Origin of the sequence: Sediminihabitans luteus, from assembly GCF_002797595.1 — a bacterium.
GTDB classification, from domain to species: domain Bacteria; phylum Actinomycetota; class Actinomycetes; order Actinomycetales; family Cellulomonadaceae; genus Paraoerskovia; species Paraoerskovia lutea.
This window is the reverse complement of record NZ_PGFE01000001.1, coordinates 685,449-797,674: the sequence shown is the minus strand read 5'-3', so window position 1 is coordinate 797,674 and position 112,226 is coordinate 685,449. Positions and strand designations below refer to the sequence as shown.

Genomic DNA, 112,226 nt, shown 5'->3' with positions numbered 1-112,226 from the left:
GCGCAAGCAGAAGATCACCCCGCGCATCGGCTTCACGGCCGTGCGCCTCGACCCGGTCGGCGCGCGTGCCCCGGGCGCGCCCACCGCCCAGGGCAGCACCGCCAGCAGCAAGCCCCCAGGCACGGGCAGCACCCCCACCCACCAGGGCAGCAACCCCACCGACACGGAGGCCGCACGATGACCCCGACCGCGCCCACCGGCGTCCGACACCCCGCGTCGTCGGGGTCGCAGAACCCGCCCGTGCTCGAGATCCGCGGGCTCGAGGTCTCCTACGGCTACTCGGACTCCGCGGTCCGGGCCCTGCGCGGCGTCGACCTGACCCTCCACCAGGGCGAGGTGCTCGGCCTCGCGGGCGAGTCCGGCTGCGGCAAGTCGACCCTCGTGTACGCCGCGACTCGGCTGCTGCCCCCGCCCGGGATCATCACGGGCGGCGAGGTGATCCTGCACGGCGACGAGGGTCCGGTCGACGTGCTGCGCATGAGCGACGCCGAGCTGCGCGCGACCCGCTGGCAGGACACCGCGATCGTGTTCCAGGGCGCGATGAACTCGCTCAACCCGGTCCACCGGATCGGGCGGCAGATCACCGACGCGATCAAGGCCCACCGGCCCGGCTGGTCGCGGGCGCGCCGCGACGAGCGGGCCCGCGAGCTGCTCGAGATGGTCGGCATCGCGGCGGGTCGCATCACGGCGTACCCGCACGAGCTCTCGGGCGGCATGCGCCAGCGCGTCATGATCGCGATGGCGCTCGCGCTCGAGCCCAAGGTGCTCATCATGGACGAGCCGACCACGGCCCTCGACGTCGTCATGCAGCGGCAGATCGTCGAGCAGATCGTCGACCTGCGCGACCGGCTGGGTTTCTCGGTCGTGTTCATCACGCACGACGTGTCACTGCTCGTCGAGATCGCCGACCGCATCGCGATCATGTACGCGGGCGAGATCGTCGAGCAGGCCACCGCCGACGAGGTCTACCGGCACCCGCGTCACCCGTACTCGCACGGGCTGCTCACCTCGTTCCCGCCCCTGCACGGGCCGCGGCGCGAGCTCCAGGGCATCCCCGGGGCGCCGCCCGACCTCCAGTCGCTGCCGAGCGGCTGCCCGTTCCGGGTGCGCTGCCCGCACGCGATGCCGTCGTGCGCCCGGGTGCATCCCGAGCTCGGGCCGACCGCGCTGGGCGAGGAGCAGCGCAGCGTCGCGTGCCTGCTGCACGACCCGCAGGTCCGCACGGCCGAGGGGGTCGAGCTGCCCGCGTCGCTCGCGGTGTGACCCGGGCCGCCGTCCCGCGCACAGTTCTCCACACGGTGCACGCACGGCCCCCGCGACCGTGGCATACCGTGTGGCCATGACCGACGCCCCGGCCGTGCCCGTCGCGACCGCCCGCCTGCCCGAAGCCCCCGTCGGCCCCCGGGTCGTGGCGGGCGTGACGGGTGTCGTGGCGAGCGTGCTCGTGTGGGTCGTGTGGAGGTTCTTCGTCGGCACGTACGCGGGGCAGCGGCTCGACAAGGCCGCGTTCGACGGCGCCGAGTTCGGCCAGAACGCGCTGTGGCGTCTCGCGGAGCCCGTGCTCGACGTGGTCTCGGTCGCGTTCGTCGTGCTCGGCATCGGTGCGGCCATGGCGATCGCGCTGATCCGCCGCCGGTGGGCGCTCGCCGTGCAGGTCGCGGTGCTCGTCGCCGGGGCGAACGTGACGACGCAGGTGCTCAAGAACGTCGTGCTCGGCCGGGAGAACCTCGTCGGCGGCTACGACTACGCCAACACGCTGCCGAGCGGCCACACGACCGTCGCGGCGTCGGTCGCGGCCGCGCTGCTGCTCGCGATGCCGCGCCGCAGCCGGCCGCTCGTCGCGCTGCTCGGCGGCACGTACGCCGCGCTCACGGGCGTCTCGACGCTCGTCGGGCAGTGGCACCGACCGTCGGACGTCGTCGCCGCGCTCCTCGTCGTCCTGGCCTGGGGAGGGTTCGTGCTCGCCGCGACGCCGCGCTCGGGCCTGGACCGTGACCCGGTCGGTGGCGGACGCCGCGGGGCGGGCCGGGTCGACGGCACGTCCTGGGCGGTCGCGTCGTTGCTCGCGCTGGGCGGAGCGGTCGCGCTCGCGCTCGCCGGCTGGTCGGCCTACCAGGTGTACGAGGCGGCGGACTGGGCGCGGCCGACCGTGACCGCGTACGCGGGCGGGGCCTTCGGGGTGATCGGCGTCGCGGCCCTCACCTCGGCGGTGCTGCTCGTGCTGCGCCAGGCGACCGCGCACCCGTGGAGAACTCCGGCAGGGGCCGCGGGGGCGCAGTAGTGTGCGGCGTGCGTGCTCGCCCGTCGAGTGGCGTACCGTCGAAGACCGTCGCACGCACGTGCCGGCGCAGGTCGTGAAGGAAGCAGGTTCGGATGCCCCAGGGACGCAAGCTCGTGATCGTCGAGTCCCCGACCAAGGCTCGCAAGATCCAGGGCTATCTCGGTGACGACTACGTGGTCGAGGCGAGCGTCGGGCACATCCGCGACCTCCCGCAGCCGTCCGACATGCCGGCCGACATGAAGAAGGGCCCCTACGGCAAGTTCGCCGTGGACGTCGACAACGGCTTCGACCCCTACTACGAGGTCTACGGCGACAAGAAGAAGAAGGTCACCGAGCTCAAGCGGTACCTTAAGGACGCCGACGAGCTCTACCTCGCGACCGACGAGGACCGCGAGGGCGAGGCCATCGCGTGGCACCTCATCGAGGCGCTCAAGCCCAAGGTGCCGGTCAAGCGCATGGTCTTCCACGAGATCACGCGCGACGCGATCACCCGGGCGCTCGAGAACACGCGCGAGCTCGACACCGACCTCGTCGACGCGCAGGAGACCCGCCGTATCCTCGACCGCCTGTACGGGTACGAGGTCTCGCCGGTGCTGTGGCGCAAGGTGCGCCAGGGGCTGTCCGCGGGCCGCGTGCAGTCCGTCGCGACGCGCCTCGTGGTCGAGCGCGAGCGCGAGCGCATGGCGTTCGTCCCGGCCGAGTACTGGGACGTCACGGGCACGTTCGGGCTCGCGGACCGCGCGCACGAGGACGCCGACAAGTCGTTCGGGGCGCGCCTGGTCGAGCTCGACGGCCGCCGCGTCGCCGCGGGCCGTGACTTCGACGACACGGGTGAGCTCAAGGCGTCGGCGAAGAACGTGCGGCACCTCGACGAGGCGACCGCCTCGGCGGTCGTGCGCGGGCTCGACGGGGTCGGCTTCACCGTGGCCAGCCTCGAGACCAAGCCGTACACGCGCCGTCCGGCAGCACCGTTCACCACCTCGACGCTGCAGCAGGAGGCGAGCCGCAAGCTGCGGATGTCGTCGCGCTCGGCCATGCGCACCGCGCAGGCGCTGTACGAGAACGGCTACATCACCTACATGCGTACCGACTCGCCGGCGCTGTCGAGCGAGGCGACGGACGCCGCCCGGCGCCAGGCCGCCGAGCTCTACGGCGCGGAGTTCGTGCCCGGCTCGCCGCGCACGTACGCGAACAAGTCGAAGGGCGCGCAGGAGGCCCACGAGGCGATCCGTCCCGCGGGCGACACGTTCCGCACGCCCGCGCAGGTCGCCAAGGAGATCTCGGGCGACCAGTTCCGGCTGTACGAGCTCATCTGGAAGCGCACGGTCGCCTCGCAGATGGCCGACGCCAAGGGCTCGACGGCGTCGGTGCGTCTCGTCGCTCCCGCCGGCGACCTCGGGGACGCGGTCTTCGCGGCGTCCGGCACGGTCATCACGTTCCGCGGGTTCCTCGCGGCCTACGAGGAGTCGTCGGACGTCGACCGGTACGCCGAGGACGAGCCCGCCAAGGCTGCCGAGAAGGACGCGCGGCTGCCGCAGATGTCCCAGGGCGACGCCCTGACCGGCACGGACCTGAGCGCCGACGGGCACTCGACGTCGGCCCCGCCGCGGTACACCGAGGCGAGCATCGTCAAGGCGCTCGAGGAGCTCGGGATCGGCCGTCCGTCGACGTACGCGTCGACCATCTCGACCATCCAGGACCGCGGCTACGTGCTCACGCGCGGGCAAGCGCTCGTGCCGAGCTGGGTCGCGTTCGCCGTGGTGCGGCTGCTCGAGGAGCACTTCGGGCGACTCATCGACTACGACTTCACGGCCGCCATGGAGGCCGACCTCGACGAGATCGCGGCCGGCACCAAGGACCGTGTCACCTGGCTCGAGGGCTTCTACCGCGGCGACCACAGCGGCACGGCCGCGACCGGCGGTCTGCGCGGGCTGCTCGAGGGGCTCGGCGACATCGACGCGCGCGAGATCAACTCGATCCCCGTGGGCGACGGCGTCCAGCTGCGCGTCGGCCGGTACGGGCCGTACGTCGAGGACCTCGCGGTCGAGGTCGAGGAGGGCAAGAACCCGCCGCGCGCCTCGGTGCCCGACGACGTCGCGCCGGACGAGCTCACGCCCGCCAAGGCGCGCGAGCTCATCGCGGCCGGTGCCGACGACGGCAAGGTGCTCGGCACCGACCCGGTCTCGGGCAACCAGATCATCGCCAAGGCCGGACGGTACGGGCCCTACGTGACCGAGGTGCTCGACCTGCCGCCCATCGACGAGACGCTCTCGGCCGCGGCTCAGAAGAAGGCCAAGGCCGCGCAGCCCAAGCCGCGCACCGGCTCGCTGCTGTCGACCATGACGCTCGAGACCGTGACGCTCGACGACGCGCTCAAGCTCCTGTCGCTGCCCCGGGTGGTCGGCACCGACCCCGAGTCGGGCGAGGAGATCACCGCGCAGAACGGCCGGTACGGGCCGTACCTGAAGAAGGGCACGGACTCGCGCACGCTCCCGAGCGAGGAGGCCATGTTCACGGTCACGCTCGACGAGGCGATCGAGCTCTACAAGCAGCCCAAGCGCGGGCGCGGTCGCACCGCCACGCCGCCGCTGCGCGAGCTCGGTCAGGACCCGGAGACCGACAAGCCAGTCGTGATCAAGGACGGCCGGTTCGGGGCCTACGTGACCGACGGCGAGACGAACCGGACCCTGCCCCGCGACGTCACGCCCGACTCGATCACGCCCGAGCGCGCGTACGAGCTGCTCGCCGAGAAGCGCGCGCAGGGGCCCAAGAAGAAGCCTGCGGCGAAGAAGGCCCCGGCCAGGAAGCCGGCCGCGAAGAAGCCTGCGGCGAAGGCAGCCGCCAAGAAGTAGCACGGCGCGACGACGCTGCTCGGCGCGACGACGCTGCACGACGTGCGGCACGGCGCGCCGAGCACGGGGTTGGGCACACCCACACGCCGTCCGGGTGTGCCCAACCCCGTGCTCGGCGGTGCCTGATCCCGTGGTCGGCCGGTGGGCGCGCAGGGCAGCGGCTAGCGTGGACACATGACCGCCGTCTCCGTGCTCGACGCCGCGCCCGACCCGATGTTCGCCCCCGCGATCCGCTGGGGGATCCTCGGCCCGGGAAGCATCGCGCGGTCGTTCGCCGAGGCCGTGCGCACCTCGACCCGGGGCCGCGTGACCGCCGTCGGCTCGCGCGACGTCGGCCGCGCGCAGGACCTCGCCGAGCGGCACACCGACGACGCCCGGGCGCACGGGTCCTACGAGGACCTCGTGGGTGACCCGGACGTCGACGTCGTGTACGTCGCGACGCCGCACAGCCACCACCGCGAGCACGCGCTGCTCGCGATCGCGGCCGGCAAGCACGTGCTCGTCGAGAAGGCCTTCACCCGCAACGCCGCCGAGGCCCGCGACGTGCTCGACGCCGCGCGCGCCGCCGGGGTGTTCGTCATGGAGGCGCTCAAGACCCGTCACCTGCCGCACGTCGCCGCGATCCGCACCATGATCGCGCGCGGCGAGATCGGCGACGTCGTGTCGGTCACGGGCAGCTACGAGGCGGCGTTCCCGCACGACCCGTCGTCGCGGATCTTCGACCCGGCGCTCGCGGGCGGGGCGCTGCTCGACATCGGGGTGTACCCGATCGGGTTCGCGATGGACCTGCTCGGGGTGCCGGACGACGTCCGCGCGACCGGGTTCCTCACCGCGACGGGGGTCGACGCGCAGGCGAACGTCGCGCTGCGGTACGGCACGCGGGCGGTCGCGTCGCTCACGACGTCGGTGCTCGCGCGCACACCCGTGTCGCTCACGATCGGCGGGACGGGCGGGTTCGTGCACCTGCCGTCGCACTTCTCGGCGCCCGCGGGGTTCGTGGTCGAGTGGGCGGACGGCGCGCGCAAGGAGTTCGACGGGTTCGTGCCCGACGGCAAGCAGTACGAGGCGGCCGAGGTCGCGCGCTGCGTCGCGGAGGGCCGCACCGAGTCGGACCGCATGACGTGGCAGGACACCCTCGACCTCATGGCGGTGCTCGACGCCGCGCGCGCCCAGCTGGGCGTCGTCTACCCGGGCGAGTAGCACCCGCGGCCGAACGCAACCTTGCGCACCACGCCGGGGCCGACCGTGGTGCGCAAGGTTGCGTTCGGCGGTGGGGGTTCTCGGGTGGGGGTTCTCGGCTAGCGTGGCCGCATGACCGACTCGCCCGCCGCCGCTCAGTCCACGACCGCTCAGTCCGCGACCGCTCAGCCGGCCGCTGACCTGCCAGCCGTTGACCTGCCAGCCGTCGACCAGTCCGCCGCCGTCCCGCCGCACGTGTCGGACGTCGTCCCTGACCCTGGGAGCGCTCCCGCGATTCGCTGGGGCATCCTCGGGGCCGGATGGATCGCCTCCACGTTCTCGCAGGCCGTGCGCGAGCACACCGCGAGCACGGTCGTCGCGGTCGGCTCGCGCGACGAGGCCAAGGCGCAGGCGTTCGCCGACGAGTTCGCCCCCGGGGCCACGGCGCACGGCTCGTACGAGCAGCTCGTCGCCGACCCTGATGTCGACGTCGTGTACGTCGCGACGCCCCACAGCCACCACCGCGAGCACGCGCTGCTCGCCATCGCGGCCGGCAAGCACCTCCTCGTCGAGAAGGCGTTCACGCGCAACGAGGCCGAGGCCCATGACGTGCTCGACGCCGCGCGCGAGGCCGGCGTGTTCGTCATGGAGGCCATGTGGACGAGGTTCCTGCCGCACGTGGCCGCGCTGCGCGCCGTCGTCGCGCGCGGCGAGATCGGCGACGTGATCGAGGTCAGCGCCGACCACGGCCAGCACTTCGACTTCGACCCGACGCACCGGTTGTACGACCCGGCGCTCGCGGGCGGGGCGCTGCTCGACCTCGGCGTCTACCCGGTGTCGTTCGCGCTCGACGTGCTCGGCGAACCCACCGCGATCACGGCGGTCGGGTCGCTCACGCCGACCGGCGTCGACGGGCAGATCAGCATGACGTTCACGCACGGGTCCCCGGGCGCGCGGGGCGAGGAGCAGCGCTCGACGCTCTCGACCACGCTGTGGGCGCAGACCCGCAACGGCGCCACGATCTCCGGCACGCGCGGGCGCATCGAGGTCGACCCGTGGTTCTACACGCCGACCGGCTTCCGGGTCGTGCGGTCGGACGGCTCGACGTGGACGTACGCGGGTGTGACCGGCGAGGGCAAGCAGTACCAGGCGGCCGAGGTCGCCCGGTGCGTCGCGGCGGGGCTGACGCAGAGCCCGCGCATGACGTGGGACGACACGCTCGCCGTCCTGCGCACGATGGACGAGGTCCGACGCCAGGTCGGGGTCGTGTACCCGGGGGAGTGAGGTCCGGCGGTCAGGGCTCGCGGCGCACGACGCGAGCGCGCCCATCCGGACCGACCTCGCGTACGTAGGCCGCACGGAGGGCCGCGTCGCGCGCGAGGTCGTCGGCGTCCACGCCTCGGCCGACGGCGTCGTGCCGGCGGATCTGCGCAGGGCCGAGGATCGGGTACAGGCGGTCCATGAGGCGCATGCCCCAGCCGGGGCGGTCAGGTCGTGCGGCATCGGTGCGCATGGGGTCCGTCCGGTGTTCGGTGGTCCTGCCGGTCGACCGGCCGCTGCGTGGGTAATCTTTGGTGCGCCAACTATTTGCGCACCAAAGATATCCAGGCATCGCTACGATGGCAACGTGACCACCGACCCCCTGGCGCTCGAGGCACAGGTTTGCTTCGCGCTCTCCGCCGCCTCGCGTGGCCTCGTGGCGCTCTACCGGCCGCTGCTCGACCCGCTCGGCCTCACGCACCCGCAGTACCTCGTGATGCTCGCGCTCTGGGACGGTGACGCCGCGGACGCGCCCGCGACCGTGACGCACCTCGCTGACCGGCTGCACCTCGACGCCGGCACCCTCTCGCCCCTGCTCAAGCGCCTCGAGTCCCACGGGCTGGTTCGGCGCGAGCGCGCCGTGGCCGACGCGCGCGTCGTGACCGTCGCGCTCACGGCCGAAGGGCGCGCGCTGCGCGAGCGCGCACGCGACGTGCCGCCCGCGATCGTGGCCGCGACCGGGTTGAGCCTCGACGAGCTCGAGCATGTGCACCGGGCCGCGTCGCTCGTGGTGGACGCCGCCCGGCGCGGCGGCGCGCTCGCCGGATAGCCCGCGGCGGCCGCCCTGTGGCGTCCGGCCACCAGCGGTCAGTCCGCGGCGACGACCCGCACGCCGTCGTCCGCGACCGTGAAGCGCACCGACGCGAGCGCGGGCACGACCGCGTCGGCGTCGAGCTCGTCCGCGCGGTGCGTGCCGAGCACTGCGAGCGTCGCGGCGCCCGCGGCACGGCCCGAGAGAAGGCCGGCCGGGGCGTCCTCGACCACGAGGCACCGTGCGGGGTCGACGCCGAGCAGCGAGGCCGCCCGGGCGAAGGGTTCGGGGTCGGGCTTGCCGCGGCTGACGTCGTCCGCGGTCACGAAGACCCGCGGCACGGGGACGCCCGCGGCGTCGACGCGGACCCGCATGAGCGCGTCGGTGCACGAGGTCACGATCGCGGTGCGCGCGTCGCCGAGGGCCGCGAAGGCCTCGTGCACGCCGTCGAGCAGGACGACCCCGTCGGCGTCCTCGAGCTCGAGCTGTTCGATGCGCCGGAACTCCGTCTCGACCCGGTCGGCCGGCAGCAGCCGGGCGATCGCGGTGCGCGCGGGCGTGCCGTGGGAGACCTGGAAGTTCTCGGGGTCGGGCAGGCCGACCTCGGCGGCCCAGCGGCGCCAGCTCCGGTCGACCGCCGGCACCGAGTCGATGAGCGTGCCGTCCATGTCGAACAGGACGGCGTCGAACGTGCGGCCGGCGAGCGGCCCGAGGTCGAGGGTCATGCCCCGAGGCTACGTGCTCAGGCGCGGCCACCGTCCGTGCGGGCGAAGCGCCGCCCGGTGACCCGCGTCGGCGTCACGCGCACCCACACGGGCTTCGGCGTCGCGGACCAGGACTCGAGCCCGAGCGTCTCCGCGCGCGCGACCTCCGCCTCGGGCAGCACGGACGCGACGCCCTTGACGACGACGCTCCACGCCTCGGCGTCGTCCCAGCCGTCCGACTCCAGCACGACGCGCGCGTGCACCGTCAGCTCGACGAGCTTGCTGCCGGGCGCGGTCGTGAACAGCACGTCGCGGCCGTCCACGACGTGGTTGACGGGGAACAGGTCGACCTCGCCCGCGACGCTCACGGCGAGGCGGACGACGGGCTGCGACGCGAGCAGACGCAGGCACTCGGCCTCGTCGAGCTCGAACGGCTCGGTCTCTCGAGCGGTCATGGCGGTCCCTCTCCTCGGGGTCCGGTACGGCGCCGGGCCGTACCTCCAGCGTCCCACCGTGCGCGCCCGCCGTGCGCGGACCGGGCGGTGAGGTGCGGCACACCCGCCCGCCCGGTCGGGGGGTCGGACGTCGGACGCCGCGGCTATCGTGGGCGCGTGAGCTCACCCGGGTACTTCATCTCGTTCGAGGGCGGCGACGGCGTCGGCAAGTCCACGCAGGTGCGCCTGCTGGGCGACTGGATCGGCGAGGTGACGGGCCGGGAGGTCGTGCTCACGCGCGAACCGGGCGGCACGCCCCTCGGGGCGGTGCTGCGCGAGGCCGTGCTCCACGGCGACCACGTCGACCCGCGCGCCGAGGCCCTGCTGTACGCCGCGGACCGCGCGCACCACGTGGCGACCCTCGTGCGCCCGGCCCTCGAACGCGGCGCGGTCGTCATCACCGACCGCTACCTCGACTCCTCGATCGCGTACCAGTCGGGCGGGCGCGGTCTGGGCGACGACGGGGTCGAGCTCATCAACCGCTGGGGGGTGCAGGACCTCATGCCCGACGCGACCGTGCTGCTCGACCTCGACCCGCACGAGGCCGCGGCCCGGCGCACGGGCGACCCGGACCGGCTCGAGCGCGCGGGCGACGAGTTCCACCGGCGCACGCGCGAGACGTTCCTGTCGCGCGCGGCGGCCGAGCCCGAGCGGTGGGTCGTGGTCGACGCGTCCGGCGGCGTCGCGGACATCCAGAGCCAGGTGCGCGTCGACCTCGCCGCGCGGCTCGACCTGACGCCCGTGGTCGACGAGGCCGTCGCGAGCGACGAGGTGCTCGGGTGAGCGTCTGGGACGACGTCGTCGGTCAGGAGCACGTGATCGACGTGCTGCGCGGGGCGGTCGCCGAGCCGCGCGCCATGACCCACGCGTGGTTGTTCACGGGCCCGCCCGGCTCGGGCCGCTCGGTCGCGGCGCGCGCGTTCGCCGCGGCGCTGCAGTGCACCGAGGGCGGGTGCGGCCACTGCCAGGCGTGCACGACGACGCTCGCGGGCACGCACGCGGACCTCACGGTCCTCGCGACCGAGAAGGTCACCATCACGATCGACGAGGTGCGCGAGCTCGTGGGTCGGGCGAGCCGCCGCCCCTCGGGCGGGCGCTGGCAGGTCATCGTGGTCGAGGACGCCGACCGCATGCTCGAGCGCACGACCAACGTGCTGCTCAAGTCGATCGAGGAGCCGCCGCCGCAGACCGTCTGGATCCTGTGCGCACCCTCGACCGAGGACGTGCTGCCCACGATCCGTTCGCGCTGCCGGTCCGTGGTGCTGCGCGTGCCGCCCGTCGAGGCGGTCGCGGACCTCGTGGTCGCGCGCGACGGCGTCGAGCGGGACGTCGCGCTCGACGCCGCGCGCGCCGCGCAGAGCCACGTCGGCCTCGCGCGGCGGCTCGCGCGCGACCCGGGCGCGCGCGCCCGGCGCGACCAGGTGCTCGACATCCCCCGGTCGATCCGCGGCGTCGGCGACGCGGTCGTCGCGGCCGGCCGGCTCGTCGAGGTCGCGCAGGCCGAGGCGAAGGCCGCGACCGAGGAGCGCGACGCCGACGAGAAGGCGGCGCTGCTGCGCGCGCTCGGCGCCGAGGCGGGCGAGACGCTCCCGCCGCGGCTGCGCTCGCAGGTCACGCAGCTCGAGGCCGAGCAGAAGCGTCGAGCGACGCGCCACCAGCGCGACGTCCTGGACCGCGCCATGATCGACCTGCTCTCGCTCTACCGGGACGTGCTCGTGGTCCAGCTCGGCTCGGACGTCGAGCTCGTCAACACGGGCCACGCGGCCGTCGTCCGCACGCTCGCGGGCGAGGCGTCGCCCGCCCAGACGCTGCGCCGCATGGACGCGATCGGCGTCGCGCGCGAGCGGCTCGCCGGGAACGTGGCCCCGCTGCTCGCGCTCGAGGCGATGGCCGTGGCGCTGTGGCCCGGCTCCTGACGCGCGTGAAGACCTCGTGAAGCAGCGCCCGGATCCGGCCGTCCGTCGGTGGGCGACGTGCCGACCCACTACCGTTACGGCGTGAGCATGCGCACCTCTCGTCCCGCGACCGTCGCCGTCGTCGTCGCCGCCCTCGTGACAGCCCTCCTCGCGGGCTGCGACGCGCCGGGCAAGGAGCAGACGCCGACGCTCGACCCGTCGGCGTCGAGCACCCAGGGCGCCGACCCGCTGGCGGGTGCCCCCGCCGGCTACGAGAGCTACTACGGGCAGACGCTCGAGTGGGAGAGCTGCGGCGGCGGGTACGAGTGCACCGACGCGGACGCCCCGATCTCGTGGCAGGACCCGGACCTCGGGAGCATCCAGCTCGCGCTCAAGCGGCTGCCGGCCTCGGGCGACCGTCAGGGATCGTTGCTCATCAACCCGGGCGGCCCCGGCTCGTCGGGCGTCGAGTTCGTGACGAGCGCCGCGTCGATCATCGGCGACCGCGTCAAGGGTGCGTACGACCTCGTCGGGTTCGACCCGCGCGGGGTGGGCGGCTCGGCCCCCGTGAAGTGCCTCGACGACGCCGACAAGGACGCCTCGCTCTCGGCGTCGTACCCCCACACGACCGAGGGCATCGCGGCCATGGCCGACGACCTCGAGGCGTGGGCGCAGGCGTGCGACGAGAACACGGGCGAGCAGCTCGCGACGGTCGACACGCAGAGCGCCGCCCGCGACATGGACATGCTCCGCGCGGTGCTCGGCGACGAGCAGCTGCACTACCTCGGCTTCTCGTACGGCACCCAGCTCGGCGCCACGTACGCGGGCCTGTTCCCGCAGACCGTCGGCCGCATGGTGCTCGATGGCGCGATCGACACGACGCTCGACGCGGACGAGATCAGCGCCGAGCAGGCCGTCGGCTTCGAGAACGCGCTGCGCGCCTACGTCACGGACTGCCTCGGAGGTCGCGCCTGCCCGCTGTCGGGCTCGGTCGACGGCGGCATGCAGCAGATCCGCGACCTCCTCGACCGCACGCTCGAGGACCCGCTGCCGACCGACTCGGACCGTGACCTCACGCAGTCGCTCACGTTCTATGGGATCGCGCTCCCGCTGTACTCGAAGGCGAACTGGTCGCTCCTGACGAACGCGCTGAGCGATGCCCTCGAGGACGGCGACGGCTCGACCCTCCTGTACCTCGCGGACTTCTACAACGACCGCCAGCCCGACGGCTCGTTCTCGTCGAACTCGGCCGAGGCGTTCCGCGCGATCAACTGCCTCGACGACCGCGGCAACCCCGACCCGGACTTCATGGCCGAGCAGGCCGAGGAGATCGAGGCCGCCGCGCCGACCATGGGCGAGTTCTTCACCTACTCGGGCCTCACGTGCGCCGACTGGCCGGTGCCCGAGGTCGAGCAGCAGTTCGACCTGCACGCGTCGGGCGCCGCGCCGATCGTCGTGGTCGGCACCACGAACGACCCCGCGACGCCCTACGTGTGGGCGCAGGGCCTCGCCAAGACGCTCGACTCCGCGACCCTCGTGACCTTCGAGGGCGAGGGCCACACCGCCTACGGCAGCTCGAACGACTGCGTGGGCGACGCCGTCGACGACTACCTCGTCGACGGCACCGTGCCCAAGGACGGCCTGACCTGCTGATCGGCACCCGCTGCGACGTGCCGGACGACGTCGCCGCCGCTCGTTTTGGTGACTGGCCCTTGCGTTGGGTACAGTTGTCCCGCTCGCCTCGGTGAGCACCGCCGCCTTAGCTCAGTCGGTAGAGCGATTCACTCGTAATGAATAGGTCATCAGTTCGATTCTGATAGGCGGCTCAGTCCAGTAGGCCCGGAACCTCAACGGTTCCGGGCCTTCTGTTGTGAGCAAATGAATGAGTGCGGGGAGCCAAGTGGGGGGCCAATCTGCATCGGCCCTGTCAGTGCTGTTCAGCGGCGACGACCTTGATCGTCACCCAGCCAGCCCCGCCGAGGTGTAGTTGCACGAACACCTCGCCGCCCGGGTGCGCGGCGACATCGGCCGGCCACGAACCGACGTCGAGCTGCTGCTGCACGTCGACCGCGCGGCCGGCGAACTCGTGGAGGACCCGGCCGTCGACGGCGACGACGTGGACGCGCGTCTGGGGGATGGTCATCGTCCGCGCCCGCCGTCGGCCAACCTGACCCGCGTGAGCAAGCCGCGGGCGTATCATGTTTCGACGGGGCGCGCGTTGGGACGGGATCCGGTGCGGTGGCGGGTGAAGTTTGTGACGTCTCGCCTACGCAGCGGGCGGCGAGTGGGGTCCACGAGGGCGCCGCGCTGGTACGTTCTTCCGCATGGCAGGGAGCAGATGAGCGAGTATCGGTTCTCGCGCTGCACGGAGAGTGCAAATGCTCCGCAGCGGCTCCACTGGGCAGTGATCGGCGGGGACCCGCGATTCGTCTTCAACGAGCTGGCGACGGCGATTAAGGCGCAGGTGCACCCGAACGCGCTTATCGATGCCATCGCTGACCTCCGGGCGGTGCTCGAGCGTATCGAGCAGTGCGCTGCCGTGGACCCCAGCGACATCAAGAACATCACCCGCAACCGAGACCTTTGGGAGATGCGGTTCCATCTTGACACCTGGGGTCTCATCATCCGCATCTACGAGACCGAGGTACGTGAACTACCCGCGCACATCGTTCTCTTGCACGCGCATCAGAAGGTCGTCGATGTGCGTCCGGAGGAGATCGCTGACCTCCAGAACGAGCAGATCGACGTAGCGACCGCACGCTGGATCGAAGGCCGCCCCAGTGCATGGGGTCTTGTGTAGCCGAGCTCGGGGTCGCCCTAGTGTGTGTGCATCGACTAGTTAGGCTATAGAGTCTGGTCTATGGAGAACATGTTGGACGACGAGTTTCTCACACCACAAGCGCGGCTAGCGATGGAGCTTGCGCGCGAGGACCAGCAACTGATCGTTCGCCTGGTGGAGTATCGAGAGAGAGCTGGGATCAGCCAGGCTGCCCTGGCTGAGTTGATGGGCCTGTCTCAGCCAACCATCAGTGCGTTCGAGCGAATCGGGAACGATCCGCGCCTCTCGACCGTCCGTCGCTACGCGCGCGCGCTCGGAGTCATGGTCCGGCACCTCGTCGATGTCGACACGGAGTGCGGCGACTCTCACTTCATCGCTCACGTGAGTGACCGCGGCGTGAGCCAGCATGAGACGGCTGCAGCAATTCGGCGTGGCATCAGCCGACCGCCGATCACGCCACGGAACTGGAGCTCGATCGAGCCTGATCGTGCCCGTGCCTTCGCAAAGGTAGCGCGATGAGTGCAGAATTCGATGAGGAGACTCCGGAAGAGCACAGGAAGCGTGTCCACGGCGAGCTCTTCGTCCCAGGTGGGCCGGACGTAGCGATCTGCGGGCTTTCGGTCGCGCGCGCGACGATTACCCAGCGATTCGACGTCGAGGGGGAGGCCGAGTTCGATGACTCAGAGCCTGTCCAGTGGCAAATCTACGGCGGTCCAACCGGAGCGCAGGTGCCCCCCTACCTGCTCTTTGGCGACCTGATTGTGACCTCCGAGGGCTGGTTCGCTGGGACGACCGTCGTCGCGATCGTCGAATTTCGAGATGTCGACTTCGCGACGCACGAACCAGAGAAGGCAGCTGCCGCAATCGAGTGGCTGGGTCCTTGGGCTACTCACGTGCTTTATGACGCCGCGGCAGCGAGTGTCCGAAGATTGGCTGCGAGCAGCCCCGAGGCGGATCTCGAGGTTCCTTACCTGACCCCCCAAGCTCGCATCAGCAATGGACGTGAGGCCTGATCGCAGCCGCTACGAGAGCTCACGCCGCGGGTGCGACGGGCGCCTGCCGCGAGCGGCAGTCGAGCAGGTCACCAAGCGTAGGCAGGCCCGGCGCCCCTCAATGGGTGCCGGGCCTGCTGGTCATGTGATGTGTGACGTCCGTGGACTCGGGCGGCCTATGGGTCGACGACGACGATGAGCGCCCCCCAGAAGACGAGGCTTCCGCCCATGGCGATGCCCATGCCGTGGGCCCCGGTCGTGCGTCGGGCGCGCTGCCTGTGGGCAACGACAACCACGCGAACTAGCAGCAGTGCCCCGAGTGTGACGAGGGTGATGCCGAGAAGGATCAGCATCGAGGATCAGCTCGATGGTGCGCCTGAGAGTCCATTGGAACCTCTCTGTCGATTCGTTTCGATTGGTAGTCAAGGATGACACCGCAAGTACCCAACTTGCTTGTTTCGCCCATAATGTTCCGCGGCTGCTTGCCAGCCTCCTAGTGGGGCGTTCGACCGTCCGGGCGCGACGAGAACGGCCCCCGCGTCGGCTCAGGGGGAGCCGGGCGGGGGCCGTCGTGCCGCTCAGGGGGAGCGGCGGGATTCAGGCTAGCGAGGCGACGGGTGTCGACTCGTGCTGTCCACAGGGGTTAGGCGATGGGGCTTTCGACCCCGTCGCGCATGACCGACCAGGACGTGACCGGAACCTCTACCCCGTCCTGGATGATGGTCCACGTTGCCGGCGTCTCCACGCCATCGACGATGACCGCCGGGCCAGTGCCGTCGGCGTGCGTCCAGGGGTCCTCCCACTCGCGCGGGTAGGTGTTCGACCACGTCGCGACGACGTCGCCGTCGTCCTGGACGGCCTCCCAGGTGAAGCCGAGCTCGTCGGGGCCCGTCCAGTCGAACGAGAGCCGCGAGTAGTACCCGCGGTCGTCCGGCACGTCGAGGTTCGCGATGTTCCAGGCACCGGACGCGAGGCCGCCCGACTGCGAGAACGGCGAGGCGTTGAGCGAGGGGACGTGCCACATCGCGCTCGCGCCGTCGTCGGCGCATACCGAGTGCGAGTCGCCGCCGACCGCGACGATGCGCGCCCGGATCTCCGGGTGCGTGTCGAAGAAGTTCTCGATGACGCTGATCTCTTCGAGGTAGTTGCCCCAGCGTCCGCCGCCGATCCGGTTCGAGTAGAGCGGGAACGAGGTGAACCAGACGATCAGCGCCTCGGTGCTCGAGGTGAGCGTGTCGAAGAACCACTCGCGCTGCTCGATCGACCACATACTCTTGCCCGGCGCCCCGTCCGACGACGGCGTGGTCAGCGCCTCGTCGCGCAGCGTCCACTGGTCGGTGTCGACGAAACGCACACCGCGGTGCGTGAACGTCTGGTAGAGCGCCTTCGGGTGCGGGAAGTCCGAGCCGAAGAGCTCGCGGATCGCCGACGGTGCGAACGCCGACACTGGGGAGTCGCGCCAGGTCAGCGAGCCGCCCCAGTCGTGGTTGTCCCACCGGTAGAACATCGGCGTGCTCGCGATGAACGCCTTCATCCGTGCCGTCGCCAGCGCCATGTCGACCCCGGCGCGCCAGGTGGTCTCGTCCTGCGTGTCGCGGTAGTGCAGGTCGCCCTGGTGGACGAAGAAGTCGGCGTTGTCGGTCGCCATCTGGTTGAAGACGACCGGGTCGGTCGCGTTGCCCTGGCAGGATCCGGTGACCACGACGAACGACGAGCGCTGCGGAGTCAGGGTGGACCCGCTCACGGTCGTAAGCGCGACCCCGGCCGACGTCAGCGTGACGTCGTACTCGACGCCCGCGTTGAGGCCGACCAGCTTCACCGACACCCAGCCGGACGCTGACGGCACGACGGGCGAGGCTCCGACGGTCGCGCCGCCGCCGACCGGCACAGCTGTCGCGGTGACGGTGTCGGCGTCGGTGACCTTGGCGCCGATGCGCAGCGAGTTGTACGTCTGCGCGGTGATCGTCGCGTAGGCCGCGGTGGGGGGTGCGACGGCGCCAGCGGGCGCGGGCGGCACGACGATCTGCACGCCAATGCCGGAGCTGGCCGCGTTGAGGTAGGTCGCGTTTGCCTCGGACGTCAGGCCGACCGGGGCGTTGTCGACGTACTGTGCCTGGATGGACTCGATCGCGGTCGCTTGGCGCGAGAAGAACCACCGCGGCAGGCCGGTCGGGCTGACGTCGGTCTCCTTCTCGCCCGTGTTCGACGCCTCGAGCATGAACGCGAGCGCGAGCGACCCTGCGGTGACGACGTTGATTGACGGCGCCTTGTTGGACGTGGTCGACGAGGCGCGCTTCCAGACCGTGCCGACGGTGATCGCCGCAGGCGACGCGGTCGTGCGGATCACGGAAGTCGCGACGTGGATGCTGACCGCCGACGACATCGTGAAGGTGTAGGACGACACCGCGGTGTGCGTGACGGCGAAGATGTAGCCGACCCGGGTGCCAACGGTGGTGCGCGCGAGCACGGTCGCGACACCCGCGGGCGGGGTGACCGTGGTCGCGGCAGGGTCGGAGCAGAACACCGTGAAGATGAGCAGGTCGCCGACGGCCGCGCCCGCGGGCGGGGTGACGTTCAGCGACGTCACGCTGGCCCCCTGCGTGGCGCCCCAGGCGCGACGGACCGGGGAGATCACGTCGACCATGTCAGATGCCCGTCATGAGGATGTCGTGGACCGAGACGGTCTGCGGGAGCGTGCCCTCAGAGCCTGTCAGGTAGCCGCCGACCATCGGCTGTCCGGCGACCTGCGTCGCGGCGGTCGAGTCGGACGCCTGTCGCGTCCACGTCGTCGGCTCCGCGGCGTCGGCGTACCAGGCTCGCGTCGACACGACGGTCGGGTTGGTGCCCTCGAGACGCAGGCGGACCTTGATCTTGCGACCCTCGGTGTAGCCGGTGAGGGCGCCGAGCACGTAGTCCTGCAGGTCGTTGAGGCCGGACTTGCCGAGCGCGACGTCGACGCGGCCGGGGTTGCCCGAGTGCGTCGAGGCGTAGATCCGCACGACGGCCTGGTAGAACGTGACGCCGCCGCCCGACGCGCGTCCGCGCACCAGAAAGACGCAGCCGCCCGTGCCGACGGTGTCGCGCGAGAAGGTCACCAGGATCTCCTGGTTGAGCTCGATCACCGACGCCAGGTTGGCGAACCGGTACGCACTCGTGGCCTCGACGGAGATGCGCCCCTGGCCGCCGTCGGCCGTGACGGTCGACATCTGCGCCGGATGCGACACGGTCCAGACGCCGCCCGTGTCGGCGCTGCCCCAGCCGCCCGTGCCCGCGCGAGCGAACTCGTCGGCCGCGTAGACCGTGATGGGCGGAGCGCCGGAGCCGACGCGCGCCACGAGGGTGCCGTCGGGCGTGCCGGGCGGCAGCACGGCGTCGAGGTCGAGCACGAGGATGCCGGGGCCGTACCGCGCCTCGAGCGCGGCCGACGTGTCCGACGCCGGGTCGGACACGAGGTCTGCGATTCCCGAGTCCGAAGCGACGCCGCCAGCACCCGAGAGCGCTGCGTCACGCGCCTCCTCGGCCGCGGCCTGTGCGGCGATCGCGGCGTTGCGGGTGCCGACGTTCGAGTCGATCGGGACGCGGTTGGACCCGGAGATCGCGTCGAGCTCCTCGAAGCCGTCCGCCCAGAACTGCGGCACGAAGACGTCCGGGGTGACCGTGAGCTGCGACGAGGCGATCGGGATGCCCTTCGCCGCGTCTTCCCAGATCGGGACGGGCGTCGTCGTGCCGGCCTGCACGATCGTCACGGTCGCGCCGACGAGCTCGGGGCGGCCCATGCCGGTCGCGGGGTCGGTCGCGATCTGCGCGCGGAAGCGGATCATCGCCACGGGGATCTCCTAGTCGGTCTCGGTGCAGCAGTACTCGCGAGCGCGCTCGGAGTCGTGTCGGGCGGTGCAGTACGGGCAGACGAAGCCCTCGTCGTCAGCGGGCATGGCTACTCGTCATCCCCGCGCACGAGCCGGTAGTCCTCGAGCAGGCGGAGCTCGTCGTCAGCGAGGGGCTCGACGACTCCGGCGCGGTAGGCAGGCGCGGTCGCGGCGCCGAGCACGAGGCGGGTGGCCCAGTCGGGCAGGCGCGGCTCGGCCCACCGCCACAGCGCGTACCAGGCGAGCACGACGGCGCCGGTGATCGCGCCGACGACCGCGGGGCTGGTGAGGTCGACGCCGAGGTCGGTCAGGACGTCCCCGAGGCCGGTGAAGCGGCCGAGCAGCAGGGACCAGAGCCAGCCCCAGAGGACGGGCACGGCGGTGCGCAGGAACGACGTCATACGGTCGGACAGGTTCATGGGTCAGGCTCCGATCAGGTAGGTGAGGGTGTCGGTCGCGAGGAGCGCGACCGCGCCGACGAGCACGGCGAGCAGCACGAGGCCGATCACCGCGCCGACGGCAGCGGCCGCGAGCACGGCCAAGACGTCGCGGCGCACGTCAGGACCAGAAGCCGGCGTGCAGGGTCTGGCGCAGCGCGCCCAGGCGCCGGTAGCCGAACCGGTCGACGTCGGGGTCGAGGTAGCCCTGCGCGTACTTCACGCGGCCGATGCGGTGGGCGTAGTTCAGGGCCGAGATCAGGGCCTGCTGCGTGCGGTCGCCGTACACGCCGTCGACCTTGAGCGGGCCCTTGCGCAGGAACCGGCCCTTGACGTTCAGGTCGTTGATGCGCCGCTGCACGGCCGCCCACGAGTTCGTGCCGAGGTCGCCGTCGTCGGCGACGCCGAGCTGGCGCTGCCATGCGCGCTTCGTCACGGCGGGGATGCGGACGGTGCGCGCGCGGCGGGGGCGGTTGCTGGTGTCGAGCGTCGGCTCGTACACCCAGTGCCACGGCTCCGAGATGGACCGGCCCTCGGCGTCGGTCCACCCGTACCGGCCCGCGAGCTCGGCGAACCGAACACGGTCGGGGTGGGTGAAGTCCCCGACGCCGCCGAAGTCGGCCACGTCGATCGCGAGCCCCCAGCCGTGGTTCGACGTGCCGGGGATCGCCGCGGCAGCGCCCGAGGTGCGCACGTACCGCAGGCCCTTGTACCAGCGCACGTCACCGCGAGCAGTCCACGACCGGGTGTACCGCTCGAGGAAGAACTTCTTCTGCTCGGCGAGCGACCGCGACCAGCCGCGCAGGACGAGCCGCTTGCCGTACCGGCGCTCGTGCTCGTCGAGCAGTCGCCCGAGCGCGGCCGCGGCGTCCAGGCGCAGTGTCGCGGACGACTGCCCCGGCACGGGAGCGAGCAGCGCGGCCGGGACCGCGCCGTTCGCGTAGGCGATGCCGGCGAAGGTCTTCGTGGTCATGGGTGCCTCCTGGCATGACGAAGCCCCGGGCGCGGTGCGCGTCCGGGGCGGTCTGGGGTGGGTTCAGGTGTTGTCGATGTGGCGCGCGAGCGCGGTGTGCTGCACGCGCGAGGAGGCCTGCACCTCGTCGATGCGACGGGCGACGACCTCGACGTCGACGCGGGTCTGGCGCCCGTCCGCAGCGACGGCGCGCACGTCGTCGCGGATTCCGGCGATCTCTCCGTCGTGGCGGTGCTGGTTCTGCTCGATCCGCTCGACCGCGGCGAGCACCCGGTCGAGATCATCACGGAAGTTCGTCTCGTGGCTGTTCTGGACCTGCTCGCGCACGACCTCGACCTGCTCAGCGATCGGCCGGTTCAGCCGGCGCACCAGCGAGGGCCCGAAGATCGCGAGAGCGGGCCCCGTCGCGACGACCACGGCGACGATGAACCACGCCCACCACGGGGTGCCATCCGGCGGGGCGTCGGCCATCATGCGACCGTGTACTCCACGTAGAAGCGGATGTCCCACGAGCCCGCGCCGGAGCCTCGCCCGTGCAGGTCGAGGTTCGGGGCGAGGTTTGTGATGCGGAAGAACCCGTCCGTGCCGAGCACGCCGTCACCGAACGCGATGCCGGACCCCTCGCTGTACCGGTACGCGACCCGCACCTGCACATCACGCACCGGCCAGTCGCCCATCCACCTGAGGCGAAGCGTCTTGATGTCGGAGACGTTGCCGCCCGAGTTCGACGCGACCAGGAGCGCGTCGGCCGCGTACTGCTCGACGTACATCGCGCGGCGGCGCCCCTCGCGGATCATCGACGAGGCGCTCATCGGGCCCGACCAGGACTGCTCGGCGACGAAGGCGTTCTGCTCGGCAGAGATCCCGGACTTGACGGTCTTCCACTGCGGTGCGCCCGAGACGAGGGTGCGCAGGCGGGTGCCGTTGTCCTCGTCGCCCGTGAGGCACACGAGCGTCCCGAGCGCCGCCGTCGCGGGGAGCTCGCTGGCGGTGGTCGACGGACCAGACCACGAGCGCAGGTCGACGAACGTCGACTGGTTCAGGGCCTTGTCCTTCTTGCGGGTGATCGCGAACAGCGGGAGGTCCCGGATGCCGGTCGCACCGGTCGCGTGCGCAGGACGCGTGTCGGCGCCCTCGACGCCCGGAACGCGCGCGAGCCGGCACGGGCCCGGCGCGCTCGTGTACGCGGGGTCGTACCGCACGACGATCAGGTCGGTGCGCCCGATGCTCGCGTTCGTCGACGCGGGGATCGTGACCGCCTGCGTCTGCCCCGCAGCGATGCGGTGCAGGAACCCCGCGACGACCGCCGTGGAGTCGACGGTGGGCGAGCCGAGCAGCACGTCGTTCGTCGACGTCGGGAGGGTCAGCGTGTACGCGCCCCCGGTGGAGTCGCCCACGATCGCGGGCTCACCCCCGAAGATCGACCGCCACACGCTGTCGGGGAAGGGCTGCCCGGCGAGCGGGCCGGATTCCTGAGCCATCATGTGCTCCGTTCGAGGAGGTTGAGGCGCGCCTGTGCGCGCGTGAGCCGCTGTGCCTGCTTGGTGGAGCGGGCGGTGACGCCGGGCGTGCCGACGACGACCTCGATCTGCTCGCCGGACTGCTCGACGGTCGTGGTGACCTCGCGCACGACGTTGTCCGAGACCGCGTCCGGGAGTCCGGGCAGCTCGACGCCGACCCGGGACCCGACCGTGTAGTCGCGGCGGTACTGCACGTCCTCGGAGTCCGCGACGGTGAACGACGTCGTGACGGGCGTTGCACCGTCCGCGAGGGCCTCGACCCCGGCGGCGGTGAGCTCGTCGGTCTCCGAGGTCTGCCGCTGGTCGCGGTACGCCTCACGGCGTCGACCCCACAGCGACCGTGCACCCGCGTCGGTGAAGCGCGCGTAGACCCGGGCGAGCTTCTCGCCGCCGCCGGCCACGATCACGTCGGTCAGGTCGGGGCGCGCGAGCGAGTACGACCAGCCCGTGATGAGGCCGGTCGCGGACGACTCTGCGGGGCCGAAGCGCACGTCCGCAGACACGTCCGGCACCTCGGTGATCGCGACCAGGAGCCGCGGGGTGCCGGTGGACTCGTCGTGCCGCACGGTCACGCGCAGGCCCGCGGCCTCGGCGAGGGTCGCGACGACGTCGCCGAGGCTGTCCATGCGCGCCGAGACGGTCGTCGTGCCGCCACGTCCGAGCGACGCCGGGAGCACGAGGTCGTGCTGCTGGCGGCCGGGGATCGCCGCGCCGGGGCCGAGGTGGGACGCGATGTAGCCGAGGATCAGGGCCTCTCGCGAGCCCGTGCGGCGGTCGTACACCTCGCCGAACGCCTCCGGGGCTACGCCGATCTCGTCGGCGGGGTCCTGGTAGATCAGCCGTGACCACAGCTCGTCGTCGTCGGAGATGAACCCGACGGTCATGGTGTCCTGGAAGCGCCCGGTCCGGGGGTCCGTCTGCGCGGTCCGGGTGATCGCGGAGACCTGGCCCGAGACGACCTGCTCGCCGTTGCGGTCGAGGATGCATCCCGTGCCGGCGGTGAACGTCGACAGGGCCGACGAGGGTCCGGTCAGCGCCCACGAGTCGGCCTTGCCGTACCGCTCGACGAGGGTCAGGCGCGTCCACCTGGTCACGTCGTCCCGGGTGCGGCCCAGGTCGGCGTCCCTGGGGACGATGGACCACGCGGCCGTCACCACAGGCTCCGGTATCCGCCGCGCCACGACAGCGCCAGCCGGGTCGCCGAGGTCGCGCCAGGTGCGGTCACGTCGATGACGTTGGTGCCTGGCACGAACGGGCGGTAGAGCGAACCGCGCGCGACCCTGCCCGCAGCGAGCGCGCCGTCGAGGCGCGTCGACTTCCCGCGCGGGTCGGTCACGATGACGAGCGTCGACCCGGCAGGGACACCGGCGGGGACGTCGATCCGCAGCCCCGAGTCCGCGGTGATCAGGACCGAGTCCGCGGGGCCGGTGATGCTGATGGTCGGGTAGAACGGGATCGTCGAGTCCATGGCGACGGCCATGCCCTCACCGATCACGGTCGACGGGGCGAGGCCGATCGAACCCCAGAGCCCGCCCGCGCCGGCCGGGCCGTCGAGGAACGGCGCCCCGGTGCCGAGGAAGAACTCGAGCGAGCGCTCCTCACGGTCGCGCGCGAACGGGTCCATCGCGACGACGTCGAGCACGAGCTCGTCGTACCGCGGGTTCGCGAGGTCGTGCCCCTCGAGCCCGGATCGGTAGGCGAGGGTGAGCTGCCGGACCCCGGACGCCGACGAGCACACGAGCCGGAAGTTCCCGTCCCGGGTCATCCCCTTGGTTGGGTCGGTCAGGTCCCGCAGCGCCTGGACCGCCTCCCACTGCTGCGCCTGGTCCCGCGTCCGCACCGCGAACGGCAGCAGCATCGGCCGCGCAGCCGTCGTGACGTCCTCGACGAACCCGCCAGCGGTGCCCGGCACGACCCCGGTCGTCAGGTCAATCGGCGGGACCCCGGCGCCCTGCATCCCGCGCAGGAGCCGCAGCCGCCGAGTGCGACGGTCCGTCGGGAAGTCGATCTGCTGCGTCCCGTCGAGGGACTCGAGCCAGATGCGCCGCGAGTCGAGCACGGGGCGCTCGGGGACCTCTGGCGTGCGGACGGTCGCGTAGATGACGTACGTCATGCGGTGCCCCTCCTAGTAGACGTCGAGGAGCTCGGCGTACCGACCCGCGTGCACGACGTCGGCGGCGGTGAGCGGGCGCTCGTAGTTGTGGATCACGGGCGCGAACGTGCGCGACGTCTGCGACACGGTCGTGCTCGCCGCCGGCGCGGACTGCCCGGACGGCACGACGACCTTCCCGAAGCGCGTGGCGACGTCCTCGAGGATCCCGAGGGAGCGCGAGCGCTTGGACTCCGCGAGCGGGATGTACGCCTCCCCACCGGTCTCGGGCTCCGCCCACAGGCGCATCGCGCCCGCGGGCGCGATCTGCGCGACGTGGTGCTCACCGCCGTCCGCGAACGCGAGGACCCCGCCGTCGGCCATGGCCGTGGTCGACCCGATCCCGACCACGATGCGCCGCTTCGTGTTGATGAACTCGTTGACCGCCCACTGAGCGCTCGTCGTGTCGGCCACGACGGAGATCGACGCCTTGAGCCGGTTCAGGTAGTCCGTGACGGACTCGCCCTCGCGGCGGGCCTCGCGCGAGTTCGCGGTGATCTTCGTCGTGACCTTGTCCGGGATGAGGCCGTACTGGTCGGCGAGCTTCTTCGCCTCCGCCTTCGTGTACCCGAGCTCCTGCGCCTGCTCGATGAACGCGTCCCGGACGGTCTGCACACGCCCGCGCAGGTCCTTCTGGTTCTCGCCCAGGTCCCACGCGGACTGCGCCTGGTCCTGCAGCGACGACGAGATCGCGCGGGCCTGCTGGTCGAACAGCTTCCCCGACTCGGTCGTCGTGTCGACCTCGCCCTTCATCCCGGCCATCGAGACCTTCGTCCCGTCGGCGCGGGTGCCGAGGTCCTCGAGAGCGGTCGCGGTGCCGGTGACGGCGTCGGACAGGTCTGCCTGCGCCTGCGCGGAGTCCGCGACGTCCTGGAACTCGGTGTGCATGGCGTCGATGCCGGGGATGACCGTGTTCTCGATCGTGTCGGCCGCAGCCTCGGCCCCTGCAGCGGCACCGTCAAAGAACCCGACCGCGGCCTCGCGGGTCTCGCCGAGGCTCGTCCGGGCCTCACCGAGGGACCCAGCGAGGCCGTGCTGCCCAGTCGCCGCGGCGGCGAGCTGCGCGGCGAGCAGGAGCCCGTCCGCGAACCCGAACGCGGCGTCCGTGAGGTCGCCGAAGCCCGAGAGCACCGGCGCGAACGCCTGCAGAGACGAGGAAGCGAACTGCGCAGCGCCGCGGGCCGCGGTGATGATCCCCTCACCGAAGGACAGCACGAACTCGGTGATCGCCCCACGGTGGGTGCTGATCCAGTCGGCGAGCTCGCCGAGCTGGGGGGAGAACGCCTCTGCGAGGGCCGTCTGCACGCCGGTCGCGGCGGACTCGATGGACCGCTTCGCAGCCTCGACCTTGGCGCCCGCGTTGTCGTTGATCTGGACCATGGCGGTCGCGACGACCCCGGCGGTGTCGCCGAACTCGGCGCGGGCCTTGGACAGGTCCATGCTGTCGAGCGCGGCACCGAGGTCCTCGGCCTGGGTGCCGAACAGGCCGGTCGCGACCTGAGCCTTGAGGGCCGGGTCCTCGATCGCCGCGATCCCGTCGAACACCTGCTGCAGGGCCTCCTGGGCGGGCTCCCCGCCACCAGCGATCTGCTCCTGCATCTTCGCGGCGTTGAGGCCGATCGCCTCGTACGCCTCGACGGTCGTCTTGCTGCCGTCGATCGACCGGATCGAGAACTCCTTGATCGCGTCGGCCGCGATGTCCGTGTCCCGGGCGCCGGCCTGCACGGCCTGCGACACGAGCCCGAACGCGGTCGGCCCGTCGAGGCCGATCTTCCGGAACTGGGTGCCGTACTCGCTGATGACCTCGAGGAGGTCGCCCGACACGTCGAGGCCCCCCTGGTACGCCTTCGTGACGAGCCCGAGCGCGTCCTCGGTGTTCTCCGCGAGCCCGGTCTTGATGGCCTGCCCAGCCGCGCGCGACAGCTCGGGGACGTCCGCGCCGATGATGTCGGCCACGGTCGAGAGCTGGTTGATGACCGTCGTGATCTCGGCCTGGGTCGCGTCGCCGCCGATGAGCCCGGACTGCAGGGCGGCTCTGGCGGCGTCGAGGTTCCCGTCGACGGACTCGCCGAAGTTCTGCGCGTAGGCCTCGCCCGCGGCGGCACCGAACTTCCGGGCGGTGCCCGTGTCGAGGCCGGTGCGCGCGGAGAACATCCCGGCGCGCGCCCGGGACATGTCGGCGACGATCCCCTCCATGATCTTCACGCCCGGGTGCAGGGACGCGATGACCGCGACCGCGCCGATGACGGACCCGACGATCGGGCCAGCCTTCGACGACAGGGCGCCGAGCTTGTCGCTCATCCCGGCGACGAGGTTGTCGCCGGCCGCGGCCCCGGCCCCGGCGCCGGCGTCGCCCGCGGTGTCGGCCATGCCGTCGAGGGCGCGGTCGGCCTGCGACGTGTCGGCGGTGACCGCGACCTCGGCGTCGAGGCCGTTGAGGCCGCGCACGTCGGCCGACGTCGCGGCGAGCCGCTGCTGCGCCTGCGCGACGTCGGCGGTGACCTGCACCTCGGGCGCCGGGGTGCGGCCGAGGGCCCGCATCGCGTCCTGCACGGACCCGATGCCCTGCTCGGCCTCGCGGGCCCCGTCGATCGCGATGTGACCGCGCAGGGTTCCGAGGTCGAGTCCACTCATCGTGCTACCTCCGGGGTGTCAGGGCGCGAGCCAGGCGGCTGGCGGGGGAGGAGATGAGCCCGACGATGCGGACGCGGAGCCACCGCCACGACCGGGCGTCGAGGTCGTCGACGTCGACGCCGAGGTCGTGGAGGTCGGTCTCGATCAGGGACCAGTGGTCGAGGATGTCGGCCCAGCTGGTGCCTTGGCCGGTGGCTTGCGCGACGACGTGCGCTGGCGCGTCCTCGTACCACTCGTAGAGCCCGGTGTCGGGGTCGTACTCGCCTCGGCCGTAGGCGTCGAGGCCTCCCGGGCTGGTGCTTTTCCCGCGGGGGCCTGCCACTGCACGGCCGCGGCCTCCGCCCCGACGCAATGCCACACGAGCGCGGTCGTGACGATGTGCTCGAGCACGGGGAGTCCGACGTCGGCGGCGATCAGCTGGTCGTAGACCCGGTCGGAGAGGATGTCGCGGCGGTACGCCTCGCGGCTCGTGTAGTCGTGGTCGGTGTCGCCCGCCCAGAGCGCCTGGAGGCGCAGGCCGACCCTGGCCGGCGGCGAGGGAACCGTGATGGTGACCCCCGCCGCCGTCAGGGTCAGGCCCTCGGTGAGCAGGTCCCCGAGGTCAGCGAACTTCGGCATCAGGGCGTGACGGTCGTCGGGTTCGTGATCTCGACGCGCGGGCCCTGACCCATGAGGGTCACGGTCGCCGCGTTGAGGCCCGTCGGGTCGCCGCCGACGGGCGTCCACTGGACCTGCGCGGAGCCCTCGTACGCCTCGCCGCCGGTGCGACGCTCGTAGAGGCGGACGTGCACGAGCTCGCCGGTCTCTGCGGCGGCGCGCAGGGCCTCCTGGCCGGGGTCGTAGGCGCCGGCCAGGTTCGTCTTGCGGAGTGCGGTCGCGGTGCACGACCACTTGCGGAGCGTGATGGCGTCGGAGCCCCAGCCCTCGCTGTCGTAGTCGGTGGCGTCCTGGGTGGTGTACGCGACGACCGGGGGCGTGAGCTGGTTCAGGGAGCGAACCTGGGTGTACGCGGGGGTCTCGGTCGCGGACGTGTCGACCTCGAGGCACCAGGTGGTGTTCACGGTCGGGGTGAGGGTCTCGGCGCTCATGGGGGTGTCCTTTCAGACGGTCGGGCGGGAGCGGTGCGCGCGGGGTGCGCGCGGTGCCGTGCCGCCCGGTGGGCGCACGGTGCCAGGGGGTGCGGTCAGTCCGTGACGTGGGCGCTGGGGTGCGCGGTCTCGGCGTAGTAGTTGCTCGTGGTCTCGTCGCGGCCGTTCGCGTCGGGCCCGAGCCAGGCCCAGGACTGCCGCCAGAGGAGGGCGACGGGGATGCCGGCGAGCGTGAGGTCGCGGGCGCCGTGGAGGCGGTCGTAGATCGCGTCGGTGAGGTCCTGGGCGGGGCGCGGGTCGGCGCTCTTGGGGCCGCGGACCTTGATCTGCAGGCCGAGGGTCACGTGCGACAGGAGCCCGGAGGTGACGTTGTACGCGTTGATCACGATGACGCGGTCCGGGGCGGTGGGGACACGGCCGGTGACGATGCCGACTTCGGCGGTCGTGTACGCGGGCCCGGTGGGGCGCCACACGCCGAGTCCGGCGGCGGCGAGGTGCTCGGCGAGCCCGGCCTCGAGGTCACTCGTCCACGACATCGGCGGCCTTCTCTCGCTTCGGCTTCGCGAGGTCGACGGTGCGCTCCTTGAAGCCGCGGCGGCGCAGCTCGGCGAGGACGTGCGGCACGGTGACCGGGGCGGCGCCGTGTTCGAACCGGGCCGTGCGGGCGCCGACCTGGACGGGCCCGGTGAACTTGGGGTCCGGGTGAAGAATCGTTGCCATGCTGCACCTCCGGGGGTGTGTCGTGGGAGCCTGGGCGGATGACGGAGAAGACCCCCGAGACGCCTGTCGATGCCCCGTACAGCGGCACGTACGCACCGCAGCCGGTGTGGGACGCCCAGCGCGGCGTGTGGGTGCAGCCTGCGGTCGCCTACGCCCCGCCGCGCCCCACCTCGGCCGCGAGCATCTGGTCGCTCGTCCTGTCCCTGCTGTGGTTCGCGGGCGTCGGGTCCGTCGCAGCCGTGATCCTCGGCCTCATCGGTCTCAACGACGCGAAGAAGGGCAAGGGCGGGCAGGGCATGGCGATCGCGGGGATCGTGATCGGCATCCTCGGAGCGATCGCCGGGTTCTTCGTGGTCTGGATGTGGATCGGGCTGTTCGCGCTGGGGGCGTCGACCAGCTACTGACCGAGCGAGCGTCGGACCTGGGTCGCGACGAGGTCGCGGACGACGTCGACGTTCTCGTTCATCGCGGACTCGAGGTACTTCGCCTGCCGGCCGTCGTCGTGCCGCCAGCCGATCTCCTCGTGCTGGCGGACCGCGTACGGGGTGTCGAACGCGATCGTGGCCTGGTCCCGGTCGACCTTCGTGACGCCGGAGCGTTCGAGGGTGCCCTCCTCGTGGGGGACGCGGTCGCGGGCGACGCCGAGGACGTGCTCGGCGGCGAGGTACAGGCCGCGCTCGACGGCGTCCTGCACGGCCCCGTCAGGGCTGCGCCCGGGCGTGAACTGCATGCTCGTCATGCGAGGGTCCAGTCGGTGCCCGTGGGCAGGCTGAGCGGGTGCGCACCGTGCCGGGACTGCGTGATGACGGTCGTGACGCGCCCGCTCGGGAGGGTGACCTCGGACCCGGGCGGGGCGTCCGGTGCGTCAGGGCCGGTGGACGCGGTCGCGGACGCGACGACCTCCGCGCCGGTGCGGTCGCGCACGAGCGTCGCGGACTCGTCGAGGAGCACGATCACGGTCACGGGGGCGCCGTACGTGTCGCCGTACGCGCCCGACCCGAGGTACGGGCGGACGGTGATCTCCTGGTCGTAGAACGCGGCGAACGGGTCGGTGATCATCCGCGGACCTGGACGCTGGCCGGGAGGTTCGCGCTCGCGAGGATGGTTCGCGCCTCGGGCGTGAGCTGGGTAGTGATGCTCGCGCGGGTCGCGGCCGCGGCCTCGGCGCCGGCGTAGGTGATGGACGCGGAGCCGCGGCTCATCGACGCGACAGGGCCTCCGCTGCCGGTCGGGGTGAGGCCGAGGGTCGCCGGGTCGATGCCGAGCGCGGCCCAGGTCGCTGCCTGCGCGCAGGTCGCGTCCCGGAACGCGGCGACGACGTCGGGGGCGGTGGGCTGACCGTCAGGATCGACGTCGTAGACCGCGGTGCGGGTCGCCGCGGTGACGAGCCCGGACGCGGACCGCAGGAGCTCGGTCGCGTTCTCGGGTGTCGTGCTGCCGGTCCAGGTCGCGAGGTCGGCGGGGGTCGCGTAGGTCAGGCTCACGTCGTCCTCCTGGGGGTGGTGGTGGGTGCGCAGGTCGCGTTCATGGCAGGGCCGGGAGTCCCGGGCGCTGACGGCCCCGAACGGCCTTCGCCGCGATGCAGGTGAGGTGCCCGGTCGGCGTTGACGCACCCACCACGGGTGCAGGGGCGGCGAGCACCCCGGTGGGGTGGTCGGGGTGCTCGCCGTCGTGCCCGTCAGGACGTGGGGGCGTCGTCCGTCGGGGTCTCGTCGGCGGCGGGGGTGGTGCCCTCGCCGTCCGGGTTCGTGGGCGGCGTCGTGGCGGCGAGGATGGCCGCGAGGACGTCGGCCTTCTTCGTCGCGCCGGCGAGGTCGACGTCGTGCTCGGCCGCGTAGGCCTTGAGCTGGTCGGCCTTCCACGTCTCGGTCGGGTCGCCGTCCGGCACGGCCGGCCCGTCCGCCACGGGGGCGTCGGGGCCGGCCTTCTCGTAGTGCCGGCGCATGAGCATGCCCATGGTCAGGCGCCGATCGTGACGACCAGGACGCCCTTGTCGTCGAGGCGCTTGGTCGCGTAGTGCAGGTTCGTCGTGACGACGTCCGTGCGGGCGAGGATGTCGCGGTCCTGCTCGACGACGGGGCGGCGCTTGTACATCAGGCCGAGCGAGTTCCGCTTGAGCACGAGGGCCTTGCCGGTCGCGAGGCGGTTCGTGACGTACACGGGCAGGCCCGCGACCTCGCCGATGAAGCCGCGGCGCACCATGGTGCCCTCGCCGCCCGCACCGAGGTCGGACGCCTTGATGAAGGTGTCGTCCTTCATGATCTGCGACCGCTGCTCGGCGCGGATGTACAGGCCGGAGAACTCCGACGGCTCGAAGTCGTCGCCGAACTTCTCGAGGCCGTCGACGAGGCCGGGCCAGGTGATCGCGCCGCCGCTGATGGTGTGCAGGAGCGGCGTGGACGCGGTCGCGGCCGTCCCGTCGGCGTAGGTGATGCCGCCGGCGACGACGGCCTGCGCGGACGTGATGAGGTCCGCGTCGACCTTCCGGGCGGAGAGGAGACCGAACTGGCGGATCGCCTCGTCCTGGCCGTTGCCCAGGCCGGTGAGCTTCGCCTTGTCGGTGAACTCGACGCCCTTGCCGGCCTCCTTGATGGTGGCCTTCGAGTTCTTCTGGGTGAGCTTCTCCGGGACGATCGCGACGCCCTCGGTGAGGTCGCTCATCTCGGACAGCGCCATCCAGGCGGGGAAGTTGACGGTGTCGCCGGGCTGCCCGGCGAGCGTGTCGTCGGCGACGACGGCGGTCGAGGTGCCGACGATCGCGGCGCCGGTGAACGCGGCCTGGGCGAGGTCCTCCCAGACCTCGGGCGCGTACAGGTCCGCGCGGGTGGTGGTAGCCATGGTGGCCTCTGCTTTCTCCGGCTCAGCGGCCGGTGAGCTGGCGGTACAGGGTGGGGTTCTTGCGGAACAGGTCGTTCTTGTCCGCAGGGGTCATGGCGGCGAACTTCTCCGCCGTGATCGCGCCTTCGCCGGTCCCGCCGGCGTGGTCGACGCTGCTCGCCCCGACCGCCTGGGTCGCGCGGAGCCTGGGGTTCGTGCTGGTCGCCGTCTTGATGGCGGCGACGATGGCCTCGCTGTCGGTCGGGTCGATGTCCCGGACGGTCGCGAGGAAGCTGTTGGAGTCGAGGAGTGCGGTCGCGTCGGCGTTCGCGGTGCTCGCGGCGCGGTACACGGCGAGCTCGACCTGCGCGGCGCGGGCCTGCGCGGTCGCGGCGTCGCGCTCGGCCGCGGCCTTCTCGGCGAGCTTGACGGGGTCGGTGTCGTCGCCGTCGGGCTTGATCCCGAGCGCCTCGAGCGCTGCCTTGATCTTGGCTTCGGCGGCGGTCGTGGCGGCGGTCTCGGCGTCGCGGGCCTTGACCCGGTTCGCGGCGTTCTCCTCGCGGAGCTTGGCGACGTAGGCCTCGTCGTAGGTCTTCGGTGCGTCGGCGCCTGCCGAGTCCTGTCCGGAAGGCGTTCCCGTGTCGTCGCCCTTGGGCTCGGTGCTGGGCGTCGCGCCTGGCGTACCGTCCGTCGCGCCGTCGGTGATGAAGCGCAGACGGGTGAAGCGGGGGTGGGACAGGCCCGGGGTGGGCAGGATCGGGAACATCGTGGGTGCCTTGCGCATGACGGAGCCTCCTGGACTCGTGTCGGTGTCGGTTGCGGCCACGGGCTGCGGGCGCGTCACGCGCACCAGGCGCGCGAGGGGATGGGGTTAGGAGCGGCGTAGGAGGCGACGGACCTCGGCGTCGACAGCCTGGGACGGGCCCGCGGCCGGCGTGTGCGTCACGCCGCGGGCCTGCTCCCGGTGCCGCAGCCGCCGCAGCTCGGGGTGGTCGGCGAGGTGGTCGCGCATCACGGCCTGGTGCTCGCGGACCTTCGCCCGTGCGATCGCGGTCGCGGGCCCGTCGAGCGCGACGGCCTCGCGCTGCTTCCACTTCCGGATGTTCCGTTCGATCGCGCGCTGCCGCTGCCCGGCCTCGTACCCGTCTGGGTCGGTGCGGGGCTCGCGCAGGCGGGTCGCGCCCGGGACGTACGCGGAGAGGCTGTGCCGGCAGTTGGGGTGCTGGAAGCCGTTTGCGCGGGCCTCGTTCAGGGTCGCGGTCACCTCGACCGTCACGGGCTCGTCGCTGGTCTCGGAGCGGACCGTGACCCGGCCGGTGCGCCCGGACCGGGTCGACAGGACCTTGCCCTCGTAGGGGCGGCACAGGGGGCACTCGCGCGGGGCGTCGGACACGACGACGAGGTCGAGGCCGTTCGCGGCGAGCGTGTCGACGTGCCCCTGGACGGCTGCCTTCCCGGTGCCGGTGCGCACGGCCATCTCGACGTACGAGTCGAGGGCCCAGCGGCGCCCGGACTTGTCGGTGAAGCCGAGGACGTTCTGCGAGACGAGCCGGTTGAGCATGGTCTGTGCGGCGGTGCGGGTCGTGTCGGCGCCGGCGAGGACGCCTGCGACGGGCGCTGCGGCGGTGCGCTGGTAGACGTCGACCGCGGAGCGCAGGAGTCGGGCGCGGAGCGGGATCAGGGTGCTGATCGTCTCCTCTGCGACGGTCGCGATCGCTCGAGCCTGCGCTGGCGCGGCTACGGTCGCGGCCGTCTTGGCGCCGAGCTCGGTCGCGGCGGCGCCCTGCCCGGCCTCGTACGCCTCGGCGACGGTCTCGATCACGAGGTCGAGGGCCTGCGCGGTGAGGGGGCGCAGGGTCGCGCCGAGCGCGGCACGGACTCGTTCGAGTTCGGTCAGCTTGAGCACGGCCCAGGCGGGTGCGCCGAGGTCGCGGGCGAGGCTGTCGCGGATGATGCGCAGGAGCCGGAGTTCGGCGTCGGCGTACAGGGCGGACACGCGGCCGGCGAGGAACTCCCCGAGGCCCGGGTCGACAGGCACGCGCTACTCCGCGCCGGGCGGCGGGGCGAACGGGTCGGCGACCGCGTCCTCCTGGCTGATCGCGTCGACCTCCTTCTCGACCTGCTCATCGGTCCAGTCGGGGTGCAGGGTGCGGACCCGCTCGGCGATGCTCGCGGCGCGGGCGTTCGCCATGGCCTGCGCCGTCTGCGCGAGCGTCAGGAGGGAGTCCTGCACGCTGTCGCCGAACTCGACCGCGATGCGCTGCCCGTCGACGAGCGCGGGCCCGTTGAACAGGGCCTGGTCGATGCTCAGGAGCTTCGTCAGGAGGCGGGAGACCGCACGCTCCTCGATGCGGGCCTTGCGTGCCCGCGTGAGGAACGAACGCCGCTCCCGGGCCTGGACCTCCGTCGCGGTGATCGCGGCCCCGTCAGGGCCCGCACCGAACGTCTGCGCGGAGTACCCCGACGTCGTCAGGATACGGCCGATCAGGTCGGTGATGAGCTCGAGGTGCTCGGTCACACGGATCTGGAACTGCTGCGCGACGATCGGCGGGGTGCCGTCCTCGGGCATCGGGATGTTCAGGCTGTCGTAGACCTCGCGGTCGAGGTCGAACGACGCGCCCTTGCCGGGGCCGTTGTCCTGCAGCATGAACGCGGGCACGATGATGCGGCCCTTGCCGAGGCGGACGTCGCGCATGAGGGACCCGTAGGCCTCGTCGAGGGCGTCCATGAGGGGTTCGACGCCGTCGAGGTCGGAGCGGCCGAGGTTCCGGCCGACGGGGTCCTTGCGCCAGCGGCGCTGCGGGGTCTGGTTCGGGACGTAGACGACGCAGAGGCCGGGGGTGCGGCCCTCGATGATCGCGCCGGTCTCGTCGACGGCGGTGGCGAGGCCCGCGGTCGCGGGGTGGTCGGCCAGGGGCACAGCGTGGCCGAGGTCGTTCGCGGTGCCGTCGTACAGGCCGTGCAGGATGAGCCCGTTCCCGTCGCGGTCGAGCTCGTGCCGCTCGAGGTGGCGGATCACGGACCCGGCCGGGCTGGGCAGGACGTGCCAGAACGTCACGGCGACGAGGCGACCCCACCGGAACTCGGGGGCGGCGGAGTCCGCGTCGACGGTCGTGAGGAACGCGCCGTCGGGCTCGAGGGCGCGGTCCCAGGTGACTCGGTGGAAGCGCCCGCCGAGCGCGGCCCCGACCTCGGCGCCGGAGGCGAGGACCTGGTGGGCGTCCTCGCGGAGGTCGTCGAGGCGTGCCTGCGCCTCCTCGTTGCCGTCGATCTTGAACGTGGGCGGCTCGGCGTACAGCAGGTCCGCTGAGGCGCGGCAGAGGTCCGCGGCGATCGGGACGTGCAGCTGGTCGGGGCGCTCCGCGGTGCTGGTGCTGGTCGTGGTGCGGCCCCACCAGGAGCGCTTCGTCGTCGTGGTCGTCGCGACGTTCAGGTACGCCTTCGTGAGGGCGGCGGCGGTGCCCTCGAACCAGGCGGACCACTCGGCGAGGGTGGTGGTGATCGTCGCGAGGTCCTTCGGGGGCCACGCGGTCCCGTTCGCTGGCAGCGGCATCGCGGCCTCCTGTCAGTCGGTGGTGTCGCCGGGTGCGTCCGTGAGGGCGGGGGCGAGGGGGATGAGCGAGGTCCAGTCGAGGCGGGTGGTGTAGATGCCGTACCGCCAGGCGTCGACCTCGTCGTCGTCGGCCTTCACGGGCGCGTCGACGCCGCGTGCTGTGGCCTTCTCGTCCCACACGTACCCGGGGATCCCGGCGATCAGGTGGGTGCACGTGTCGGCGACGACCATCTTGTCGACGGCGAGGAGCCCGGCGAGGGTGCGGATGCCGGGCAGGACGGCCTTGTGGGCGTTGCGGACGCCGGGTTGCCCGTCGTGGAACAGCTGGTGGCGGAACGAGCTCGCGGCGGAGTCGACGGCGACCCACTCGGGGGTGCGCCACGCGTCGACGGGCTGGCTGGCGAGCCACCGGCGAAGGTCGGTGGAGTGCTCGCCGATGGTCATGCGGCCGGGCGCCCACTCGGCGAGCGTGTAGAGGCGGTGCTCGCCGTCGTGGCCGGGACGGGTGTCGGGGCCGATGCCGATGAGGTAGCCGCGGGTGGCGTGCTGGTCGCCGTAGTCGACGCCCATCGCGAGGACGCGGTCCATCGGGGGGAGGTCCGTGGTGGGGATGACGTGGCGGGCGGGGTCCCAGGAGTCGAAGATCGCGCCGGCGGCCTGGACCCACTCGCCGAGGATGAAGCGGCGGAACCAGAGGCCGACGTACTCGCGGGAGACCTGCGCGACGTACTCGGCGGGCAGGTGCGTGTTGTCGGTGAGGCGGAACCGGAAGACGCGGTAGCCGAGCTCGACGGCGCGGTCGATGACCTGCTTCTTGAGCCAGTGCGAGGGCCCGTCGGGGTTGGTGGTGGCGAACAGCATCGCGCCGGGGACCGACATGCGGCCGAGGAGCTGCGTCCAGAACGCCTCGCTGACGAGGGTTGCTTCGTCGACGTACGCGCCGGCGCAGGTGAGGCCTCGCAGGACGTTCTCGGCGCGGGAGTCGGACGCACCGAGGACGTGGATGGTGCGGCCGAGGATGCGTGCGGTGGGCGCTCCGGCGGTGTACGAGACATGCCGGGCGATCATGCCGAACAGCTGCGGGTCCTGCAGGGGCCCGAAGACGTTGCGCGCGATGGACTCGCGGGTGCGACCGACGACGACGAGCTCGCCGCCGCGGGGCGCGCGGGCGACATAGAGGACCCAGCGGAGCAGGGACGCGATGGTCTTGCCGGAGCGGATGCTGCCGGTCCAGAGGTTCACGCGGGCTGTGGAGCGGGCGATGGACCAGACCTGCAGGGGGGAGAGGCCGGCGAGGACCGCGGTGATGACGGCTTGGGTGACGACGACCGCGGTCATGGGGTGGCCTCGGGGTCGGGCATGGCGTCGGCGGCTGCGGTGATCGCGGTCGTGATCGCGTCGATCATCCCGATGACGGCGGTGTGGCCGTCGTCGGCGTCGTGCTCGGCGATCCGCAGGGACGCGTTGAGGTGCTGGCTGATGGTCGCGGCGATCTGGCGTTCGTCGGCGGGTGGGACGAACGGGAGGGTGGCTTCTTCCTCGGCCGCGCCGGCGCCGCGGATCAGGGTCGTGAACGTGCGGGCTTCGAGGCGGTCGTAGAGGTGCTCGACGCGGGTGAGGGCGCGGAGCTCGAGCGCTGCGCGGCGTGCCTTGGCGTCGGCGACCTTCGCTTGGGTGGCGGCGGCGGTGCGGGTCCGGTCGGACGTGATGCCGAGGTCGCGGCGGCGGCGGGCTACGGCGGCGAGGGTGCGGCCGAGTTGCTTGGCTTGCTCGCGGACGGGGACGGGCGGGGTGGCGTCGGCCATGTCGCGCAGGTGCTGGTCGTCGGTGGGGGTCCAGGGGTTGGCGGCCATCGGGGGTCACCTGCCTCGGGGTCGCGTCACACCGCCTGGGTGGCTGTTCGCGCTCGTGGGGTGGGTGGTGGCCCCTGTCGGGCTGGGCTCGCCGCGCTCGCTCCTGGTGGTTGGTCGCGGGTCCAGCGGCCGGACAGGGGAGTTTGGGTACGACGAAGCCCCGCGGTTTCGATTCCGCGGGGCTCGTCGGTGTCATGCGCTACTTGATGATGATGCCGGCCTGCTCCATGTAGCTCGCCCAGTCGTGGTCGCGGTCAGCGATCCGGGCAAGTGCGACCTGCCACTTGGTGGCGGTGTACTCGAACTCGTACTTCTCGGGTCGAGGGCCACTCGAACTGTAGTTCAGGGGCTTCTGGGTTCCCAGCGGGATGGTCGCGCGTCCCCCGTCGACGTTCACGACGCACTCGCGGTCGACCAGGACGCCTCGCCAGAAGACGTCGACGAAGTCGACGGTCGCCTTCGGGTCAGGGAAGCTGGCGTCCTGCCAGAGCTGATCGGCCGTCTTGATGTGGTCGAACCCACGCGCGCGGAGGCCGTGCTGGATCGTGATATCGACGTTGGGCGTGTAGACGAGAAGCTCGTCGTGCTGCTCGACGGTGTCCTCGTCCACGTCGGGGGCGTCGGTGTAGAACGGCCCGGTGACGACATGGTGCCAGTCGTCCTCGTACCGCGAGTTGCTGATCGTTTCGCGCAGTTCATGAAGATCCATGCGCTGACAGTAGCGAGGTGTGCCGACAGCGGCGAGTACGACGAAGCCCCCGGGCGCTGTCTCGCGTTCCGGGGGCTGATGTCGTGTGGGCATGGGGTGCCGTGCACGACCTTACAGCGAAATTACACGGGTGTCATTCAGGCCTGAGTACCGCGCCGCCGGCCATGATCAGTGTGGTCATATCGGCCAGGAACCCAAGCGTTGTAAGGACTCGTGTCATGGTCTGACCTCCTTCCGCTGTTGCAGTCGTCCAGAGACGGGTGCAGCGACTGCTCATTGCGAGAATCATGATGATGCCGGCGGCGACGGCTCCCGACGCATAGAGCGAAGGCTCAGAGGTGCACCACCTGGAGGCTACACCGACCAGTGGAGGCAGCGCGGCGTTGGTCGAGATGGTTGACGTCGTACAGGGCGACACCGGCGGGGTCGTGTCCGACGGGCTCGAGGCCGCGGTGCGCCCAGACGTCGAGCGTGTTGCGGCGCATATTGTGCATGGTCGCGTAGGCGGTGAGGGTGACGCCGGGCGGGGCGGGTGCGGGGTCGGGCTGGACGAGGCCGACCCAGGCGGAGGGCGCCCAGCGGGGCTGGTGGCCGTGCTCGTCCGCGCAGTCGGGGGTGCGGCACACGAGGTCGGCGTGGTCGGGGCGGTCGCGCCAGCCGGGGGCGAGGTGGAGGCGCTGCTCGCAGTGGGGGCAGACGAGGTTGCCGGGGGCCTTGGTCCAGGGGGTTTCGCCGTCGCGGGGCTCGTCGAGGAGGGCGCGGAGCTGGCGGGGCCAGGCGGTGAGGTCGGTGGTCGCGGTGGTGACGGTGTCGTGGTGCTGGTGGCCGGCGGTGTGGGCACGGTCGAGGAGGACGGGGAGGCGGGACACGGCGTCGAGGGTGTTCTGGTCGTCGCCGCCGCGGTATCGGGCGTGGCCGAACAGGAGCAGGGTGAGGGCGGCTTCGTGGCGGCGGACGGCGGCGTGGATGTCGAAGTAGAGGGTGGCGGCGTCGTTGTTCCAGGGGATGCGGTGCACGGTCTTGGTGCGCTTGATCTGGGATTCGTCGACCTGGTTGGTGGTGTGGGTGATGAGGGCCTGCGTGCGGGGCAGGAGGGTGAGGGTTTCGCGGGCGGCGGTGTAGAGCTGCTCGGGGGTGGTCACGGGGTCAGTCCTCCTGCTGGGTGAGGTGGCGGGACACGGTGGATGCGCTGACGCCGACCTTGTCGGCGATGCCGCGCACGCTCATGCCGTCGCGGGCGAGGGTGTGGATCCTGTTGCGCTGGCGGGTGGTGAGGCGGCGTCGTCGCGGGGACGCCGTAGGGGTGTCGTCGTGCCCGGCCGCGGGCTCGGTGGGTGTGCCGTGGGGTGTTCCATCCGGGAGGGCGGGATGGGACGCCTGACGGGCCGTGGCGAGGCGCCCGAGGCCGACGGGGGTGGTGGTGCACAGCAGCCCCGCCGGGATGCCGAACGTGTCCCGTCCGGCCTCGTGGTGGTCGCAGAGCTGGGCGTACTCGACGTCGAGGGCGTCGGGGGTGGTGGGGCGGGCGATCATCCGGTCGGCGATCTCGTGGGTGCCGAGGAGGGACCCGACGGGGATGAGCGCGGCCAGGGCGACGCCGACGACGAGAGCGACCGTGGTGTCGTGGGTGCCGTACTCGAGTGCGTGCGCGCCGTTCGCTGCGGACGAGACGGCGGTCCAGAGCGCGACCCACGTCCACGGGCGCGCGGCGGACTCGTGCCGGGCCCGGGCCGCGAGGGCGCTGTACGTGTAGACGAGGATCGCGCCGTCGATGAACAGCGGCAGCAGCCAGGCGAGGTGCGGCTCGACCGCGACCCACGGCGCGAGGGCGGACAGGCCGGCGAACGACAGGACGAAGCTGATGCCGACGAGGCCGCTGGTGGCGAGCACCGCGACGAGGAGCGCCGCGGTCGTGTCGGGGTTGATGCGTGCGGGCGTGCTCACGGGGTCTCCTGGTGCTCGTTGCGGATGTGCTCGCGGATCTGGTCGCACGCGGCGGCGAGGGTGCCGTCGACGCTGCGCCAGCAGCAGGTCAGGGTGCCGGAGCACTCGACCCACCAGATGCCCGAGCTCTTGCGGACACGGCCCCGGTGCGTGCTCATGCGTCCTCCCCGGGGTCGGACACGCGCGCCACCGGGGCGGTACGTGCCGCGGGGGTGAGTCGGGCACGGGCGGGGCGTCCTCTCCCACGTCCGCCCGCGGCGCTAAAGTGCGCCGCGTGATGAGACTTGTAGAGGTCGTAGTAGGAGTTGACCCGTCGGACACGGCTGCGGCTAGCCTCTGGGGCGTCGATTGGGCTGCAGTGGGTGGTCTTGCTGCCGGTGCTACGGCTCTCGTGGCGATCTGGACGCTGATTCACGCCGGTCGTGATAGTCGTGAGCGGACGCGGCCGGTAGTCATCGCGGAGTATCGAATCCCCACAGAGAGTCCCCACGAGCGACTTGAGTTCGTCGTGAGGAACATTGGTGGTTCCGTTGCGAGAGAGATCGCGGTTGAGTTCGATCCAGGGTTGACCCCTGTGCTTCCAACGCAGTCGCTCCGGCCCTTCATCATCCGGCGGTACGAGCGCCGGATCGCGAACCTCGGCCCTGGACAGGAGTTGACCAACGCGATCAGTGCTGACCTGAGCGATCAGAGCAACAGCGACCTTCCTCTCGATCTGACCGTCACGATCAGCTACCGGAGGGGCCGAGTACGCCGTTACAAGGACCGGTTCCGCCTGGACACGTCGTTGTATGCCCAGCACACCTACGCGACGTCGGACAACTCGATCCTCGGCAGGTTGAGTCAGATCAGGAAGGAACTCAGGCACCTCAACGGGGCGGATCGGAGTGCCAACTACTTCCGAGGAATGCGAGATGACCTTGAATCGATCGCTAAGTCCCTGCAGGCTCTTTCGGGGCCTGGAGAGGGCAGGACGGACGATCCGGCGGACGTTCCCTGATCCTTGGTTGCTGTCGAGTGCTGCGGCATTGGCGCCGGGTGTGTTGCACGCGGCGGCGAGGTTCATCGGGTCTCCTCGGGGGTGGTGGCGAGCTCGAGCACGCCTTGGTTGAGTGCTGCGGTGACGGCGCCGGACCCTGCGAACAGGTCGACGACGTCGTCGTCGGACTGGTGGCCGAGCGCGTCGAGCACCCACCGGGTCCACACCGCCGGCTTCGCGCCGGTGAAGCCCGTTCGCGGGCAGGGCGCGGTCAGGACGTCGTCGAGCGGCAGGCCGGTGCCGTGCGCGCGCCGGGACTCGGGGGTCAGGACGAGCACGGCCTCCCACGCGGCGCGCACGCGCTGCCCGGACGGGACCGCGTTGGTGCGGTGCCAGACCATGACGCGCGCGGCGGGCGGCGCGACCGCGAGGTACGTCGGCAGGGACGACGGCGGGAGGGCGATCGCCCACCCGTCGAATCCGGCGGTGAGGTCGGTGACGAGCTGCTGATGTCGGGCGGGGGTGTCCCATGCGCGTGCGCCGTCGTGCTCGTCGGCTCGGCCGCGTCCGCCGCCGTGCCCGCGGCCGCCGACGCCGTACCAGCGGTGCGCGCGCCCGAGGTAGGGCGGGTCCGCGATCGCGAGCCTCATCGGTCCTCCTGGGTGCGGGTGGTGGGGATGCCGGCGGCGGTCATCGCGGCGCGGACGATGCGCGGCCCGTGCTCGTAGCTCACGGACGGTTCCGCGCGGGGCGGGGTGGTCGGGCGCTGGCCCTCGAGGTCCTCGGAGCGGCACGCTCCGCAGTTCCAAGCGGGGAAGGACCCGTGGCCGGGCTGGGTGCACCGGTCGTAGTCCGTGCTCGAGGCGGGGTGGTGGGTGGTGTGCCAGTGCGGGCCGTCCATCGCGATGACGGCGGGGGTGCGGGCTTCGGGGGTGGTGGCGGCGGTGATGGCGGCGTGTGCGAGCTCGGCGGCGGTGCCGCGGTGGCGGGCGTCGGCGAGCGCTGCGAGGACTCCGGCGGCACCCCAGGCGGGGCGGATGGTCGAGACGAGCGCAGCGAGTGCTCGGGCCCCGTCAGCCGTGATTTCGTTCATCATCCGACCCGCTTCTCGAGGCCCTGGTCAGATGAAGTTCCAGCGGATGATGAAGGAGATGGAGAGGGAGTAGGAGTAGGAGCAGGAGTTACCGAAGGGTTGACCGAACCCCTTCCGGAAGGGTTCGAGGCGGGATCGGGAAGGATGATCGAAGGGATGCCGAAGGGGTTTCCCGAACCCTTCCCCGAAGGGTTCCGCGAGGGGTTGGCGGGCAGTGCGGCGAGCCCTTCCTCGAACGTCATCGACCGCTTCGACAGGACCCGCTGCACCTCTGACCGCGTCCACCCCTTGAGGTCGGGCTGAGCCTCCTGCAGACGTGTCACCTGGTCCACGACGACCGCGCGCAGGACCCGAGACGCGATCGCCGCGTGAGCCTTCACGAACGCCGCCGCGACGTTGGGAGACCGCATCAGGCCGTCGTGCTTCACGAACGACCGGACCATGACCTCCTCGCTGTCACGGTCGGGCAGGATGAAGCGCCCGTCCTCGAGCTCGACGGCGTACATCTCGACGTCGCGAGCGGTCAGGTCGGCGGTCGCCGCGGCGATGCGCGCCGGCCGCCAGTCCGCGACGCCTGCGAACGACGTCGTGCCGTCCGACAGCAGGCGCATGTAGAGCCACTGCGCCCCCGACGACAGCTCACGCCAGTCGTCGTCGGTCCAGATGTCGAGCCGGATGCGTGCGTGGTCACGAGCCATTGCGGGCCTCCTCTGGCACGATGGCCGCATGGGCCTTGGGAAGACGACGACGTTCCACTTCGACGGCGGCACGTGGGGCGAGCTCCGCGCCCTGGTCCGAGCCGCCGACGCCGCTGGCGTGGGCGATGACGTCGAGGTCGACCTCGCGCGTGAGAGCGAGCGGGACGACTTCCGAGTCGTTGGCCTCGAGCTCTTCGAGCCGCTCACCTGACCTCTCCCCGGGCCGCGTCCCGGTCAGGAGCGCGACGAGGTCGGCGAGGGTCATCAGGACGATCTGCTTGCCGGGGTCCGTGGTGCCGCGACGCTTCGCGACCACGAACCCGGCCATGGCGTCGTCGTTGCCGCGCTCGACGTCGGTCTCGTCGAGCCAGGGCCCGACCTGCACGCGCCCGCCGTAGTCCTTGCACTCGGCGACGATTCGGCCGCCCATGTGCCGGATCCCGGACAGGTCGCCGCGGTCCTTCGCGCCGGTCTGGCGGCGGCGCTCGATGCGGTCGTCGACGTGGTCGGCGAGGTATGCCGCGACGGAGGTCTCGTGGCGGGTGCCGGCGGCCTTCGCGGACGCTCGGGAGCGCGTCATGACGTCACCGTCAGGGCCTGGCGCCGTCGTGCGCAGACCTCTGCAGGTTCGAGCGTGAGCTCGCGGTGCCGGAGGATCGCGTTCCGGCGGGCCAGCATGATCGCGGCGCACTCGTGGCAGCCGGGCAGCGATCCGTACCGCCTGCACTCTCGGCACAGGTAGACGTGGGTCGGGGTGAGGGCGCTCATGATGCCACCGCCGTCGTGCGGGCCGCGCGCCGCTGCTGGGAGAGCAGGCCGCGCTCGTCGCCGTCGAGGCCGCCGAAGATCCCGTACCGGCCCGAGTTGGCCCGGCCCTCGGCAGCCAGCGCGAACTCGAGGCACGCGGTCGCGACGTCGCAGGTCGCGCAGAGGGCCTTCGCGGCGGCGACCTGACGCTCCTTGGCGGTGCCGCGCAGGCCGTCGTCGTGGAACCCGACGGACTCGGGGTCGACGCCGAGGCACGCGGCCTCCATGCGCCAGTCCTCGGGCTCGCGGGTGCTGGGCGCGCTGCTCGTCGTCGGTCGCGCGGTGTAGCGGGGGATCATGCTGCTTCCTCTCCTGTGAGGGCCGTGGTGACGGTCGCGATGAGGTCGCGTGCGGCGGGCGGGGTGACGGCGTTGCCGGAGAGCTTGACCTGCTCGCGGCGGTTGCCGGCCATGAGGTACTCGCGGGGGAAGGCCATGGCCTGCTTGATCTCGTCGGGCTCGAGCATCCGGAAGCGGACGTCGGCGATGTCGACGGTCTGCCCGGTGAGCACGGACTGGTGGCCGGTCGTGGTGACGGTGCGGATCGGCTCGCCCGCGGGAGTCGTCATCTCCGGCCCGCCGCCGTTGTGCCGGTGGATGAGCGCGTGCCCGCCGCCGCCCGCGGTCGTCATGGTCGGCATGGCCTCCGAGACGGGGCGTGCGCGGTTCGAGTGGGCGTTCGTCATGACGAGCCCGTGGTGGTTGCCCGACGCGGTGACCGTGGCGAGCGGGTCGGACGCACGCCGAGCCGTCGACCCGCCCCCGCGCAGCTCGGCGAGGAACGGCGGGAACGCGAGGCCGGACTCGTTGCGCGTCGTCTGCGTGCGCAGCGGATCGACCATCGTCATGGGCTGCTTCCCGTCGCGACCCTCGACCGGGACCATGACGGGCGTGTAGGCGATCGCCTTGGACTCGCGCGTGTGCATGGTCCGCAGCGGCTCGGACGCGGGCCAAGCCCGGTAGTACGAGCCCGGGTCGCCGAACCCCGGGTGCTTCGGGTCGGCGGCGTCGTACTGGTTGCCGCCGTGCTCGACGTGGATCGGGGACCAGTACCGCTCGATCCCGACCTGGATGCGCCGCATCGTCTTCTCGGCCAGGGGCTTGGCCCGGTCACCGATCCGCGTGCCCGGGTTCGACCAGTCGATGATCGACGCCGCCGGGAGCCACGCGGGCTCGACGACGTCGTTGCGGCACGCGATGTTCGGGCACCGGTAGAGGTACTGCGACCGGTAGCGGCCCGGGCGAGCCTGCCCGTCGCCCTTCTTCCACCACTGCATCGCGTCGACGATCTGGTCGCAGCGCGCGCAGTACGCCTTCGGGCGCTGCATCCGCTCGAAGTCCGGCGCCCGGTCGCCCGCACGCCAGAACGCGATGTAGACCCGGTCCCGGGACTGCGGTGCAGGCAGACCGTGCGCCTGGGCGTGCATCGAGTTCATCGACACGACGCGGTGCCGGTAGCCGAGGGCGTGCATCGCGCCGAGCCACGACCGGAACAGCCCGCCCCGCTCGCCCCACGGCGACGACCAGTCGACGACCTCGACGACGTTCTCGACCAGGACCGCCTTGTAGTGGTGCGCCTCGGCGAACCGGACGACGTCCCACATCGTCGCGCGGGACCGCTCGGCAGCCTCCTCGGGCAGGACGTCGCCGAACAGGTCGGGCTGCTGGCCGGCGAGCTTCCTCCCCTTCGCGCGGGAGTGGTTCGTGCACTCGGGCGACGCCCAGAGCAGGTCGGTCGTCGGGACGTACCGCGGGTCCGTGTTCGAGATGTCAGCCTGCAGGTGATCGGTGTCGGGGTGGTTCTGGTTGTGGGTCTCGATCGCGCGGTCCCAGTGGTTCGCGGCGAGGCGGACCTCGACGCCTGGGACCGAGACCGCGCCCGTGGACGACCCGCCAGCGCCACAGAACAGGTCCGTCATGGTGAGGTTCGCGCTCACGCCTGGCCCTCCACGTCCGCGACGTCCAGCTCGAGGGCTCTGCTCTCGGGCGGGTCGGTCGGCCACGCGGCGAGCGCGTCGAGGACCTGCCCGGCCTCTGCCTGGGTGAGGGTCTTCGTCGACTCGACGTCGCGGCCGAGGATCTCGCTGACGAACGCGAGGCCCGCGTCACGGTCGGTGAGGTCGTGCTCGCGGAGCCCGGCGTGCAGCGCGCGAGACTGCGCGGGCGTGATGACGTCCGGAGCGCTCGGGGAAGCGCTCTCGGCGAGCGCGGCCGGGGCGGGCACGGCGAGGATGTCCGTCGCGGACTCGCGGCGCGGCGTCACGTCGCGCGCCTCGAGGACCTGCATTTCCTCCGCGGTGTACGCCATGCCGAGCAGCGCGTCGGGCGCGATGCGGCGCGCGACGTCACCAGCGGCACGGGCGTAGAGCATGGCCTGCGGGTCGGTGCGGTACTTCTTGTTCGTCGTGTACCCGGCGAGCTCGGCTCGCGCGGTGTCCCACGTGACGGTCTCGATGACGTCGGACCCGCGGCGTCGCCCGGAGACCGTGACGCGGCTGTTCGTCGACTCGTCCGTCCAGATCGCGTGCCCCGCGGCGAGGACGATCGCGACCATGGTGCGCGAGTACAGGGCAGGCTTCCCGCCGATCACGTACACGTTCTGCATCGCGGCGAGCGGGTCGAGGCCGACCTGCGCGCCGTACAGGATCGCGGCCGCGGCCTCCTCCGGCTTGTTCTTGAGGTGCGCCGGGGCGAACGCGGTCTTGCACAGCGCGGACGCGATCTGGTGCGCGTGCCCGAGAGACGCGGCGGTCGACTCGATGAGCGCCATGCTCTCGGTCGTGATGGCGGGCGCGGTCGGGGCGCCCTGGGTCGTCAGGTCGGTGCTCATGCTTCCTCCGTGGGGGTGCTGTCGAGCCAGCGCGGCGGGGCGATCTGGTGCACGCCAGGGGCGTACCCAGGCCACTCACCGGACTCGGCGCAGTGGGCGTAGGTGTCGATCGCGTGGCGCACGTCCGCGGCGCCGATCGCGAGGTAGTCGGCGTCGAGCTCGACGACGGACACGAGGTGCGGGGCGTCGACCTCGACGACGACATGCAGGAACCGGGGCGCACGCCCGGTCAGGTGCTCGACGCCGGCGCGGTAGTGCGCGGCCTGCGTGTGCCAGCCGAGGGACTGCGCGAGCCGGTCGATGCCCCGCGGCGCCGCCGAGCGGGCCGTGGTCTTGAGGTCCACGACGACGTGCGCGCCCTCGTGCCAGTAGTCGAGGCGCCCGCGGCAGCGGACCCCGGTCGTGGGGTCGTCCCACAGGACCGAGACCTCCGGCATGCCGCCGGTCAGGAGCCGCCCCGCGTCGGGGTGCGCGAGCACGGCGTCCGCCGCGACCCGGGCCCGGGCGTGATCCGCGACGAGCATCGGGACCAGGCCAGCCGCACGAGCAGCGTCCCGGGCCTCCTGCGCCGCCTTCGTCCGCCACGAGTCCGCCTCGACGACCTCGATGCCCATGCCCTCGCCGAGCACGAGCTCGTGCACCGCGTGCCCGAGGTCGAACGCCTTCTTCTCGGTGCGGTGCGTGCGCTCGTGCTCGTACCGGGCCGGGCAGTCCAGGAGGTGCTTGATCCCGGTCGACGACAGGCCCGGCAGGGTGTGGTACTCGAGCTCGGGGATGCTCGCGTGGATGCCGGGCGCGTACTCCGCGAGCACGGTCGGGGCGCTCATCGGGCCACCGCCGCGACCTCGTGCGGGAGCACGACGACGTACCCGCCGGCCACGAGGAACCCGTGCGCTGCGGCGTGCATGATCGCGGCGCGCGCGGCGCCGTCCTTCGCGCGCATCGTGTACGCCCCGTCGACCCGCGACCATGCCCACGCCTCCCACATCCCAGGCAAGCCCGGGATGCTCAGCAGCGCGCCGAGACCGAACCCGTCCACGTCCTGGCACGGCAGGCACCAGCCGTGCTCGTCGAGGTCGCGGCGCACGTGCGCAGTGCCGCACCGCTCGCACGCGTCGTCCTGGTCACCGACCCGGTCCAGGAACTCGTCCCGGGCCGTGCGCCGCTCCCTCTCGATCTCCATCTGGAAGTCCTCGTTCATCGGCCCTCCGCCTCTCGCAGCTCGGTGATCGCGGCCCGCAGCGCCGCGGCGGTCTCAGCGGTCCGCGCGAGGATCTGCGACGGGTGGTGGTTCTCCGCGTCAGCCCACGCGAACGCCGCCTCCTCCAAGCGGATCCGCGCGCGCTCGCGCCGCACCGTCGCGACGGACCGCTCCTGGCACGCGGCGATCGCTTCCTGCTCGTCCATGTCCAGCTGCACGATCGAGTTCTGCACCGGCCACCCGTACGGCGACTCGGCCTCGCTCATGACGTCCGACGGGCGCGTGCCCGTGCACAGGGCCCGGGTCGCGACGTCGAGCACAGCGGCCTGGCTCATCCCCGCCCGGCCCGCGTACCTCGGGACGCGCACCGCGCGCACGTGCCCGTGCTCCGTCGCCGCGAAGAACATCGCCGCGACGTCCTCCGTCGTCGCGTTGCCCTTCGCCTCGAGCGCGTCGAAGTCCTCCGGCCCGTGGCTCATCGCGCACCGCCCGTGATGATCGCGCCGCCCTGGACCCGTACCGCGGCCCGCAGCTCGTCGCGGTCGTGACGGTCACCAGACGACAGCGCCTCGGCGAGCAGCGTCGTGTCCGCCAGCGGCGACACGACCTCGTGCACGCCCACAGCGCGGAACGTCGGGCACGTCAGGTCCAGCCGCGACGGCGACGCCGGCACACGCGGCACGAGCACGCTCAGCACGCTCTCCGTACGCCGGGACACCGCCCGGCGGATGATCTTCCTCAGCTTCATTGCTACTGTTCCTCTCGGATCGAGTTGCCCCGCCAGGCCTGCATGCCTACGGCGGGGCTTCTTGCTGTCAGGGGTTGGTCTTGGACTTCTCGGCGTCCCCGGCGCGGACCCACGCGCGCAGGTCGTCGGCGTCGATGAGCGGCTTGGCGATCGCTCGGCCCGCGATCTTCGGGTAGTGCGCCGGCAGGTCACCAGCACGGACCGCGCGCTGGATCACGTCGCGCGAACAGCCAGTCGCCGCGGCCGCTCCGGCGTAGTCGAACGACACGGGCGCGATCGTCGGGACGCTCATGCCGTCACGACCGAGAGGGCGCGCATGCTCGCGTCGAGGGGGGCGTCGCCGCCGAGCAGCTCGTGCAGGCGCCCGAGGCCCTTCGCGGTGACCCGGACCTGCGTCGAGAGCATCCGCTCACCCGTGCGCGGGTGGTCGTAGTGCCGGGCGCGCGAGCACAGGAGGCCCTGCTCGACGTACCGCTGGTACGGGGTTCCCGACGCGTCGAGCCACCGCACCGTGCGCAGGTACCGGGCGAGCCGGTTCTGCCCGGTCGCGATCGCGGGGTCGCGGTCGAGGATCTGCGCGGCGTCCCGCAGCGAGTAGTCGCCCGCGGCGTCCGCGAGGCTCTCCCACGCCGCGGCCGGAGCCTCGAGCACGCGGACCCGGGCGAGCGCCTGCTGCGCGGCCTCGATGACGAGCGCGACGTTCTCCATGCTCGTGAGGTCGAACTGCGCGGGGGCCGAGCCGTACTGGCCGGTGCGGCGGATGGTCGGGAGCACCTCGTGCGTGACCCAGCGGCGGACCGGCTCGGCGGCGGGGGAGTCGCTGCGGAGGATCACGGTCCACATGCCGGCCTCGTTGACGTGCAGCATCTGCTGCTCGCCACCAGGGGTGTGCGTCAGGCGCACACCCTTCTCGTCGTCCGCGAGGCGCCGCGCGACTGCGCCAGGCTGCACGAGGCCGAGGATCCGGCAGAGGTCGGCGAGCACGAACCACGGCTCGCCACCCTCGTCGGTGACGACGCGCACCGCGGTGCCGTCGAAGTCGAACGGGGTGATGCTGCTGGTCATTGCTCTCTCCTTTCGTCGATGTGAGGCGGGCTACGAGGCGTGAGCCAGCGTTCTCCGAGGGGAAGCGTTTCGCCCACTGTGAGTGGACGCTCGCGACATGAAGAGGTCGTCGGTACCGACGCCGAGGTACATGGCGATCCGGATCGCAGGCTCGACGTCGAGAGTGTTCACGTCGCCTCGTAGCAGTCGACCCAGGTAGGAGTGCGACTTCCAGCCCGCCGCTTGCGCGAGCTCCCGTTGCGACACGCCCTGGATCACCATCAGCTTGGCGAGCTTCTTGCGGTCGTTGAGGACCATCCAGATCGCTCCAATCGGTGTCCGTGTTGTGATGCTCACTGTAATCCATCCTGCGTCATAGTGTCCACTGTTGGAGTGCAAGCATGTCTCCACTGGTGCCCACTCGTCAACCCGAACGAGGCAAGAGTTCACACCGACCAGGGGTGTTGCGGGTGGCGAGCGGTTGTATGTTGGTGCCCAGGGGGCGCTTAGGGGGGTTGCATTCTCGGGTGCCCACGCTCCTGGACCAGGATGAGCGCTACCGCCACGGTGGTGCCCATGACGAGAACCACGGAAGGAATCACCTCGATGGGGCAGCTCTGGGACATTGTGCAGGCCCACATCGACTCGGCTCCCTACCCGCCGTCGGAGCGACAGGTCGCGGCCCGGCTTGGGATCAGCCCCACAGCGCTCGCGAAGTGGCGCGAGCCGAAGCGGCTGCCCGACGTCGAGAACCTGCGGTCACTCGCGCGGCTTGCCGGCGTTCCGTATCGCAGCGTCCTCGGTGCGGCGCTAGCCGACACCGGCTACGAGGAGCGCGAGCAGGACCAGACCGACTACAGCCTCGCCGCGCGCGCCGGCACCTCCCGCAAGGCGCAGGAGCGCGCCGCCTGGGACGACGACGTCGAGACCGGGGGAGGCGCATGACCGCCCGCGCGAACGGGCAGGTGGCCGCCGATGAGCAGGCGTAGCCGATGTTCGATCCCTGGCGTGTCCTCGCAACCCTCCCGCACGTCGAGCTGGTGTGGGCGCCACTACGTGGACGCCTCGGCCAGTCCAACGGGCACGACAAGATCTGGCTCGAGCCCGACCAGTACGAGGTCGAGCAGAGGTGCACGCTCGCGCACGAGCTCGTGCACATGGAGCGCGGTGACAAGCACGCCTGCGACCCGGCCGTGGAGAAGGCGGTCGTGGAGGAGACCGCCCGCCGCCTGATCAGCATGCCGGACCTGATCGTCGCGTGGCAGTGGGCCTCGAGCCTGCACGACGTCGCCGACGAGCTGCACGTGACCGAGGACGTGCTCATGGATCGGCTCGGGGTCCTGACCGAGCGCGAGCAGGCCCGCCTCGCCGACGCCGTGCTGCGCCGCGGCAACCCGGCCTGACCGGGCCTGCTCGTGCTCGCCGCGGCGGGTGAAGTCTCAGTGCCAGGACCTTGGCTGCAGCCACAGGCAGCTACGGTCCTGGCATGAAACGACCCACCGCCCTGACCGTGCTTGGCGCTACCGCCGCGCTGACGCTCGCCCTCGGCGCGTGCAGCGCAGACGGGAGCGAACCGGCGTCCACACCGCCGCCCGCGAGCAGCACTCCGAGCCCGACTGCGACAGACATCGCGGAACCGGTGATCGAACGCGACCCGGACGTCGCGTGCGGGCTGGTCTTCAACGGTGGAGGCGACTCGCTCATGGACCGCATCCCCGCCGCGCTGACGGGGATCGGCGCAGAGCTCGCTGGTGAGCAGCTCGACGAACTCACCTCGATCCACACCGAACTGCTCCACGCCGCCGAGACTGCACCCGACGATCTCGCCGAACTGATCATGACGCTCGACGAACCCTTCCAGGCCGTCGCGGACGTCGTCGCAGCAGGAGGTGGCGACCTGAGCGCCGACACCTCGCACGTCAGGGAGGACATCACCGCGGTGATGTCCTACTGCGTCGACGCCGGCTTCACAATCGACGCTGAATAGCTACCCGGCGACAAGGCCGAGACGCGCGGCGACGTCCTCCATTGCCTTGCGGGCCAGGGTCTGCGAGACGTGCTGGTAGCCGCGGGTGACCGCGATCGACGAGTGCCCCATGATCGCGATGATCGTCGCCTCGGACTGCCCTGCCTCCATGAGGAGGGTCGCGGTCGTGTGCCGGGCCTCGTGCGGGACGTAGAACCGCTCCTCGTTGCGGCGCACCCCCGCGGCCTCCTGCAGCTCTACCCATGCCGCCCGGTCCGCGGCCGCTGTCTGCGGCCGCCCCTTGGCTCGCGGCCACACGAGCCCGTGAGGCGACTCCGGGGCGACGTCCTTCCACGCGGTCAGAGCGGCTGTCATCCACGGCACCAGCGGGATCACGCGCGTCCCGCTCTTCGACTTCGGGCGCACCAGGTGCATCGCGCCCTCGAGCTGCACGGCCTTGTACCCGACAGGCGTGCGGAACCCCGACGCGCGGTCGCGCGGGACGTTGTACGGCAGCGGCTGGAGCTGCCACGAGACGTCGAGCGTCCCGGCCTCGAGGTTCACGGCGTCCCACGTGAGGCCGAGGCACTCGCCCTGGCGCATGCCCTGGAGGAGCGCCGCGACCCACCGCGAGCCGTCGGGGCGGTCTGCGGCGACCTCGAGCAGCGCAAGGGCATCGGTGAGGGGGATCGCGTCGCGGTCGGTCTCGCCCTTGGTGGGCGCGAGCACGAGGCGCGCGGACTGTGGGACCTGGTAGCCCTCGACGATCGCGTCCCGGAGCATCTTCTGCAGGACGACGTGCGCGCGCAGAGCGGTCGACGGAGCGAGGCCGGCGGCGTCGATCGCCCGAGTCACGGACCGGACGTCGCCGGGGGAGAGCGTGTCGAGGCGCTTGTGACCGATGGTCGGGACGATCCACCGGTTCACGAGGGAGCGGTTCGCGTTCCATGCGTTCGGTCGCAGCCGCGTCTTGGTGATGTCGAGCCAGGTCTCGGCCCAGCGCTTCACGTTCGGCTTCCCGCCAGCGGTGGGCGCCTCGGCAGCCTCGGCTGCGCGCAGGGCCGCGAGGAGCTTCTGCCGCGCACCGCGTTCGGTCGTCGCCGTGACCTTCCGCCGGCGGCGGGTACCGCGCTCGGTGAATCCGGCTTCGTAGGTACCGATCCATCGGTCGCGGTCGGGGTCGTAGTAGACGCTGCCGGTGCCGTGTGGGCGTCTCGTCATCGGGTGCCTTCCGTGGGAGCCATGCGGGGAGCCATTGCCAGCCACCGTACGCTATTGCCTACGGTGCAAACATGCAGGTCAGAGGCTTGCCACCCCGGAAACAGTATAGCGAACTACCCACTCGTAATGAATAGGTCATCAGTTCGATTCTGATAGGCGGCTCAGTCCAGAAGGCCCGGAACCTCAACGGTTCCGGGCCTTCTGCGTTTCCTGCCGACTGGCGGTCGAGCGCCCTCGCGTCCAGGTGCGGGGGTCGGGGTGCCCGTGCGGGCCTCGCCCCGGACTCCGCGAGCGTCACGTTCTGGCCCTCTGACGAGCCTCCGCGAGCTCGGCGCTCGGCGTCCGCTGCGCGAGCGTCACGTTCTGGCCCCTTCCCGGGCGCCCGAACGGGCCGGAACGTGACGCTCGCGGGTGCGGGTGCGGGTGCGGGTGCGGGTGCGGGTGCGGGTGCGGTGGTGCGGCGGGTGCGCGTGAGCACCCGCGGTCGCGGCGCCGACGCTCCTGTATCGATCGGTCGCTCCTGTATCGATCGGTACAGATCCGTGGCAGACTTGTACCGATCGGTACAGCCCGGGCGCGAGCAGCCCGAGACGCTGACGGACCACGGACCACGAGGAGCCCCGGATGACCCACCTGCTCACGCGCCACCAGGCGCCCGTCGCGCTGCACCGCGCGGCCCTCGCCGGCCTCGGGGGAGCGGTCGCGATCGCGCTGCTCGGGCTCGTCGCGGTCGGGACGGGCTGGCCGTGGATCGCCGCCCCGCTCGGAGCCTCGTGCGTGCTCGTGTTCTCGCTCCCTGCCGCGCCCGTCTCGCAGCCCGTCAACGTGGTCGCGGGCCACGTGCTCAGCGCGGCGGTGGGTCTGGCGGTCGCGACGGTGCTCCCGGTGACGTGGTGGAGCGTCGCGCTCGCGGTCGGCCTCGCGATCGCCGCGATGGCGGTGCTGCGCGTCACGCACCCGCCCGCGGGCGCCAACCCGATCGTCGTGATGACGGTGGGCGCCGGCTGGGCGTACCTCGTGGCGCCCGTGCTCGTCGGCGCGCTCGTGGTCGTCGCGGTCGGGGTCGTGCACCACCGGCTCGCCTCGCGCGGCTCCGCGGTGTACCCGCTGCCCGCGCCGAGAGGTGCGACCCGTGGCTGACCGCGCGGCCGTCGTCCGACGGCTCGGGGAGCTGTTCCGTGAGCGCGGCTACGCGACGTCGTCCCTCGCGGACGTCACGGCAGCGACCGGGCTCGGCCGCGGGAGTCTGTACCACCTGTTCCCCGACGGCAAGCCCCAGATGCTCGCGGCCGTACTCGACGACGTCGACGCGTGGTTCGAGCGCGAGGTGTTCGCGCCGCTGCGGGACGACGGCGACGGGATCGAGCGCATGGTCGACGCGGTCGACGCGTACTTCCGGTCGGGTGGGCGGCTGTGCCTCGTGGGCCGGGTCGCGCTCGAGCCGGTCGACGACGTGCTCGCACGCCGTCTCGCGGCGTGGTTCGACCGCTGGCGCGTCGCGCTCGACGTCGCGCTCCGGGCCCGGGGTGCGACCGCGGACGACGCGGCCGACCTCGCGGAGGAGACGCTGGCTGCCGTCCAGGGCGGGCTCGTGCTCGCGCACGCGACCGGCGACCCTGCGGTCTTCGGGCGGGCGCTGCGACGCGTCGTCGGGCGCTACCCGCGCCGGCCGAGCCGCAGCAGCAGGATCCCGGCGCCGCCGGCCGCGGCCACGAGCCCGGCCGCGCCGCCCACCACGTAGCCCATCGAGCTGTCGGTGCCGACGGCGTTCGCGGAGTCCTGCGCCGCCTGGCCCGACATCGCGGAGAAAGAGTCGCGCATCGTCGTGCCGGCGTCCACGAGCGCGGTGTCGTCGGGCAGCACGACGTCGACCGGCGCGACCGCGGTGGGTGTCGGCGTGGGCGTCACGGTCGCGGTGGGCGTCGGCGTGGGCGTGGGCGTGACCGGCGCGGCCGTCGGCGTCGCGCTGCGCGTGGGGGTCGGGGTGGCGGTCGGGCGGGCGGTGCGCGTGGGCGTGCTCGTCGCCGTCGTGGCCGGCGCGGGCGTCGACACGGCGGTCGGGGTCGCTGCGGGGGCGGCGTCGGGCGTGGACGACGCCCCGCCGGTCGCGGACGACGTGCACAGGGGGGTGTCGTAGAAGCCCGTGAACGTCGAGTACATGACCCAGGTGATGCAGTAGCCGTCGGGGTACTGGCGCGTGCCGCTGAACTCCACGAACCCGCCGCGCGCGGGCACCTTCGCGACGTAGGTGCGCTCGTACCCACCGCCGATCGCGCTGACGCCGTACCAGATCTGGGTCGTGGACCTCGAGCTCGTCGTGACCTGCGCCCCGTCCAGCGACACGGTGTACGACGACGTGTCCCGGTCCCGTGCGGTCGGGGCGTCGGCGGCGACCGCGGGGGCGGCGCCGCCCACGAGGACGACCGCGAGCGCGAGGCTCGCGACGGTGGCACGCAGCATGAGGAGCTCCAGCGGTCGGCGCACCGGGTGGTGCAGCGGGATTCTACGTTTCGCAGGAACGATGACGAAACCACGGCCGCGTGGTGCTGGCGGGCCGCCGGGAGACCGGTCGGGAGGCGTGGCTCAGAGTCGTGCGGCCCAGTCGACGACCGCGGCCGCGACCTCGGCGTCCTTTCCGCGCACGTCGTGCGCGCCGGGCAGGTGCACGCGGGTGACCGGCCCCGGGATCGCCCCGACGTGCGCGTCGACCTCGTCCGGGCGGCCGAACGGGTCGCGCTCGCCCGAGACCCACAGGACGGGCACGACGAGCGCCCCGAAGTGCTCGACGCGCAGCCGCTCGGGCTTGCCGGGCGGGTGCAACGGATAGCTCAGGAGCGCGAGGCCCGCGCACGGCAGGCCCTCGGCGACGGCCATCGAGCACATCCGGCCGCCGTAGGAGCGTCCGCCGAGCAGCAGCGCGTCGGGCTCGATCCGGTGCTCGGCGCAGAACGCGGCGGCCTGCTCGTGCACGTGCGCGACTGCGACGGGTGCGCGGTCGGGTGCGCGGCGCCCCGCGAGGCGGGCAGGGAAGTCGAGGCGCAGCACGGGGATGCCCAGCGCCGACCCGACGGCCTCGGCGACGGTCACGAGCGTGTGGTGGTCGGCGCCCGCCCCGGCGCCCGGGGTCAGCAGCAGCCCCTGCGGACGGCGGGACGTCGGCCCTCGCCCCGTGGTGCCGGGATCCGTCGGGCTCAGAAGCGCGGGCCCTCGTCGCCGTGCAGCAGGTTGTGCACGGGCCGCATGACGACCTGCACGCGCTCGACGAGGTCGGTCGGTCCGGTCACGAGCAGCGCGCGCTGCGCGACCTCGACGTACTGCGCGGTGATCCCGCGCGCGCTCACGCGCGCGGCCGGCCCGATCCCGCCGTCGCGCCGGGGCGACGTCTCGATCACGGCCCGCCCGACGTCGTCGAACACCGCGCGCATCGCCGAGCGGTAGTCCTGGTAGGCGTCCGCGAAGTCCTCGGCCGGGGCCGGGTCGCCGTCGGACGTCGTCACGCCGGGCGACGTCCGCAGGTCGCCGTGCAGCGGGGCCGCGATCGCGGTGCTCAGCGCGGCGCGCAGCACCTCGTCGCGCTCCTCGGCCTCGGCGGCCTCGCGCAGCGTCTCGACGCCGAAGGGCTCGCCCGCGAACGTCTCGTACGAGCGGTAGAAGCGCTCGGTGTCGGCCTGCTCGGACTCGTCCGGGCCGGCGAGCGACTCCTCGACGAGATCCATGCCCCACGCGAGCGGGTCGGCGACCTCACCCACGAGACCCTCGAACCGGGCCATGCGTTCCGCGAGGTCGGCCCACGCCTCCGGTCTGGCGTGGCGGGCCGTGCCCTCCGCGCCGGGACCGCGCTGCTCCGACGGCTGCTCTGGTGCGGTGTCCATCGCTACTCCCCGGGTCTCACGTGCGCCGACCTGCCCAAACCGAGCGTCCCACGCTCCGCCGCCCGGACGACGGACCACGGTGCGTGTGGGTACAGGTTCCACCCGCGCGGCGCGCAGCGCGCGGCGAACGCGCGGGACAAGCGGGCGAAACCGCCCGTGCGCCGCGCACGAAGGTCACGGGACGACCCCCGGCGTATGCCGCTGGCGAACAACGGCATACGGAGGGGGTGCAGCCAGTTGTGCGCCTATAGAGTCGTTGCGGTCAGGCCTGAGCACCACCGGTGCAGGTGTACGCCGCTCGTGAGGAGCAGCCATGTTCGAGAGATTCACCGACCGAGCCCGTCGCGTCGTCGTCCTCGCCCAAGAAGAGGCGCGGATGCTCAACCACAACTACATCGGCACCGAGCACATCCTCCTGGGTCTCATCCACGAGGGTGAGGGAGTCGCGGCCAAGGCCCTCGAGTCCCTCAACATCTCGCTCGACGGCGTGCGCTCGCAGGTCACCGAGATCATCGGTGAGGGCCAGCAGGCGCCGAGCGGGCACATCCCGTTCACGCCGCGCGCCAAGAAGGTGCTCGAGCTGTCGCTGCGCGAGGCGCTCCAGCTCGGCCACAACTACATCGGCACCGAGCACATCCTGCTCGGCCTCATCCGTGAGGGCGAGGGTGTCGCCGCACAGGTCCTGACGAAGATGGGCGCCGACCTCAACAAGGTGCGCCAGCAGGTCATCCAGCTGCTGTCGGGCTACCAGGGCAAGGAGCCCGTCGCCGCGGGCGGCCCCGCCGAGGGCCAGCCCTCGGGCTCGGCCGTCCTCGACCAGTTCGGCCGCAACCTCACGCAGGCGGCCCGCGAGGGCAAGCTCGACCCGGTCATCGGCCGCGCGCAGGAGATCGAGCGCGTCATGCAGGTGCTGAGCCGTCGCACCAAGAACAACCCGGTGCTGATCGGCGAGCCCGGCGTCGGCAAGACCGCCGTCGTCGAGGGCCTCGCGCAGGACATCGTGCGCGGCGACGTGCCCGAGACGCTCAAGGACAAGCAGCTCTACACGCTCGACCTCGGTGCGCTCGTCGCCGGGTCCCGCTACCGCGGAGACTTCGAGGAGCGCCTCAAGAAGGTGCTCAAGGAGATCCGCACGCGCGGCGACATCATCCTGTTCATCGACGAGATCCACACGCTCGTCGGTGCGGGCGCGGCCGAGGGCGCGATCGACGCGGCCTCGATCCTCAAGCCCATGCTCGCGCGCGGTGAGCTCCAGACCATCGGCGCCACGACGCTCGACGAGTACCGCAAGCACATCGAGAAGGACGCGGCGCTCGAGCGCCGCTTCCAGCCGATCCACGTCAACGAGCCGTCGCTGCCGCACGCGATCGAGATCCTCAAGGGTCTGCGCGACCGCTACGAGGCGCACCACCGCGTCTCGATCACGGACGCCGCGCTCGTCGCCGCCGCGACGCTCGCCGACCGCTACGTCAACGACCGGTTCCTGCCGGACAAGGCGATCGACCTGATCGACGAGGCCGGCGCGCGCCTGCGCATCCGTCGCATGACCGCGCCGCCCGAGCTCAAGGAGATGGACGACCGCATCGCCGACGCGCGACGCGACAAGGAGTCCGCGATCGACGAGCAGGACTTCGAGCGTGCCGCGCGCCTGCGCGACACCGAGAAGCAGCTCACCGCGCAGCGCGCCGAGCGCGAGAAGGCCTGGAAGGCGGGCGACCTCGACACCGTCTCCGAGGTCGACGAGGAGCTCATCGCCGAGGTGCTCGCCATGAGCACCGGCATCCCCGTCGTCAAGCTCACCGAGCAGGAGTCCACGCGCCTGCTCAACATGGAGGCCGAGCTGCACCGGCGCGTCGTCGGGCAGGAGGCCGCCATCAAGGCGCTCTCGCAGGCGATCCGCCGCACGCGCGCCGGGCTCAAGGACCCCAAGCGTCCGGGTGGCTCGTTCATCTTCGCCGGCCCCACGGGCGTCGGGAAGACCGAGCTCGCGAAGGCGCTCGCGGAGTTCCTGTTCGACGACGAGGACGCGCTGATCCAGCTCGACATGTCGGAGTTCTCGGAGAAGCACACGGTCTCGCGCCTGTTCGGCTCGCCCCCCGGGTACGTCGGCTACGACGAGGGTGGGCAGCTCACCGAGAAGGTGCGCCGCAAGCCGTTCTCGGTCGTGCTGTTCGACGAGGTCGAGAAGGCGCACGCGGACATCTTCAACTCGCTGCTGCAGGTGCTCGAGGACGGCCGCCTCACCGACTCGCAGGGTCGTGTGGTCGACTTCAAGAACACCGTGATCATCATGACGACGAACCTCGGCACGCGGGACATCGCCAAGGGCGTCCAGACCGGCTTCAACGCCGGCGGCGACCTGGGCACGTCCTACGACCGCATGAAGGCCAAGGTCAACGACGAGCTCAAGCAGCACTTCCGCCCCGAGTTCCTCAACCGCGTCGACGACGTGGTCGTGTTCCCGCAGCTCTCGCAGGACGAGATCGTGCAGATCGTCGACCTCGAGATCGCGAAGCTCGACCGTCGTCTGCGCGACAAGGACATGGGCATCGAGCTCACGCCGGCCGCCAAGACGCTGCTGTCGGAGAAGGGCTACGACCCGGTGCTCGGTGCGCGTCCGCTGCGCCGGGCGATCCAGCGCGAGATCGAGGACGTGCTGTCGGAGAAGATCCTCTTCGGCGAGCTCAAGGCCGGCGAGGTCGTGCTGGTCGACGGCGAGGGCGAGGGCCTGCTCGGCGAGTTCACGTTCCGTGGCGTCGCGAAGGCGGACCACGAGCGCGGCCCGGTGAGCGTGGGCGCGATCGACCTGCTCAAGTCGCCCGAGGGCGTGCACGTCTCGGACCTCCCGCCCACGGGGGAGCTCGAGGCCGGCGCCTGAGCCGACCGGACGGCGTCCGACGCGACGCCGCGTGACCTCTTGACCGCATGACCGCTTGACCGCTTGATTTGGACGGCCCCGCACCTCGGTGCGGGGCCGTTCTGCGTGTCCGGCCAGTCCTGCGTGTACGGCCTGTTCTGCGTGCGCGGGGCCGCCCTACGTCCGCTGGCCGTGCAGCGTCGACCACCGTCGAGTCCGTGACCGTTTCGTCACCGCAAGCACTTGACCAACCACAGTCCACCGTATAGAAACAAAAGGACACATCGGAGCACAGGGCTTGAAACGATTCACAACGAGGTTGAATCGATCCAGACCTGCCGGGCGCGGAACGGACCACGCCCGTGCGCTCACGAGATGCAGTGCGACGCAGTACCCGACGAGACGCTCAACGACGAGACAACGGTGATGCCATGAGAACCCCGTCAGCACGCGCGTGGACCACGCGCCCGATCATCGCGGGGGCCACGATCCTCGCGCTCGGCGTCGCGGGGGCCGCGCCGGCCCTCGCGGCCGAGCCAGCCCCGGGCGACGCGTCCGTGGGCGCCCTGTCGTTCGACTTCGGCACCGCGACGAGCGCGGTCGGCGAGGGCTGGACCGCCGTCCCCGAGTCGAACCGCTACGCCGCGGGCGCCGGCTTCGGGATCGTCCAGACCGGCGCCGCGCCGGTCTCGCGCGACCGCGCCTCGGCGACCGACCCCGTGGGTGGCGACTTCGTGCTCGGGGCCGCGTGGCGCTTCGTGGTCGACGTGCCGGACGGCGCGTACGACGTCCGCGTGACGTCGGGCGACATGCTCGCGGGCACGAGCACGACCAAGACGACCATCGCGCTCGAGGGCGCCGAGGCGGGAACGATCCAGGCCCGCCAGGGCATCACCGAGAGCACGTTCGGCACGGTCGTCGAGGACGGCCAGCTCACGGTCGACGTGACCGGTGCAGGCGCGGGCGGGTACGTCAACGCGCTCGTCGTGACGCCGTCCGGTCCGGCGACCGAGCCCACGGGCGAGCCGACCGAACCCACCGGCGAGCCCACCGACGAGCCGACCACGGGCCCCACGACCGAGCCCACCGCCGAGCCGGGCACGTCGTCGATCGCCGCACCGACCGACGTCCGCATGTCGCACGTGACCGACGACGCGGTCACGCTGCGCTGGGACGAGGTCGCGGGGGCGACGGGCTACGTCGTCTCGCGGGCCGAGACCCTCGACGGACCGTGGACGCAGGTCGCGCAGACCGCGGCCAAGGTCGTCTACACGAGCGACCCGGTCGACACGACGGTGACGCACTACTACCGCGTGCAGGCCAAGGACGCCGCCGGGCTCTCGGCGCCGTCCGCGGCGACGGTGTCGAGCCTGAGCGCTCCCGAGCCGAGCCTGCCCGACGACGGGGTGCTGAGCTTCGACCTCGGCTCGGGGGAGACCGCGCCGGGGTCGACCCGCATCGACGCGGGCACCGCCTACACGGCCGAGAACCGCGCGGGCTTCGTGGACGTCGACGAGGTCACCGCGACCGACCGGGGCACTGACGACGCCGTGCGCTCGGACTTCGTGACCGTGGGCGACACCGAGCTCGTGATCGACGTCCCGGACGGCGACTACACGGTCGACCTGATCGCGGGCGACGCGCAGGGCTCGACCGACGTGGCGATCACGGCCGAGGAGATGGCCAAGGTGCAGCCGACCGCGAAGTCCGCGGGGCAGTACCTCGAGATGTCGTTCGACATCGCGGTGGTCGACGGCCAGCTGAACCTGCGGTTCGCGGGCACGGCGGCCAACCTCAACTCGCTCGTGCTGACGCAGCAGAGCCCGCGCGAGGCCGGTGCGACGCCGACCGTGTGGATCACGGGCGACTCGACGGTCCAGACGTACACCGACGACTACGCGCCGCAGGCCGGCTGGGGCCAGATGATCGACCGGTTCCTCACGGACGACGTCACGGTCGACAACCAGGCGATCGGCGGGCGCAGCTCGAAGAACTTCATCAGCCAGGGCCGGCTCGACACGGTGCTGCTCGACATCCGCCCCGGTGACTACCTGTTCGTGCAGTTCGGGCACAACGACAACTCGTACGGCGTCGACGACCGCTGGGCGGCACCGGGCGACTACTACGAGTACCTGCGCACGTTCGTCGACGGGGCGGTCCAGCGCGGTGCGACGCCCGTGATCGTCACGCCGATGCTGCGCAACGCGTACGACGCGGCGTCGGGCACGTTCACCGTCGCGTTCCCGGACTACGTCGAGGCCGCCAAGGACCTCGCCGCGGAGACGGGCACGCCGCTGGTCGACCTCTCGGCCGCGAGCAAGGTCTACCTCGACTCGATCGGCCCAGAGGCCGCGCTGTCGGTGTTCCTGCACGTGCCGGCCGGGGTCTACCCGGGGCGTCCCACGGGGACCGCCGACGACACGCACTTCCAGGAGTACGGCGCGATCCAGATGGCCCGCCTGGTGGCGACCGAGGTCGCGACGCTCGACGTCCCGCTGGCGGACGACGTCGCGGACGTCGCGCCGCCCGCCGAGGTCCCGGCCGCGCCGGCCGGCGTCGTCGTCTCGAACGTGTCGAACGCGGGCGCGCAGCTCACGTGGACGGCGTCCGAGGGTGCCGACGTCTACAAGGTGTTCCGCAAGGACGCCGACGCGGGGGACGACGCGTTCACGCTGGTGACGACGTCGACGATCGCGCAGGCCGCGGTCACGGGACTCGACGAGGGCGCCGCGTACGACTTCCGGGTCGTCGCGGTCAACGGCAAGGGCGACTCCGCGCCGTCCGCGACCGTCCGGGTCGAGACCAAGGCACCGCTGTACAAGTTCGACGTGCAGCTCGCGGGGAACCCGCTCATGCCCGGCTACACCGAGGCGAGCGAGAAGTCGCTGTACACGAAGGAGAAGGGGTGGGGCTGGCTCACCGCAGGCATGGGCGGCCGTGACCGCGGCGTGGGCTTCGACCCCGCGCCGAACGACGTCGAGCGGGACTTCCTGCTCCCGTCGACGTCGAACGTGTTCGCGGTCGACGTTCCGAACGGCACCTACGCGGTCAAGACGTACAACGGGGACTGGATCGGCACGAGCCGCTCGAACGTCCAGATCGAGGGCAAGGACTTCGGTGCCGCGAACGCCGGCAAGGGTGCGGTGGCGCAGAAGATCAGCCAGCCCGTGCTCGTGACCGACGGTCAGCTCAGCCTCGTCATGACGGGGTCGTCCTCGCGGCTCAACGGCATCGAGATCACGCCGCTGCTCGTCGCGCCGTCCGACCTCGTGCTCGACGACATCGCGATCGACGGCGCCGACGTGGAGGTCTCGCTGTCGTGGACCGGCACGGACGACGCCGCGGGCTACCGGGTGTACCGGAAGTCGGCGACGGCCACCGCGCCCGAGGCGCTGGGCGACGTCGAGGGCACGTCGTTCGTCGACACGACCGCCGACGTGGGCCTCGAGTACACGTACACGGTCGTCGCGCTCGACGCGGCGGGCACCGAGTCGGTCGCGTCGAACGCGCTCGAGCTCACGACGGTCGACCCGGACGTCGCGACGGCCCCCGTCCCGACGGGCCTGACCCTCGGCGCCGTGAACAAGAACGACGTGACGATCAGCTGGGACGACGCCGACGGCGCGCTGTTCTACCAGGTGTTCCGCGGAGACGCGGGCGGCGACCTCGAGCTCGTCGGCCGCGCCGACGGGCCGACGTTCACCGACACCGACGTGCTCACGACGATCGAGTACACGTACGCGGTCGCGTCGGTCAACGCGGGCGGCGTCTCGGAGCGCTCGGAGACCGTCACCTCGGGTGCGGTCACGACGCTCGTGCGCCAGGCCGAGCGCCTCGACCGGTCGCCGGTCGCGGTCGACACCGACTCCGGCGTGTACCTGGGGTGGCGGATGCTCGGCCTCGACCCGGGGTCGATCGCGTTCGACGTCTACCGCGACGGGGTCAAGATCACCGACACCCCGGTGACGGGCTCGACCAACGTGCTCGACGCCGACGGCACGAAGGACTCGACGTACCGGATCAGCTCGGTCGTCAACGGTGTCGAGCGCTGGGCGACCGAGGAATTCACGGTCTGGGACGACCAGACGCTCGACGTCCCGATCGACAAGCCCGCGGACGCGTACACCAAGGACGGTCAGCCGTACTCGTACCGTGCCAACGACGCGTCGATCGGCGACGTCGACGGTGACGGCCAGTACGAGATCGTGCTCAAGTGGGACCCGACCAACTCGCACGACAACTCGCAGGCCGGGTACACCGGGAACGTGCTCGTCGACGCCTACGAGCTCGACGGGACGCGCCTGTGGCGCATCGACCTCGGCAAGAACATCCGCGCCGGGGCGCACTACACGCAGTTCCAGGTGTACGACCTGGACGGTGACGGCACGGCCGAGGTCACGATGAAGACCGCGGACGGCACCGTCGACGGCCAGGGCACGGTGATCGGCGACGCGCGCGCCGACTACCGGAACTCGACCGGCTACGTGCTGACCGGACCGGAGTACCTCACGGTCTTCTCGGGCCGCACGGGTGCCGCGGTCGACACGATCGACTACACGCCGCCGCGCGGGGACGTCGGCGCCTGGGGCGACACGTACGGCAACCGCGTCGACCGGTTCCTCGCGGGCACCGCGTACCTCGACGGCGAGCACCCGAGCGTGATCGTCAGCCGCGGGTACTACACCCGCAGCGTCGTCGCGGCGTACGACTTCGACGGTTCGGAGCTCACGCAGCGCTGGGTCTTCGACTCGGACGTCGCGGGCGAGGAGTGGGCCGGGCAGGGCAACCACAACCTGTCGGTCAACGACGTCGACGGCGACCAGAAGGACGAGATCGTCTTCGGGTCCATGACGATCGACGACGACGGCACCGGCCTCTACTCCACGGAGCTGGGGCACGGCGACGCGCTCCACGTGGGCGACCTCGACCCGGCCCGTCCGGGTCTCGAGGTGTTCGCGGCGCAGGAGGAGGCGCCGTCCGCCCAGGGCATCGGGGCGACGTTCCGCGACGCCGCGACGGGCGAGATCCTGTGGTCGATGCCGGCCGCGAAGGACACGGGCCGGGCGGCGTCGGGCGACATCGACCCGCGGTACGCGGGGTCGGAGTCGTGGGCCGTCGTGACGGACGGCGCGTGGAACTCGCCGTCGGGCGAGATGCGGGCCGCCGACGGCACCCTCATCACGACCGACATCCCCGCGGCGAACTTCCTGACCTACTGGGACGGGGACCTGCTGCGGGAGATCGGTGACCACGACTTCGACGAGACCACGCGCACCGGTGTGCCCGTGATCGAGAAGTGGAACTGGGAGACCGGCAAGGCCGAGGAGATCTACCGCGCGGCGGGCACCCTGTCGAACAACGACACCAAGGGCACCGTGGCGCTCCAGGCCGACCTGTTCGGCGACTGGCGCGAGGAGATCGTCTCGCGCACGGACGACTCGACGGCGCTGCGGATCGCGACGACGGTGGACCTCACGGACCACCGCCTGCGCACGCTGCAGTCCGACCCGACGTACCGCCTCGGCGTCGCCTGGCAGAACACCGGCTACAACCAGCCCCCGCACACCGGGTACGCGATCGGGCCGGACATGGCCACGCCCGCGGCCCCGAGCATCGCGTACACGACGGCGGCGACGCCGGGCGAGCGCGTGGACGGGCCCGCGACCGCGGCGCCCGGCCAGGGCGTGCTCTCGAGCGACAACTGGGACGGCGACGGCGACTTCACGGTCTCGATGAACATGTGGTGGGGCCAGAACGCCCAGAGCGTCACGTTCTTCGAGAACGGCGAAGAGGTGCAGTCGACCGAGCTCCCCGACCTGAGCCCCACGGCGCAGGTCGAGGCGCTCAAGGTCTCGGGCAAGAAGAACGGGACGTACGTCTACACGGCCGAGCTGACCAACCAGCACGGCACGACGACGACCCGCGAGCTCACGGTCAACGTGTCCCGGGCGACCCCCGGGACCCCGGTCGTGAGCAGCGACAACTGGGACGGCGACGGCGACTACACGGTCACCACAAACATGTGGTGGGGCACCAACGCGACCGAGTACCGCCTGTACGAGGACGACGTGCTGATCGACACGCAGTCGCTCACCGCCAACGGCACGGCCGCGCAGCAGGCGTCGACCGGGGTGCGTGACCGCGTGCCCGGCACGTACGTCTACCGCGCCGAGCTGTCGAACGCCGCGGGCGCCACGGCGAGCACGGAGGTGAGGGTCACGGTCAAGCGCTGACCGCCGTCGGGCCACGGCCGCCCGTCCCCCCGGGGGCGGGCGGCCGTCTCGTGCCGGGCGGCGCGTGCCAACCGTCCCGTGCCGGACGGCGCGTGCCTCAGAGACCGCGCACGGTCCGTTCGGCCTCGGCGGGCGTGAGCGGCCGGCACCCGAGCGCGGTCCACTCGCGCACGAGCCGCGGCTCGTCGCGCATGAGCCCCCACCCGCGCCGCACGAGCGTGAGCGGGGGCTTGCGCATCTCGCCGAGGTCGCGCAGCAGGCGGAACCACGCGGTCACGACCGCGGGCCGGGCGAGGCAGATCGCGTCGGCGAGGATCCCGCGCTCGCGCACGGCGGTCACGAGGTGCGCCGCGAAGATGCCCTCGGCGACCACGAGCGGGGCGTCGCCCACGTCGAGCCGGGTCGTGCCGGTGCGGCGCGAGGTCGGGATGTCGTACACGGGCACGTCGGCGGCGCCGTCACGGCACAGCGCGTCGAGCGCGTCGAGCGCGGCGTCGGCGTCCCAGCTCGCGGGGTCGTCCCAGTCGACGATCCCGAAACGCACGGGCATCGCGGGGTGGTCGAGGTCGCGGTAGAAGTCGTCGAGCTGGACCACGGGCAGGCCGAGGCGGCGGGTCAGCGACGTCTTGCCCGAGCCGGACGCCCCGGTGAGCAGCACGACGCGGCGGCGGGGCGAGCGCGCGCCGTCCGGCAGGTCGAAGAGGGCGTCGTCGGTGGGCACGCGTCCATTGTCGCCGACCGGGCCGGGACGCGGCGCCTAGCATGGGCGGGTGCACACCGACGACGAGACGGTCCCCGCGGGCCGGGACGCTGCGCGCACGCGAGCCCGGATCGTCGCGGCGGCCCGTCAGGAGTTCGCGACCCAGGGGTTCCGCGGGGCCACGATGCGCTCGATCGCGACCGCGGCCGGGGTCGACGTCGCGCTGCTGCCGCACTACTTCGGGAACAAGGACGGCCTCTTCGCCGCGACGGTCGACCTGCCCGCGGGGGCCGCGCAGGCGGTCGCCGACGTGCTCTCGGGGCCGCGTCCCACGCAGGGAGCGCGCCTCGCTCGCGCCTACCTGGGGCTCTGGGAGGACCCGGCGACGGGAGAGCAGATGGTCGCGCTCGCGCGGGTCGCGATCGGCAGCGCGCAGGGCACCGACCGCTTGCGCGACATTCTCGGGGTCACCATCGCGGGGCCGGGCGTCGCGCGGGCGATCGAGGGGCGGCGCCAGGGTTTCCTGCTCGCGATGACGCACCTGGTCGGCCTCGCGGTCGTGCGGTACGTCGCACGAGTTCCCCCTGTCTCGTCGTTCGACCTCGAGGTGCTGGTCGAGCGCGTCGCGCCCGCGGTCCAGCTGCACCTGGACACGCCCGACGCCCCCTGACGACACACCGCTCAACACCTGTTGAACTCGCGGCGTGACCGGCGTAGCGTGACGCGCATGAGAGCGATGATCCGCAAGGAGTTCCGCGAGCTCGCGCGCGACCGGCGCACCGTGGGCCTGCTCGTCGGCATGCCCCTGCTGCTGCTCGTGATCTTCGGGTACGCGGCCAACTTCTACGTCGACAGCGTCGAGACAGCGGTCGTCGGGCCGCAGGCGAGCCAGCTCGCCGACACGCTGCCCGACGTCTTCGACGTGACGACGACCGCGCCGTCCGACGGGCAGGACGCCGCCCGCGACCTGCTGCGCGACGACGAGGTCGACGTCGCGTTCGTGACGGGCGACGCGACCACGCTCGCGCTCGTCGACGGGTCGAACCTGTTCGCGGCGCAGTCCGCCGTCGCGGCGATCAAGGCCTCGGGCGCCGACCTCGACCTCGAGGTGCTCTACAACCCCGACCTCACGACCGCCTGGGTCATGGTGCCCGCGATCATCGGGCTGATCCTGACGTTCATCGGCACGATCATCACGAGCATCGGTCTCGTGCGCGAGCGCGAGGCGGGCACGCTCGAGCAGCTCGCGGTCATGCCGATCGCGCCCAGCACCGTGATCCTCGGCAAGATCACGCCGTACTTCCTGCTCGCGGCCCTCGACATGGTGATCGTGACCGTGCTCGGCATGGTGCTGTTCGACGTGCCGTTCAACGGCAGCGTGCTCACGTTCGCGCTCGGCGCCGCGATCTTCCTGTTCGTGGTGCTCGGCATCGGCGTGTTCATCTCGACCATCTCGAAGACCGCGGGGCAGGCCATCCAGAGCGCGTTCTTCGTGCTGCTGCCGCAGATCCTGCTCTCGGGGATGATCTTCCCGCTCGAGGCCATGGCCGCGGGCGTGCGCTGGATCGGCTACCTGCTGCCCCTGACCTACTTCACCAAGATCTCGCAGGGCGTCATGCTGCGCGGCGCCCCGCTCTCGTCGCTGTGGGTCTCGTTCGCCGTGCTCACGGTCATGGCGGTCGTGATCTTCACGGCCGCGACGCTCCGGTTCCGGCGCGACCTCGCGCCCGAGCGCCGGTCGACGGGCGCTGCTGCCGAGTCCGGCGATGACACCCCCGGCGATGACACCCCCGGCGATGACACCTCAAGCAATGACACCTCAAGCAATGACAACTCAAGCAATGACAACTCAAGCAATGACAACTCAAACGATGACAACCCAAACGATGACGCCGCCCGGACGACCGGGGACGTCGCGTGAGCCGCGATCCCGTCGCGGCGCTCGACCGCGTGAGCGTGAGCTTCGGCGACGTTGACGCACTGCGCGACGTGACGCTCGAGGTGCCCGCCGGCCAGGTCGTCGCGGTCGTCGGCGGCGACGGCGCCGGGAAGTCGACGCTCCTGCGCGCCCTCGTGCGCGAGGTGCACCCCGACGCCGGTCGTGTCGTGGCGCCGTCCAAGGCCGACCTCGGATTCCTGCCCGCGTCGTCGGGCAGCTGGGCCGCGCTGAGCGTCGCGCAGAACCTCGACTTCGCGGGCGGCGTCTACGGCCTCACGGGCGACGAGCTCGCCGAGCGCCGGGCGCGGCTGCTCGACGCGGCCGACCTCGACGCGGCCGCGGACCGGCTCGCGTCGCAGCTCTCGGGCGGCATGCGGCGCAAGCTCGGGTTCTGCATGGCGATCGTGCACAGCCCGCGGCTCGTGGTGCTCGACGAGCCGAGCACGGGCGTCGACCCCGTGAGCCGGATCGACCTGTGGCGCATGATCGCGGAGACCGCGGCGCAGGGCGCGGGCGTGGTCATGTCGACGACCTACCTCGACGAGGCCGAACGCGCCGGGCACCTCGTGGTGCTCGACGACGGCGAGGTGCTCGTCCAGGGCTCGTACGACGACGTCCGGGCGGGGTTCGCCGGGACGGTCACGCGGGCGGACGTCGCGCGCCGGCCCGAGTGGTCGTGGCGCCGTGGTCGCGCGCGGCACGAGTACTGGCCCGCCGGCGACGCGCCCGCCGGTCTCGAGGTCGTCGACCCCGACCTCGAGGACGTCGTGATCGCGCTGTCCCTCGTGCGTCGCCTGGGCGCGGGGGTGGGCGCGTGAGCCGCGCGACCGGGCCCGTGGTCGAGGCGCGCGGCGTGAGCCGCCGGTTCGGCACCTTCACCGCGGTCGACGACGTCACGATGCACGTCGAGCCGGGCGAGGTCGTCGGGCTCCTCGGCGCGAACGGCGCGGGCAAGACGACGCTCATGCGCATGCTCCTGGGCCTGCTGCCCACGAGCGCGGGCGCGGCGCGCATGCTCGGCGGCCCGCCGAACCGGGCGCGGCGCAAGCGCCTCGGGTACGTGCCGCAGAACCTCGGCCTGTACACCGACATGACGCTGACCGAGAACCTCGAGTTCGTCGCGGGCTCGTACGGGACCCCGGTGCCCGCGCTGCCCGACGAGATCGCGGGCTACGCGCGCACGCTCGTCGGTGCGATGCCGCTCGGCGCGCAGCGGCAGGCCGCGTTCTGCGCCGCGCTGTCGCACGCGCCCGAGGCGGTGCTGCTCGACGAGCCGACGTCGGGCGTCGACGCGCTCGCGCGCGCACGGCTGTGGGACACGATCCGCGAGCAGTCCGACGCGGGCGTGGGGGTGCTCGTGACCACGCACTACATGCAGGAGGCGCAGCAGTGCGACCGCCTGCTGCTCATGTCGCACGGGCGGCTCGTGGCGCAGGGCAGCGAGGCCGACGTCGTCGGCGACACGCGGGCCTGCGCGGTCCGCACCGACGACTGGGCCGCGGCGTTCTCGGCGCTCAACGCGGCCCGGCTGCCCGTGATCCTCGACGGGCGCGCGGTGCGCGTCGCGGACGTCGACCTCGACGACGTGCGGGCCACGCTCGCGCGCGCCGGCCTCGAGGCCGACGTCGAGGCCGTGCCCGCGACCATCGAGGAGCGCATGCTCGTGCTGGCCCGCGCGGCCGGCTGACGCAGCCCCCGCCCGGACCCGGAGCACTGTCGGACGCCGCCCGGCCGGGCGGCGTCCGACACCGAACCCGGGCCGAACCGACGGTTGGGCAGACGTCAGCCGATCGCGGGGTACGTCTCGCGCGGCAGGCGGTAGGCGAGGTCGATCCCGGTCTCGACGGCCTCGTCGAGGTCGAGGCGGTGCTCGACGACGAGCCGCGCGAGGTAGCCCGCGTCGACGCGCCGGGCGAGGTCGTGCCGCGCGGGGATCGACAGGTAGGCGCGGGTGTCGTCGACGAACCCGCTCGTGTTGGCGAAGCCCGCGGTCTCGGTCACGGCCTCGCGGTACCGGCGCATGCCGTCGGGCGAGTCGAGGAACCACCACGGTGCGCCGAGCCGCATCGCGGGGTAGACGCCCGCGAGCGGGGCGAGCTCGCGCGAGAACACGGTCTCGTCGATCGTGAAGACGACAAGCCGGAACCCGGGGTGGTGGCCGAACGCCTCGAGCACGGGCCGCAGCGAGCGCGCGTACTCGGTCGCGACGGGGATGTCGTACCCGACGTCGGGACCGAGGCGCTCGACGACGTCGCGGTCGTGGTCGCGCAGCACGCCGGGGTGCAGCTGCATCACGAGGCCGTCCTCGACCGACATCGCGGCCATCTGGAACAGCATGTGGGCGCTGAACGCCCGCGCCTCGTCGGCGGTCACGGTGCGTGCGAGGCCCGCGGCGAGGATGCGGGCGGCCTCGGCGTCGTCGAGCGGCGTCGTGTCGGCACCCAGGTGCCCGTGGTCGGTCGCGCGGGCGCCCGCGGCGACGAACGCCGCGCGGCGGTCACGGATCGCCGCGAGGTAGCTCGCGTAGTCGACGACCTCGGTGCCCGCGGCCTCGCCGAGCGCGGCGACCTGCGCGGGCCAGTCGGCACGGTCGAGGTGCAGCAGCGGGTCGGGGCGGAACGTCGGGACGACGCGCTCGCCCCACCCCTCGGCGGCGAGCGCCGCGTGATGGTCGAGGCGCGCGTGCGCGGGGTCGGTCGTCGAGAGGATCTCGATGCCGAACCGCTCGAACAGCGCGCGGGGCCGCATCGCGGGGAGCGCGAGGCGTGCGGTGACGTGGTCGTAGAGCTCGTCGGCGGTCTCGGCGGACGGTCGCACGGGCGCCTCGAGCACCTCGGCGAACGTGTGCTCGAGCCAGAACCGGGTGGGCGTGCCGCGGAACAGCGGCCAGGCGGTGCAGAACCGGCGCCAGATCTCGCGCGGGTCGGTCTCGTAGGGCGCGCCGGGGTCGCGCGGGCGCACGCCGAGGTCCTGCGGGCCGCGCACGCCGGGCACGGCGCGCGCGCCGCCGGCCTGCGAGACGAGCATGCGCACGAGGTAGTGGTCGGGCGTCACGAGCAGCGTGGCCGGGTCGCCGAAGGGTGCGTCGTCCGCCAGGAGCGATGCCTCGACGTGCCCGTGCATCGCGACGATCGGCAGGGGAGCGGTCTCGGCGAGGATCTCGCGCGCCGCGGCGCGCACCGCGGGGTCGGCGGGCAGCGCACGGTCGGGGTGCAGGGTCCAGGGCGTGGCGGGCACGGGGCTCTCCTTCGAGCGGGGCGTCGACCGGACGGTGCGGACGGCGATGGTTGCGAACGTTTGCATCGTAGGCGTCGCGCGGCGGGATCGCCAGTACGAGTACGTGGCGAGCAGGTCGTGGCAGCGCGGCGGAGCAGCGGCTACAATCGTTTGCAGACGCGACGGCCGCGTCGCCGACGAGGAGGTCCCGTGGTCACCGTGCACGACGTCGCCCGCGTCGCCGGCGTGTCGATCTCGACCGTGTCCCGTGCGCTCGCGGCGCCCGAACGCGTCGCCGCTGCGACCCGCGCCCGCGTCCAGGCCGCGGCCGACGCGCTCGGCTACGTCCCGAACCGCGCCGCGAGCGGACTGCGCGCGGGCCGGACCAGCGCGGTCGGGCTCGTCGTGCCGGACCTCGAGAACCCGTACTTCGCGTCCGTGACCAAGGGCGTGCAGGCCCGCGCGCGCGCCGCGGGGCTCGCGGTCTTCGTGGTCGACGCCGAGGAGGACCCGCACCTCGAGGCCGACCTCGTGGCGAGCCTCGCGCCGCAGACCGACGGGCTGCTGCTGTGCTCCCCGCGCCAGGACGACGCGGCGGTGCGCGACGCCGCAGGCCGGGCCCGCGTCGTCCTCGTCAACCGGGAGGTCGCCGGCGTCCCGTCGGTCTGCACCGACCACGCGCGCGGCACCGAGCTCGCGATCGAGCACCTGCGGGCGCTCGGGCACGCGCGCGTCGCGGTCGTCGGCGGCCCCGAGCGGTCCTGGTCCCAGGAACGTCGCGCGGACGGCGTGCGGCGCGCGGTCGAGCGGTTCGACGACCTCGACGTGGTCGAGCTCGGCGCCTACCGGCCGCACGTCGACGGCGGGTACTCCGCGGCCGACGCCGCCGTCGCGACCGGGGCGACCGCCGTCCTGGCGTTCAACGACCTCCAGGCGCTCGGCCTCGTCCGCCGCCTCGCCGGCCGTGGCATCCGGGTGCCGGACGACGTGAGCGTCGTCGGCTGCGACGACACCTTCGTCGCGGGGCTCGCCGCGACGCCCCTGACGACAGTGCGCACCGACCTGCGGGGCATGGGCGCGACCGCGGTCGACCTGCTCGCCGACCTGCTGCGGCCCGGGAACGAGCCCGAGGCCCCGCGCGTCGTGCTGCCCGCCGAGCTCGTGGTGCGCGCCTCGACGGCCGACGCCCCCCGCGTGCTCGTGCCGAGCCCGGCCGTTGCCCCATGACCACCCGGCACGCAGCCGCGCCGGACGCACCGACCCACCGCGGGCAGCCGACTCAGCCGCACCAGACCCACCGCACGCACCCGACCCACCCGCACCCGACCCATCCGCACCAGACCCATCCGCACCAGACCCACCGAACGCACCCGACCCCGAGGACATCATGACCACGAACGACCGCGCGGCAGCGTTGCCCCGCCTCGACCGCAGCACCGTGCTCCCCGCGGGGGTCGGCCACCCGGACCCCGCGCCGACCTCGGTCGGGATCGTGCACCTCGGGATCGGCGCGTTCCACCGCGCCCACCAGGCGGTGTGCACCGAGGACGCCGCGCGGGCGACGGGCGACACGCGCTGGGGGATCCTCGGCGTCACGCAGCGCTCGCGCACCGTGGTCGACCAGCTCGCGCCGCAGGGCGGCCGGTACGGGCTGCTGAGCACCGAGCACGACGAGACGTCGCTGCGCGTGGTCGGTGCGGTCGTCGACGTCGCGTCGCCGGGCGAGACGGCCCGCGTGCTCGAGACGATCGCCGCGCCGACGACGCACGTCGTGACGCTCACCGTGACCGAGAAGGGCTACACGCGCACGGGCGACGGGTCGCTCGACCTCGCCGCGGTGCGCGCCGACCTCGACGCGCTCGTCGCCGAGGACCGTGCGACGCCCGCGACGAGCGCGGTCGGGATGCTCGTGCGCGGGCTCGCGGCCCGGCACGCGGCAGCCCGCCGCACGAGCGACGGCTTGCCGCTGACGGTGCTGAGCTGCGACAACCTGACCGACAACGGCCGTGTGCTCGGGCGCCTCGTCCGGGAGGCCGTCGACGCCGCCCTGCCGGGCCGCGCGGGCGACCCGCTGCGGGCGTGGATCGCGGCGTCCGTGACCTTCCCGTGCAGCATGGTCGACCGGATCGTGCCCGCGACCACGCCCGCGCACCACGAGCTCGCGCAGGAGATCGGCGGTTTCCGCGACGAGGGCCTCGTCGCGGCCGAGACGTTCTTCCAGTGGGTCGTCGAGGACGACTTCGCGGGCCCGCGGCCCGCGTGGGAGCGCGCCGGGGCCACGATCACGGGCGACGTGCTGCCCTACGAGCGGGCCAAGCTGCGCATGCTCAACGGCACCCACTCGATCCTCGCGTACGCGGGTGCGCTCGCCGGCCGCACCACCATCGCCGAGGTCGTAGGCGACGCCGCCGTGATGGAGCACGCCGACGCGCACCTCGAGCGCGAGGCCCCCGCGACGCTCGACGGCAGCCCGCTCGACCTGCCGGCGTACGCGGCGGCGCTGCGCGCCCGCTTCGCGAACCCCGCGACCGGGCACACGACCGTGCAGGTCGCGATGGACGGCACGCAGAAGATCCCGGTGCGCTGGGGCGGGGTGCTCGCCGAGCGCGTCGCCGCGGGGCAGGTGCCCGACGGCGCGACGTACGGCCTCGCCGCGTGGGCGCTGTTCGTGGTGCGCGCGACCCTCGACGCCGCGCACGCCGCCGAGCTCGCCGACCCGCGCGCCGACGAGCTGCGCGCCCTCGTGCGCGCGGCCGACGGCGACGTCGAGGCCGCGGTGCGCTCGCTCGTCGCGCTGCCCGGGCTGCTGCCCGACGCGCTCGGCGAGCACCCGGACGTCGTCGCCGCGGTGCTCGCGCACGCCGCGACCCTGCGCGCGCACGTGCCGCTCGCCGTCTGAGCGACGGGGTTCGCCGGGCCCGGGGCGCGCTGGATCCTGGACGTGCTGGACGCTGAGCGCGCTGGACCCTGAGCGCGCCGGGCCCTGGGCGCGTGCGCGTGGCGGCTACGCGCCGAGCAGCACCACGTGCAGCGTGCGCGGCCCGTGCACGCCCTCGACGCGCTGGAGCTCGATGTCGGACGTCGCGCTCGGCCCCGAGATCCACGTCTGCGGTCGCGCGGGGTGCGCCGAGAGCAGACGCACGGCCTCGGGCAGCAGGTGCACGACCTGCGCGGTGCGCACCACGCACACGTGCACGTCGGGCACGAGGCTGATCGCGCGCCGGCCCTGGTCGCTCTCGCCGTCGAGCACGATCGTGCCCGTGTCGGCGCACGCGACGCGCGCCGCGGTGACCACGGCGTCGGCCGCGTCGAGGGCCTCGACCGGCTGCGGCGCGGAGCGCGAGTCGTGCAGCACCGTCGTCGCCGCGGGCAGGGCGCCCAGCCACGACGCGTCGAGGCCGTCGGGGACGACGACGGTGCCGGCGTCCGCCAGGAGCGTGGCCACGACGTCGGCGACGTCCGCGGCCGACGCGTGGTGCACGTGCGCGCGGTAGTCGACCAGCCGGTCGACGAGCAGCTCGACGACCGCGGCCGAACCGGGCTTGAGGTCGCCGCGCTCGCGGTACTCCCGCGGCACGGGGACCTCGAGGGGGTCGGCGCCGAGGGCCTCGCGGACCTTCGCCAGGATCTCTGCGCGCGCGCTCATCGCTCGTCCTCACTGCTTGTGGGTGCACTGCTCGTGGGTGCGCTGCTCGTAGGTGCAGTGCTCGTGGGTGCACTGCTGTCGGGCACGGTGCTCGGTGTGCCGCCGCCCGGGACGCCGTCGCCGAGGACATTCCCGCCCGGGGGAGCCTCGTGCTCGTCGCGCCACCAGTCGCGGAACGTCTGGCGCGCGGGCGCCGGGAGGTCGCGCGACGACGTCCACGCCGACAGCGGCGGCGGGAGCCGGCGCACGTACCCCTTGCGGCCGGCGACGACGCGACCGACCACGGCCGCCTTCTCGGCGAGGGCGAACCGACCGGCGTCCGCCATCACGACCGAGGCCGCGCGCATGGCCGCGTCCCAGCCCGAGGGGACGGTGCGGTCGCGGTCCGCGTCGACCTCGCGCGCCCGCAGGTGCACGAGCAGCGACGGGATGTCGATCTTGACGGGGCACGCGTCGAAGCACGCGCCGCACAGCGTCGACGCGTACGGCAGCGAAGCGTTCGGGTCGTCGTGGCCCAGCCCCTCGCCGGGTGCGCCGCCGGTCAGCAGCGGGGTCAGCACGGCCCCGATCGGGCCGGGGTAGACCGAGCCGTACGCGTGCCCGCCGACCCGCTCGTACACGGGGCACACGTTGAGGCAGGCCGAGCAGCGGATGCAGTGCAGCGCGGCCCGGCCCACGTCGTCCGCGAGCGCCCGGGTGCGGCCGTTGTCGAGCAGCACGAGGTGGAACTCCTGCGGTCCGTCGCCCGGCGTGACGCCCGTCCACAGCGACGTGTAGGGGTTCATGCGCTCTCCCGTCGACGAGCGCGGCAGGAGCTGGAGGAACACCTCGAGGTCGTCGTACGTGGGGACGAGCTTCTCGATGCCCATGACCGTGATCAGGGTCTCGGGGAGCGTGAGGCACATGCGGCCGTTGCCCTCGGACTCGACGACGGCGAGCGTGCCCGTGTCGGCGACCCCGAAGTTCGCGCCGCTGATCGCGACCTTCGCCGCGAGGAACTTGCGGCGCAGGTGCGCGCGGGCGGCCATCGCGAGCTCGCGCGGGGCGTCGGTCAGGTCGGCGGGCGCGTCGCCCATGCGTTCGAGGAAGATCCGCCGGATCTCCTCGCGGTTGCGGTGGATCGCGGGCACGAGGATGTGCGACGGCATGTCGTCGGCGAGCTGCACGATGAGCTCGGCCAGGTCGGTCTCGGTCGCCGCGATCCCGGCCTCGGCGAGCGCCTCGTTGAGGCCGATCTCCTGCGTCGCCATCGACTTGACCTTGACGACCTCGTCGACGCCCTTGGCCTGCACGATCTCGGTGACGATCCGGTTCGCCTCGGTCGCGTCGCGCGCCCAGTGCACGACGCCGCCCCGCGCGGTCACGTTCTGCTCGAGCCGTTCCAGCAGCGCCGGGAGGTCGGCCATGACGCGTCCCTTGACGGCGGACCCCGCGTCGCGCAGCGCCTCCCAGTCGCTCACCTCGCCGACGACGGCCGCGCGCTTGGCCCGGATGGTCGACGTCGCGTGGCCGAGGTTGCGGCGCAGCTGGGCGTCGCCGAGGGCGGCGCGGGCGGCCTCGGGGAAGGTCGCGCCCCAGCGCAGCGGCTCGTCGGGGTGCGGGACGGGGCCGAGCGGCCCGTCGGTCGTCGGGGTGCCGCGGCGCCGGGTCGGCAGGCCCAGGAACGTGCTCATCGGGCGCTCACCGTGCTGGTGCCCGACGCGCTGCCGCTCGACATGCTCGTGGGCGGTGACACGGGGTGCTCGCGCGTGCTCGCGAGGATCTCCGCGAGGTGCATGGTGCGGGTCGGGACCTGCTGCCGGTGCAGGCCGCCCCCGATGTGCATGAGGCACGAGTAGTCGCCCGCCGCGAGCACGGTCGCCCCGGTCGAGCGGACCGCGTCGACCTTGTCGTCGAGCATCGCGGACGACGTCGGGGCGTTCTTGAGCGCGAACGTGCCGCCGAACCCGCAGCAGCCGTCGGCGTCCGGCAGCTCGACGAGGTCGATGCCCTCGACCGCGCGCAGCAGGCGCTCGGGGCGGTCGCCCACGCGCAGCATGCGCAGCGAGTGGCAGGTGGGGTGGAACGTGACGCGGTGCGGGAAGTACGCGCCCACGTCGGTCAGCCCGAGCACGTCGACGAGCAGCTCGGAGAGCTCGTAGGTCTTGGCGGCCACGGCGTCCGCGGTCGCGCCGAGCGCGTCGAGGCCGGCGCGGCGGCAGACCATGCCCTGCTGGTGCCGGATCGATCCGGTGCACGAGCCCGAGGGGACGACGATCGCGTCCCACTCGCCGTCGAGCACGGGCGAGAAGGACTCGACGTGGTTGCGCACCACGGGCACGGCCTCGTCCATGTACCCGGTGTTGACGTGCATCTGCCCGCAGCAGGTCTGCGACTGGGGGAAGTGGACCTCGTGGCCCAGGCGCTCGAGCAGCCGCACGGTCGCGCGCGGTGCCTGCGGGAACATCGCGTCCGCGACGCACGTCGCGGTCAGGGCGATGCGCATGGAAGAACCTCCTCGTCGAGACTCCGAGCGTGCCGCGCGGTGCGCCGTCGCGCGCGCGGTACGCCGGACCGTCCGGTGCGGACGGGGCCGTCCGCGCTGTGCGCCCGACCCGCGCGGACCGGTCGGCCGCGCTGTGGTCTGACCACAGCGGCCCACTGTAGCCCATGTGGTCAGACCACATGGCGCTCGCGGACCCGGGACGCGGACGGCGGTCGTTACAGTGAGCCCGTGCGCACCCACGAACGAGTCCTCGCCGCGATCGAGCACGACCTCGCCGCAGGGCGCTGGGCCCTCGGCGCCCGCCTGCCCTCCGAGCGCGCGCTCGCCGAGGAGCTCGGCGTCTCACGCCCCTCGGTGCGCGAGGCCGTCCGCATCCTCGAGGCCATGGGGATCGTGCGCACCGCCGTCGGCTCCGGCCCCGAGGCCGGCGCGACCGTGATCGACCGCCCCGCCGCCGGGCTCGGCGCCGCCGTGCGCCTGCACGTCGCGTCCGGGACGCTGCCCGTCGCGGACGTCGTCGGCACCCGTGTGCTGCTCGAGACCTGGGCCGTGGGCGAGGCCGCGCGACGCGAGGTCGCCGGGGTGCCAGGTGCCCCCGCGACGTCCGGCACGGGGGCGACGTCCGACACGGTGGCGACGTCCAGCACGGGCGCGACGGCCGACACGAGTCCTCCGTCCGCAACGGTGGCCGCGCGGCTCGCCGAGGCGCACGACCTGCTCGACCGCATGGACGCGCCCGGGCTGAGCGCCGAGGAGTTCCAGGACCTCGACGCCCGGTTCCACGTCGAGCTCGTGGCGCTCGCGGGCAACGGCCTCGTCGAGGCGATCATGGCCGGGCTGCGCAGCGCGATCGCGCAGTACGTCGCGGTCGGCAGCCGGGCGCTGCCGTCGTGGACGAGCACGGCCGAGCGGCTGCGTGCCGAGCACCGCGGGATCCTCGACGCCGTCGAGGCGGGCCGGGCCGAGCAGGCGTGCGAGCGCGTGCGCGCCCACATCCTCGGGTTCTACGACGAGGCCGGGCTCTGAGGGTCGACGCCGCGGGCGACGTCCGCCACGGGCTTGCCCGACGACGCCGGGCGGGCGGGCCGTGCGGCGTCCGCGGGGATGACGGCGCCTGCCGGCCCTGCGACGTCCGACGGGGCGGCGGCGTCCGACGGTCGGGCGGCGTCCGACGGGGCGAGCGTCGCTGAGGCGTGCGCCTCGGCCGTCAGCCGCAGCACGCCGCGGCGCGCGAGCGCGACGCCCACGACGACCGCCGAGGCGATCGCCGCGAGCCCGACCATGACGAGTCCCACCCGGACCCCGAGGTGCTCGGTGAGCTGGCCCGCGAGCAGGCCGCCCGCGGCGTGGCCGCCGAGCAGCACGGGGGAGTAGATCGCGAGCACGCGGCCGCGCATCTCGCGGGGAGCCAGGAGCTGCACGAGCGTCGCGGCGCTCGTGATGAACAGCATCGTGGCCGCGCCGACGAGCGCGATCGAGACCACGAACGCCCACTGCACGGGCATGAGCGCCGCCACGATCTCGACCGCGCCGAACGCACCCGCGGCGAGCACGACGAGGCGCGCGTCGAGCGCGCGCAGGCGGGCGCCGAGCACGATGCCGCCGACCGCGCCGACGGCTGCGACCGAGTTGTAGAAGCCGAAGCCGCCCGACCCCGTGTGCCACACCTCGTCGGCGAACGCGGCGAGCACCACGGGGCCGTTCATGCCGAACGCCCCGAGGCAGCCCGCGAGCACGACCAACCAGCCGAGGGTCGGGTGCGACGCGACGTACCGCAGGCCCTCGCGTACCTGGCCGCGAGCGCGCGCGACGCGCGAGGGTTCGCGCACGTCGTCCGACCGGATCGCCGCCAGGAGGGCGAGCGCGGCGAGCGCGAGGACGGCGGTGAGCGCGAAGGTCCACCCCTCCCCGACGACGACGATGAGCACGCCGCCCACCGCGGGGGCGACCATGCCCGCGAGCTGGGCGACCACGTTGTTGGTGCTGATCGCGGTGCGCAGCGACCCGTCGCCCACGAGCTCGGAGACCAGGGCCTGGCGGGCAGGGCCGTCGACGGCCTGGACGAGGCCCAGGAGGACCGCGACCGCGTACAGGTGCCAGGCCTCGATCGTGCCGGTCAGGGCGAGCACGGCGAGCACGAGTCCGAGCGTCGCGCTGAGGGTCGTGGTGGCGCGCACGATGCGGCGCTTGTCGTGGCGGTCGGCGAGGACGCCGGCCGCGGGGCCGACGAGCAGCAGGGGGAAGAACTGCAGGGCCACGGCGACGCCGACGGCGGCGGGGCTGTCGGTGAGCTCGAGCACGAGCCAGTCCTGGACGATCCGCTGCATGCCGACCGACGAGACGTTGACGAACTGCGCGGCGACGAAGAGCCGGTAGCCGCGCAGCGAGCGCAGGCGGGTCGGGGGAGGGTGGCTGGTCACCCGACGACGCTACGTGGTCGGAACCCGATCAGGTAAGCCCTTTCCTGCGATTCGCGGCGATGAATTGAATCGTTACCAAACATCGTCCGCACAGAGGTGGACAGGAGTGGTCGGGAGGGTGTTGTATCGTTTCAGTCGAACCGGCCGAGGGGGCTCCCAGGGCCTGGACGACGTCGACGACGACGTTGGAACGAGCAAGGAGGCTCACATGAAGACCAGGAACAAGCTCACCATGGCACTCGGTGTCACCACGGTGTTCGCACTCGCCCTGAGCGGCTGCTCCTCGAGCGACGACAGCGGGTCCGGCGGCGACGCCGCCGCCGTCTCGACCGACGAGGACATCACCATCTCGCTCGCGTGGTGGGGCAACGACGACCGCGCCGCCAAGTACGAGCAGGCGGTCGACCTGTTCGAGAAGGCGCACCCGAACATCACCGTCCAGACCCAGTTCCAGGCCTGGGACGACTACTGGACCGCGCGCAACACCGAGGCCGCCGGCAAGGCACTGCCCGACGTCATGCAGATGGACCTGTCGTACCTGCGCCAGTACGCCGCCACCGGCCAGCTCGGCGACCTGAGCGCGCAGGAGGGCGTCAACCTCGACGTCTCGGGCCTCGACGAGTCGCTGCTCGAGTCGGGCGCGATCGACGGCAAGCAGTACGCGATCCCGACGAGCACCAACACGCTCGCGCTCTTCTACAACGCCGACATCACCGACGCGCTCGGCATGGAGCCCCCGGCCGACGGTTACACGTGGGACGAGTTCGACCAGTGGTTCCTCGACGTCGCCAAGGCCGGCGCGAGCGAGGACCCGGCCGTCTACGGCGGCGCCGACTACGCGGTCACCTTCTGGTTCTTCCTGCAGTGGTTCATGCAGTCCGGCGAGCAGCCCTTCACCGAGGACGGCCAGCTCAACTTCACGCAGGACGACATGAAGGAGTGGCTCAACTCGACCGCCGACCTGCGCGACGCGAAGGCCGTCTACCCGGTCGAGAAGGCCAAGCAGCTCGAGCCCCTCACCGGCTTCACCACGAACGAGGCCGCGGCCGAGGTCAGCTGGGACAACTTCCTCGCGGGCTACGTCGCCGACTCGGGCACCGAGAACATCGAGATGCTCCCGATCCCGGCGGGCGACGACGGCCAGCAGCACCTGTTCTACAAGCCGTCGATGCTGCTCGCGCCCTCGTCGAGCTCCGAGCACCCGGACGCCGCCGCGGCGCTCATCGACTTCCTGATCAACGACCCCGAGGTCGGCACGATCTTCGGCACCTCGAAGGGCGTCCCGGCCGTGGCCGCCCAGCGTGACGCGATGGACGTCGAGGCCGGTTCGATCGACGAGAAGGTCGTCGCCTACGAGGACTCGGTCGCCGACATCGTCACCGAGTCCGCCCCGATCCCGGTCCAGGGCTTCGGTGCGATCGAGGCCGAGTTCAAGCGCCTCGGCGAGGAGCTGCAGTACGGCAACATCACGGTCGACGAGTTCGTCGAGCAGTGGTGGGCCAACGCGGAGCAGAACATCCCCCAGAGCTGACCCGCCCGGGGTGCGGTTGGCCTCGTGCCGACCGCACCCCGTACGGTGCTGCCTCGTGGCAGCGCTGCCATGACGGATGGGCGAGCCACACCGGATGGACGAGCCACACCTGATTGACGAGACATACCCGATGGACAACGACGACTGATCGGACCCTGATCGTGACCACCCTCACCCGCGACGCCGCGCCGTCGTCGGCTCCCGCGAAGCGCGCACGGCGCTGGAAGCCGTCGGAGGTCCGTGCGGGGTACGCGTTCCTGACACCCTGGCTGCTCGGCTTCTTCCTGCTGACCGCCGGCCCCATGATCGCCTCGCTCTACCTGGCGTTCACGGACTACAACCTGTTCACCGACCCGCAGTGGGTCGGGTTCGACAACTTCACGCAGCTCTTCCAGGACCCGCGGTTCCTGCAGTCCGCGAAGGTCACCGCGATCTACGTGCTCGTCGGGACCCCCGTCAAGCTCGTCGCCGCCCTCGCCGTCGCGATGCTCCTCAACATGAAGCACCGCGGCCAGGGCGCGTACCGCTCGATCTTCTACGCACCCTCGCTCATCGGCGCCTCGGTCTCGATCGCCATCGTCTGGAAGGCGATGTTCATCGACGACGGGATCGTCGACACCGTCGGGCAGTTCTTCGGCATGCAGGCCGGCGGCTGGGTCGGCAACCCCGACATGACGATGCCCATGATGATCCTGCTCGCGGTGTGGCAGTTCGGCGCCCCGATGGTCATCTTCCTCGCGGGCCTCAAGCAGGTCCCCGCCGAGCTCTACGAGGCCGCGTCGGTCGACGGCGCCGGGCCCGTGCGCAAGTTCCTGCGCATCACGCTCCCGATGCTCTCGCCGGTGATCTTCTTCAACCTGCTGCTCGAGACCATCGCCGCGTTCCAGGTCTTCAGCTCGGCGTTCATCATCTCGGGCGGTTCGGGCGGGCCCGCCGGATCGACCCTCTTCTACACCCTGTACCTGTACATCCGTGGCTTCAACGACTTCCGGATGGGCTACGCGTCCGCCATGGCGTGGGTCCTCGTGATCGTGGTCGGCGTCATCACCGCGATCTTCTTCAAGACCTCGAAGTCGTGGGTCCACTACAGCGGAGATGCCCGATGACCGAGAACACGATCGCCGTCGAGCACGTCGGCGCCCAGCACCTGATCACCGAGCCGCCCGTGCGCGACACCGGCGCCGCCGCGACGCTCCGACGGTCCGCCCGCCGGCGCAAGGGCCTCAAGGGGCTCGGCTTCCACGCGTTCGTCCTCGCGCTGACCGTCGTGATCCTCTACCCGGCCGTGTGGATGTTCCTCTCGGCGTTCAAGCCGTCGAGCGACATCATCGGCGAGGTCAACCCGATCCCGACCGACTGGACCCTGGACAACTTCACCAAGGCCCTCTCGGGCATCGGCGGCGTCTCGTTCTGGACGTTCTTCGGCAACTCGCTGATCCTCGCGGTGCTGTCCGTGATCGGGATCGTGCTCTCCGCGACCGTGTCGGCCTACGCGTTCTCGCGCATCGAGTTCCCCGGCCGGAACATCTGGTTCGGCCTCATGATCGGCACGCTCCTGCTGCCGTTCCACGTCGTGATCATCCCGCAGTACATCATCTTCAACAATCTCGGCATGGTGAACACGTTCTGGCCGCTGCTGCTCGGCAAGTTCCTCGCGTCCGAGGCGTTCTTCGTGTTCCTCATGGTGCAGTTCATGCGCAACCTGCCGCGCGAGCTCGACGAGGCCGCGCGCATCGACGGCGCCGGGCACGTGCGGATCTTCCGCTCGATCATGCTGCCGCTCATGCGCCCGCCCATCATCACCGCGTCGATCTTCGCGTTCATCTGGTCGTGGAACGACTTCCTCGGGCCGCTGCTCTACCTCAAGAAGCCCGACCTCTACTCGCTGCCGATCGCGCTGCGCCTCTACGTCGACCAGACCTCCGTCTCCGACTACGGCGCACAGATGGCGATGGCGGTCCTCGCGCTCGTGCCCGTGCTGCTGTTCTTCATCGTGTTCCAGCGCTACATCGTGGACGGCGTCGCGACCCAGGGCCTCAAGGGCTGACCATGGTCACGACGACGGGCTCGACGGAGAGCCCGAGGAGAGGTGGCGACGTGCAGGACGACGGACGAGCTCCCGGCGGACGGGTTCCCGACGAGGACGGCGCGGGTGGGCGCGGCTTCGGGCGCGACGCCGACGGGCGTGACGCCCCCGCGGGCGACGCTGGCGGGTGGCCCGAGGACCCGACCGACGAGTCCCGGCCGCGCCGCGGTCCGGCGGCCCGCGGCAACGCGTTCGCGCTCTTCGCGGAGGTGCTGCTCGTCGGCGCGTTCGTGCTGGTCACGAGCATCCCGGTGATCACCGTCCCCGCCTCCCTCGCGGCGGGCTCCGCGCACCTGCGGCGCCACGTCGCCGGGGTCGACGACGGGATCGGCACGCTGTTCGCGGACTGGTGGCGCGCGCTGCGCGACCTCTGGGCCCTCGGCGTCGTGACGCTCCTGGTCGGGGCGTTCCTCGCGCTCGACCTCGTGGCGCTCGGCTCGTCCGCCCTGCCGGGTGGCGGGTACGTGCGGCTCCTCGTGCTGCTCGCCGCCGGCGTGTGCGTCGTCGTCCTGCTGCGGGCCACGGCCGCGTGGTCGGCGGGCCGCTGGAACGACGGCTCGGGTCGGACCAGCTCGGGTCGGACCAGTTCAGGTCGTGATCGCTCGGTCAGTGACGGTTCGGGCGGTGACATTGCAGGCAGTGACATTGCAGGCGGTGACGCCTCGGCCGCGGACGTCGGGTGGTCGGGCGGTCCGCTCGACGCCCCGGGCGAGGGTCCGGTCCGTCGGGCGGGGCGGGCGCTGCGCGTCGGGGTGACCGCCGCGAGCGACGACCGCAGCGGCTCGGTGCTGCTGCTCGCCGCCGTGGGTGCCTGCGCGGTGCTCGTCTGGATGCTCGTGCCGCTCGCCGTCGTCGTCGGCGGACTCCTGTGCATGGCGACCCTCGCCGTCGCGTCGCGATCCCGCGCCGCAGGCGTCTGACCAGCGCGGAGCTCCCCGCCGCGCCGGGCTCCCTGCGCGCCCGTCAGCGCCGCGCTCCCGACCCCGCGAGCGTCACGATCTGGCCCCCTCAGAGTGAGTCGCACGGGCCAGAACGTGACCCTCGGCGGTGCTTGTCGCGCACATTGCCCGGGGCCCGGGGCCCGGGGCCCGGGGCCCAGGGCCTGAGGACCTGAGGCCTGAGGCCCGAGGCCTGGGTCTCGGTGCGAGCGCCACGTTCCGGCCCTCACGCTCGTCGGCGCCGCGCTCTCGACCCCGCGAGCGCCACGTTCCGGCCCTCACGCTCGCGAGGGTCACGTTCGAGCCCCATCAGCGTGAGTCGAACGGGCCAGAACGTGACGCTCGGCGCTGCTTGTTGCGCACATGGCCTGGGGCCCGGCGCCCAGGGCCCAGGGCCTGGGGCCTGGGGCCTGGGGCCCGAGTCCTGGGTCTCGGCGCGAGCGCCACGTTCCGGCCCCCATGCCCGCGAGGGTCACGTTCTGGCCCCCTCAGAGTGAGGCGAACGGGCCAGAACGTGACGCTCGGCGGGTATGGCCCGCGGTCAGGCCCGAGCCAGAGTTCCCGTGAACGCCGTCCACGACTCGGGCGCGAGCGTGACGGTCCTCGTCGCGGCGGGCTCCCCGCCGACCCCTTCGCCACCGTCGACCCCGTCATCCCCGCCGAGCTCGAACGTCCGCACGTGCTTCTCGGCCACGGACGCCGCGTGCTCGGGCCCGGCGACCGCGGGGACGTCGTCCGCGGTGACCTCGAGGGCGTCGACGAGCGTGAGCCGAGCACCGGGGGTGCGCAGCACGAGGGTCTGCGGCTCGGGGGAGCGGTTGGTCACGAACAGCGCGAGGTGGCCCGTGGCGGGGTCGATGGTCGCCGCGGCGGTCACGAGCGGCACGTCGCCGTGCGCGGCGGTCGTGGTGGTGGCGGTGTCGACGCGCAGGTCGAGCACCTCGCCGCGCGCGGTCGCGGCGGTGCGGGCGAACGGGTGGAACGTGGGCTGCTTCCAGGCGGGGCCGCCGGGCTCGGTTATGATCGGCGCGATCACGTTGACGAGCTGCGCGAGGCATGCGACGCCGATGCGGTCGGCGTGGTTGAGCAGGGTGACGAGCAGGTCGCCGACGACGACGGCGTCGAGCGCGGAGTAGACGTCCTCGATGATGCGGGGCGCGTCGCGCTGGATCGGCAGGTTCTTCTCGCCGACGAACCGGGACTGCAGGTACCAGACGTTCCACTCGTCGAACGAGATCGTGAACCGCTTGTCGGAGCGGCGCTGGGCGGAGACGGCGTCGGCGGTCGCGACGACGCGCTCGACGAACCGGTCCATCGCGGTGCCCGAGGCGAGGAAGCTCGCGCGGTCGCCGTCGGTCTCCTCGTAGTAGGCGTGCATCGAGATGTGGTCGACGACGTCGAACGTGTGCCCGAGCACGACGCGCTCCCACTCGCCGAACGTGTCCATCTGCATCGACGACGACCCGCACGCGACGAGCTCGATCGTCGGGTCGACGAGCCGCATGGCCTTGCCGGCCTCGGCCGCGAGCCGCCCGTACGCGTCGGCGTCCTTGTGGCCGATCTGCCACGGGCCGTCCATCTCGTTGCCGAGGCACCACAGGCGCACGCCGTAGGGCTCGGTGCGGCCGTTCGCGATGCGCAGGTCGGCCCAGCGGGTGCCGGCCTCGCCGTTGCAGTACTCGACGAGCGCGGCGGCCGCCTCGACGCCGCGGGTGCCGAGGTTGACGGCCATCATGGGTTCGATCCCGGTGCGCTCGCAGTACTGCAGGAACTCGTCGGTGCCGACGTCGTTGGGCTCGACGGTGCGCCAGGCGAGGTCGAGGAAGGGCGTGCGCTGCTCGCGCGGCCCGACGCCGTCCTCCCAGCGGTAGTTGGACACGAAGTTGCCGCCGGGGTAGCGCACGATCGTCGCGCCGAGCTCGCGCGTGAGGTCGACGACGTCGCCGCGGAACCCGTGCTCGTCGGACGTCGCGTGGCCGGGTTCGTAGACGCCCGTGTAGACGGCGCGGCCGAGGTGCTCGACGAACGAGCCGAAGAGGCGGCGGTCGAGCGCGCCGCGCCGGAAGTCGGGGTGGAGGGTCAGTGTCGTCGTCCCGGGGTTCGGCACGGTGCTCCCAGCGTCGGTGGTGGAGTGCGCGCGGCTCCGATGCCGCGTTGCATCGATTCAACCCCGCCATCCTAGGCGATCGCACCCCGCGGCGTCCGCCCTTCGAGCGGCGGGGCCGGACTCGACCCCGGGCGTCCCGGCGGAACGGCGGTGCCCCTTGAGTCCCGGCGCGGACTGTGCTTGTATCGTTTCAACACCCGCGGGGCGACGACGCCGCCGCACCAGGTCCAGACCGGCACTTCGATGAGGAATCGCCACCCCGATGACCGCAGCCACGGCGTCCACGACGTCCGCCACCACACCCTCCGACACCCCCGCCCCGCGCACCCGCTACGCGGTCCTGGGCACCGGCCACCGCGCCGGGATGTACGTCGCGGCGCTCACGGGCGCTCACGCCGCCGACGGCGAGCTCGTCGCCTGGGTCGAGCCGAACCCGGTGCGCGCCGCCTACCACGAGAGCACGGTCGCACCCGTGCTCGGCGGCCCCGCCCGGCCCGTCTACGGGCCCGACGACCTCGAACGGGCGATCGCCGAGCAGCACCTCGACCGCGTGATCGTCACCTCGCCCGACCGCACCCACGCCGACCTCGTGTGCCGCGCGCTGCGGGCCGGCGCGGACGTCGTCGTCGAGAAGCCCCTCGCCGCGACCGCCGAGCAGGCGCGGCGCATCGCCGAGGCCGTGCGCGAGACCGGCCGCGACCTCACGATGACGTTCAACTACCGGTACGCGCCCCGCAACGCCGCCCTGCGCGAGGTCGTCGCGTCGGGCGAGATCGGCACGGTTCTCTCGGTCCACTTCGAGTGGGCCCTGGACACCGTGCACGGCGCCGACTACTTCCGTCGCTGGCACCGCGACAAGGACGTCTCGGGCGGCCTGCTCGTGCACAAGTCGAGCCACCACTTCGACCTCGTGAGCTGGTGGATCGACGGCGTCCCGCGCCGCGTGACCGCCGCGGGCGGCCGCCGCTTCTACGGGGCGGACGGCGCGCACGCGCGCTCGGGCGAGACGTCCTCCGCCGAGCAGGGGCTGCGCGAGCGCGGCATCGAGCCGTGGGGCATCGACCTCGAGGCCGACCCGAGGCTCGCCGCGCTCTACGGGCCCGAGGCGCGCGCGCACGACGGCTACGTGCGCGACCGCGACGTGTTCGACCCCGACATCGAGGCGGAGGACACGCTCGCGGTGCTCGTCGAGTACGAGTCCGGTGCCGTCATGACGTACTCGCTCGTCGCGCACTCGCCCTGGGAGGGGTACCGCGTCACGGTCAACGGCACCAAGGGCCGCGCGGAGCTCGAGGTCGTCGAGCGCGGCTCGGTCGAGTTCGACGACGCGGGCCGCTCGGTGCTCGACCCGTCCGCCACGCCCGAGGCGTTCGCGGGCGACGCGGTACGCCCGCACGTCGAGCGGCTCGTGGTGCAGAAGCACTGGGAGCGCGCGCAGGAGCGCGAGATCCCCGCCGGCATCGGGGGGCACGGCGGCGGCGACGCCTACCTGCTCGCCGACGTCTTCACGGGCCCGCCCGCCCACGACCCGCTCGGCCGCGCCGCCGGCTATCTCGACGGGATCCGCGCGTCGAGCGTCGGGTACGCCGCGAACGCGTCGCTCGCCACGGGGCAGCCCGTGACGGTCGCCGATCTCGACCTCGGGGTCGACCTCTCGACCACGACCGTGACGGAGCGCACCGCATGAGGGCCACCATCGTCGGTGCGGGCGCGATCGCCCACGCCCACGCCCACGCGATCGCCGCGATCGACGGGGCCGAGCTCACGCGCGTCGTCGACCTCGACCCCGACCGCGCCCGCGCGCTCGCCGACGAGTTCGGCGCGCCGCACGCGGGCACCGACGTGAGCGCGGCGCTCGCGACGGGCGACGTCGACGTGCTGCACGTGTGCACCCCGCCGACCGCGCACCTCGAGGCCGCGCTGACCGCGCTCGCGGTCGGCGTGCACGTCGTGCTCGAGAAGCCGCCCGTGCTCTCGCTCGCGCAGATGGACGAGCTCGTCACCGCCGAGGCCGCGTCGAGCGCGAGCCTGACCGTGATCGTGCAGCACCGGTTCGGCAGCGGGGCCGTGCGCCTGCGCGACCTGCTCGACCGGGGTGCGCTCGGGCGGCCGCTCGTCGCGACGTGCGACACGCTCTGGTTCCGCGACCCCGCGTACTTCGCGGTGCCGTGGCGCGGTCGCTGGGAGACCGAGGGCGGCGGCCCGACCATGGGGCACGGGATCCACCAGTTCGACCTGCTGCTGTCGCTGCTCGGCCCGTGGGCCGAGGTGCGGGCCGTGGCCGCGCGTCAGGACCGCGACACCGAGACCGAGGACGTCTCGATGGCGCTCGTGACGTTCGAGAACGGCGCGGTCGCGTCGATCGTGAACTCGGTGCTCTCGCCGCGCGAGACCTCGCAGATCCGCATCGACACGCAGCGCGCCACCATCGAGCTCGAGCACCTCTACGGCTACGACGACTCGGCGTGGACGTTCACGCCCGCCCCGGGCGAGGACGTCGCGCACCTGTGGACGAGCGACCCGGACGCACCCGAGTCCGGCCACCTCGGCCAGCTCGAACCCACCTACGCCGCGTTCGCCGCGGGCCAGGCGCCGCCCGTCACGAGCGCCGACGCGCGCCGCACGCTCGACCTCGCGGCCTCGATCTACCGGTCGGCGTTCACGGGCGAGACCGTGCACGCGGGCACCATCGTCGCGGGCGACCCGTTCCACGCGTCGATGGCGGGCGACGGTGCCCCCTGGGCCGCGGTCGCAGCCACGACGGGGGCGTCGCGATGACGGCCGACGCCACGGCCCGCGCGCTCACCGCGGTCGACGACGACGGCCGGGCGATCGCCGTCCGACACCGGGGGACGACCCTGGTCGAGTACGTGTACCGGCCCGACGACGCCCAGGTCGAGAGCCCGCGTCCGTACTTCCACCCCCTGCGCACGCTCGACGGCGACCTCGTGTCGCTGTTCCGCCCGCACGACCACGTGTGGCACAAGGGGATCGCGTGGTCGCTGCCGAACGTCGGGCCGTACAACTTCTGGGGCGGTCCCACGTACGTGCGCGACGAGGGCTACGTGTGGCTCGACAACGACGGATCGATGGAGCACCAGGTGTTCCGCGACGTGACCGCGGACGACGCGGGCGTGACCTTCGTCGAGGACCTCGCCTGGCGCACGCCGCCCGGCGACGCGGGCCGCGAGGTCGTCGTCCGCGAGGAGCGACGCGTCCGGGTCGAGGTCGCGGACGACGCATGGGTCCTCGCGTTCACGTCGCACCTGACGAACGTCTCGGGCCGCGACCTGCCCGTCGGCAGCCCCACGACCAACGGTCGCGAGAACGCCGGGTACGGGGGACTGTTCTGGCGCGGGCCGCGCTCGTTCACGGGCGGGACGCTGCTCGCGCCCGGGCAGGCCGGCGGCGAGGAGCTGCGCGGGCAGCGGCTGCCGTGGATGGGCTTCTCGGGCGTGCACGACGGCACGACGACCGCCTCGACGGTCGTCATGGTCGACGTGCCCGGCAACCCCGGCGGGCAGCCGCAGTGGTTCGCACGCACCGAGAACTTCGCGTGCCTGTGCCCCGCGCCCGCCTTCTCGCACGAGGTCCCGTTCGCGCCCGGCGGCGAGCTGACCTTCCGCTACGCGGTCGCGGTGGCGGACGGCGCGGGCGACCCTGCGCGGGCCGCCGACCTCGCGGCCGTGGCGCTCCGCGTCGCCGAACGCCCCGGACCCCCCGCGTGAGCGACCCGCTGCTGCCCGGCGGCACCTCGGCGAGCCACCTGCGCGTCTACGACTGGCCGGCCGCCGACGCCCCGGGCGGCAGCGGCAGCCCCCACCTGCACACCGTCGCCTCGGAGGCGTACGTCGTGACCGCCGGCGCGGGCGCGGTCCAGACACTCTCCGCCGACGGGTACGCCGAGCGGCCCCTCGAACCCGGGCGGGTCGTGTGGTTCACGCCCGGGGTGGTGCACCGGCTCGTGAACCACGGTGGCCTCGAGCTCGTCGTGCTCATGTCCGACGCCGGGCTCCCCGAGGCCGGCGACGCGGTGCTCACGTTCCCGCCCGCGGTGCTCGCCGACCCCGACGCCTACCGCGCCGCGGCGACGCTGCCCGCTGCGGGGGCGGGCGCCGGGGCGTCGTCCGACAGCCTGCTCGCCGTCGCGGCGCGTGCCCGGCGCGACCTCGCGCTCGAGGGGTACCTCGCGCTGCGCGACGCCGTGGTCGCCGACGGGCCCGGTGCCCTCGCGCCGCTGCACGCCGCCGCCGCGCGACTCGTCGGACCTCGGCTGCCCGGCTGGGCCGAGGCTCCCGCGGTCGTGGCCGCCGCCGGGGCGACCACCGCGGCGCTCGCGGCCCTGGTGGCCGGGGGAGCGGACGCCGTCGCGCACCTCGCCGCGGGCACGGTCGCCGAGCGTGACGCGCTGCCCGGCCCGCGCCGGTACGGCATGTGCGGGCGGCTGCGCCAGTGGTCGGTGCCGACCGCCTGACCGTCCCACCGCCTCACCGTCCCACCGCCGCCCGGGCCCCCACCGCCGACCGCGCGATCCGTCACGCGATTCGGTGAAAACCCGTGACAGATCGCGCGGTCGGCGGTGCGTAGAGTGTCGGTGCGCGATCGCCCGGAGGCGTGCGGTCGAGGTGGGGAACGACAGGCGACCGGAGGGCGGGGCGATGAGGCTCACGTTCGTCGCGGTCGCCCTGCTGACGAACCTCGGCAACTGGATGACCTTCTTCGCCCTCCTCGTGCACGTCCAGCTCACGGAGGGGTCGAGCAGCAGCGCGCTGTTCTTCGTGTGCCAGACGCTCCCGGCGCTGCTCCTAGCGGGCCAGGCCGCCCGGCGGGTCCCGGCGCACGCGGTGCGCCCGGTGTGGGTCGCCCTGCAGGTCGCGCTGGCCGGCATGACGTTCGCGATCGCAGGGTTCACGCACGTGGTCCCGCTGCTGTTCGTGTACGCGGGCGTGTCGATGCTCGTGCGGGCGACCGCGAGCCCGCTGCTGCTGTCGATGATCAGCGCGCACGTCCCTGAGGCGGTGCGGGGGGCGACGCTCACGGCCGTGAGCTCGTCGTCGGCGATCACGCTCGCTGTCGGCCCGGCCCTCGGCGGGCTCCTCATGGCCACGTACGGCCCGGCCGCCGTGCTCGTGATCAACGGCGTCGGGTACCTCGTCGTGGCAGTGGCCCTCGCGGTCCGCCGGATGCCCGCCGTGCCCACGGCGCCGACGCCGCTGCCGACGGTGCGCGAGCGCGGTGCGAAGCGGTTCGTCCGCGTCCCCGGGTTCAGGTCGCTCGCGACCATCGAGGGTGCGCGCGAGCCCGTCGCGGTCTGGCTCGTCCCCGCCGCCCGGAGCTGGATGCTCTTGCTCGCGGCCGGGGCGACGGTCAACGCGCTCGAGACGCCCGTGATCTTCGAGTCGCTGCGGCTGGGCGAGCGCGAGTTCGGCTGGCTCATGAGCGCGTACGGGATCGGTGGTGGGGTCGTGCTGGTGCGTGCGCTCGCCGGACGTACCCGGCGTCCCGGACGCGCCACGGTCGGCTGGAGCGCGCTCGGCGCCGCGTGCGCCCTCGTGGTGTGGATGGCGGCGTCGGCCGACCTGGCGCCTCCTTGGCGGACGACGGTCTGCGTGGTCGCGTTCGTCGCGCTGGGATTCAGCACGAGCACGTTGTCGGGAGCGGTCCGCGGCACGTTGGACCAGCTCGCCGCGACGCTGGGGGAGGACCCGAAGGTCGTGTGGACCTGGGCCTCGCAGGTCACGCTCGCGCTGAACCTCGTCGTCTACGTCTCGTTCTTCCTGTACTACCTCGGCTGGGAGGTCTCGCCCGCGCTCCTCGTCATGCCCGTCGGGGCGTACCTCGCCATCGCCGTGGGCGCGTCCCGCCCACCGCCGACCGCGCGATCCGTCACGCGATCCGGCGAGAATCCGTGACGGATGGCGCGGTCGGCGGTCCGGTACCGCTCCATGACCTGCCGAAGGGCGGTGCCGAAGATCTCCTGGTTGTTCAGCACCGTCGGGTTCGTCGCCGCCTTCGCCTTGGCGAACGTGCCCCGAGGAACTCCTGCCTCCTCGACGATCCGGCGTGGCACGGGACGGTCGTAGGGCTGGTTCAGCGTCCAGGGCGCCATCTCCTCGCTCCGCGTGACCCGTCGGATCGGGGCGACGAACCTCGCACCGATGGCGGGGACAGGGACGAACGCGTACCCGGTCCGCAGCCTGAACTCGGTGAAGCTCTTCCCGTAGATCACGCGCACCGGCAGGCCGGGCGGAAGGGTGCACGCGCGCTTCCAGGCGGAGTCGCCCATCGCGCCGCTGAGAAGGATCCCGCTGCGAAGGCTGCTCTCCATCGTGGTGAGCATGACGTCGTCACCGAGGCCGGCGGTCGCCACGAACTCCGCGGCGCGGGAGAGGTCCGAATCCTCGATCGTCAGGGCGAGGCTCGGCACCTCGTCGCCCATCACGTGCCGGACCACGTCGACCTCCATGCCGAGGCGACGGCCGACGTCCCGCCCGGAGTCGTCACGGCCCTTGACGGTGACGTCGAGCGTCACGGCCCGCGTGAACCCGAGCTCCGAGGCGAGAGCCGCGACGGCCGGTGAGTCATAGCCGTTGGACAACGGGGTGACCGGGACGAGGCTCGAGCACGTGCGACCGGGGTCGGCGCCGTTCTCGGCGAGGCGACGGATCGCGCTCGTCAGGTACTCGCGGTACTCGGCGAACGTCCGGAACAGGACGTGCGGCTCGCTGGGGAAGATCTTGATCCCGCCGTCTGCTCCGACGACGAAGTTGTGGAACATCATGCGCCGGAACGTGTGGCGCGGTCCGTCGACGACGACCGGGTCGTACCGGTCGAAGCCGAGCGCGCTGGCCGTGTCCGTCGAGGTGCGGAGCACGCGACCCACCTCGTCGAGAAGCGCGTCGTCGTCGTCGACGAGGCCCTCGACGAACGTCGCGGGAAGGCTGTTCGAGACGGTCGTGACCCCGGTCTCCCGGTCATGGAGGACGTAGAGGTACTCCCAACAGTGCTTGGGCGGGACGAAGACGACGTGCTTGCCGATGCGTGCGCCCGAGCCGAACGCCAGGTCCGTGCGATGGAAGGCCAGGTCCGTGAACGCCCCGTCCCACACGCCCTCGAAGACATGACCCGGCCCGGACTCCACGGAGGGTCCGACCCGGAAGTCGTGCTGCCCGTCGGCGACCCGGCAGGTCCACGCCATGGCGGGGAGATCGGGATCGACGTCGACCGACGCCCTGCGCTCGGGGAACGGCACGAAGTCGCCGAGCCTGAGCTGCTGCGCTCTCTGGTACACCCGGGCGGCGGTCTTGTGCTCGTCGAGGTTTGTGGACTCGTACATCGCCTCGACGGCGCGCTCCAGCAGGTCAGCCACGGTGCCAACTTTCGGGCTAGGGACGTGTTCGGTCCAGCGCGCGGCGCGGTCGGCGCTCCGTCGCGGTCGATCGGCGCCGAGCGTAGCAGCGGGGCGCGCGACATCGCGGGAGATCACCGCCGAACGCGCGATCCGTCACGCGATTCGGCGAAAATCGGTGACAGATGACGCGGTCGGCGGTGGGGGCTGGGCGTCAGGCCTCGCGGACGACGCGCACCGCGCCCGCGGGCACGACGAGGTTCCCCACGGCGTCGCCCGCGACCAGCTCAGTGTCTGCGGCCAGCTCGCCGCCCCTGACCAGTTCGGTGCCCGTGAGCAGCTCGGTGCCCGTGAGCAGCTCGGTGCCCGTGGCGTCGAGCGTCGCGTCGGTGTCGGCGTGGTTGATCGCGAAGAGCCAGCTCGTGCCGTCGTCCGCGTGGCGGCGCACGACCTCGAGCCCGGGGTGCGCGCCGGCCCCCGCCTCGCCGACGAGACCGGCGTCCGCGAGGAACGCGTCGACCACGGCGAGCGTGCCCGCGGGGTCGGGACGGGTCGCGAGGTACCAGGCCGACCCGCCGGCCGCGGTGCGGCGGCGCGTCACGGCGGGCAGCCCGGCGAGGGCGCCGTCGTCGTACGTCGCGACCGCCTCGGCGCCGGCGAGGTGCGTCTTCTCGGTCCACAGGTCGGCGGTGAGCGTCGCGCCGGCGAGCGGCCCGCGGCCGGTCGCGTGCACCGTCTCGCCCTCCTGGAGCGTGTGGAACTCCTCGGTGCGCACCCCGAGCAGGTCGCGGAACGCCCCGGGGTAGCCGCCGAGCCGGACGTGGTCGTTCTCGTCGACGATGCCGGAGAAGAAGGTCACGAGCACGTGCCCGCCGCGCCGCGCGACGTCCGACACCGCGGCCGCGTGCTCGTCCGTGACGAGGTACAGCGAGGGGACGACGACGGCCTGGTAGCCGCCCAGGTCGTGACCCGGGTGGACGACGTCGAGCGTCACACCGCGCTCCCAGAACGCGCGGTAGAGCGCGAGCACCTGGTCGGGGTAGCGGAACGCCTGCGTGGGGTGCGAGTCGAGCTCGGACGCCCACCAGGCCTCGTAGTCGAAGAGCAGGGCCGTGCGGGCGCGCACGCGCGAGCCGCGGACCTCGCCGAGCCGCTGCAGGGCATCGCCGAGCGCGAGCGTGGTGCGCCAGACGTCGGAGTCGGTGCCGGCGTGCGGGACCATCGCCGAGTGGAACTTCTCGGCCCCGGCCCGGGACTGCCGCCACTGGAAGAACATGACCGAGTCGGCGCCGCGCGCGACGTGCGCGAGCGAGTTGCGCAGGGCCTCCTGCGGCGACTTGGTGTGATTGCGCGGCTGCCAGTTTACGGCCGAGGTCGAGTGCTCCATGAGGATCCACGGGGCGCCGCCCGCGACGCCGCGCGTGAGGTCGGCGCTGAACGCGAGCTCGACGTGCCGCTGCGGGTCGTCGGCGCGCGTGTAGTGGTCGTTCGCGATCACGTCGAGGTCGTCGGCCCAGGCGAAGTAGTCCATGCCCTTGGTGCCGGACGACAGCATGAGGTTGGTCGTGGTCGGCACGGTCGGGGCGGTGCGCCGCAGCACGTCGCGCTGGTCGCGGTAGTGGTCGAGGAGCGCGGCCGAGGAGAACCGGTCGAAGTCGAGCTGCTGCGTCGGGTTGGCGTAGGTGGGGGCGACCAGGGGCGGCAGGACGTCGTCGAAGCTGCCGTAGCGCTGCGACCAGAAGGCGGTGCCCCAGGCCTCGTTGAGCGCGTCGACGGTGCCGTAGCGCTCGGCGAGCCAGTCCCGGAAGGCCGTCGCGGCGGCGTCCGAGTAGTCGCGCGGCACATGGCAGCCGATCTCGTTGTCGACGTGCCACAGCGCGACCGCGGGGTGGGTGCCGTAGCGCTCGGCGACGCGCTCGGTCATGGTGAGCGCGTAGTCGCGGAACAGCGGGTGGTGCACCGAGTAGGCCTGGCGCCCGCCCTGGTGCAGCACGGTGCCGTCGGCGAGGCGCGGCAGGATCTCGGGGTGCGCGCGCGTGAGCCACGGCGGGGGAGACGCGGTCGCGGTCGCGAGCGCCACGCGGACCCCGGCGGCGTGCAGGCGGTCGAGCGTCGCGTCGAGCCAGGCCCAGTCGAGCTCGCCCTCGCGTGGCTCGATCGTGGCCCACGAGAAGATCGCGACGCTCACGAGGTTCACGCCGGCGGCCTGCATGAGCTCGACGTCCTCGAGCTGGACGTCGAGCGGCCACTGCTCGGGGTTGTAGTCTCCGCCGTACCCGAGACCGGGGACGTCGGCGTTCCACGGGGTCACGGCAGCGGTGTCGAAGGCCTCGGGGGCGGTGCGTCGTCGCATGGTTCGATCCTGTCATGAATCGTTTTAATATGTCGAGGTGCGCATCGTGGCGCACCACCGCCCCCCGGGCGGTGACGACCTGAGGAGGACCCCGCCGTGGCCCAGTTCGACCTGCCCCTCGACCAGCTCGTGGCCTACCGCCCCGCGCGCGACGAGCAGCCCGACTTCGACGCCTTCTGGGAGCGGACGCTCGCCGAGCAGGACGCCGCGCACCCGCTCGAGCACGGCATGGAGAGGGTCGAGACGGGGCTGACCGAGATCGTCACGCACGACGTCACGTTCACCGGGTTCGGCGGCCAGCCGATCAAGGCGTGGTTCCACCGGCCCGCGTCGGCGGACGGCGACCTCGGGGTCGTCGTCGAGTACATCGGGTACCAGGGTGGGCGCGGCCTGGCGCACGAGCACACGCTGCTCGCGCAGGCCGGCTACGCGACCCTCGTCATGGACAACCGCGGCCAGGGCAGCGGCCACCAGGTGGGCCACACGGGCGACGCGCACGTGGGCGGCCCGCACGCCGCCGGGTTCCTGACGCAGGGCATCGAGGACCCGGACGCCTACTACTACCGCCGCCTGTTCGTCGACGCCGTGCGCGCCGTCGACGTCGCCCGCGCGCTGCCCGGCGTCGACCCGACGCGCGTCGTGGTCAGCGGCGGCAGCCAGGGCGGGGCGATCACGCTCGCCGCCGCGGCCCTGAGTGCCGCGCGGGGCGTCGCGCTGCGCGGCGCGATCATCGACGTGCCGTTCCTGACCCACGTGCGCCGCTGCACCGAGATCACCGACGCGTTCCCGTACGGCGAGATCGTCCAGCACCTGTTCGCGCACCGCGACCACGTCGAGCAGACGTTCCGCACCGTGTCGTACTTCGACGGCCTCAACTTCGCGCCCCGCATCGACGTGCCCGCGCTCTTCTCGGTCGGGCTGCGCGACGAGGTGTGCCCGCCGTCCGCCGTCTACGCCGCCTACAACCACCTCGGGTCGACCGACAAGGACATCAAGGTCTACGCCTACAACGGGCACGAGGGCGGCGGGCCGTTCCAGCTCGCCGAGCACCTCGCGTTCGTGCACCGCGTCATGGCGTGAGCGCCTGAGCCGCGGCACGGGACGCCCGCGCCATCAGGGCCGGTATGCCCCTATCCTTCGGCCATGCGAATGACGGGGGTCACAGGGGAGAGGGTCCGCGCCACGGCGCGGGTCGTGGCGGTGGGCGCGGTCCTGATGGCAGTCGCGGACGCGTTCCGGTGCGGGAACCGCTGGTACGTCTCCACGATGTTCGGCGGCGCCGACAGCGGCGACTACATGGCGCTCGACCTGGCCGCCGGCGCCTTCCACGCGATGGTCGCGTGCCTCGCGTGGGTGTGCGTCGCGCTCGTCGCCGCGGCCGTCGGGTGGCGGCTCCGCGTCGTGAGCGCGCGGACGCCGTAGGGCGTCACCCTGGCGCACACCGACCGATCAGACCGGCAGCCGCATCCCCGCGCCCCCGTCCCGGTCGCACCGCAGCACTCCGTCCACGACGGTCAGCCGTGCCACCTGCACGACGGCCCGCCGCTGCGCGAGCGTCGTCTCGTCGAGCACGTCGGCCACGGGCGTCTCGTCTCCCGAGCCCGGGTGCGTGAAGTACACGATCCACGCCTCGTCCTCGGTGACGTCGTCCGGCACGACACCGAGCCGGGGCCCGGCGGGGCCGTCGTGGCCGGGGACGACGACGTCCGCGTGCAGGCCGTGCGTCGCGTCGCCGGGGCGCGACCCGGGCTCCTCGAGGATCAGCCCCTGCGGGGTCCAGGTGTCGAGGTCGTCCGACCGGTGGACGCGCTGCCCGTGCCACTCGTCGACGACCATCCACGCGTACCCGCCGAGCACGAACACGTTGGGGCCCTCGTGCGGTCGCCCGCCGATCACCTTGCCACGCACGGTCCACGCGAACAGGTCGGGGGAGTCCGCAGCCCAGGTGGTCGAGCCGTCGGCCTCGTCCTTGTACCAGAGCCGCCACCCGCCGTCCGGCAGCGGGTGCACGCACGCGTCGATCACGCGGTCCGAGCTCAGCGGCAGCGGGCCGTGGTTGGTCCATGTCGTCAGGTCGGGGCTGGTGAGGTGCTCGATGCGTCGCGTGTGCCCCTCCCAGCGGTCGGGCACGCCCTCGATCGTCGTGAGGTACATGTGGTACTCGCCGTGCGCCCACAGCACCTCGGGCGCCCAGAACGTGTCCCGGCGCCAGCGCTCGCCCGCGGGCCGGAACCCGTCGGCCGCCCCGAGCGCGCCACGGTACGTCCAGGTCTGCCCGCCGTCGGACGACGTCGCGACCCCGACGTCGCTCCCGTGCACCCACGCCACGCCCGGCCCGGGCGACGCCGCGCGGCGCTGGGTGTAGAACATCCACCACTCGCGGCGCTCGCGGTGCCACACGAGCACGGGGTCCGTCGCGGCGTCGTGCACCGGGTCGCGGAACAGCGGGGCCGGTGTGCCGGACGACGCAGCCGCGGTCGCGCTCACGCCGGGTCGAGGCCCGTGCTCGAGGTCCGCACGACGAGCTCGGGCTGGAACGTGATCTGCTCGGCCGGGGCGTCGGCGGGCGCGAGCAGGAGGTCGGCGGCCCGGAACCCGAGCTGGTGCGTGGGCTGGCGCACCGACGTCAGCGGCGTCGAGAGCTCGGCGGCGAACGACACGTCGTCGTACCCGACGACGGCCATGCCGTGCGGCACCGAGACGCCCTCGGCGCGCAGGGTGCGCAGCGCCCCGAGCGCGGTCAGGTCGTTGATGCAGAACGTCGCGGTCGGCACGCGGTCCATCGCGAGGAGCTCGCGCGTGCCCTGCTCGCCGCCGTCGGCGTTGAGCGAGGGGATCGTGACCTCGACGAGCGCGTCGGCGGGGTCGAGGCCGGCCGCGGTCACGGCGCGCACCGCGCCGGTCCAGCGGTCGGCGCACTGCCGGATGCTGTGCGGGCCGTTGAGGAACGCGATGCGCTCGTGCCCGAGCTCGAGCAGGTGCTGCACGGCCATCTCGCCGCCCGCGACGTCGTCGACCGCGACCGACGACAGCGACTCGACGGGCGACGGGCGGTCGAGCAGCACGACGGCGATGCCGCGCCGGCGCACCGTGAGCAGGTGCTCGATGTCGGAGGTCGAGGGCACGACCATGACGCCCTGCACGCCGTGCTCCTCGAAGAGCCGCAGGTAGCGGGCCTCGCGCGCCGGGTCCTCGTCGGAGCTCGCGAGCATCACGGTGAAGTCGTCCTGCGTGAGGCGGTCCTCGATGCCGCGCGCGACGTCGGTGAAGAACGGGTTGGCGACGTCGAGCACGATCGCGCCCGCGGTCGTGATGGTGCCGGCGCGCAGCTGGCGGGCGGAGCCGTTGGGCACGAACGCGAGGTCCTCGATCGCACCGAGCACGCGGTCGCGCGTGGCGGGCGAGACGCGGTCGGGGCGGTTGAGCACGTTCGAGACCGTGCCGACCGAGACCTCCGCGAGACGTGCGACGTCGCTGATCGACGCGCGTCGTCGCTGGACGGGTGTGCTCATGGGGCTCCTCGGGTCTCGCGTGCGCGTCGTCGCGCACGGCTCGTCGCCAGCCTAGGGCCCGACGCTCGGACGCGGGTGCTAGGTTCACCATCGTATATGAACCGATTCACAGTGAGGTGAACGTGATGGCGAAGGTGTGCTTCGTGTCCAAGGTCCGGGCCGAGCGGGTCGACGAGTACCGGGCCGCGCACGCGGCCGTGTGGCCCGAGATGCTCGAGGCGCTCGCCGACACCGGCTGGCGCGACTACCGGCTGTTCCTGGGCACGGACGGCCTGCTCGTGGGCGTGCTCGAGACCGACGACTACGCGCGGGCGCAGCGGGACATGGCCGCGCGCGAGGTCAACGAGCGGTGGCAGGCCGCCATGGGCGACTTCTTCGAGCCGTCGGACGGCCGCCCGGACGAGGGGTTCGTGGTGCTCGACGAGGTGTTCCACCTCGAGACACAGCTCGCGGCGGCCCGCGCGGAGGCGTGAGGCGCCGTCTTGACCGGCACCTGTCGTCGGCCTAGAGTGTGAAACGATTCAAAGAGCGCCGACGTTCCGCTCGGCACCCACGACGCGCGACGAGGCGCGTCCGAGGAGGAGAACCATGACCACGACGACGTCCGCGGCGGGCACGGCAGCCGCACGGGACGCGCTGCGCGCGCAGACCATCGAGCTCCCGTCCTGGGCGTTCGGCAACTCGGGGACCCGCTTCAAGGTGTTCGGTTCGCCCGGCACGCCGCGCGACCCGTTCGAGAAGATCGCCGACGCGGCGCAGGTGAATGCATTCACCGGCATCGCGCCGCGCGTGTCGCTCCACATCCCGTGGGACCTCGTCGACGACTACGAGGCCCTCGCCCGCCACGCGGCCGACCACGGCGTGAGCATCGGCATGATCAACTCGAACCTCTTCCAGGACGACGACTACAAGCTCGGGTCGCTCACGCACCCCGACGCCGTCGTGCGCAAGAAGGCCGTCGACCACCACCTGCAGTGCGTCGACGTCATGCGGGCCACGGGCTCGAAGGAGCTCAAGCTCTGGCTGCCCGACGGCACCAACTACCCGGGCCAGGACTCGATCCGCGCACGGCAGGACCGCCTCGCCGACTCGCTCGCCGAGATCTACGCGGCCCTCGACGACGACCACCAGCTCGTGCTCGAGTACAAGTTCTTCGAGCCCGCGTTCTACTCGATGGACATCCCGGACTGGGGCACGTCGCTCCTGCACTGCCTCGCGCTCGGCGACCGCGCCAAGGTCGTGCTCGACACGGGCCACCACGCGCCCGGCACCAACATCGAGTTCATCGTCGCGCAGCTCGTGCGCCAGCGCCGCCTCGGCGCGTTCGACTTCAACTCGCGGTTCTACGCCGACGACGACCTCATGGCCGGCGCCGCCGACCCGTTCCAGCTCTTCCGGATCATGCACGAGATCGTGCAGGCCGACGTGCTGCGCCCCGACTCGGGCGTCAACTTCATGCTCGACCAGTGCCACAACATCGAGGCCAAGATCCCCGGGCAGATCCGCTCGGTCATGAACGTGCAGGAGGCCACCGCCAAGGCGCTGCTGGTCGACGCGGCCGCGCTCGACGCGGCCCAGCGCGCGGGCGACGTGCTCGGCGCGAACGGCGTCCTCATGGACGCGTACAACACCGACGTGCGGCCGCTGCTCGCGGACCTGCGCGTCGAGCAGGGTCTCGACCCGAACCCGATGCAGGCGTACGCCGCCTCGGGCTACGCCGCGAAGATCGAGGCCGAGCGCGTCGGTGGCGCGCAGGCCGGATGGGGAGCATGAGCATGACCACCACGAGCGAGACCACCCGTCCCACGGCCGCGGACGCCGTCGCCGACCTCGTCGCCCGGTCGAACCGGCTCGGCGCCGACCCGCGCGTCACGAACTACGCGGGCGGCAACACGTCCGCCAAGGGCACCGCGACCGACCCGGTCACGGGCGAGCCCGTCGAGCTGCTGTGGGTCAAGGGCTCCGGCGGCGACCTCGGCACCCTGACCGAGAAGAACCTCGCGGCCCTGCGCCTCGACCGGCTGCGCGCCCTCGTCGGCGTCTACCCGGGCGTCGAGCGCGAGGACGAGATGGTCGCGGCGTTCGACTACTGCCTGCACGGCAAGGGCGGCGCCGCCCCGAGCATCGACACCGCGATGCACGGCCTCGTCGACGCCGCGCACGTCGACCACCTGCACCCCGACGCGGGCATCGCGGTCGCGACCGCGGCCGACGGCGAGGCGCTCACGCGCGAGATCTACGGGGACGACGTCGTGTGGGTCCCGTGGCGCCGTCCGGGCTTCCAGCTCGGCCTCGACATCGCGGCGATCAAGGCCGAGAACCCGCAGGCGATCGGCTGCATCCTGGGCGGTCACGGCATCACCGCGTGGGGCGCGACCAGCGACGAGGCCGAGCAGCGCTCGCTGTCGATCATCCGCCGTGCCGAGGAGTTCGTCGCGGCGCGCACCGAGGCGCTCGCCGCCGAGGGGCGCCACCCGTTCGGCGCGGTGCGCCCCGGGTTCGAGGCGCTGCCCGAGGGCGAGCGGCGCGCCAAGGCCGCGGCGCTCGCGCCCGTGATCCGTGGGCTCGCGTCGACCGACGCGCCGCAGGTCGGCCACTTCACCGACAGCGACGTCGTCCTCGACTTCGTCGCCCGCACCGAGCTGGGCCGGCTCGCGGCGCTCGGCACGAGCTGCCCCGACCACTTCCTGCGCACCAAAGTCAGCCCGCTCGTCGTCGACCTCCCGGCCGACGCGGGCATCGAGGAGACCGTCGAGCGCCTCACCGCGCTGCACGCCGACTACCGCGAGGCGTACCAGGGCTACTACGACCGTCACGCGACGGCCGACAGCCCCGCGATCCGCGGCGCCGACCCGGCGATCGTCCTGGTGCCGGGCGTCGGGATGTTCTCGTTCGGCCGCGACAAGCAGACCGCGCGCGTCGCCGGCGAGTTCTACGTCAACGCGATCAACGTGATGCGCGGCGCCGAGGCGATCAGCACCTACGCGCCCATCGACGAGGCCGAGAAGTTCCGCATCGAGTACTGGGCGCTCGAGGAGGCCAAGCTCCAGCGCATGCCCAGGCCGAAGGCGCTCGCGACGCGCGTCGCGCTCGTCACGGGTGCCGGCTCGGGCATCGGCCGCGCGATCGCCGAGCGGCTCGCCGCCGAGGGCGCGTGCGTCGTCGTCGCCGACCTCAACCTCGACGGCGCCCAGGAGGTCGCGGCCTCGCTCGGCGGGGACGACGTCGCGGTCGCCGTCCGCGCGGACGTGACCTCGGCGCAGGACGTCGCCGCGATGGTCGACGCCGCGGCGCTGGCGTTCGGCGGGGTCGACCTCGTGGTCAACAACGCGGGGCTGTCGATCTCCAAGCCGTTGCTCGAGACCACCGAGAAGGACTGGGACCTGCAGCACGACGTCATGGCCAAGGGGTCGTTCCTCGTGGCCCGCGAGGCCGCGCGCGCCATGATCGCGCAGCGCATGGGCGGCGACATCGTCTACATCGCGTCCAAGAACTCGCTGTTCGCCGGACCCAACAACATCGCGTACTCCGCGACCAAGGCCGACCAGGCGCACCAGGTGCGGCTGCTCGCGGCCGAGCTCGGCGAGCACCAGATCCGCGTCAACGGCATCAACCCGGACGGCGTCGTGCGCGGCTCCGGGATCTTCGCCGGCGGCTGGGGAGCCAAGCGCGCCGCGGTGTACGGCGTCGACGAGCAGGACCTCGGTGCGTACTACGCGCAGCGCACGCTGCTCAAGCGCGAGGTGCTCCCCGAGCACGTCGCGGCCGCGGTGTTCGCGCTCACCGGCCCGGACCTCGCCCAGACGACCGGCCTGCACGTGCCCGTCGACTCGGGCGTGGCCGCGGCGTTCCTGCGGTGAGCGGGTCGCCCGCGTTCGTCGCGGTCGACCTCGGCGCGACGAGCGGGCGGGTCGTGCTCGGCGTCGTCGAGGGCGACGCGGGCGCTGAGCGCGTCGCGCTGACCGAGGTCGCGCGGTTCGCCAACGGGCCCGTCGAGGTGCCGCAGGTCGGGCCCGACGGCGGCGGTGCCGCGCTGTGCTGGGACCTGCTGCACCTGTGGCGCGGCACGCTCGACGGCCTGCGGGCCGCGGCCCTGCTCGCGCGCGAGCAGGGCCACGAGGTCCGCGGGGTCGGCATCGACTCGTGGGCGGTCGACCACGCGCTCGTGGCCGCGGACGGCGCGCTGCTGGGCAACCCCCGGCACCACCGCGACCCGCGGCTCGCGGGCGTCGCCGAGGAGGTGCTCGGCCGGCTCGGCGCGGCCGGGCACTACGCCGTCAACGGCCTCCAGCGGCTGCCGTTCACCACGGAGTTCCAGCTCGTGGCCGGCCGGCACGACGCCGCGTGGCCCCTCGCGGCGTCGGTGCGGCTCGTGCCGGACCTCCTCGCGTCGTGGCTCACGGGCGAGGTCGTCGCGGAGGTCACGAACGCCTCGACCACGGGCCTCGTCGACGCGAGCACGCGGGAGTGGTCCACGCCCGTGATCGACGCGCTCGAGGCCGCGTACCCCGAGCTCGCGACCCTGCGGTCGCGGCTCGGCGACCTCGTCGAGCCCGGCACGGTCGTCGGGCCGCTGACCGCGCGCGTGCAGGAGGCCACCGGCCTCGGCGCGGTCCCCGTGATCGCGGTCGGCTCGCACGACACGGCCTCGGCCGTCGTCGGCGTCCCCGCGGACGACGCACGGTTCGCCTACGTGTCCTCGGGCACGTGGTCCCTGGTCGGGGTCGAGCTCGACGCGCCCGTGCTCACCGAGGAGTCGCGGGCCGCGAACGTGACCAACGAGCTCGGCGTCGACGGGACCGTGCGGTACCTCAAGAACGTCATGGGGCTGTGGGTGCTGTCCGAGACGTTGCGGACCTGGCGCGAGCAGGGCACCGAGGTCACGCTCGCGGACGCGCTCGCCGCGGCCAAGGACGCCGAGCCGCGCCGCACCGTGGTCGACGTCGACGCGCCGGAGTTCCTGCCGCCCGGCGACATGCCGACCCGCCTCGCGGACGCCGCGCGCGCGAGCGGGCAGCCCGTGCCCGCGACCGTCGGCGAGGTCGTGCGGTGCGTCCTCGACTCGCTCGCCGACGCGTACCGCCGTGCGCTCGACGAGATCGTGAGGCTCTCGGGCCGCGAGGTCGACGTGCTGCACGTCGTCGGCGGCGGCTCCCAGAACGAGCTGCTGTGCCGCCTCACCGCCGAGGCGACCGGGCTGCCCGTCGTCGCGGGGCCGGTCGAAGGTGCAGCGCTCGGCAACCTGGTCGTCCAGGCGCGAGCCGTGGGGGCGCTCGAGGGTGACCTCGCGGCGCTGCGCACCGTGGTCCGCCGCTCGTCGTCGCTCCGCCGCTACGAGCCGGCGGCCGCGACCCGCTGAGGCCACCCACCGCCGTCCGCCCGCCCACCGCCGTCCGCCCACCCACCGGTGGTCGGCCCGCCGCCGTTGTCGGGGCCCACCGCCGAACGCGCCTTCTGTCACCGATTTTGCTGATTTTGCGAGACGGATCGCGCGTTCGGCGGTGGGGCGGTGGGGGCTCAGGCGACCGCGGCCACCACGATCAGCACGGGCGCGGCGAGCGCGGTCGTCACCAGGCACGCGCGGCTCGCGACGTCGACCGCGCACCGGTAGCGCGTCGCGTAGACCACGACGTTCTGCGCGGTCGGCAGCGCGGCCATCGTGACGACCGCCGAGCGGGCGACCGGGTCGAGCCCCGCGAGCGTCGCGACGCCGAGCGCCAGCGCCGGCCCGACGACGGCGCGCGCGGCCGTCGCCACCAGGATCGGCCCGCGCGTGGTGCGCCAGGGTCCGTGGCGGCGTCCGACGTCGGAGGAAGTCACGCCCGGCGCCACGACCGCGGACGGCGGCCCCGCGGTGCCGTCGTCCGTGGTGCCGTCGTCCGCGGACGTCGGGGCGGCGGTCGGGGCGGACGGCGCGGCGGGACGTCGCGGGGCGAGCGCCATGCCGAAGGTCAGCAGCGCGAGCGGGGGAGCGGCGGCACCGACCAGGTGGAACGGGTCGAGGACGACGTCGGGCACCGATCCCGGCAGGGCGGCGAGCGCGAGGCCGACGAGCGTGCCCACGGTGATCGGGTTCGTGAACGCCGTGGCCAGCACGGACCTGCGGGGGCCCGCGGCGCCCGCCGACGTGACGCGGTGCAGCGCGTCGGGCGCCCGGTCGAGGATCACGAACGCGAGCGGCGCGAGCACGAGGAGCTGCACGAGCATGGTCGGGACCACGACGATCGCGGAGCCGAACAGGTAGACGGCGATCGGGATGCCGAGGTTCCCGGCGTTGACGTACGAGCCCGAGAGCGTCATGACGGTCGCGCGGCCCGCGGGCAGACGCATGGCACGCGCGGTCAGGGCGAGCGCCGCGGCGAGCACGAGGGTCGTGACCCAGGTGGCGGCCGCGCTGCGGCTCAGGAGCGTGCCGAGGTCGGCCTCGGCCACGGTCGCGAGCAGCAGGCAGGGGCTCGCGATCGTGAAGGCCACGGTCGCGAGGAGCTCGGCCGCGCCGTCCGGCAGCCACCGCCGCACCTGGACGAGCCACCCGGCCGCGACCACGACCGCGATCGTGGCGAGCGCACCCAGGACGGCCGTCATGCGCGCGTCATCGGGCGGGCGCGACCGCTCCCACGGCCCACGGCGCACCGAGCTCGGTGAAGGTCCGCGCGTTGAGCGCGACGGCCTCGCACCAGGCGGCGACGTCGTCGACCACGGGGTGCCGTGCGTCGCCCTCGCCCTCCCACGAGACGTGGTCGGGGTCGATCGCGCGCGGCGCGGGCGCGGTGCGCACGGCCTCCATGACCCGCATGAACGCGCCCGTGTCGCGCACGTCGCACGCGAGCCGGCGCGCGCGACCGGCCCGCACGGCGAGCAGGTCGTCGAGCAGGGGCGTGCGGGTCGTGGTCTTCACGAGGTCGGACGTGGGCGTCACGATCCTGATGCGGTCGTGCTCGTACTCGAGCTCGATCCGCCCGCGGGTGCCCAGCACGAGCACCCGCGCGGGCGTGCGCTCGGGGGCGCAGAGCGTGAGCCCGAACCCGCACCGGGTGCCGTCGGCCGTCACGACGCGCACGGACGAGGTGTCGTCGGCCTCGATGTCGTTGGCGTGGTGCAGGTCGACGACGACCTCGGCGACGTCCTGCGAGCGCGTCGCCCCCGCGACGCGCAGCGCGGTCGCGACCGCGTGGGCGAGGGGGTTCGTCACGACCCCGTCGACGACGTCGCGTCCGTCGAGCCGACGGCGGCCCGCCCACGGGGCGCGGGCCCAGTAGGCGGCGTCGCGCACCCAGGTGCCGACCGCGCCGATGCCGGTGACCTCGCCGATCTCGCCGTCCGCGACGGCTCGCGCGACCACGTCGAGCGCGTGCGAGCCGAAGGTCTGGAAGCCCACCTGGCACAGGCGGCCCGTCTCCTGGGCGACCGCGACGAGCTCGGCGTGCTCCGCGAGCGAGGCGGTCGTCGGCTTCTCGAGCAGCACGTCGACGCCGGCCCGCATCGCGGTGCTCGCGAGCGGCAGGTGCGTGTGGATGGGGGTCGAGAGCACCACGACGTCCGGTCGGACGTCCGCCTCGGGGGCCGAGAGCAGGTCGCCGAGCGTCGGGTACCAGGGCACGTCGTCGCCCGTCGCGGCCGCGCCGTGGCGGGGCTCGCCCGCGCCGCCGGTCGCGGGCGCGGGGGCGTCGACCTGGGGGCGCGGGTCGACGAGCGCGCAGAGCCGCGCCAGGCCGCGCTCCTCGAGGTCGCGCACGTGCGCGACGTGCTTGGCGCCGTGGCCGTGGATGCCGACGACCGCGATCGCGGGCACCGCGCCCGGGGCCGCGCTCACCGGAGCCGCCCGGCGAGGTCGGCGGCCTCCGCGGCGTCGACCGCGCGGTCGAGCAGCAACGTGGTGGTCGTCGTCTCGAACGTGCCGCCCGCAGGGATCGTCAGCGGCGTCTCCCACGCGAGGGCGGGGCACGCGCCGGGGTACTCGTCGGCGCGCAGGAACCAGTGCCGGGGCTCGCCGTGCTGGACGGTCAGGAGCGTCGTCGGGCCCGTCGGGCGGTCCTGGACGAACGCGACCCACGGGGAGGCGCTGCCGTGCGTGGCCCCCTCGCCCTCGCCCGCAGCGCTCAGGACGTGCGCGGGGGCCGTCGACAGCCGCCAGAACAGGCCGCCGTACCCGGCGCCGCGGCGGCCGTTGGTCGCGGGCGACCCGATCACGAGCGCGCCGTGGTCGGCGCGCAGCACGCTGCGCCACGTCAGCGCCCAGCCGTCGTCGAGCGTGCGGGCCGTGAGCGTGCGGTCCTCGTCGAGCTGCGGCACGCCGGACTCGTCGAACCACCGCACGGCGTCGTGCAGCACGTGCGGGTCGGTCGCGTCGACGCGCACGCCGCCGCTGACCTGCTTGCCGTGGTTCTGCAGCAGCGTCGGGCCGACGTCCTGCACGTACGTGCGACCGCCCCAGTGGGACGTGCCGTTGACGTCGGGCACGGCCATCGACACGCCGTAGTGGTGGCGGTGGTCGACCGGCCCGGCGTCGGTCAGCGGCACGCCGCCGAGCGTGTGCACCGGGTGCAGGTAGGGGCGGCGCGAGTGCACGGGCGGCAGGCGGTCGCCCTTCTCGTAGCGGGCCAGGCGCACGCCGTCGTGCACGAGCTGCTCGGCCTCGCCGTCGGGCGACCAGCGGAACGCGTCGGTGGCGTCCGGGGCGACGCCCGACGGGAGCCCGGACGAGCCCGGGAGACCGGACGGGCCCGGGAACGCAGCGGCGCCGTCGGGGCGCGGGGTCGTGGTCGCGGTGGACGTCGTCGCGGTGGACGTGCCGGCGGTGGCTGCGTCCGCCGTGGACGTGCCGGCGGTGGACGTGCCGGCCGACGTCGGCGCGAGCGAGGGCTCCCCGACGGCGCGCGGCACGGGCCCGGAGCTCGCCCGGACCTCGAGGCGCGGCGTGAACGAGGTCACGGGGGACGGGGTGCGGTGGGGGTCGATCACGGCGTGCAGCTCCTGCCAGGCGTGGCGACCGAGCTCGTGCTGCGGCACGGCGACGGTCGTGAGGGACGGGGTCGCATAGCGCGCGAGCTCGATGTCGTCGAACCCGGTCACGGTGAGGTCGCCGGGGACGGCGACACCGGCCTCGTTGAGGCCGGCGAGCAGCCCGAAGGCCACGATGTCGTTGAAGGCGACGACGGCGGTCGCCCGGGTCGCGAGGACGTCCTCGACCGCGCCGTGGCCGGCCCCGACGGTCGAGCCGCCGGGGATCTCGAGGATCTTCAGGTCCGACTGCTCGCGCAGCACGTCGTCGATGCCGTCGCGACGCATCGCGTCGGACGCGCTGCTCGGGGGGCCCGCCAGGTAGACGACGCGGCGGTGCCCGAGCCCGATGAGGTGCCGGAGCACCGCGGCGGCGCCCGCGCGGTAGTCGACGAGCACCGAGGGTGCGACGGCGCTCGTGCGGTTGACGAGCACGACGGGCGCGACCTGGGGTGCGAGCTCGGCGAGCTCGGCGTCGGTCATGCGCGGCGAGACGAGCACGAGCGCGTCGCAGCGCAGGCGCGCCTCGAGCGCGATCGCGGCCTCGTCGCGCGGGTTCTCGGCGGTGTCCGCGACGAGCACGCGGTACCCCACTGCCGAGGCCGCGGTGGTGGTGCCGCGCAGGATCTGTTGGAACATCGGGTTCGCGAGGTCGGGGACCACGAGCGCGACCGTGTCGGTGCGGCCGAGCGAGAGGCTGCGGGCGACGTTCGACGGCCGGTAGCGCAGCTCGGAGGCCGCGGCGCGCACGCGCTCGGTGATCTCGGGATCGACGGTCGCGCGACCGTTCATGACGCGCGAGACGGTGGCCCGCGAGACGCCGGCCGCGGTCGCGACGTCGCTGATGGTCGCGACCGGGCGATCCTTGATCACCTTCGACATGGGGTCCTCCCGGATCCGGTGTCGACCTGCGGGGCTGCGTCGGTGAAGCCCAGGGCGCCTGGTCGAATCTGTTTCCCAACCGTGACGGTACACCATGGGAAACCGGTTTCGGGTGTGATACGTTCCACGGACGAAACCGGTTTCTCACCGACGAGAGCCGGCCAGGTCGACGAAGATCCGGAGGTTCCCATGAGTGGGACGCATCGCTACCAGCGCACGTGCGGCGCTGTCAGGAAGGCGGTGGGTCGTGGCCGTCGTCACTGAGCTCCGCAAGTCCGCCAGTGGCAAGGGCAAGGACCCCGCGCGCAAGTCCGCGGCGCACCGAGGCGACGCGAAGGCGGCGCTGTTCTTCCTGGGCCCCTGGTTCCTCGGGCTGATCGTCATCACGCTCGGACCGATGATCGCGTCGGGCTACCTGTCGTTCACCGACTACAGCCTGCTCGAGGCCCCGCACTGGATCGGCCTCGACAACTACACGCGCATGTTCGACGACCCGCGGCTCCTGAACTCCCTGAAGGTCACGTTCACCTACGTGATCGTCTCGGTGCCGCTCCAGCTCGCCGCGGCGCTCGCGCTCGCCATGCTGCTGGACCGGGGCCTGCGCGGTCTCGCGTTCTACCGCTCGGTGTTCTACCTGCCGTCGCTGCTCGGCGGGTCCGTCGCGGTCGCGCTCCTGTGGCGCCAGGTGTTCGGCGCCGAGGGCCTCGTGAACCAGTTCCTCGCGCTGTTCGGCATCCAGGGCCAGGGCTGGGTCTCGCACCCCGACTACGCGCTCGGCACGCTGATCATCCTCAACGTGTGGACGTTCGGCGCCCCGATGGTCATCTTCCTCGCGGGTCTGCGACAGATCCCGCAGATGTACTACGAGGCCGCCGAGATCGACGGCGCGGGCCGCTGGCGCAAGTTCCGGAACATCACGGTCCCGCTGCTCACGCCGATCATCTTCTTCAACCTGATCCTGCAGCTGATCAACGCGTTCCAGACCTTCACGCAGGCCGCGGTCATCAGCGGCGGCACGGGTGGGCCGGCCGACTCGACCATGGTCTACACCCTGTACCTCTACCAGAAGGGCTTCGCGTCGCTCGACATGGGCTACGCGTCCGCGATGGCCTGGCTCCTGCTCGCGATCGTCGCCGGCATGACCGCCGTCAACTTCCTCGCCTCCAAGTATTGGGTCTTCTACAATGACTGACGTCGACGTGCGCGACGACGCGCACACCCCCGACCAGAAGAGCGCCCCCTCGAAGGCGTCGCTCTCGGAGCTCGCCGCCGAGGTCCCCGGCCCCCACAAGGCCCCGGTCACGTGGCGCACGCGGAGCCGGTCCGTGCTCAAGCACGGCGGGCTGATCCTCTTCGGCCTCGTGATGCTGTACCCGCTGCTGTGGATGCTCTCGAGCTCGTTCAAGCCGAACGACCTGATCTTCCGCGAGCCGGGACTCATCCCGAGCGACATCGACCTGGGCAACTACACCGACGGGTGGACGGCGCTCCTGCACCCGTTCCACCACTACCTGTTCAACTCGGCCGTCATCGTGGTCGGGTCGCTCGTGGGGAACCTGGTGTCGTGCTCGATGGCGGCCTACGCGTTCGCCCGGCTGCAGTTCCGCGGTCGCAACCTGTGGTTCGCGATCATGCTGATGTCGATCATGCTGCCGATCCACGTGATCATCGTGCCGCAGTACATCCTGTTCTCCGAGCTCAGCTGGATCAACACGTTCCTGCCGCTGATCGTGCCCAAGCTGCTCGCGACGGACGCGTTCTTCATCTTCCTCATGGTCCAGTTCTTCCGCGGGATCCCGACCGAGCTCGACGAGGCCGCGCGTCTCGACGGCTGCGGGCACATCCGCATCTACTGGCGCATCATGCTGCCGCTGTCGGTGCCGGCCCTCGCGACGACCGCGATCTTCACGTTCATCTGGACGTGGAACGACTTCTTCAGCCAGCTGATCTTCCTGACCCGGCCCGACATGTACACGGTGCCGATCGCGCTGCGCACGTTCATCGACTCGACCGGCGAGAGCTCGTGGGGCTCGCTGTTCGCGATGTCGATCGTGTCGCTCGTCCCCATCTTCCTGGTCTTCCTCTTCGGCCAGAAGTACCTCGTCAAGGGCATCGCCACGACGGGGATCAAGTAGCAGCACCCCCCCAGAGCAGTACCCCCCAGAGCTGTACCCCCCAGAGCTGTACCCCCCAGAGCTGTACCCCCCAGAGCAGTACCCCTAGCAGTACCTCACCACCGAGTTCCCACTTCCAGGACGACGACGTACCCAAGGAGCAGGACGATGAACAGCAAGCACTCCCTCACCCGGGGCCGCACCGCGGCACGCTGGCGTGCCGGCGCGGCCGTCATGGCGGTGGCAGCGCTTTCGCTCACCGCGTGCAGCGGTGACAACGGAGCCGCCACCGACAGCGACGACGACTCCGCGGCCCCCGTGGTCGAGGAGACCGGCCCGGTCACCATCCGCTTCTCGTGGTGGGGCTCGGACACCCGCCACGAGACCACGCAGAAGGTCATCGAGCTCTTCGAGGAGAAGAACCCGAACATCACGGTCACCCCCGACTACACCGACTGGGGCGGGTACTGGGACAAGCTCGCGACGACCGTCGCGGGTGGTGACACCCCCGACGTCATGACGCAGGAGGAGCGCTACCTCTCCGACTACGCCGCACGTGGCGTCCTCGCGGACATGAACGACCTGCCGATCGCGACCGACAAGATCGACTCGACGGTGCTCGAGTCGGGCCAGATCGACGGCGGCCTGTACGGCGTCGCGACCGGCGTCAACGCGTACTCGATCGTCGCGGACCCCGCGATCTTCGAGGAGGCCGGCGTCGAGATGCCGGACGACACGACGTGGACGTGGGAGGACTTCGTCGACATCGCCAACGAGATCTCGGCGAACACCCCCGACGGCACCTACGGCGTCCAGGACTTCGGCGGCAACGAGGCGGGCTTCTCGATCTACGCCCGCCAGCACGGCGAGTCGCTCTACGACGCCGACGGC

General features: G+C 72.6%; 111 protein-coding genes and 1 tRNA gene (2 of these 112 cut by a window edge). 48 read left to right on the top strand and 64 right to left on the bottom strand.

Translation table 11 applies throughout. The features are described 5' to 3' along the window. From CLV28_RS03700 to CLV28_RS03675, 6 genes are all read left to right on the top strand, one after another. A protein-coding gene (locus CLV28_RS03700) for an ABC transporter permease (protein ID WP_239073121.1) crosses the window boundary here: on the top strand, positions 1-181 show its end. The gene continues 941 nt to the left of window position 1, outside the view; the window shows 181 of its 1,122 coding nt (coding positions 942-1,122); its start codon lies beyond the left edge, outside the window; it ends in the stop codon at positions 179-181. Next, a complete protein-coding gene (locus CLV28_RS03695) occupies positions 178-1,263 on the top strand; it encodes an ABC transporter ATP-binding protein (RefSeq protein WP_100421891.1) in 1,086 nt (361 codons plus the stop codon). Before CLV28_RS03700 ends, CLV28_RS03695 begins: the two co-directional genes overlap by 4 nt. Positions 1,264-1,339: 76 nt before the next feature. Then, positions 1,340-2,281, top strand: coding sequence for a phosphatase PAP2 family protein (locus tag CLV28_RS03690; RefSeq protein ID WP_100421890.1), 942 nt, complete (start codon positions 1,340-1,342; stop codon positions 2,279-2,281). Positions 2,282-2,373: 92 nt separating this feature from the next. Then, on the top strand, positions 2,374-5,133 hold the full coding sequence (gene topA, locus CLV28_RS03685; protein ID WP_100421889.1) for a type I DNA topoisomerase: 2,760 nt from the start codon (positions 2,374-2,376) through the stop codon (positions 5,131-5,133). A gap of 174 nt (positions 5,134-5,307) precedes the next feature. Then, positions 5,308-6,333, top strand: a complete 1,026-nt coding sequence (locus CLV28_RS03680) for a Gfo/Idh/MocA family protein (protein ID WP_100421888.1) — start codon at positions 5,308-5,310, stop codon at positions 6,331-6,333. A gap of 111 nt (positions 6,334-6,444) precedes the next feature. Then, positions 6,445-7,596 (top strand): Gfo/Idh/MocA family protein, encoded by a 1,152-nt coding sequence (locus CLV28_RS03675; protein WP_100421887.1) that lies wholly within the window; start codon positions 6,445-6,447, stop codon positions 7,594-7,596. Positions 7,597-7,606: 10 nt separating this feature from the next. Here the strand turns inward: CLV28_RS03675 and CLV28_RS15385 are convergent, their stop codons facing one another. Then, positions 7,607-7,825 carry a hypothetical protein gene (locus tag CLV28_RS15385; protein ID WP_157802476.1) on the bottom strand — a complete coding sequence of 73 codons (219 nt, stop codon included), beginning with the start codon at positions 7,823-7,825 and terminating at the stop codon, positions 7,607-7,609. A 114-nt stretch (positions 7,826-7,939) separates the two neighbouring features. Here CLV28_RS15385 and CLV28_RS03670 point away from each other — a divergent pair, with 114 nt between their 5' ends. Then, a complete protein-coding gene (locus tag CLV28_RS03670) occupies positions 7,940-8,401 on the top strand; it encodes a MarR family winged helix-turn-helix transcriptional regulator (RefSeq protein ID WP_100421886.1) in 462 nt (153 codons plus the stop codon). A 38-nt stretch (positions 8,402-8,439) separates the two neighbouring features. Here the strand turns inward: CLV28_RS03670 and CLV28_RS03665 are convergent, their stop codons facing one another. After that, on the bottom strand, positions 8,440-9,108 hold the full coding sequence (locus CLV28_RS03665; RefSeq protein WP_100421885.1) for an HAD-IA family hydrolase: 669 nt from the start codon (positions 9,106-9,108) through the stop codon (positions 8,440-8,442). Between the two features lie 17 nt (positions 9,109-9,125). Then, positions 9,126-9,542 carry a pyridoxamine 5'-phosphate oxidase family protein gene (locus CLV28_RS03660; protein ID WP_100421884.1) on the bottom strand — a complete coding sequence of 139 codons (417 nt, stop codon included), beginning with the start codon at positions 9,540-9,542 and terminating at the stop codon, positions 9,126-9,128. A 156-nt stretch (positions 9,543-9,698) separates the two neighbouring features. Between CLV28_RS03660 and tmk the strand changes: the two genes are divergently transcribed. From tmk to CLV28_RS03640, 4 genes are all read left to right on the top strand, one after another. Continuing rightward, entirely contained in the window at positions 9,699-10,364 is a 666-nt protein-coding gene (gene tmk, locus CLV28_RS03655) for a dTMP kinase (RefSeq protein ID WP_100421883.1), read from the top strand. Further along, positions 10,361-11,497, top strand: a complete 1,137-nt coding sequence (locus CLV28_RS03650) for a DNA polymerase III subunit delta' (protein ID WP_100421882.1) — start codon at positions 10,361-10,363, stop codon at positions 11,495-11,497. Before tmk ends, CLV28_RS03650 begins: the two co-directional genes overlap by 4 nt. Before the next feature lie 87 nt (positions 11,498-11,584). Next, complete coding sequence (locus CLV28_RS03645; RefSeq protein ID WP_100422381.1) at positions 11,585-13,129, top strand: alpha/beta hydrolase; 1,545 nt, start codon at positions 11,585-11,587, stop codon at positions 13,127-13,129. Between the two features lie 100 nt (positions 13,130-13,229). Continuing rightward, positions 13,230-13,302 (top strand) — tRNA-Thr (locus tag CLV28_RS03640). A 101-nt stretch (positions 13,303-13,403) separates the two neighbouring features. Here CLV28_RS03640 and CLV28_RS03635 read toward each other — a convergent pair. Continuing rightward, entirely contained in the window at positions 13,404-13,619 is a 216-nt protein-coding gene (locus CLV28_RS03635; RefSeq protein ID WP_100421881.1) for a hypothetical protein, read from the bottom strand. 195 nt (positions 13,620-13,814) lie between these two features. Here CLV28_RS03635 and CLV28_RS03630 point away from each other — a divergent pair, with 195 nt between their 5' ends. From CLV28_RS03630 to CLV28_RS03620, 3 genes are read left to right on the top strand one after another with little or no spacing between them, the layout of a single operon-like run. Next, positions 13,815-14,276, top strand: a complete 462-nt coding sequence (locus CLV28_RS03630) for a hypothetical protein (RefSeq protein ID WP_100421880.1) — start codon at positions 13,815-13,817, stop codon at positions 14,274-14,276. A 60-nt stretch (positions 14,277-14,336) separates the two neighbouring features. Next, complete coding sequence (locus tag CLV28_RS03625; RefSeq protein WP_100421879.1) at positions 14,337-14,774, top strand: helix-turn-helix domain-containing protein; 438 nt, start codon at positions 14,337-14,339, stop codon at positions 14,772-14,774. Beyond that, positions 14,771-15,268: a hypothetical protein gene (locus CLV28_RS03620; RefSeq protein WP_100421878.1), complete on the top strand. Its 498-nt coding sequence runs from the start codon at positions 14,771-14,773 to the stop codon at positions 15,266-15,268. Before CLV28_RS03625 ends, CLV28_RS03620 begins: the two co-directional genes overlap by 4 nt. A 155-nt stretch (positions 15,269-15,423) precedes the next feature. On the opposite strand, the gene CLV28_RS15640 is transcribed toward CLV28_RS03620, so the two are convergent. The 15 genes from CLV28_RS15640 to CLV28_RS03555 all read right to left on the bottom strand — a co-directional run bounded on the left by CLV28_RS15640 (position 15,424) and on the right by CLV28_RS03555 (position 28,634). Then, entirely contained in the window at positions 15,424-15,600 is a 177-nt protein-coding gene (locus tag CLV28_RS15640; RefSeq protein ID WP_170062616.1) for a hypothetical protein, read from the bottom strand. A 290-nt stretch (positions 15,601-15,890) separates the two neighbouring features. Continuing rightward, positions 15,891-17,834: a metallophosphoesterase family protein gene (locus CLV28_RS03615; RefSeq protein ID WP_157802475.1), complete on the bottom strand. Its 1,944-nt coding sequence runs from the start codon at positions 17,832-17,834 to the stop codon at positions 15,891-15,893. A 58-nt stretch (positions 17,835-17,892) separates the two neighbouring features. Continuing rightward, positions 17,893-19,074, bottom strand: a complete 1,182-nt coding sequence (locus tag CLV28_RS03610; protein WP_100421876.1) for a hypothetical protein — start codon at positions 19,072-19,074, stop codon at positions 17,893-17,895. A 107-nt stretch (positions 19,075-19,181) separates the two neighbouring features. Beyond that, positions 19,182-19,532 carry a hypothetical protein gene (locus CLV28_RS03605; protein WP_203968111.1) on the bottom strand — a complete coding sequence of 117 codons (351 nt, stop codon included), beginning with the start codon at positions 19,530-19,532 and terminating at the stop codon, positions 19,182-19,184. A gap of 3 nt (positions 19,533-19,535) precedes the next feature. Further along, positions 19,536-19,670, bottom strand: coding sequence for a hypothetical protein (locus CLV28_RS16180; protein ID WP_275405037.1), 135 nt, complete (start codon positions 19,668-19,670; stop codon positions 19,536-19,538). 1 nt (position 19,671) lies between these two features. Continuing rightward, on the bottom strand, positions 19,672-20,523 hold the full coding sequence (locus tag CLV28_RS03600) for a M15 family metallopeptidase (RefSeq protein ID WP_100421875.1): 852 nt from the start codon (positions 20,521-20,523) through the stop codon (positions 19,672-19,674). Positions 20,524-20,586: 63 nt separating this feature from the next. Further along, the gene (locus CLV28_RS03595) at positions 20,587-20,994 is read right to left on the bottom strand and encodes a DUF2746 domain-containing protein (RefSeq protein WP_157802474.1); all 408 of its coding nucleotides are present in this window, start codon (positions 20,992-20,994) and stop codon (positions 20,587-20,589) included. Then, positions 20,994-22,004 (bottom strand): hypothetical protein, encoded by a 1,011-nt coding sequence (locus CLV28_RS03590; RefSeq protein ID WP_100421873.1) that lies wholly within the window; start codon positions 22,002-22,004, stop codon positions 20,994-20,996. The genes CLV28_RS03595 and CLV28_RS03590 overlap by 1 nt, the downstream gene beginning before the upstream one ends. Next, positions 22,004-23,197, bottom strand: coding sequence for a Gp37-like protein (locus CLV28_RS03585; protein ID WP_483407205.1), 1,194 nt, complete (start codon positions 23,195-23,197; stop codon positions 22,004-22,006). Before CLV28_RS03585 ends, CLV28_RS03590 begins: the two co-directional genes overlap by 1 nt. Continuing rightward, positions 23,194-24,156: a hypothetical protein gene (locus CLV28_RS03580; protein WP_100421871.1), complete on the bottom strand. Its 963-nt coding sequence runs from the start codon at positions 24,154-24,156 to the stop codon at positions 23,194-23,196. Before CLV28_RS03580 ends, CLV28_RS03585 begins: the two co-directional genes overlap by 4 nt. Positions 24,157-24,168: 12 nt before the next feature. Continuing rightward, a complete protein-coding gene (locus CLV28_RS03575) occupies positions 24,169-26,826 on the bottom strand; it encodes a phage tail tape measure protein (RefSeq protein ID WP_100421870.1) in 2,658 nt (885 codons plus the stop codon). Between the two features lie 144 nt (positions 26,827-26,970). After that, on the bottom strand, positions 26,971-27,444 hold the full coding sequence (locus tag CLV28_RS15380) for a DUF7426 family protein (RefSeq protein WP_157802472.1): 474 nt from the start codon (positions 27,442-27,444) through the stop codon (positions 26,971-26,973). After that, positions 27,444-27,914 carry a phage tail tube protein gene (locus CLV28_RS03565; protein WP_100421868.1) on the bottom strand — a complete coding sequence of 157 codons (471 nt, stop codon included), beginning with the start codon at positions 27,912-27,914 and terminating at the stop codon, positions 27,444-27,446. Before CLV28_RS03565 ends, CLV28_RS15380 begins: the two co-directional genes overlap by 1 nt. Positions 27,915-28,009: 95 nt before the next feature. Next, positions 28,010-28,450: a minor capsid protein gene (locus tag CLV28_RS03560; RefSeq protein ID WP_100421867.1), complete on the bottom strand. Its 441-nt coding sequence runs from the start codon at positions 28,448-28,450 to the stop codon at positions 28,010-28,012. Further along, a complete protein-coding gene (locus tag CLV28_RS03555) occupies positions 28,434-28,634 on the bottom strand; it encodes a hypothetical protein (RefSeq protein WP_100421866.1) in 201 nt (66 codons plus the stop codon). The genes CLV28_RS03560 and CLV28_RS03555 overlap by 17 nt, the downstream gene beginning before the upstream one ends. A 38-nt stretch (positions 28,635-28,672) precedes the next feature. Here CLV28_RS03555 and CLV28_RS03550 point away from each other — a divergent pair, with 38 nt between their 5' ends. Then, positions 28,673-29,038, top strand: a complete 366-nt coding sequence (locus CLV28_RS03550; protein ID WP_100421865.1) for a DUF4190 domain-containing protein — start codon at positions 28,673-28,675, stop codon at positions 29,036-29,038. Here CLV28_RS03550 and CLV28_RS03545 read toward each other — a convergent pair. The 14 genes from CLV28_RS03545 to CLV28_RS15375 form a co-directional block, all read right to left on the bottom strand. Continuing rightward, on the bottom strand, positions 29,032-29,373 hold the full coding sequence (locus tag CLV28_RS03545) for a hypothetical protein (protein WP_203968109.1): 342 nt from the start codon (positions 29,371-29,373) through the stop codon (positions 29,032-29,034). The two genes, CLV28_RS03550 and CLV28_RS03545, sit on opposite strands and share 7 nt — an antisense overlap. Continuing rightward, positions 29,370-29,693, bottom strand: coding sequence for a hypothetical protein (locus tag CLV28_RS03540; protein WP_100421864.1), 324 nt, complete (start codon positions 29,691-29,693; stop codon positions 29,370-29,372). Before CLV28_RS03540 ends, CLV28_RS03545 begins: the two co-directional genes overlap by 4 nt. Continuing rightward, positions 29,690-30,118 (bottom strand): head-tail connector protein, encoded by a 429-nt coding sequence (locus CLV28_RS03535; RefSeq protein ID WP_100421863.1) that lies wholly within the window; start codon positions 30,116-30,118, stop codon positions 29,690-29,692. The genes CLV28_RS03540 and CLV28_RS03535 overlap by 4 nt, the downstream gene beginning before the upstream one ends. 194 nt (positions 30,119-30,312) lie before the next feature. Next, complete coding sequence (locus tag CLV28_RS03530; protein ID WP_100421862.1) at positions 30,313-30,591, bottom strand: hypothetical protein; 279 nt, start codon at positions 30,589-30,591, stop codon at positions 30,313-30,315. Positions 30,592-30,593: 2 nt separating this feature from the next. Continuing rightward, complete coding sequence (locus CLV28_RS03525) at positions 30,594-31,472, bottom strand: N4-gp56 family major capsid protein (RefSeq protein WP_100421861.1); 879 nt, start codon at positions 31,470-31,472, stop codon at positions 30,594-30,596. 22 nt (positions 31,473-31,494) lie between these two features. Next, positions 31,495-32,235: a hypothetical protein gene (locus CLV28_RS03520; RefSeq protein ID WP_100421860.1), complete on the bottom strand. Its 741-nt coding sequence runs from the start codon at positions 32,233-32,235 to the stop codon at positions 31,495-31,497. A gap of 87 nt (positions 32,236-32,322) precedes the next feature. Continuing rightward, positions 32,323-33,489 carry a phage minor capsid protein gene (locus tag CLV28_RS03515; protein ID WP_100421859.1) on the bottom strand — a complete coding sequence of 389 codons (1,167 nt, stop codon included), beginning with the start codon at positions 33,487-33,489 and terminating at the stop codon, positions 32,323-32,325. A 3-nt stretch (positions 33,490-33,492) separates the two neighbouring features. After that, positions 33,493-35,004, bottom strand: a complete 1,512-nt coding sequence (locus tag CLV28_RS03510) for a phage portal protein (protein WP_100421858.1) — start codon at positions 35,002-35,004, stop codon at positions 33,493-33,495. A gap of 12 nt (positions 35,005-35,016) precedes the next feature. Further along, the gene (locus CLV28_RS03505; protein WP_100421857.1) at positions 35,017-36,342 is read right to left on the bottom strand and encodes a PBSX family phage terminase large subunit; all 1,326 of its coding nucleotides are present in this window, start codon (positions 36,340-36,342) and stop codon (positions 35,017-35,019) included. Next, on the bottom strand, positions 36,339-36,857 hold the full coding sequence (locus CLV28_RS03500) for a histidine phosphatase family protein (RefSeq protein WP_100421856.1): 519 nt from the start codon (positions 36,855-36,857) through the stop codon (positions 36,339-36,341). The genes CLV28_RS03505 and CLV28_RS03500 overlap by 4 nt, the downstream gene beginning before the upstream one ends. A 199-nt stretch (positions 36,858-37,056) precedes the next feature. Beyond that, positions 37,057-37,566 carry a hypothetical protein gene (locus tag CLV28_RS03495; RefSeq protein WP_100421855.1) on the bottom strand — a complete coding sequence of 170 codons (510 nt, stop codon included), beginning with the start codon at positions 37,564-37,566 and terminating at the stop codon, positions 37,057-37,059. Between the two features lie 332 nt (positions 37,567-37,898). Then, positions 37,899-38,708, bottom strand: a complete 810-nt coding sequence (locus tag CLV28_RS03490; protein WP_100421854.1) for a hypothetical protein — start codon at positions 38,706-38,708, stop codon at positions 37,899-37,901. Between the two features lie 4 nt (positions 38,709-38,712). Next, the gene (locus tag CLV28_RS03485) at positions 38,713-39,510 is read right to left on the bottom strand and encodes a DUF2637 domain-containing protein (protein ID WP_157802471.1); all 798 of its coding nucleotides are present in this window, start codon (positions 39,508-39,510) and stop codon (positions 38,713-38,715) included. Then, on the bottom strand, positions 39,507-39,668 hold the full coding sequence (locus tag CLV28_RS15375) for a hypothetical protein (RefSeq protein WP_157802470.1): 162 nt from the start codon (positions 39,666-39,668) through the stop codon (positions 39,507-39,509). Before CLV28_RS15375 ends, CLV28_RS03485 begins: the two co-directional genes overlap by 4 nt. Before the next feature lie 116 nt (positions 39,669-39,784). Between CLV28_RS15375 and CLV28_RS15370 the strand changes: the two genes are divergently transcribed. After that, the gene (locus CLV28_RS15370) at positions 39,785-40,510 is read left to right on the top strand and encodes a hypothetical protein (protein WP_157802469.1); all 726 of its coding nucleotides are present in this window, start codon (positions 39,785-39,787) and stop codon (positions 40,508-40,510) included. Between the two features lie 62 nt (positions 40,511-40,572). Here CLV28_RS15370 and CLV28_RS03475 read toward each other — a convergent pair whose 3' ends face one another. The 14 genes from CLV28_RS03475 to CLV28_RS03410 all read right to left on the bottom strand — a co-directional run bounded on the left by CLV28_RS03475 (position 40,573) and on the right by CLV28_RS03410 (position 49,266). Further along, complete coding sequence (locus tag CLV28_RS03475; protein ID WP_100421851.1) at positions 40,573-41,139, bottom strand: hypothetical protein; 567 nt, start codon at positions 41,137-41,139, stop codon at positions 40,573-40,575. After that, on the bottom strand, positions 41,136-41,585 hold the full coding sequence (locus CLV28_RS03470; RefSeq protein WP_100421850.1) for a hypothetical protein: 450 nt from the start codon (positions 41,583-41,585) through the stop codon (positions 41,136-41,138). The genes CLV28_RS03475 and CLV28_RS03470 overlap by 4 nt, the downstream gene beginning before the upstream one ends. Beyond that, the gene (locus tag CLV28_RS03465; RefSeq protein ID WP_100421849.1) at positions 41,582-42,280 is read right to left on the bottom strand and encodes a hypothetical protein; all 699 of its coding nucleotides are present in this window, start codon (positions 42,278-42,280) and stop codon (positions 41,582-41,584) included. Before CLV28_RS03465 ends, CLV28_RS03470 begins: the two co-directional genes overlap by 4 nt. Beyond that, the gene (locus tag CLV28_RS15765) at positions 42,270-42,860 is read right to left on the bottom strand and encodes a hypothetical protein (protein WP_203968108.1); all 591 of its coding nucleotides are present in this window, start codon (positions 42,858-42,860) and stop codon (positions 42,270-42,272) included. The genes CLV28_RS03465 and CLV28_RS15765 overlap by 11 nt, the downstream gene beginning before the upstream one ends. A 184-nt stretch (positions 42,861-43,044) precedes the next feature. Then, the gene (locus CLV28_RS03450) at positions 43,045-43,386 is read right to left on the bottom strand and encodes a WhiB family transcriptional regulator (protein ID WP_100421847.1); all 342 of its coding nucleotides are present in this window, start codon (positions 43,384-43,386) and stop codon (positions 43,045-43,047) included. Continuing rightward, a complete protein-coding gene (locus CLV28_RS03445) occupies positions 43,383-45,023 on the bottom strand; it encodes a DNA cytosine methyltransferase (protein WP_239073120.1) in 1,641 nt (546 codons plus the stop codon). Before CLV28_RS03445 ends, CLV28_RS03450 begins: the two co-directional genes overlap by 4 nt. After that, positions 45,020-45,916: a hypothetical protein gene (locus CLV28_RS03440; RefSeq protein WP_100421846.1), complete on the bottom strand. Its 897-nt coding sequence runs from the start codon at positions 45,914-45,916 to the stop codon at positions 45,020-45,022. The genes CLV28_RS03445 and CLV28_RS03440 overlap by 4 nt, the downstream gene beginning before the upstream one ends. Then, on the bottom strand, positions 45,913-46,743 hold the full coding sequence (locus tag CLV28_RS03435) for a PD-(D/E)XK nuclease-like domain-containing protein (protein ID WP_157802468.1): 831 nt from the start codon (positions 46,741-46,743) through the stop codon (positions 45,913-45,915). The genes CLV28_RS03440 and CLV28_RS03435 overlap by 4 nt, the downstream gene beginning before the upstream one ends. Continuing rightward, entirely contained in the window at positions 46,740-47,117 is a 378-nt protein-coding gene (locus CLV28_RS15365; RefSeq protein WP_157802467.1) for a hypothetical protein, read from the bottom strand. The genes CLV28_RS03435 and CLV28_RS15365 overlap by 4 nt, the downstream gene beginning before the upstream one ends. Further along, entirely contained in the window at positions 47,114-47,596 is a 483-nt protein-coding gene (locus CLV28_RS03430; RefSeq protein WP_100421844.1) for a hypothetical protein, read from the bottom strand. Before CLV28_RS03430 ends, CLV28_RS15365 begins: the two co-directional genes overlap by 4 nt. After that, complete coding sequence (locus tag CLV28_RS03425; RefSeq protein WP_100421843.1) at positions 47,593-47,865, bottom strand: hypothetical protein; 273 nt, start codon at positions 47,863-47,865, stop codon at positions 47,593-47,595. Before CLV28_RS03425 ends, CLV28_RS03430 begins: the two co-directional genes overlap by 4 nt. A gap of 67 nt (positions 47,866-47,932) precedes the next feature. Then, positions 47,933-48,157, bottom strand: coding sequence for a helix-turn-helix domain-containing protein (locus CLV28_RS03420; protein WP_100421842.1), 225 nt, complete (start codon positions 48,155-48,157; stop codon positions 47,933-47,935). After that, positions 48,154-48,930 carry a phage antirepressor gene (locus tag CLV28_RS03415; RefSeq protein ID WP_100421841.1) on the bottom strand — a complete coding sequence of 259 codons (777 nt, stop codon included), beginning with the start codon at positions 48,928-48,930 and terminating at the stop codon, positions 48,154-48,156. Before CLV28_RS03415 ends, CLV28_RS03420 begins: the two co-directional genes overlap by 4 nt. A gap of 30 nt (positions 48,931-48,960) precedes the next feature. Continuing rightward, complete coding sequence (locus CLV28_RS03410; RefSeq protein ID WP_100421840.1) at positions 48,961-49,266, bottom strand: helix-turn-helix domain-containing protein; 306 nt, start codon at positions 49,264-49,266, stop codon at positions 48,961-48,963. A 219-nt stretch (positions 49,267-49,485) separates the two neighbouring features. On the opposite strand from CLV28_RS03410, the gene CLV28_RS03405 reads away from it, so the two are divergent. The 3 genes from CLV28_RS03405 to CLV28_RS03395 all read left to right on the top strand — a co-directional run bounded on the left by CLV28_RS03405 (position 49,486) and on the right by CLV28_RS03395 (position 50,896). After that, positions 49,486-49,854, top strand: a complete 369-nt coding sequence (locus CLV28_RS03405; protein ID WP_157802466.1) for a helix-turn-helix domain-containing protein — start codon at positions 49,486-49,488, stop codon at positions 49,852-49,854. Between the two features lie 47 nt (positions 49,855-49,901). After that, the gene (locus CLV28_RS03400) at positions 49,902-50,312 is read left to right on the top strand and encodes an ImmA/IrrE family metallo-endopeptidase (RefSeq protein WP_100421838.1); all 411 of its coding nucleotides are present in this window, start codon (positions 49,902-49,904) and stop codon (positions 50,310-50,312) included. Between the two features lie 83 nt (positions 50,313-50,395). Further along, a complete protein-coding gene (locus tag CLV28_RS03395) occupies positions 50,396-50,896 on the top strand; it encodes a hypothetical protein (protein ID WP_157802465.1) in 501 nt (166 codons plus the stop codon). On the opposite strand, the gene CLV28_RS03390 is transcribed toward CLV28_RS03395, so the two are convergent. Further along, entirely contained in the window at positions 50,897-52,096 is a 1,200-nt protein-coding gene (locus CLV28_RS03390; RefSeq protein ID WP_100421836.1) for a tyrosine-type recombinase/integrase, read from the bottom strand. 624 nt (positions 52,097-52,720) lie between these two features. On the opposite strand from CLV28_RS03390, the gene CLV28_RS03380 reads away from it, so the two are divergent. Together CLV28_RS03380 and CLV28_RS03375 are read left to right on the top strand one after the other, a co-directional pair. After that, positions 52,721-53,236 carry an HPP family protein gene (locus tag CLV28_RS03380; protein ID WP_100421835.1) on the top strand — a complete coding sequence of 172 codons (516 nt, stop codon included), beginning with the start codon at positions 52,721-52,723 and terminating at the stop codon, positions 53,234-53,236. Then, complete coding sequence (locus tag CLV28_RS03375) at positions 53,229-53,837, top strand: TetR/AcrR family transcriptional regulator (RefSeq protein WP_203968104.1); 609 nt, start codon at positions 53,229-53,231, stop codon at positions 53,835-53,837. Before CLV28_RS03380 ends, CLV28_RS03375 begins: the two co-directional genes overlap by 8 nt. On the opposite strand, the gene CLV28_RS15760 is transcribed toward CLV28_RS03375, so the two are convergent. The 3 genes from CLV28_RS15760 to CLV28_RS03360 form a co-directional block, all read right to left on the bottom strand. Further along, a complete protein-coding gene (locus tag CLV28_RS15760) occupies positions 53,753-54,556 on the bottom strand; it encodes a hypothetical protein (protein WP_203968102.1) in 804 nt (267 codons plus the stop codon). The two genes, CLV28_RS03375 and CLV28_RS15760, sit on opposite strands and share 85 nt — an antisense overlap. 123 nt (positions 54,557-54,679) lie before the next feature. Continuing rightward, entirely contained in the window at positions 54,680-55,225 is a 546-nt protein-coding gene (locus CLV28_RS03365) for an alpha/beta hydrolase family protein (protein ID WP_308440374.1), read from the bottom strand. Between the two features lie 62 nt (positions 55,226-55,287). Then, a complete protein-coding gene (locus CLV28_RS03360; RefSeq protein WP_239073118.1) occupies positions 55,288-55,968 on the bottom strand; it encodes a hypothetical protein in 681 nt (226 codons plus the stop codon). A gap of 313 nt (positions 55,969-56,281) precedes the next feature. On the opposite strand from CLV28_RS03360, the gene CLV28_RS03355 reads away from it, so the two are divergent. Further along, a complete protein-coding gene (locus tag CLV28_RS03355; RefSeq protein WP_100421832.1) occupies positions 56,282-58,846 on the top strand; it encodes an ATP-dependent Clp protease ATP-binding subunit in 2,565 nt (854 codons plus the stop codon). A gap of 410 nt (positions 58,847-59,256) precedes the next feature. Then, a complete protein-coding gene (locus tag CLV28_RS03345) occupies positions 59,257-65,058 on the top strand; it encodes a rhamnogalacturonan lyase family protein (RefSeq protein WP_239073117.1) in 5,802 nt (1,933 codons plus the stop codon). A gap of 97 nt (positions 65,059-65,155) precedes the next feature. On the opposite strand, the gene CLV28_RS03340 is transcribed toward CLV28_RS03345, so the two are convergent. After that, a complete protein-coding gene (locus CLV28_RS03340) occupies positions 65,156-65,779 on the bottom strand; it encodes a uridine kinase family protein (protein ID WP_100421830.1) in 624 nt (207 codons plus the stop codon). A 49-nt stretch (positions 65,780-65,828) separates the two neighbouring features. Between CLV28_RS03340 and CLV28_RS03335 the strand changes: the two genes are divergently transcribed. From CLV28_RS03335 to CLV28_RS03320, 4 genes are read left to right on the top strand one after another with little or no spacing between them, the layout of a single operon-like run. Continuing rightward, positions 65,829-66,428, top strand: a complete 600-nt coding sequence (locus tag CLV28_RS03335) for a TetR/AcrR family transcriptional regulator (RefSeq protein ID WP_100421829.1) — start codon at positions 65,829-65,831, stop codon at positions 66,426-66,428. 57 nt (positions 66,429-66,485) lie between these two features. Beyond that, positions 66,486-67,679 carry an ABC transporter permease gene (locus tag CLV28_RS03330; protein ID WP_100422375.1) on the top strand — a complete coding sequence of 398 codons (1,194 nt, stop codon included), beginning with the start codon at positions 66,486-66,488 and terminating at the stop codon, positions 67,677-67,679. Further along, a complete protein-coding gene (locus CLV28_RS03325) occupies positions 67,676-68,515 on the top strand; it encodes an ABC transporter ATP-binding protein (protein ID WP_100421828.1) in 840 nt (279 codons plus the stop codon). Before CLV28_RS03330 ends, CLV28_RS03325 begins: the two co-directional genes overlap by 4 nt. Beyond that, positions 68,512-69,384, top strand: a complete 873-nt coding sequence (locus tag CLV28_RS03320) for an ABC transporter ATP-binding protein (RefSeq protein ID WP_239073116.1) — start codon at positions 68,512-68,514, stop codon at positions 69,382-69,384. The genes CLV28_RS03325 and CLV28_RS03320 overlap by 4 nt, the downstream gene beginning before the upstream one ends. Positions 69,385-69,479: 95 nt before the next feature. On the opposite strand, the gene uxaC is transcribed toward CLV28_RS03320, so the two are convergent. Continuing rightward, entirely contained in the window at positions 69,480-71,000 is a 1,521-nt protein-coding gene (gene uxaC, locus CLV28_RS03315; protein ID WP_100421827.1) for a glucuronate isomerase, read from the bottom strand. Positions 71,001-71,123: 123 nt separating this feature from the next. On the opposite strand from uxaC, the gene CLV28_RS03310 reads away from it, so the two are divergent. Then, the gene (locus CLV28_RS03310; protein WP_100421826.1) at positions 71,124-72,140 is read left to right on the top strand and encodes a LacI family DNA-binding transcriptional regulator; all 1,017 of its coding nucleotides are present in this window, start codon (positions 71,124-71,126) and stop codon (positions 72,138-72,140) included. Between the two features lie 160 nt (positions 72,141-72,300). After that, positions 72,301-73,812, top strand: coding sequence for a mannitol dehydrogenase family protein (locus tag CLV28_RS03305; protein ID WP_100421825.1), 1,512 nt, complete (start codon positions 72,301-72,303; stop codon positions 73,810-73,812). 105 nt (positions 73,813-73,917) lie between these two features. Here the strand turns inward: CLV28_RS03305 and CLV28_RS03300 are convergent, their stop codons facing one another. Genes CLV28_RS03300 through CLV28_RS03290 form a run of 3 tightly spaced genes read right to left on the bottom strand, consistent with a single transcriptional unit; the run spans position 73,918 to position 77,044 of the window. Further along, complete coding sequence (locus CLV28_RS03300; protein WP_100421824.1) at positions 73,918-74,559, bottom strand: LutC/YkgG family protein; 642 nt, start codon at positions 74,557-74,559, stop codon at positions 73,918-73,920. Continuing rightward, positions 74,556-76,232 (bottom strand): LutB/LldF family L-lactate oxidation iron-sulfur protein, encoded by a 1,677-nt coding sequence (locus CLV28_RS03295; RefSeq protein ID WP_100421823.1) that lies wholly within the window; start codon positions 76,230-76,232, stop codon positions 74,556-74,558. The genes CLV28_RS03300 and CLV28_RS03295 overlap by 4 nt, the downstream gene beginning before the upstream one ends. Then, positions 76,229-77,044 (bottom strand): (Fe-S)-binding protein, encoded by an 816-nt coding sequence (locus CLV28_RS03290; RefSeq protein ID WP_100421822.1) that lies wholly within the window; start codon positions 77,042-77,044, stop codon positions 76,229-76,231. Before CLV28_RS03290 ends, CLV28_RS03295 begins: the two co-directional genes overlap by 4 nt. 228 nt (positions 77,045-77,272) lie before the next feature. Here CLV28_RS03290 and CLV28_RS03285 point away from each other — a divergent pair, with 228 nt between their 5' ends. After that, positions 77,273-78,070, top strand: coding sequence for a FadR/GntR family transcriptional regulator (locus CLV28_RS03285; RefSeq protein ID WP_100421821.1), 798 nt, complete (start codon positions 77,273-77,275; stop codon positions 78,068-78,070). On the opposite strand, the gene CLV28_RS03280 is transcribed toward CLV28_RS03285, so the two are convergent. After that, on the bottom strand, positions 78,049-79,464 hold the full coding sequence (locus CLV28_RS03280; protein ID WP_239073115.1) for an MFS transporter: 1,416 nt from the start codon (positions 79,462-79,464) through the stop codon (positions 78,049-78,051). The genes CLV28_RS03285 and CLV28_RS03280 overlap by 22 nt on opposite strands. 208 nt (positions 79,465-79,672) lie before the next feature. On the opposite strand from CLV28_RS03280, the gene CLV28_RS03275 reads away from it, so the two are divergent. From CLV28_RS03275 to CLV28_RS03260, 4 genes are all read left to right on the top strand, one after another. Continuing rightward, a complete protein-coding gene (locus CLV28_RS03275; protein ID WP_239073114.1) occupies positions 79,673-80,995 on the top strand; it encodes an ABC transporter substrate-binding protein in 1,323 nt (440 codons plus the stop codon). 257 nt (positions 80,996-81,252) lie between these two features. Beyond that, positions 81,253-82,101, top strand: a complete 849-nt coding sequence (locus tag CLV28_RS03270) for a carbohydrate ABC transporter permease (protein WP_373314263.1) — start codon at positions 81,253-81,255, stop codon at positions 82,099-82,101. Then, positions 82,098-83,042, top strand: a complete 945-nt coding sequence (locus CLV28_RS03265; RefSeq protein WP_100421820.1) for a carbohydrate ABC transporter permease — start codon at positions 82,098-82,100, stop codon at positions 83,040-83,042. The genes CLV28_RS03270 and CLV28_RS03265 overlap by 4 nt, the downstream gene beginning before the upstream one ends. A gap of 2 nt (positions 83,043-83,044) precedes the next feature. Continuing rightward, positions 83,045-84,001 carry a hypothetical protein gene (locus tag CLV28_RS03260; protein ID WP_100421819.1) on the top strand — a complete coding sequence of 319 codons (957 nt, stop codon included), beginning with the start codon at positions 83,045-83,047 and terminating at the stop codon, positions 83,999-84,001. 559 nt (positions 84,002-84,560) lie between these two features. On the opposite strand, the gene arfA is transcribed toward CLV28_RS03260, so the two are convergent. Then, the gene (arfA, locus tag CLV28_RS03255; protein ID WP_100421818.1) at positions 84,561-86,126 is read right to left on the bottom strand and encodes an arabinosylfuranosidase ArfA; all 1,566 of its coding nucleotides are present in this window, start codon (positions 86,124-86,126) and stop codon (positions 84,561-84,563) included. Positions 86,127-86,388: 262 nt separating this feature from the next. Here arfA and CLV28_RS03250 point away from each other — a divergent pair, with 262 nt between their 5' ends. From CLV28_RS03250 to CLV28_RS03235, 5 genes are all read left to right on the top strand, one after another. Further along, on the top strand, positions 86,389-87,813 hold the full coding sequence (locus CLV28_RS03250) for a Gfo/Idh/MocA family protein (RefSeq protein ID WP_100421817.1): 1,425 nt from the start codon (positions 86,389-86,391) through the stop codon (positions 87,811-87,813). Further along, on the top strand, positions 87,810-88,904 hold the full coding sequence (locus CLV28_RS03245; RefSeq protein WP_100421816.1) for a Gfo/Idh/MocA family protein: 1,095 nt from the start codon (positions 87,810-87,812) through the stop codon (positions 88,902-88,904). Before CLV28_RS03250 ends, CLV28_RS03245 begins: the two co-directional genes overlap by 4 nt. After that, the gene (locus CLV28_RS15755) at positions 88,901-89,854 is read left to right on the top strand and encodes a DUF6807 domain-containing protein (RefSeq protein WP_203968101.1); all 954 of its coding nucleotides are present in this window, start codon (positions 88,901-88,903) and stop codon (positions 89,852-89,854) included. The genes CLV28_RS03245 and CLV28_RS15755 overlap by 4 nt, the downstream gene beginning before the upstream one ends. Beyond that, positions 89,851-90,600, top strand: coding sequence for a cupin domain-containing protein (locus CLV28_RS15750; protein WP_203968099.1), 750 nt, complete (start codon positions 89,851-89,853; stop codon positions 90,598-90,600). Before CLV28_RS15755 ends, CLV28_RS15750 begins: the two co-directional genes overlap by 4 nt. 184 nt (positions 90,601-90,784) lie before the next feature. Beyond that, entirely contained in the window at positions 90,785-92,038 is a 1,254-nt protein-coding gene (locus tag CLV28_RS03235; RefSeq protein WP_100421815.1) for an MFS transporter, read from the top strand. Positions 92,039-93,688: 1,650 nt separating this feature from the next. Here the strand turns inward: CLV28_RS03235 and CLV28_RS03230 are convergent. Then, positions 93,689-95,827 (bottom strand): beta-galactosidase, encoded by a 2,139-nt coding sequence (locus CLV28_RS03230; protein WP_203968098.1) that lies wholly within the window; start codon positions 95,825-95,827, stop codon positions 93,689-93,691. 96 nt (positions 95,828-95,923) lie between these two features. Between CLV28_RS03230 and CLV28_RS03225 the strand changes: the two genes are divergently transcribed. Continuing rightward, complete coding sequence (locus CLV28_RS03225; protein ID WP_100421814.1) at positions 95,924-96,907, top strand: acetylxylan esterase; 984 nt, start codon at positions 95,924-95,926, stop codon at positions 96,905-96,907. A 63-nt stretch (positions 96,908-96,970) separates the two neighbouring features. Continuing rightward, complete coding sequence (locus CLV28_RS03220; RefSeq protein ID WP_157802464.1) at positions 96,971-97,249, top strand: hypothetical protein; 279 nt, start codon at positions 96,971-96,973, stop codon at positions 97,247-97,249. A 27-nt stretch (positions 97,250-97,276) separates the two neighbouring features. Here CLV28_RS03220 and CLV28_RS03215 read toward each other — a convergent pair whose 3' ends face one another. Then, on the bottom strand, positions 97,277-98,314 hold the full coding sequence (locus CLV28_RS03215; protein WP_100421812.1) for a glycoside hydrolase family protein: 1,038 nt from the start codon (positions 98,312-98,314) through the stop codon (positions 97,277-97,279). Then, positions 98,311-99,339 carry a LacI family DNA-binding transcriptional regulator gene (locus CLV28_RS03210; protein WP_100421811.1) on the bottom strand — a complete coding sequence of 343 codons (1,029 nt, stop codon included), beginning with the start codon at positions 99,337-99,339 and terminating at the stop codon, positions 98,311-98,313. Before CLV28_RS03210 ends, CLV28_RS03215 begins: the two co-directional genes overlap by 4 nt. Before the next feature lie 125 nt (positions 99,340-99,464). Between CLV28_RS03210 and CLV28_RS03205 the strand changes: the two genes are divergently transcribed. The 4 genes from CLV28_RS03205 to CLV28_RS03190 all read left to right on the top strand — a co-directional run bounded on the left by CLV28_RS03205 (position 99,465) and on the right by CLV28_RS03190 (position 104,698). Further along, on the top strand, positions 99,465-99,812 hold the full coding sequence (locus CLV28_RS03205) for an L-rhamnose mutarotase (RefSeq protein ID WP_100422368.1): 348 nt from the start codon (positions 99,465-99,467) through the stop codon (positions 99,810-99,812). A gap of 115 nt (positions 99,813-99,927) precedes the next feature. Beyond that, on the top strand, positions 99,928-101,112 hold the full coding sequence (gene rhaI, locus CLV28_RS03200; RefSeq protein WP_100421810.1) for an L-rhamnose isomerase: 1,185 nt from the start codon (positions 99,928-99,930) through the stop codon (positions 101,110-101,112). Next, positions 101,100-103,199, top strand: coding sequence for a bifunctional aldolase/short-chain dehydrogenase (locus CLV28_RS03195; RefSeq protein ID WP_373314242.1), 2,100 nt, complete (start codon positions 101,100-101,102; stop codon positions 103,197-103,199). The genes rhaI and CLV28_RS03195 overlap by 13 nt, the downstream gene beginning before the upstream one ends. Then, on the top strand, positions 103,196-104,698 hold the full coding sequence (locus tag CLV28_RS03190; RefSeq protein ID WP_100421808.1) for a rhamnulokinase: 1,503 nt from the start codon (positions 103,196-103,198) through the stop codon (positions 104,696-104,698). Before CLV28_RS03195 ends, CLV28_RS03190 begins: the two co-directional genes overlap by 4 nt. A gap of 158 nt (positions 104,699-104,856) precedes the next feature. On the opposite strand, the gene CLV28_RS03185 is transcribed toward CLV28_RS03190, so the two are convergent. The 3 genes from CLV28_RS03185 to CLV28_RS03175 are packed head-to-tail and all read right to left on the bottom strand — an operon-like array spanning position 104,857 to position 109,221. Then, a complete protein-coding gene (locus CLV28_RS03185; RefSeq protein WP_157802463.1) occupies positions 104,857-105,924 on the bottom strand; it encodes an AEC family transporter in 1,068 nt (355 codons plus the stop codon). A 7-nt stretch (positions 105,925-105,931) separates the two neighbouring features. Then, the gene (locus CLV28_RS03180; RefSeq protein ID WP_100421806.1) at positions 105,932-107,152 is read right to left on the bottom strand and encodes a Gfo/Idh/MocA family protein; all 1,221 of its coding nucleotides are present in this window, start codon (positions 107,150-107,152) and stop codon (positions 105,932-105,934) included. Beyond that, on the bottom strand, positions 107,149-109,221 hold the full coding sequence (locus tag CLV28_RS03175; protein ID WP_100421805.1) for a DUF6807 family protein: 2,073 nt from the start codon (positions 109,219-109,221) through the stop codon (positions 107,149-107,151). Before CLV28_RS03175 ends, CLV28_RS03180 begins: the two co-directional genes overlap by 4 nt. A gap of 247 nt (positions 109,222-109,468) precedes the next feature. Between CLV28_RS03175 and CLV28_RS03170 the strand changes: the two genes are divergently transcribed. The 3 genes from CLV28_RS03170 to CLV28_RS03160 form a co-directional block, all read left to right on the top strand. After that, positions 109,469-110,413, top strand: a complete 945-nt coding sequence (locus tag CLV28_RS03170) for a carbohydrate ABC transporter permease (protein ID WP_239073113.1) — start codon at positions 109,469-109,471, stop codon at positions 110,411-110,413. Further along, the gene (locus CLV28_RS03165; protein WP_100421804.1) at positions 110,406-111,356 is read left to right on the top strand and encodes a carbohydrate ABC transporter permease; all 951 of its coding nucleotides are present in this window, start codon (positions 110,406-110,408) and stop codon (positions 111,354-111,356) included. Before CLV28_RS03170 ends, CLV28_RS03165 begins: the two co-directional genes overlap by 8 nt. Positions 111,357-111,503: 147 nt before the next feature. Then, a protein-coding gene (locus CLV28_RS03160) for an ABC transporter substrate-binding protein (RefSeq protein WP_100421803.1) crosses the window boundary here: on the top strand, positions 111,504-112,226 show its 5' portion. It continues 633 nt past the right edge of the window; 723 of the gene's 1,356 nt are visible here — the first part of the coding sequence; its start codon is at positions 111,504-111,506; its stop codon lies beyond the right edge, outside the window.

Bases quoted from the DNA above. Each gene is read 5' to 3' on its own strand.
- CLV28_RS03400 (WP_100421838.1), top strand. From the start codon at position 49,902: ATGTTCGATCCCTGGCGTGTCCTCGCAACCCTCCCGCACGTCGAGCTG.
- CLV28_RS03345 (WP_239073117.1), top strand. From the start codon at position 59,257: ATGAGAACCCCGTCAGCACGCGCGTGGACCACGCGCCCGATCATCGCG.
- CLV28_RS03300 (WP_100421824.1), bottom strand. From the start codon at position 74,559: ATGAGCGCGCGCGCAGAGATCCTGGCGAAGGTCCGCGAGGCCCTCGGC.
- CLV28_RS03175 (WP_100421805.1), bottom strand. From the start codon at position 109,221: ATGTCGAAGGTGATCAAGGATCGCCCGGTCGCGACCATCAGCGACGTC.
- CLV28_RS03600 (WP_100421875.1), bottom strand. From the start codon at position 20,523: ATGACCACGAAGACCTTCGCCGGCATCGCCTACGCGAACGGCGCGGTC.
- CLV28_RS03205 (WP_100422368.1), top strand. From the start codon at position 99,465: ATGGCGAAGGTGTGCTTCGTGTCCAAGGTCCGGGCCGAGCGGGTCGAC.
- CLV28_RS03165 (WP_100421804.1), top strand. From the start codon at position 110,406: ATGACTGACGTCGACGTGCGCGACGACGCGCACACCCCCGACCAGAAG.
- CLV28_RS03620 (WP_100421878.1), top strand. From the start codon at position 14,771: ATGAGTGCAGAATTCGATGAGGAGACTCCGGAAGAGCACAGGAAGCGT.
- CLV28_RS15760 (WP_203968102.1), bottom strand. From the start codon at position 54,556: ATGCTGCGTGCCACCGTCGCGAGCCTCGCGCTCGCGGTCGTCCTCGTG.
- CLV28_RS03595 (WP_157802474.1), bottom strand. From the start codon at position 20,994: ATGGCCGACGCCCCGCCGGATGGCACCCCGTGGTGGGCGTGGTTCATC.
- CLV28_RS03630 (WP_100421880.1), top strand. From the start codon at position 13,815: ATGAGCGAGTATCGGTTCTCGCGCTGCACGGAGAGTGCAAATGCTCCG.
- CLV28_RS03380 (WP_100421835.1), top strand. From the start codon at position 52,721: ATGACCCACCTGCTCACGCGCCACCAGGCGCCCGTCGCGCTGCACCGC.
- CLV28_RS03450 (WP_100421847.1), bottom strand. From the start codon at position 43,386: ATGATCCCCCGCTACACCGCGCGACCGACGACGAGCAGCGCGCCCAGC.
- CLV28_RS03265 (WP_100421820.1), top strand. From the start codon at position 82,098: ATGACCGAGAACACGATCGCCGTCGAGCACGTCGGCGCCCAGCACCTG.
- rhaI (WP_100421810.1), top strand. From the start codon at position 99,928: ATGACCACGACGACGTCCGCGGCGGGCACGGCAGCCGCACGGGACGCG.
- CLV28_RS03470 (WP_100421850.1), bottom strand. From the start codon at position 41,585: ATGATGAACGAAATCACGGCTGACGGGGCCCGAGCACTCGCTGCGCTC.
- CLV28_RS03625 (WP_100421879.1), top strand. From the start codon at position 14,337: ATGGAGAACATGTTGGACGACGAGTTTCTCACACCACAAGCGCGGCTA.
- CLV28_RS03675 (WP_100421887.1), top strand. From the start codon at position 6,445: ATGACCGACTCGCCCGCCGCCGCTCAGTCCACGACCGCTCAGTCCGCG.
- CLV28_RS03580 (WP_100421871.1), bottom strand. From the start codon at position 24,156: ATGACGTACGTCATCTACGCGACCGTCCGCACGCCAGAGGTCCCCGAG.
- CLV28_RS03555 (WP_100421866.1), bottom strand. From the start codon at position 28,634: ATGGCAACGATTCTTCACCCGGACCCCAAGTTCACCGGGCCCGTCCAG.
- CLV28_RS03430 (WP_100421844.1), bottom strand. From the start codon at position 47,596: ATGAGCCACGGGCCGGAGGACTTCGACGCGCTCGAGGCGAAGGGCAAC.
- CLV28_RS03425 (WP_100421843.1), bottom strand. From the start codon at position 47,865: ATGAAGCTGAGGAAGATCATCCGCCGGGCGGTGTCCCGGCGTACGGAG.
- CLV28_RS03360 (WP_239073118.1), bottom strand. From the start codon at position 55,968: ATGGACACCGCACCAGAGCAGCCGTCGGAGCAGCGCGGTCCCGGCGCG.
- CLV28_RS15375 (WP_157802470.1), bottom strand. From the start codon at position 39,668: ATGAGCACGCACCGGGGCCGTGTCCGCAAGAGCTCGGGCATCTGGTGG.
- CLV28_RS03575 (WP_100421870.1), bottom strand. From the start codon at position 26,826: ATGAGTGGACTCGACCTCGGAACCCTGCGCGGTCACATCGCGATCGAC.
- CLV28_RS03275 (WP_239073114.1), top strand. From the start codon at position 79,673: ATGAAGACCAGGAACAAGCTCACCATGGCACTCGGTGTCACCACGGTG.
- CLV28_RS03250 (WP_100421817.1), top strand. From the start codon at position 86,389: ATGACCGCAGCCACGGCGTCCACGACGTCCGCCACCACACCCTCCGAC.
- CLV28_RS03465 (WP_100421849.1), bottom strand. From the start codon at position 42,280: ATGGCTCGTGACCACGCACGCATCCGGCTCGACATCTGGACCGACGAC.
- CLV28_RS03330 (WP_100422375.1), top strand. From the start codon at position 66,486: ATGAGAGCGATGATCCGCAAGGAGTTCCGCGAGCTCGCGCGCGACCGG.
- CLV28_RS03605 (WP_203968111.1), bottom strand. From the start codon at position 19,532: ATGAACCTGTCCGACCGTATGACGTCGTTCCTGCGCACCGCCGTGCCC.
- CLV28_RS03660 (WP_100421884.1), bottom strand. From the start codon at position 9,542: ATGACCGCTCGAGAGACCGAGCCGTTCGAGCTCGACGAGGCCGAGTGC.
- CLV28_RS03440 (WP_100421846.1), bottom strand. From the start codon at position 45,916: ATGAGCACCGACCTGACGACCCAGGGCGCCCCGACCGCGCCCGCCATC.
- CLV28_RS03565 (WP_100421868.1), bottom strand. From the start codon at position 27,914: ATGAGCGCCGAGACCCTCACCCCGACCGTGAACACCACCTGGTGCCTC.
- CLV28_RS15365 (WP_157802467.1), bottom strand. From the start codon at position 47,117: ATGAACGAGGACTTCCAGATGGAGATCGAGAGGGAGCGGCGCACGGCC.
- CLV28_RS03525 (WP_100421861.1), bottom strand. From the start codon at position 31,472: ATGGCTACCACCACCCGCGCGGACCTGTACGCGCCCGAGGTCTGGGAG.
- CLV28_RS03695 (WP_100421891.1), top strand. From the start codon at position 178: ATGACCCCGACCGCGCCCACCGGCGTCCGACACCCCGCGTCGTCGGGG.
- CLV28_RS03305 (WP_100421825.1), top strand. From the start codon at position 72,301: ATGACCACGAACGACCGCGCGGCAGCGTTGCCCCGCCTCGACCGCAGC.
- CLV28_RS03590 (WP_100421873.1), bottom strand. From the start codon at position 22,004: ATGGCTCAGGAATCCGGCCCGCTCGCCGGGCAGCCCTTCCCCGACAGC.
- CLV28_RS03520 (WP_100421860.1), bottom strand. From the start codon at position 32,235: ATGCGCAAGGCACCCACGATGTTCCCGATCCTGCCCACCCCGGGCCTG.
- CLV28_RS03390 (WP_100421836.1), bottom strand. From the start codon at position 52,096: ATGACGAGACGCCCACACGGCACCGGCAGCGTCTACTACGACCCCGAC.
- CLV28_RS03500 (WP_100421856.1), bottom strand. From the start codon at position 36,857: ATGGCCGCCAACCCCTGGACCCCCACCGACGACCAGCACCTGCGCGAC.
- CLV28_RS03245 (WP_100421816.1), top strand. From the start codon at position 87,810: ATGAGGGCCACCATCGTCGGTGCGGGCGCGATCGCCCACGCCCACGCC.
- CLV28_RS03495 (WP_100421855.1), bottom strand. From the start codon at position 37,566: ATGGATCTTCATGAACTGCGCGAAACGATCAGCAACTCGCGGTACGAG.
- CLV28_RS03355 (WP_100421832.1), top strand. From the start codon at position 56,282: ATGTTCGAGAGATTCACCGACCGAGCCCGTCGCGTCGTCGTCCTCGCC.
- CLV28_RS03690 (WP_100421890.1), top strand. From the start codon at position 1,340: ATGACCGACGCCCCGGCCGTGCCCGTCGCGACCGCCCGCCTGCCCGAA.
- CLV28_RS03645 (WP_100422381.1), top strand. From the start codon at position 11,585: ATGCGCACCTCTCGTCCCGCGACCGTCGCCGTCGTCGTCGCCGCCCTC.
- CLV28_RS15385 (WP_157802476.1), bottom strand. From the start codon at position 7,825: ATGCGCACCGATGCCGCACGACCTGACCGCCCCGGCTGGGGCATGCGC.
- CLV28_RS03210 (WP_100421811.1), bottom strand. From the start codon at position 99,339: ATGAGCACACCCGTCCAGCGACGACGCGCGTCGATCAGCGACGTCGCA.
- CLV28_RS03395 (WP_157802465.1), top strand. From the start codon at position 50,396: ATGAAACGACCCACCGCCCTGACCGTGCTTGGCGCTACCGCCGCGCTG.
- CLV28_RS03405 (WP_157802466.1), top strand. From the start codon at position 49,486: ATGACGAGAACCACGGAAGGAATCACCTCGATGGGGCAGCTCTGGGAC.
- CLV28_RS03420 (WP_100421842.1), bottom strand. From the start codon at position 48,157: ATGAGCGTCCCGACGATCGCGCCCGTGTCGTTCGACTACGCCGGAGCG.
- CLV28_RS03560 (WP_100421867.1), bottom strand. From the start codon at position 28,450: ATGTCGTGGACGAGTGACCTCGAGGCCGGGCTCGCCGAGCACCTCGCC.
- CLV28_RS03195 (WP_373314242.1), top strand. From the start codon at position 101,100: ATGGGGAGCATGAGCATGACCACCACGAGCGAGACCACCCGTCCCACG.
- CLV28_RS03505 (WP_100421857.1), bottom strand. From the start codon at position 36,342: ATGACCGCGGTCGTCGTCACCCAAGCCGTCATCACCGCGGTCCTCGCC.
- topA (WP_100421889.1), top strand. From the start codon at position 2,374: ATGCCCCAGGGACGCAAGCTCGTGATCGTCGAGTCCCCGACCAAGGCT.
- CLV28_RS03230 (WP_203968098.1), bottom strand. From the start codon at position 95,827: ATGCGACGACGCACCGCCCCCGAGGCCTTCGACACCGCTGCCGTGACC.
- CLV28_RS15765 (WP_203968108.1), bottom strand. From the start codon at position 42,860: ATGACGCGCTCCCGAGCGTCCGCGAAGGCCGCCGGCACCCGCCACGAG.
- CLV28_RS15380 (WP_157802472.1), bottom strand. From the start codon at position 27,444: ATGCCGAAGTTCGCTGACCTCGGGGACCTGCTCACCGAGGGCCTGACC.
- CLV28_RS03220 (WP_157802464.1), top strand. From the start codon at position 96,971: ATGCGAATGACGGGGGTCACAGGGGAGAGGGTCCGCGCCACGGCGCGG.
- CLV28_RS03260 (WP_100421819.1), top strand. From the start codon at position 83,045: ATGGTCACGACGACGGGCTCGACGGAGAGCCCGAGGAGAGGTGGCGAC.
- CLV28_RS03435 (WP_157802468.1), bottom strand. From the start codon at position 46,743: ATGAGCGCCCCGACCGTGCTCGCGGAGTACGCGCCCGGCATCCACGCG.
- CLV28_RS03295 (WP_100421823.1), bottom strand. From the start codon at position 76,232: ATGAGCACGTTCCTGGGCCTGCCGACCCGGCGCCGCGGCACCCCGACG.
- CLV28_RS03550 (WP_100421865.1), top strand. From the start codon at position 28,673: ATGACGGAGAAGACCCCCGAGACGCCTGTCGATGCCCCGTACAGCGGC.
- CLV28_RS03290 (WP_100421822.1), bottom strand. From the start codon at position 77,044: ATGCGCATCGCCCTGACCGCGACGTGCGTCGCGGACGCGATGTTCCCG.
- CLV28_RS03235 (WP_100421815.1), top strand. From the start codon at position 90,785: ATGAGGCTCACGTTCGTCGCGGTCGCCCTGCTGACGAACCTCGGCAAC.
- CLV28_RS03415 (WP_100421841.1), bottom strand. From the start codon at position 48,930: ATGACCAGCAGCATCACCCCGTTCGACTTCGACGGCACCGCGGTGCGC.
- CLV28_RS03475 (WP_100421851.1), bottom strand. From the start codon at position 41,139: ATGAGGCTCGCGATCGCGGACCCGCCCTACCTCGGGCGCGCGCACCGC.
- CLV28_RS03635 (WP_100421881.1), bottom strand. From the start codon at position 13,619: ATGACCATCCCCCAGACGCGCGTCCACGTCGTCGCCGTCGACGGCCGG.
- uxaC (WP_100421827.1), bottom strand. From the start codon at position 71,000: ATGCAAACGTTCGCAACCATCGCCGTCCGCACCGTCCGGTCGACGCCC.
- CLV28_RS03510 (WP_100421858.1), bottom strand. From the start codon at position 35,004: ATGCCGCTGCCAGCGAACGGGACCGCGTGGCCCCCGAAGGACCTCGCG.
- CLV28_RS15755 (WP_203968101.1), top strand. From the start codon at position 88,901: ATGACGGCCGACGCCACGGCCCGCGCGCTCACCGCGGTCGACGACGAC.
- CLV28_RS03680 (WP_100421888.1), top strand. From the start codon at position 5,308: ATGACCGCCGTCTCCGTGCTCGACGCCGCGCCCGACCCGATGTTCGCC.
- CLV28_RS03665 (WP_100421885.1), bottom strand. From the start codon at position 9,108: ATGACCCTCGACCTCGGGCCGCTCGCCGGCCGCACGTTCGACGCCGTC.
- CLV28_RS03185 (WP_157802463.1), bottom strand. From the start codon at position 105,924: ATGACGGCCGTCCTGGGTGCGCTCGCCACGATCGCGGTCGTGGTCGCG.
- CLV28_RS03530 (WP_100421862.1), bottom strand. From the start codon at position 30,591: ATGGGCATGCTCATGCGCCGGCACTACGAGAAGGCCGGCCCCGACGCC.
- CLV28_RS15640 (WP_170062616.1), bottom strand. From the start codon at position 15,600: ATGCTGATCCTTCTCGGCATCACCCTCGTCACACTCGGGGCACTGCTG.
- CLV28_RS03545 (WP_203968109.1), bottom strand. From the start codon at position 29,373: ATGACGAGCATGCAGTTCACGCCCGGGCGCAGCCCTGACGGGGCCGTG.
- CLV28_RS03540 (WP_100421864.1), bottom strand. From the start codon at position 29,693: ATGATCACCGACCCGTTCGCCGCGTTCTACGACCAGGAGATCACCGTC.